Origin of the sequence: Fulvivirga marina (assembly GCF_016775155.1) — a bacterium.
Classification (GTDB): Bacteria; Bacteroidota; Bacteroidia; order Cytophagales; family Cyclobacteriaceae; genus Fulvivirga; species Fulvivirga marina.
Window position 1 is genome coordinate 57,672 of the sequence record NZ_JAEUGD010000053.1, and the last position, 115,343, is coordinate 173,014.

The window sequence follows — 115,343 nt, forward strand, 5'->3', positions numbered from 1 at the left end:
AATGATGCTTCCTGCATCATTCTTTGCAAATCGTTTGATGGCTACTTTTCCTCATCTGGAAGAAGCACCTGTAATTCGACATATGCTTTGCTTTTTAATGATATGACAGGGCATATCTTTCCACTCCGGATGGATGAATACATTTTTCGGATTATAGGGTAATGGACACAAATCACTACCTGATCCTGCTTGAAAACAAACAGCATTCAGATTGATCATATTGCACCCCCTGCTTAATTCAATATCGGTTTATGATAACAATCCAAGTGGCTGACGATGGACATCATTGACTGCAATAGTGAAAAATCAAGTACTTGCACATAGCCAGTAATAAAGGCGATTAATTCAACTAAATTTTCTTTATTATGAAAAACCAACATAACCTAAGTTGTTTTACTCTAGATCAGAGGAGAAAAACACGTCCGTACATGAATGGCCATGGCAAGATAAAGCCCTATAGCGGTTTTATCATTGCCAGGTTTTCAGATCAGTTCGCATATATGGAGGGCGAGGACATCAAGGACTTCGCCAAAAAGAATAAAATAGATAGAATCTCAGCTTTACTGGAGAAACACCCACCAAGATCTGTGAGAAGAAGTATTAAGAGTGTGCCAGTATCACGGCTGAAGGAACTCGAAACTAAAGCCCAAAACTCAGACCTACCGCCTCTTAATAGCCTTTCTAATTACTGGAGACTAGACTACCGTAACTATGAAGGTGACCTTGATGAACTGGTGCAGGCATATCAGGATACATTTGAGATAGAGGTGGCGTACAAGGAATACTCTGTAACTGACCCGGTGATCAATGCAGCGGATGATACACTGGCAGCGCAACAAGGGTATTTGGAAGCAGCTCCGGATGGTATTGATGCAAGGTGGGCATGGACTCAGCCCAACAGCGAAGGTGTCGGGGTAGGACTCGTCGACCTGGAGCAAGGCTGGATACCCGGGCATGAAGATTTGACTGCTGCTGGTCCTGCTCTGGTATTCAATGATAATCGGCACGGTGTAGGAACCTATCTCGGTGACCACGGTACGGCTGTGCTGGGAGAAATCATAGGAGTTGATAATACCAGAGGGGTTGTAGGTATTGCTCCCTCTGTCAACTTTGTGAAAATGGTTTCTCACTACGAAGCCGCTACGGGCACGGCGCTGCATGTAGCTGATGCCATTGTAGCAGCCATTACCAATATGAATGCCGGAGACGTGCTGTTGCTTGAAGTGCAAAGAAATTATTTTCCTACAGAAACAGATAGCGCTGATTTTGATGCCATTCGTTTGGCCGTAGCTAACGGTATCGTTGTGGTTGAAGCTGCAGGTAACGGCAACAATGACCTGGATCTGTGGGTGAATGGTGCCGGTTTAAGCATTTTAAATAGGAGTAGTATGGATTTCCGTGACTCAGGAGCCATTATGGTAGGAGCTTCTACAGCAGCATTGCCGCATAACAGGGCATGGTTCTCCAATTACGGTACACGCATCGATTGTTACGCATGGGGAGAAGAAATTGTGACCTCCGGCTATAGCAACCGTCAGGGAAATACATCATTGGGAGGCGAAACTACCGGAACCTATAATGATGACTACACCAGCACCTTTGGAGGTACCAGCGGAGCTTCACCAATTATTGTTGGAGCAGCCCTAACCTTGCAGGGCATGTATAAGGCCACAGCACTCACTCTTCTGTCGCCCCTGCAAATGCGGTCTCTGCTGGCAGATCCGGTTACGGGTACCCCGCAAGGAGTAGCAGTAGCAGGTAATATAGGCGTGATGCCCGATTTAAGAGCTATTATCGAGAATACACTGGAACTTACGGCTGACGTTTATATGAGAGATTATGTAGGTGATATCGGAGTGGTACCTAGTACCGGAGCAATAAGTGCAAGCCCTGACATTATCGTTGCGTCAGCCCTCGTAGCTGACCCTACAGTAGCTTTTGGAGAAGGTAGTGGTACCGAAAACTCAAATACGCTTGGCTATACGGTTGAGTTTGGCCAGGACAACTACATCTATGTGCGGGTGAAAAACAGGGGAGGCAGCGATGCCAATGGTGTTACTTCTACCGTGTACTGGAGTGAAGTATCCACATTGGTCACTCCCAACATGTGGAACCTCATAGGTACATCAAGTCCGGTTAACGTTCCGGTAGGGGATACACTTGTGGTTACTGACCCGATAACCTGGGCAAGTGCCGATATTCCTGCCACCGGGCACTATTGTTTTGTGGGTATTTTGAACCATTCGCAGGATAGCGCTCCTCCGATTCCGGGTCCTGCCAACTTCGACTGGGATGATTTTACCAATTTCATTCGTAATTACAACAATGTGACCTGGAGAAACTTCAATGTAGTAGATGTTGACCCCAGCGAACCAAATGTTGCCATGGAGTTCAATATTACCGGTGCACCTGACAAGAGAAGGTACTTTGATCTGGAGTTGCAAAGAGCACTGCCTCGGGGAGCAAACCTTTGGCTGGAACTTCCATATAACTTGTATGCCGCAATGAACATCAAAGGCATAGAGGCTAAAATTGATAGAAGGAAGTTGTTGGCTAAAGTACTATTGCCTAACCTTAAAAGGATCAGGCTGTGCAATTTACTACTTCCTAAAGGAGCCAAGTATAAGTGCAGATTCATTGTATCTGGTGGTAGAGGATTCGAGAATGGAGTACACCAGGTTGCCATCAGGCAAATTTCTAAAAAGCTGGAGGTGGGCCGCATTAGCTGGGCCATCAGACCTGAACAGCGTAAACGAAGTAAAAAAGGAAAGTAAGCCCTGATTAATTGACTTTAGCCGCTCGCCCCCTTGTAGCGTAAGTACTTTGCTACAAGGGGTAGCGGCTTTTTATTTATTCAAACAATTGACCAACATGGTGTTAATAAAAAACATATTCTTAAATACTAACCGAATCAATATTCACCTGTTGTATGTAATATGGACGATCGCAGTGCACCTATACTGAATAATGATTGGAAGCCTGTGCGTGCTTTTGGGCTAGTTTTCTTTATCAGGTGGCGTGGTCGTTTTTAAGAGTAAGCAAATTATTATGAAGAAGAAAATTGACAGTTTGCTATGTGACCTTGATGGAGTACTGACCAAAACAGCCGATCTCCATGCCAGAGCGTGGAAGCTATTGTTTGATGATTTATTAGAGCAGGCATCAGAAGGAACCCTGGGAGTAGGGCAGAAGTTTGTTATTGCTACGGATTATCCAAAATTTATAGATGGGAAACCCCGCCTTGAAGGCATTAGAAGTTACCTGAAGGCTCGGAAACTGGATATTCCCGAAGGAGATAAGGATGACCCCGCGGAAATGAAAACGGTCCATGGCCTGGGCAAAAAAAAGAACCAGCTTTTCCATAAATTGCTGAATGCAGAAGGAGTGAAAATATATGCGGCCTCAATCAAGGCAATTACAGCATGGAAAAACAAAGGTTTAAAAATAGCTGTGGTTTCTTCCAGTAAAAATTGCCTGTCTATACTGCAATCTGCTGGCATTGAACAGTTGTTTGATGCCATTGTGGATGGCAATGTTGCACAGGAAAAAGGTCTGGCCGGCAAACCCGAACCAGATGTCTTTTTATACGCAGCCTTCTTGCTTCAAACCAACCCGAAAAATGCTGCAGTGGCGGAAGATGCAGCAGTAGGTATTGAAGCTGCAAAGCGTGGAAAGTTTGCATTGTCCATCGGTATTTTGAAGGAAAATAACGCCCGCATTCTCTTGAAATCCGAAGCAGATGTGACAGTCAGAGACCTTAGCGAGATTACCTATACAGGAGAAAGCATGAGATATCCGCTATCCCTTGAAAAACTTGATCATGCCTGTTTAAGTGAGTACCACATAAGCAGATCATTACAACTCTATGAACCGGTTTTCTTCTTTGATTATGATGGTACACTAACCCCTATTGTAGCTCACCCGGAAGATGCTCTACTCTCACAAGCCACCAGGGAGAGACTCAAGACACTTTCAGAACGGGCCTCCGTAGCTGTAATCAGCGGCCGGGATAAGGATGATGTGAAGAAACTGGTAGGGCTGGAGAATATCTTCTATGCGGGGAGCCATGGTTTTGACATAGAAGGCCCCGGCAGTGTCACTCATCATGTTCCTCATGCCCAGGATATCATGCGGTCAGTGATAAAAGCAACCGCACTTTTACAGGAAAAATTACAAGCCACTGATGGCGTACAAATAGAACCGAAGAAATTTGCAGTGGCTGTACATTACCGTAATACACCAAAGGATCTTTGGCAGGAGGTCAGGGAGGTATGCCAGCAGGTCGCTGACCAATTTTCAAACCTTAAAAACAGTGAAGGTAAAATGGTTATGGAGTTACGCCCTGATGTAGACTGGGATAAGGGCAAAGCCATGGAATGGGTGGCCGGTAAACTGGGCGTTCAATCACCTCAATTTCATTATTTTTATATGGGCGATGACTTCACAGATGAAGATGCCTTTAGAGCCTTGCCAGAAAATGGGACCGGTATTTTGGTGGGGAGCCATGAAGGCTATACCTATGCAGACTACCATGTCAAAGGCCCTGAAGAAATAGACCAGCTACTTACGAGTTTCATCAATATTATTCAAAAACACCGAATGGATGTCTGACTGGAAACTAATATATACCGATTTGAAAAAGGAGCAGGAAGGGCTCAGGGAGTCTCTTTGCGCCCTTGGTAACGGCTATTTTGCCACCAGAGGTGCGGCAGAGGAGTCAGAAGCAGACGGAGTACATTACCCGGGGACCTACCTGGCAGGGGGTTATAACCGGCTCAAATCAGAATTGGCAGGTAAAACAATTGAAAATGAGGACCTGGTCAATTGGCCCAACTGGCTACCCCTGAGCTTCAGGCTGGAAAATGACAAAAACTGGTTCCGTTTGGAAACCAAACAAGTGCTGAGCTACCGGCAAGAACTCGATCTTTCAGAGGGCCTTTTCAGGCGTGAGATGCATGTTAGGGACGAAAAAAACAGAGAAACAAGGATACTAAGTACCAGGATGGTAAGTATGGATAATCCTCATCTGGCTGCTATCCGGTGGGAATTTGAGCCTGTAAATTGGTCGGGAACGGTTATGATACGCTCTGCAATTGATGGCTCCGTAAAAAATGAAGGAGTGAAGCGGTATCAGGCATTGAATAGCCAACACCTGAAAATTATTGAGCAAGGAGAAACGGACGATGTTATTTACCTTTTGGTTCAAAGTAACCAATCCCGAATTTATATGGCTCAGGCGGCCAGGTGTCAGGTATTTTTTAAGAACAAAAGTGTAGCAACAAAGCGGGAATCGTTGCAGGAGGAAGGGAAAATCTCCGAACGGCTTTCCTTTCATGTTTCGCAAGGAAAAACAGTTAAAATTGAAAAGATAGTGGTACTCTCAACCTCCAAAGACCGGGCTACAAGTGACCCGCTAGACAATGCCCTGGAGGTGCTTTGTGACGAACCCGACTTTTCAACGTTGCAGGCAAGGCATTCAAGGGCATGGAAAAGGTTATGGAAGCAGTTTGGGATATCTCTAAAATCCCGGGGGAATTCTCAGTTTCTTTTACGGCTTCATATCTTTCATATTCTACAAACCAGCTCCGTACATACCATTGGCCGGGATGTGGGCATACCTGCACGGGGCTGGCACGGTGAAGCCTACCGTGGCCATATCTTTTGGGATGAGCTTTTTATATTTCCGTTATTGAATTACCGTTTGCCAGACCTCACACGCTCTTTATTGCTCTATCGTTACTACCGGCTGCGGGCAGCAAAAAAACTGGCCGCAAAGGAAGGTTTTGCAGGGGTAATGTTTCCCTGGCAGAGTGGTAGCAGTGGGCGTGAAGAAAGCCAGGTGATGCATTTGAACCCCAGATCGGGTAAATGGGTCCCGGATAATACTTACTTGCAACGTCATGTGAACCTTGCCATAGCGTATAACATCTGGCAATACTATGAGGTGACGGGCGACATGAACTTTATGAAATACTATGGGGTTGAAATGCTCCTCGAGATAGCCCGTTTCTTTGCCGGAATTACTACCTGGAGTGAATCCAAACAGCGCTATGAGATCAGAAAAGTAGTTGGGCCTGATGAATTCCACACGGCTTACCCCGAAAGTAACGAGCCTGGGATCGATAACAATGCTTATACCAATGTGGTAACTTCCTGGCTCTTCTCTCATGCTTTGAAGGCATTTGACATTATTGACACTTCCCGTCAGGAAACATTGAAACAAAAGCTACAGGTAGATGACCGGGAATTTCGAAAATGGGAAGAAATAAGTAAGAAGCTTTTCGTACCATTTATGGAAGAAGGGATTATTGCCCAGTTTGAGGGCTATGAACAATTGCGGGAATTCGATTGGGAAGGCTACCGGAAGCGGTACCCGGACATTAAGCGACTCGACAGGATATTGGATGCGGAGGGAGATTCTGTTAATGATTACAAAGCCGCCAAGCAGGCGGATGTGCTCATGCTTTTCTACCTGTTTTCTTCGGAGGAATTAGTGGATTTATTCCAAAATATGGAATACGAGTTTAACCCTGAATGGATTCCTGAGAACATCAAATATTATGTGTCCAGAACATCCGATGGTTCGACGCTTAGTCGCGTTGTTCGCTCATGGGTAGAAGCCAGGTCAGACCGTGAATGTGCCTGGAGCTGCTTCAGAGAGGCTGTTGTAAGTGATTTTGAAGATATTCAAGGAGGCACCACGCCAGAAGGCATCCATCTTGGCTCCATGGCCGGAACAGTAGATATCATCCAAAGGTGCTTCACTGGGCTGGAGGTGAGAGACAACATCCTTTGGATCAACCCATGCTTCCCTAATGAGATCAGTTCATTTAGCATGCAAATTAATTATCGGGGAACCTGGCTATTCCTGGATTTTTCGGGAACCCAATGCCGGATTGAACTCAAAGATGAGACCGACTCGCCGATAAAAATCAAGTTCCGGGATCAGTTTTTTGAGATATCAGGAAAAACAACAAAGGTTGTGTCGTAAAGCTTAAACAGGGCTGATCCCACCTGAATTTCCGGGAAGAGATACCTGCACCTTTAACCTCCGGTTCGAAGCACATGTGTACCCTTCTAAAAAAGTGAAACTACAGGCTTTTCTCTAACCTCACCCTAAACCCCATCCTAAAAGGAGAAGGACTTATACAAATGGCCTTAGCTGAATAACGCAGGTGCTATTTTAGCTTTGATCAACCTTTCTATTAAAAGCAGGAGCTTCAACACTATTGCCGATGAGCGAACCTCAAATGAAATTGCAGAATCAACTAATTGCCGACATCCTAAAATTCTCCCTTGAGGGAGATGTCCGCAGGACAGAGGGGAGGGGATCTGCCCACCACCAGGAGACCCCTGAACTTTCAAGCACTTACTACCTGCTGTTTATCTTACCTCCTTCCCCGCGGAGACTCTCCCTTCCCGTCCCAGCAGAGTCTCTCGCAGACCTCGCAGGGGACTCTGCGCCATCTGTATACCTAAAAAAAACTTGAATTTCCCTGAAAAATACCCAAGGTTGGGTATTGACATCAATACCAGGCTCAACTACTTTTAGATTTGGTATGTATGCGAATTACTGATGTTGGGAAAGTTCAGGTTATTGGTGTTGGTGGATCATATATATATGTTCAGGGTATGCTAGACCTGATGGTAGTTGTTTATAAGTAATACAAATATCTTATTAATTATCAGTGTTTTTAACGTTTTTGGATGTATTGCAAGTAATGTGCTCTGCACTTTACACATATGTTAGTATGAATTATCTCAGCACATGGACAGAATAATTGAAAGCTTTGTTGAAGACTTTGAAAGTGACTTCAATTACAAAGAAAAAGACAGGAATAAACTTTTCGAGCATTTTTCTAATTACCTGATAGTCTCTAAACTGTATCCTGATAAATCCTCGATTGACAAGATTAATGTTGGAGGAGCAAAAAACCCAGGAATTGACGGATTAGCAGTAATGACCAATAATCATTTAATTACTTCAATTGAAGAAGTGGATTACTTCATTCAGGAGAACGATTTATTAGAGGTAGATTTCAATTTCGTCCAGTCAAAGACAACTTCAAGTTTTGAACTATCGGGTATATCGAATTTTATCACATCTGTTCGTGAGTTTTTTAAAGATGGAAATTTATGTTTTGAAGATGAGTTATTGAACCTTAGAGATTTAAAAAACTATATCTACAAAAACAGCATCAAAATGGAAAAAAGTCCTACCATAAAACTGTATTACATAACCACAGGAAAATGGATAGGAGATCAGAACCTATTAACAACAGTCAAAACTGGGATTAATGATTTGATGAGTACTGACCTTTTCTGTGATGTCAAGTTTATTCCTATAGATGCAGATAAAATAAAGTCACTTTACAGAGAGATAAAGAATAAAATCACCCGAGAAATTTCTTTTGAAAAACATACTATTCTTCCAATGATTGACAAAGTGTCGGAATCATATTTGGGTATTCTTCCTGCAGGTGAGTTAATAAAAATCACGACAGATGAAGATGGTGAGATCATAAAAACAATCTTTTACGATAACGTTAGAGACTTTCAAGGATTTAATAAAGTCAATAGTGGCATTAGAGAAACAATCAACAATACTCAGTCGAAGGATAAGTTTGTCTTATTGAACAATGGGATTACAATTGTTGCCAAATCTTTGAATAAAGTAGGGAGTTCATTTAAAATTTCAGACTTCCAAATTGTAAATGGCTGTCAAACCTCTCATGTATTACATCACCTGAAAGATTTAGTAGACTCTAATGTAAAACTTCCCTTGAAACTGATAGTTACAGATGATGACGATACAATTAATGATATAATAAAAGCTACTAACAGTCAAACAGAAGTTAAAAATGAAGCATTCGAGATTTTAAAACCCTTTCATAAACGTTTAGAGGAATTTTATGATTCATTTTCAAAAGATGAAGCCAAAAGATTGTTTTATGAAAGGAGATCAAAACAATATTCAGGTGCAAAGGCCAGGCAAGAAAAGGTGATAAGTCTTTCTACGCAAATTTCTTCCTACGTTGCAATGTTTTTAAATGAACCCCAAAGTACTCATAGGTATTTTGGAGAGTTATTGAAGGCCTACAACAATAGACTATTTCTAGAGAATCATTCACTTTATCCCTATTATACAAGTGGTCTTGCTTTAAGTGTTATTGAAGAGTTTTACAGGGATGGAAATCTTAGTTCAAGCACTAAAAAGTTTAAATTTCATTTATTATTAATGCTACGGATTCATGTAGCTGGGGAAAAAACCCCTATCAATGTAGCCTCAAATAGTAAACTCGAAAATTATTGTTTAAAAATTTGTGATATTTTATGGAACAGGGAAACTGCGTTAAAAAATTTTAAATTGCTTGAATCCAAGCTTAAATCCACGCTGGATAACACTGACTTATTGAAAAGACAAGCGCATTCAATGAGAGCCTTCACCGAAGAGCTGATACCAACCGTAACAGAAAACAGAAAATTCGGAAAAGTTACATATTATAACAGCACAAGAGGTTTTGGGTTTATAAGGATTGATGGTACAGATGATGATGTCTTCATTCATTATACTGAAGTTATGAAAGCTTTTGATGGACTGACCCCATATGCAAAAAGTTTCTCATTTGACGTGTATGAATCTGATAGAGGGCCTCAAGCAAAAAACATGGAATTAATATGATAATCATGTTAACATAACATATGAGCCATAGCAGTAAATATTAACTATATTTTAGACAACTTAATTCAATCGTAATGTCACTGCTTTCATCATATGCTCAAGCGTATAGTCCACTTGCGGATTTCTTTTCAAAATCCGTGTCGCGCAGGCACACCCCTAGCTCCAGTCTGTTTTAGACTTGTGTTAGAACAATGAAAAAGAGAGTCTGAGACATGGCAATTTGAGATTGAAACTTGGCAAGTAAGTACTTCAATACCAAAATAACATAACAAGAGCTGCCTCCCCGGCAGCTCCATAAAATTCAACACTTCACTAATTTCTCAAGACTTTCCCACAAAATCTTAAGATTAAAAAGAGCCATCTTTTCGGTGGTATCAAGAGATAAGTCTGTATGATACAGCGCAAAGTCATGAACCATTTTTAAAGAATCAATTAACTCATCAATTCCCTGAAACTTGATTTTGTGCATAAATTCAACCTCTGAAGAATTTAAGGGCTTAAAATCCATTGAAGGATTAGGGTGATTTTCGCCTTTAAGACAGGCAACTTGACCATTTGGGTTTCGCATAGTGTAAATGGATTAAATTGAAAATAAAATAGGAGAAGTCACTGCGAAACCCATCAAAGCGACGCCTTGAACGGTCTTCGGGACTTGCACCCGTATGCTTCTCCAAAATCTTCTGTCTGATCCGTAAATTGGGGATTGACGTCATAATCGTTAAAAATCTTAAATGGGTTTCGCACTTCAAATATACAACTAAAAGTAAACTGAGGGAAGAAAATGTTAATCGTAGTACGTGCCTAGCACAAGTCTGTTTTAGACTTGTGTTTAAAGAATGGGTTGGTACAGGGATTTAAGGATTATTTTCTGTTTTTATAATAAATTAAGTCTCCAGTGATAAACGTATGGTCAGTCAATACAGTCTATATATACTCACTTTCTGGGCAAGGTCCACTTACTGTCACCTACCATAGAGTTTAAATCTGCACTAAAAATATTGCAGATATGAGAGCTTTTTACTGAATCTGATTTACCTATTTGCCAAAAAGGATCTCTTGAAGTAAAATAGCTGATATTGAAGTAGTATCTATCATTTAGAAGTGCTATATGGTGTACGTGTCCTTCTATATCTATATTTTTTTGCTCTTCATTATCGAAAATAAATAGTTTGGTGATCATTTGCTCATGTTGGTACCACAATACAGACTGTGTTCCATTGCTGAAGAATGACCACTCATCAATGTTGTTGTCCATTTTAACAGAATGCAGTTTGCGTTTTTGTAAATCATTTCTTCGAAGGCTATAAATATTTAGGTTTTTACCATCAAATGAGCAAAGGAAGAAAACCCCACCTACAACGGTGGCTCCTTTGATTTCCTCTCCCAGAGTTAAGCTTTCTACCTTATCATCTGAATACCAGTACAATGTTTCATTGAGATACCCAAAAATTATATCTTTCCCTTTATAATTTGAATAGCTCAGGGTATTGAAAACACCATAGTCAAGGATTTGTTGTTCTAAGGGTAATTTACCAACCCCCTCATTGTATAGATAGAACTGATTATTATAATCCTTGAACAACAAACCCATGGAATTTGTCTCATTATTATATCCCATATCCCTCACAAGCATAGAATCTATACTCATTATGCAAGTGTTAGGGAGTTTTTTAATATTAATCTTATCAGAAAACTGGTAGTTAATTTCAGCAAAATATAAGTTATCACCCCCAACTTGAAAATCTGTAATGACAGAGGACTCAAAAAAAGTTTCTTGTGATAAGGTTTGAGCATGAATACTTGCGCCCATGCCCGCGTATAAAGTAGCAAAAAGGAAGTTGATAATGAGTTTGCTCATTCTTTCTTTGATATATTTTGATAATCTATAAATTGGTCATTTTGATTGGGAATTAATCTTTCTGCTACTTCAATATCAGCTTGTAAGTCATAGGTGTCAAAAGTTCCAGACCCGTCATCCTTAAAATTGGTGGTCTCTTTGTTCTTAAAAGTTATGTTTTCTGGCGTCACTCCTAATGTATTAAACAATTTTAATACCACCCCTTTAAATTTAATAGAACCAGCTATGTCAGTCACTTTATCCTTGTTTTTTCTATCTTTCAAAATTTTTGTCCCAGATTTTAATTCAGAAAAATCAATCTGAGCATTATTTTGAAGTTTTACTCCATGTTTCCCCAAATCCAATCGTATCTTATCTTCCTTTAAACTGACAGTAAGTTTTGAATCAATTATCTCAATTTGATCTATTTTCTCAAACTCTGTTTTTTGATTTGCAAACTTATTTTTAAGATCTGAATCACTCTCAATTAAGGCAACAACATCACTCCCGTTAAGTACAATGTGTTGTTTTCCTAGTGCTATTAAAAGCTTTATTTTTTTAATTGGCCTATCCTTTGAGAGAAGCGTTTTAAGTTCCGAAGATGTTAATTTTCTAGGTTCCTGCTCACTTTTAATATCTTCTTTGTCTGGATTTTTTTCCGAGGCTTTTAGCTCTAAACTTCCATCAGTCATATGATCCGTTGCGTTAGAATAATCTATCCGCATCATCTGGATTATATCATTTAAAGAAGCCCTTCCTACGGAATTGGAAGAAGTATTTGATGAAGCCCTAGGAACAAAATCTGCTGTACCTACTATGCTAGTGGACCGCGAATCTCGAAACAAGTTATTCTTCTGTAAATTATCAGATTTATGACCAGGCGCTGATAATGAAGACTGTTGCTGTTGATGATGCTCACTCATAACTATTCAGTTGCATAACCATTCAGTTGCTTTTTAATCAATATTAAATATGGGGAGACTGCGTTAAATTTAGGGGCGGGTAAATATAGTTTTTTTTTCTATTAAACGAATATTTATGCTCTTGGTAAATAGGAATCACACTGAGAAAAACAAACTCAAAATAGATAAAAGCTCACAATACAATCAAAACACAAGTCTGTATGATACAGCGCAAAGTCATGAACCATTTTTAAGGAATCAGTTAGCTCATCAATTCCCTAAAACTTGATGTTGTGCATGAATTCAACTTCTGAAGAATTTAAGGGCTTAAAAATCCATTGAAGGATTAGGATGATTTTCGCCTTTAAGACAGGCAACTTGACCATTTGGGTTTCGCACTTCAAGTATACAACTAAAAATAAACTGACAGAAAAAATATCTGTTGTAACACACTATCAATTGGTATATCGCTTTCGTCAATTGAAATGGCACTTACATACAATTGCTCTCACTTAAATTTCAAAGTCGTCTTATACTTGACCTAACAAATTTTTAAAACCAGTATCAAACAGTTATAAGATGAAAAATGTAAGAAACCTATTTAGAATTTGTGCCATAGTGGCTGCTTTCTTTCTCACAAGTTGTGAAGATCAATTTGTAGAAGAGCCTAAAACAACCTTAGTTGATCTACCCGCTCCTAATGGTGAAATTAGAGGATCGAAGGATGCCCGTGAGATAACAGATCAATTATATTTAGAATTTTTTGAATGCACTTATTTTAACGGATCCTTTTTGGCGCCAAAGCCCTGGGTTATGGGAGATGTATTATGGCTTGATGACGATAAAACCCCTTTCCCTCAAAAAGACGTTGTGCCTTGGTATCTGGACAATGCCACCATATATGCTTATAGAAAATTACAAAGTGACCCATATCCCACCCAAAAATCGCTACGCGTTGGCACCGGTGGATATGCTTACATGAATTTTCTAAGACCAGGAAACAGTTTAGGTCTTTATGTCAATTTAGCAAAAGACGTAGTCAACGATGGCAAAATGCAACAATTTAGCATCTATGCCTTTTATAACGATGCCTGGCATTTGGCAAAATCAGGGATTATGATTGACTCGCATAACCCTACAAACATTACAGTAGATAATATCGATGCTGGCACTGGCCAACCGATATCGGTCGCGCTTGTACTTGATCCGGATAATACGATGCCATTGGACTTTTCGTCATTTTATTTGGAAGTATTGTAACGTTAATCCACCTCGGCTAAAGCAGCCCTCTCTCAGTATACTGTAAAAACACTGGAATTGAGGAACGCTATAAGTTACAAAAAGCAGTCTGAGAAACTGAGCGATGGCGAAGTGGACAGGCTGCTTTTTTGTTTGAGTGGCTAATTCGGTTCGACTAGTGCCACCCATTTCGGTGTGTTAGTGCCAGTGATTTCGGTTCAAACTGTGCCAGTCACAAGAAGCTAAAACGGTTCGATTTGTGCCAGTGATAACGGTTCAATTAGTGCCACTTTGAAAGATCCATGTGTCATCACTTCCCAGAAGAGTCTCTCGCAGACTTGCAGAGGCGCTGCGTCACCAGGAAAAGCCAGTTACTGAAGGAGATTAGCTTTTTTAAGAGCATTAAAAACTGATTCTAACGAAGACATTTGGGGTAATCCCCAGCGACTTTTGATCTACCTCCCTTATGGATCCACTGTCTCCAACCTGAAAGTATGTGTTTACAATATTTTTTCTATCCAGGATGTTCCAAACGCCACCACCTGCCTGGGCTTCGATTTCCTTACCAACCTTAAAATTATACCGTGCTGAACAGTCTATACGAACATAATCATCAAGTCGGTAGCTATTAGGTGAGTCGTAAATCACCTGGTTATCTTTAATTTGTTCGGGTACCTGAGGCTTTGTGAATGGTTTACCTGTGTGAGCATTGGCCCCTACAGAAAATTGAAAGCGCCTGGTCTGGTAAGTGGAACCCAATGTGGTGGAATGCCTGATATCCAAATTATTGGGGAATTCAGGCGGGCTAAAGTTTTTAAAACTAAAAGTGTTTCGCGCGTATGAATAACTTAGCCACATACTTAGCCTCTTAAATTTCTTATTCATAATAAAGTCAAAACCTATGGCATCATACGTTCCAATTGACCTGACAAACTGGTATTGGTTCTGAAAACCCTGGCTGGAAGATATAATGCCATCAACCTTTTTATAGTAGCCGTCAACACTTACCAAAAACCTCGGCCGGTTATACTGCAAGCCGAGGGATATCTGCTTACTTCTGATCAAAGGGACGTCATTGTCATTGACCAGTATCCACCTTCTCTTTTCAACACCTAAAAAATCAGTCTGCAAATCAATGATCTGTGTGGTAACCTGGCTTTTTAGCTCCCCCAGTACCTCCACAGAAAGGTAAGGTAAAATTTTCTGACTAAAGGCTAAGCGAGGCTCCAGCCTTACTTTATCAAACTTCTTAAAATAGTTGGTACGCAGCCCGCTTCTCAGGTTGGTATTTCCTGAGTTGGAACTAAAAGTAGCTTCCGCAAAAAGGGAATGGGTTTGCACTACTTCTTTTATATACCTTCGGAATATTGGCTTATTAATGTCTTCCAGGTTTCCCACCCCAATCTCCGAAAGCTGATAACCGGTAAGAATATCCATGTTTTTGGAGAGAGATACCCTTGAGTCCAGCTTAAAACCGATGTCCAATATCTCATTTTCCTGGATCAGGCGCTGGGCGTTTAACACATCAAAATTTATAGCTTTCAGGCCATAAGACGAGAGATATGCCTGAGCTGAGGTTTTTACTTTTTTGCTCCATAAACGTTCGTACACCACATTTGAAGCCATGCTTCTTTGCCTGAGACTACTGGTCTTAAACTCCGTCTGACCATCCATGATGGCACTTTCCTCATAGGTTATTTTATTGTTGATGCCCAGGAAATTAAAACGGAGCTTATCTTTTTTCGTGATCTCTGAAGTAACCTTCAGACTGGCATCATAAAAATAGAAGGCTTCATTGGACCCAAAAACCTTATCGTTTGATGCATTAATAACTTCCGTATTACTAAAAGTACGCTCGAAATATTGCCGGTAAGTAGATGTTTTTACCACATCAGCGATGGATCTTCGGCCCCCTACTTCAATGGAAGTTTTATCAGATAAAGGCACTTTTACAAAGGCATCTGCATTGATCAGGTTAACGCCCACACCTCCTGTAAACTCTTCCGCTACGTCATTGTCCGTATGAATATCTATGGTGCTGGAGACACTTTCTCCCAAAGCGGCACTGGTTCCATTTTTAATCAGGTTAGCTTCTTTGACCAGGTAAGGGTTAAATACGGATATCAAACCAAAAAAATGTCCGGGTTGATATATTCTGATACCATTCCAGAGCACCAGGTTCTGGTCATTAGTACCGCCTCTTACGTTGATATCGGAAACTGTCTCATTGATACTATGAATACCGGGCAGCGCCTGTAGTGTCTGTAGCACATCGGGTTCTGTAAGGCCGGGCAATATTCCCAGGTTTTCGGTATGGATAGTGAAGGAGCCATCTACTTGCTTGGTTATTCCCTCGGTAATGTAATTACTTACCACTATTTCATTCAGTGTAGTTACTTCCTGTTTTAAATACAGTTTGGTACAAGGGGTGGCTGATAAGATACGGACAGGAACATTAACAGGAACATAACCCAGGTGCCTTATTAAGGCAGTATCTTGTGAGGATAGATTTTGAAAAGTAAACTTACCGGCTTCATCACTTACTGCGAAGCTGTTTCCGGCTTGTATAGTAGCACCGGCTACTACCTCTCCGGTCGCTACATCGACTAATATGGCACAGATATTATTTTCTTCTGCTTTTGCCCGGCTTATTGTAATAAAACGGTTATTGAGTTGCCGAAATATCAGACCGGTTTGTTGTTCTAAAAACTGAAGAGCCGATTCAAGTGATGAATCTTTTGGGGGATGGACAACAAAAACACCTTCAATGTTTTTGTCTACATAGGTGAAGGTGACCTGATACTGTTGTTCCAGCTTGTCTAGTATGCTATGGAGTGGTACTTTTTGCTCCTGGGCGTAACTGCTCAGCGAAAACACCAGCAACAAAACAAGGGTAAAGCCTTTATTCACCGTTACTTTTCAAAATTATTTTTTGATTGTCTAGTATTTCGTACTCCAGATTTAAGGGGTAGGCGATAGATTTCAGGGCCAACGTAAGGTCACCATGAGTAAACTTGCCCGTAAAAGTCTGCCCCAAGGCTATGCCTTCAGTAACTACTGTTACACCATATTGTCTTTCAAATTCGTCAACCACTTGAATGAAAGGTACACTTTCAAAAGCACTTTCATTTCCAATCCAGGCTGGTGAAGCAGCAAGGATATTAGCTTCCTGAAAAAGCTGACCGTCTACTAATCTGAACATATGCTTTTGCGACAGTTTCGCCTCATGGTCACTGGCAGATACCTGCACCAAACCTTCAAAGCACACCACTTCAAAAAAGTTTTCACGATCTTTTACATTAAACTGGGTACCCAGAACGGTAACCGTACCAGATGATGTTTCCACACTAAATCTGGAACCTTTTTTTACTTTAAAAAAGCCTTCACCATGGAGTTCAACTTCACGATCCTGCTCCCAATTTCCCTGGCTATAAGAAATGCTTGAAAGTGCATTGAGTATCACAATGGATGAATCAGGAAGTACCACCTCTTTTCTATCTGCGAATGAAGTTTCGATAGTGACTTCTGCTGAATAAAAGAAATAGAAATACACGCCTGCCATGACCACAAGTGTCGCGGCAATTTTCATCAGAGAATTAAACCAGTTAACGTGGACTGTTTTACCTTGCGCACGCTTTTTATTTGCATGGAGTTTTTCCAGCTCCTGTTGAGGATTATATTCAGGGGCCTTAAATGCTTGTAATGCATTGGAGAGCTTTTCCAGAGCATGGTAGTCCTCTGTTTTTTCAAAAGCCACTTTTTCCTCTTGCGTCAGTGTGCCCTCTATCCACTTTTTTATGTATTCTTCTTTTTCCATTATTTATGCTCAACATTATTGTAACAGATAGAAGGTCAAATCTCCTACTTGCTATTCAAAAAAAAATTCAAATACCCTCAACTTTCTCTCTGAGGATAGCCAGTGCCGTATATATTCTCTTCTCTACGGCCTTTCGCGAGATCCCCAGCATATCCGCGATTTCCTGGTGCTTCTTACCTTCCACTCTGTTCAGTAAGAACGCGACACGCTGCGCTTCTGTTAAACTTTCCAGTGCCTGCTGAAGCTTATCCATATATTCATTTCCTTCCATGATATACTCAGGCGACTCGGGTGTATAGCTTTTTAGCTCATTTTCCTGTCGATACTTCAATACAGTCTTTTTCTTAGAAAGCTCATTCAGCACCTGATTACTGGCAACCGTATAAAGAAATGATTTCGCCTTTTCCGGCGATACCTTTTTACAGTTATTCCAAAGCTTGATAAAGGCATCCTGTACCATATCATGCGGATTGTTATCAGCACCATATTTATAATATAAAAACTGATACAATTCCCTGGACAGCTTATTAAAAAGCTTATTAAATACACCTTCTTCACAAACATTTTCTCCCATTAGTAGCAGTGGTTTGGAATAAAAGTAAAAATAAAATTTAAAAAGTAGGTAGGAATTTTTGAGGGCAATCGGTTCTAGGTATGAATGGCTTGGAAAAGCATTCAAAAAAGTAAGGAGCTGTTTAATAAAAATATCAGACCAATGAAATTAAGATTCCTTTCAATGTCGCTTTATTTACTTCTACTATTAATATTACTTGTTGCCAATGGCTGCCAGGAAGAAGTAGAAGAAATTACACCTCCCCCAACTAAGGAGGCCTTTAATGGTAGCTCAGCGGTGTCAGACCTAATCCGTAGGGTAGCACTCAGAGATGGGTCTTATGATAATATCGTTGATGAAGCAAGCTGTATTTCCATTGTTTTACCGGTAACAGTAGTTGCAAATGGCGTTGAAATCGTAATTGAATCTGAGCAGGACTACTACCAAATAGAGAAAATATTTGATGAAAGTGAGAGTGATGAAGATGATGTTGATATTATTTTCCCTGTTACGGTCACATTAGCAGACCATACCCAGGTTACTATTACCAATGAAGATGATTTTGAAGCCCTTGTAGACCAATGCGAAGAAGGGCTGGAAGATGACGATATAGAATGCATAGACTTTAAATACCCTCTGGAACTGGCACTGTACGACTCCGATAATCAAAAATCGGATGTTATAACCATCAATGATGACGAAGAATTCGAAGTGTTTGTTGAGCAGTTGGAAGACAGTGACTACGTCGGTTTCAACTTTCCCGTCACGCTTATTCTGTCAACTGGTGAAGAAGTCCAGGCTTTTGACAACGAAACGCTGGAAAGTATCATTGAGAGTTCCATTGACGACTGTGATGAAGACGATGACAACGACTATAATGATGACGATGTAGATGATTCAGGTCTATTAGCCGTACTATCCGGCTCTACATGGGAAGTCACCTATTTTTTCACTACCACAGATCAAACGTCTGCATTTGAAGGCTTTCAGTTTATACTTCAGGCAGACGGATCGGCTACATTAACTGATGGTTCCACCACCTATGAAGGAAGCTGGGAAGCCAGTGGAGATTCTGGCATGTTGCAAATCGAACTCGACTTTGATGGACTGCCCCTGTTAGATGAGGTTGGTAACAGCTGGAAAGTAGTTCAGTATTCTGACACGCAAATCGAGCTGGAAAGTGTAGAACCAAATGATGGTGTAACCGCAAAAATGACCCTGCAGAGGGTGTAGATATTTTTTAATTAAATAATACAATTATGAGAACTATTACAAAATTGATTTATCCGCTGTTCATTTTTTTAGGATCCTTGACGATGCTGGCAGCATGTTCTGATGATGATGGAGACAACCTGGCACTGGCGGGCACATATACCCTTACAGAAGAGAGTGTAACTGGTTGTATTGATGTGGCAAACAATGGCACAGAGGCCAAAGGTTGCACAGCTACAGATTGTGAAACACTAACGATAAGTGGAGATGGTACTTTTAGTGTTATCGAGATTGATAACGGTGTTACAACAACTGAAAGTGGTACATATTCAACGAATGGAAATCAAATCACATTTACCAAGCTGTCAGGAACTACGCCGGATAGTGACGTAGCTACTTTTGCCCTCTCAGGTTCTAGCCTTATTCTGACATTTGCGGAAGACTCAGATTCATGCGTCAAAGTGGAAACCTATATGCGGGCTAACTAAACATTAAAATAAAAACTAAAAATTAAATTAAAACTTAAATAAACTGTACAAATGAAACAATCAAAAAAGATTACAATTTCTATGCTCTTGATGGCCTTTGTAGCATTTTTATCGAGCTGTAATAATGATAATGACGAACCATCTCTATCACGCGTGCAATTGGAGATGAAAGCTGCCACCAGCCTGTCTACAATATCTACCTCTGGTAGAATGATGGGTACCGGACTCATATTCGATGAGGTACTGATAGGGGTTACCGAACTTGAATTTGAGACTTTGGAAGAAAATGAAGCAGAGCAGGAAGCTGATGACCTGGATGGTGAAGAAGGTGATGGAGAAGATGAAAATGATGAAGTTGAGTATGAGGGCAATTTTACAGTTGATCTTCTTTCAGGAACGGTCACTCCTGATTTCGGAATTGCAGATGTAGCCCCAGGTCTTTACGAAGAAATTGAGGTAGAAATGGGACCTGTTTTGGAAGGTGGTAACAGTATCTTCATTGCTTTCCGATACCCTACTGGAAATGGAGACACCTTGAATGTTGAATTCTCAAGTACTGAGGAGTTCGAACTGGAAATTGAAAACGAAAACGGTTTCTTACTTGATGGTGGTTCTGTTCACCAAATGATTGTGCAGTTTGATCTTGATGCATTCTTCAATAGCATGGACCTTAGCCAGGCGGTTGCTGATGGTGATGGAGTTATCAGATTAAACGGCAGCTCGAATTCAGGAATTGCAGATTTGATCGAGTCCAGCATAGACAATGCTTTTGATGCTGGTGAAGATAAAGATGGTGATGATGAAATTGACAACGACTAAGTCTTAAGATAAGGGTAGTGTAAGTGAGGGGCCTGAGCAATTATTTGCAAGGGCCTCTACTTTTTTAAGAGGTTATTATAATACTCTCCCTTTTTTTGCCCAGTAATCAGGACTTGAATTCTAGTCATCGTCCTCATCAACATGCCTATAGTCAATATTTCCGCTGCGAATTTCCGTATGACGGATCTCCCCGCCACTAGTGCCCACTTGTTTTGCAAGTATGCAGGTTCCGACAGACAGAATTAGAACCATAATGTAAAGAAGCGATACCATTTTTGCTTTGAACAAAGCAGATAGCAGGGTTGCTAAAGATAAAGCACCTAATATCAGGACTATAAGTAGAAATATTTTGCCAAAGCCCTCGTGTACCTCAATTATACCTTCTGTTACGCCAGGTATTTCTTCTACGATTTCTTCTGCCCCCTCTCCGGTAAAATATGTCGGTATGACCGTAAGAGAAGAAAAAAACAAAACCCCCAAGGCCGTTTGCTTGATTGTATCATTGTTTTTAATCAAATACCCAGAAATGAGTATGAGCGTTCCAATGACAGTCCCAACAATTGGTAGGTGATTCAACAACAAATGCCAGTGTGCTGCATTCATATTTACCCATTAATTTTTGTTTATTAAAATTAATTAGGGGTTGATAAAATAATTATGATGCAAGTGTACATTGATGATGATTGTTGTTTTGAACTGTATGGGAATTAACAGTTTTCCGATGCATCACATCTTCTCATTGAATTAATAAGTGTTTGGCTTTCCGCAACGAGGTATCAAACTTCTGCGCGCCAGGTATCGGTTTATGAGAACAATTCTTTATGGCTGTTTAAAACTTCAACCCGGAGGTTATTAGGGTTGAAACTGTTCCAGATAAGCACTTTGAAAAATAAATTTTCAAGTCATTAGAACAGTTTAAAAGACCTGTGGGGTGAAGAACTTAGGGGTTATCCTGAAAAGGATCAATGAACCTGAATGGTACCCCACAATGTCTTTTTTTGATCAATCCTGTTATTTACGCATGTATTCAAACCAATCGTAATATGCTGCTGCTTTTGCTGCGGAGCCATTTCCTGTAGCATACAGCCCTACATACACACCGGTAAACCAACCAACGGTCTCTGTGCTTAAAAAACGCGCGTCTGCTCTTTCTATGATTTTGAAACCTTCACCGTTTTGCGCGTACGAAAATATGAATTCAGGGCCTGTTCCTTCTATTCTCAAGTCTACAGGGCCGGGTTTCAGGTTAACCTCCGACCGGTAGATGGTCTGGCCAAATTGCAGCTTTACTACCAGGTATTTTTGCCCCTTTTGGGTTGCTACCATGAGATCAAAGTGCGAACCATTATTTACTAAGGTCATCCCTGCTTCCTCATTATCATTTTTTGGATCAAACTGAAGCCTTGTAGTAGCAGAGAACTTTATATCAGTCAGTCGCCTCCCCACAAATGTCGGGTTGCCTTTATCTCCTATTCTTAATTTCGATCCTTTCAGCGAGAGTTTCCCCTTATCAGCATCAAGGTCAAAGTTTTTTTCATGAGGAGGCTGGATGTAGTTCCATTCCAGTCCCAATTTGTCTTGATTGAACAGGTCACGTGCAGGTTTAGGTGCAAATGCTTGCTGAGGAAGTGTAGGTTGCGTCATATCAACGGAGACTGATCCGTTTTTGTTAACTACTGGCCAACTGCCCTCGGGCCAGCTTACCGGTACGAGGCAGGTTTCCCTACCCAGAGTATGGTGGGGAGGATAGTCCGCCACACTGCGATAGCCATGCAGAACCATCCACCAGCTGTCGTCGTGAGCTTGTACAAGGTCACCGTGCCCTACGCCCTGTATGGGTTTGCCCATACCGGCTACCGTAGTGTGAGTTACAATAGGATTAGCCGGGTTGTTGATATAAGGTCCCCAGATCGTGTTGCTTCTGGCTATAGTTACGGAGTGAGCCTCTTCAGTTCCACCTTCAGCAGCCATGAGGTAATAGAAGCCGTCTTTCTTATAAATGTGGGGAGCTTCGGGATATCTGCCGCCGTTGCCATTCCAAACCTTGCGTTTTTCACCTTTTAAACTACCCGTTTCCAGGTCGATCTCCGTCAGCTCAAAGGTGGAGGAGATCACGTAGGCACGGCCGTCATCATCAAAAAAGAGGTCTGGGTCAATCCCGCCTACATCAATCCATTTCGGGTTTGACCAGGGGCCTGCAGGGTCAGTAGCGGTCACAAAAAAATTACCCTTGCTGGCCACATTAGTGGTGATCATGTAAAACGTGCCCTCATGATACCTCAGCGTGGCAGCGAATATGTTCAGGTCTTTAGGAATTTGTTCTTTTCTGTGTATGCAATGGCCTATCTGCTCCCAGTTGACCAGGTCTTTGCTATGAAAAACCGGTACTCCCGGAAAAAATTCAAAAGTACTTGTGATCAGGTAGTAATCGTCCCCAACCCTGCAAACACTCGGGTCAGAATAGAACCCTGGAATAATGGGGTTTCGGTAGGTCACCCGGGCTGTTGTATCCTGGCTCATCACCCAGGGGTTAGGGTTTACCTCTTGTGAAAACAGGTTGGTTGCCCCCATTAGAAAAAAGCATGCTAAAAAGTGCCTCATGATATTGAATTAAAGTATATGTAAAGTTCGACTACTGTACATTCCATTTGATCCATTATAGGGGCGAATAGAAAGATAATAGAAATGTACATTTTCTGACGGAAAACTAAGATAATGAAACTGAACCAGTGAGGCAAAATAGGTAAGGCTTCAAGAGGTCAATTTAGGACAAGTAAGGATGTGCTATTTTGGGGTAAATGTTACCTATTTTGGTTAGCTTGTATCAATAGGCCATTATTTAGAGTGCAAATAAAGTGCATTTTAAAGAGATGTATTGACATGTGTGATTACTCTTGCCGTATAGCAGTATTAACATTACTAACAAAACTGTTATAATTATGAAAACCCTCAAAACCATTTTATTTGCTGCTACACTATTTTTAGCCCTGATTTTAACTGCATGCAATGACCCTTACTATGAAATTATTGATAAAAATGAGAAGTTAGAAACTGATCCCAGAGGAGAAGAAGGCCAAGTCATTAGGCGCGATTAAAGGGTAGTTGAACAATAAACACCTCATTCATTTTTAATTTACAGCTTGCGTATGTATGTTATCGATTTAATTTAAGCGATAAAAAAATGATTAATCCTGTATCTTGATTCTACTCAAAATTAGACTGTGCTATGATTTCCCTAGACCTATGCCTGCGAAGATATTCATTATTTTTTTTATTCTTGTTCTTTTTTGGTTCATGCTCTAATACGGAAGAAATAACCCCTGAGCCTTTACCTGAAGGTGCCGTTTCCCTTGAGGCCATGCTAACTGATGACTTGGGCAATGAAAAACGCGTGGAAGTTTACTACCAACTCTATAAAGAGTACCGTTCCAAAAATGTAAGCCAAGCGGAAGAGTATGCCAGCAAAGCCCTTTCACTAGCCAGTCAAATACAAAATCTGAAATATGAAGCCAGAAGCAGGCATGCCTTAGGCTTGCTTCAGCAGCAAAAAGGAGAGTACAAAAAAGCAATTAATTCTTATTTACGTGCCGCAGATCTTTTCGAAAGCTCTGGTGATATAGCCCGAATGGCAGATGCTACAAACAATATTGGAATGCTCTTTCTCAATGTGGAAGGTTATACGTACGCGCTACAATACTTTAAGAAAGCCGCTAACATTTATGCGCAAAATAAGGATTTTAAATATTTATCCGTCGCCTATTCAAATGTAGCTACCTGCTATTCAAAAGAAAATGACTATGTCACTTCTTCAGAATATTTGAACAGGGCAATTGATGCGACAAATAAAACAACCCCTACTGATGTGGGAATGTTAGCCTATCTATTCAACAAAAAAGGTAATATTCATTATTTTGAAAAAGATTATGAATTAGCCATAAGTAATTATGAAAAAGCCTTGGCCTATACGGGTATCTCAAATCATCTAAAATCTACACTTTTTGATAATTTGGCTAATGCCTACATGTATTTAGCTCGTTATGGCGAAGCTGAATACTGGATAAAGAAAGGTAATGAAATCGAAAATATAATTACATTAGACATATCATCTAAAATTCAAAGCTATAATATTGAGGGTGAATTATATCAGCTACAAGGCCATCATGAAAAGGCCGTAAAGATGTTTGAAAAGGCTATAAATGAGGCCGATGAAACGGCTTTTAATGAGTACCTTGATAATACCCTGGATCTCCTTTCTAAATCTCAACGTGCACTGGCTGCTAATAATGTACGTTTAAATATTCAGGATGTGTTTAGGATAAATGATATACGTCAGCGACAACAAACATTAAAGGAGAGTTTTATTAAAGATCTCCACTATAATCAGTTGCAAATTTTACTTGATAAAGAAGTAGAATCCTATCACAGTGAGGTGAAGCAGGCAAAACTAGATAGTGAACGCATAACCATTTTTAAGTCGGTTGGTATAGCTATAGCATGTCTGCTTATTGCCCTTATAGGTACTGTTATTGAGAGCAGTCGCAAAATCAAGAAACACGAAGGTGACCATTACAGAATGAGCAAAATCAGGAAATTATTTCAAAGCCCATTAGGTAAAGAATACTTGGAGGACAAATAAGGGCTCAACTTAGGGCAAGCATGCTTGGTTTCTAATTTTAACCTTCGTTGACTTAGAAAAATTTTTTGAGTAGTCCCAGCACTTTTACTCCATTCTCTTCTTGCCCATTGAGAATTTTATTGAAGACCTCTTGATCTGATTTTGATATTTCGGTTTTAAAATCCACCAGGCTACCTACAATTTTTCGTGACCCCATATGCCAGCTAGGAAAGGACTTTTCCTTAATGGGACCATAGGAAATCATCCTAACATTACTGTGACGAACATCCAATTTTATTTTATCATATAATTGGGTAATGACCTTAGATTCCCCTTCTACCATTTGAATAAATTTAGTATCAGAGTAAAGAAGGACACCTGTTATTTGAAGAGGAGGATTATTTCTTTTACATGAAGTCAATATTTTTGTAATCTCCTCCTCGGTACAATTACGATTACGGTTACTTACATAGACAAGTTGTGATAACATTACATTAAGGTTTTAAATGATTCAAATAATTATCAAGACTATACTTATAGCAAATCACTGAAATACATTATCTTTTTTTGCTAAACAATTTTACCCAAACACCTTTGCATTTAAAATAATCAAAAGAAAACGCTTCTCATTTCTAAAAAGTCAGTAAGACTTAAATGCAGAATGGTGTTGTTGTTAGAATTAAGTGTAAGAATAATAGCAGCTTAATTCATTAAACCTTTTAGCCATCCTATAAAAGTAAAATGTAAGCAATTAAAAGTAAACAGCTTACATTTTAATAGTTTAAAAATGTCCTTTTCTGATAGTAAATGTCCGGTTTAGGCATGTAATCTCCCCAGAGTGGGCTTATGCAGGTTTCTTCTTTTCTATGTCAGGGGCTGCGTATTCATATATAGCCATGGATACAATTAGTGACATATCCCCTTCGTTGCTGTTGTTGACCCTAACCATTATATCGTGGTACTTCAGGCCGGCCGACAGGAAGTTTGTGGTAATTAGGTAATAAAAACAGACGTGTAATAGTCGTTAAATTAAAAAACACATTGGCAATTGAAAGCAAAAAGTACATACTCTTGAAATGAGTGCAAACTTTAGTCATCTTAAGGCAGGTTTAGTGAATGACGGTATATAAGGAAGTTCACTGACCCTTTCCTTATCAATCATTACTAATCTCTAAACACTAAATTACATGAATTCTAAAGTGGACTGGTTCTTTAATAAAGATACTGATTGGCAAAAAGAGTATAAGAAGTTGAGGAGGATTGTTCTGGATTGCGGACTTACCGAGGAATTAAAGTGGGGGGTGCCATGCTATACGCATAAAATGAGCAATGTAGTTTTAATTCACGGCTTTAAAGAGTACTGCGCCCTGCTGTTTCACAAAGGGGTATTGCTGAATGATTCGGAAAATATATTGATCCGGCAAACCGAAAATGTACAATCAGCACGTCAAATCAGGTTTACAAGTGTAGAGCAGATCATTGAGATGGAGCCCATATTGAAAGCCTATATCTATGAGGCTATAGAAGTGGAAAAGGCTGGTTTGAAAGTGGAAATGAAAAAGACTTCAGAGTTCAATATGCCAGAAGAATTTCAAAAGGCTTTGGATGAAAAAACAGGCCTGAAGGATGCTTTTGAGGCACTTACACCCGGAAGACAAAGAGGCTATTTGCTTCATTTTTCGCAACCGAAACAATCCAAGACCAGGGTTTCAAGAATAGAAAAATGCCTGCCTCATATTTTTGAAGGAAAAGGGCTAAACGATCTTTAAGTCCGTTTAATATTAAGATCAATGCATGAAAGGAACTCTAAGATGGATGATGCCTCATGGATGGATGCTGGAGCCGTCCATTGAGAGGTGAGCCAGATTGCAAAGCCAAATAGTCATGGGTTATTGGTCAAACCCGGAGAGTATACACTGTCAGACCAATTGATCAGGCCATAGAAGTGGAAAAGACTAGTTAAAAATTGAATCTCAAAAAGACCATGGTTCAGTACCCGAGGAGGAGCAAAGGAAATTTAAAGAAAATCCAGCCTTGAAAATTGTCTTGAGACTTTGACTATGGGGCTACAGAGGGGCTATATCCTTTATTTTTCCGAAGCAGCGAAATCAAGGGATAGAATAAATAAAAGAGAGGTTGTCTAAAGCCCTGTTAGACAACCTCTTTCATAGTTGAAGGAAATTCTTACCTATTCTATAATCAGCCTTTTACGTAATGTGCCTTGGGCAGACTCCAAAACATAAATATAGATTCCTGATTTAAGCACGCCTCTTTTAAAGGCCACTTGATGGAAGCCAGCTTCAAAAGTATCATTGACCACTTCGGCAATATGAGTTCCGGAAGTACTATAGATATCAATGGAGACCTTTCCTTTTTGTACCACCTTGAACCTGAAAGTTGTAACCAGCTCAAAAGGGTTTGGGAAAACCTCTGGTACATTGACACCTTCGTCGGTGGAGTTACTTTTGGCAACAGAAGAAGTGGTATTTACCGTAAACGTTGCACTCTTAGAAGCATTAGGTGAACCACCTACTGTGGTTATGGTATACTTAAATGTACCTGTTTGTGTAGGTGCTCCGCTAAATGAAACTATTTGATCAGTGTTATTAATGGCCACATTAATGCCTTGAGGGACACCGGTAACCTGAACGGTAGTAGCATAATACCAGTTGTAATAAAAGCCGTTGATACTTTGCCCTAAACTTACTGTTTGTGATGATGAGCCGGAGCCATGTTTCACGAGAGAGGCCGGGTTAGCAGCGTTGACGGTTACAGAGAAGGTTTGAGAGCTTTTACAACCACTGCTATTGGTGAATGTGGCTATATAATTTCCGGCAGCACTGGTCTGAATATTACCAAGGGTTACTTCACGAGTCGATGCCGAGAAGCCGTTGGGACCACTCCAAGACCATCCACTGCTGATGGGCTGCGGTCCGAATTTAATGCTGCCACCTACATCAACGGTTGCTGAGGTTGATTGACTCCAGCTTCCACCGTTGATCTGTACATAAGGAGTGATGGCGGTTGATGAACAGTTGATAGTTACTTTAAAAGTCTGAGTGCTTTGGCAGCCACCGCTATTGGTGTAGGTGGCCACATAGTTTCCGGCACCACTTGACTGGGTGTTACTAAGAGTCACTTCACGAGTGGTTGCTGAGAAACCATTAGGGCCGCTCCAGTTCCATGATCCACCGCTGGTAGGCTGAGGACCAAATTTTACTGTGCTTCCTGCATCAACTGTAGCTGTGGTCGTTTTGCTCCAGCTTCCTCCGTTGATCTGCACATAGGGTGTAATGGCCGTAGGTGTACAATTAGTTTCACCGCACGATGAGCATCCTCCAGGCCCGGACAGAGTAGCTCCTGCACATGAGGTAATGGGGGTAACAATGTTATTGGGGTTGGCTACATTATATTGATAAGGAGGTGTAAATGCCGAGCCACTTCCCGATTTACTCCCTGATGTGGAGCCTGTAAATCGATTATTTCTCTCGGTAACAGCGGTGAAAGTATTGTTCATCAGGTCAATTGGATTTTTTACATTTTCAAAGACATTGCCTTCGATCAGCAGATTGGACTCAAAGCCAGCTTGTATACAATAAGTTGAGGCGGTGCTGTTGAAATAATTATTCACAATATGCACCTTTCCGAACCGTACCCTGGGCATTCGTGCTTTACAGCCGGGAGCCCACCAGCAGTTTTTAAAAGTTACACGGAGTTTACCTCTGTCCCCGGTTACACCATCACCCGAGCCGATAAGATTAGTAAACCGGTGGTCATTGGAGCCCCCTGACCCGCCACCTTGTGGTGCTTTCTTATAACCAAATTTGCACCAGGTAACAGAAATTAGGTCTGCTCCATTGTTAATGTCGAAGTTTCCGTCCAGTCCATCATAAAATTCACAATGATCTACCCATACATTGGCGCAATCGGAAATCAGTAAATTATCATATCCATCTACATCATAAGCCCCCGGGCCTTCGAAGGTCATGTTTCTGATGATTATGTTTTTACATCTTTTAACAATCAGGGTTCCGGATCCGCTCGATGTTTTATCTGATGAAACTAACTTGGAGCCGGGTAACCCGAAAATTGTTTTGTCAGACTGATCTTGAAAATATATTCGGCCACCTGATGGGATATTTATGATGCCTGATACATGGACTACTTTTACTGAAGATGATTTGAGGGCATTTTTTAATTCATCATAGGTATCTACAACTACAGGTGAGGCATTTCCTCCTCCGGTTAATGTAATACCTTGTGTTGCCCACCCTATTGGTGCGCATAGGTCCTGACTAAATACATTTCTGGACGTAATAAGAACGACTAGAAAGAACAAATAATAAATGGTTTTCATAATAGGATTAGGTTAAGGTTTAAAATGGTAGGGGGTAAGGGTTCAGATTAAAATAAAATATGTGTGCTACATGATATAAGTTAGTTTGTGATGCTGCTTAGCATCATTGTTGATAATTGATTTTTATTGTAGTATGCCTATCAATTATGAAAAAATAAAGATCTTTCAGTTTGCTTTTTCCTAAAAAAGCTTTGCAAAAAGCAGTTGCCCTTATGATTAAATGAGCTTATGGAGGCAGTTTATATTACCTGAAACGGGTTCAGGTCTTTGGTTTTGAGCTGCTATAGGCCAATTTTAGAGGGGAAGAGTTTGCCCTCAGGAGTTTGTTTTTTTACTAAAACAAAACAACCTTCGCTCGAGAACGAAGGTTGTTTAATTCAAAAATTAAGAACGAGGGTTAGTTACGCTTAATTATTCTTATTACTTTCTCCTCTACTTTCAGGATATATATACCCTGTTTCATCCCTTCCATTTGTACTGAACTTTGATTACCTTCCATAACTTTCCTGTTTTGCATATCAAATAACATCCAGTTTCCGTTGAATTCGCCCTCAATGGTCAGCGTTTCTTTCACTGGGTTAGGGAAAACTTTCACAGATAGGTTTTCTAATTCAGGCATGGTGGATGCTTTCAATACTTCGTTAGAGTTATTTACAGCTTGCTCTTCAGAAGAATTTCCTTCAACTCCGACCAACAAAGTCTGGTCAACATCAGGGTTAATACTTGTATTGGCTGCGTTTACAGTAAAGGTAGCAACCTTAACAGCTTCCGGATTTCCTCCTACGGTTGTGACTGTGTAGTCAAAAGATCCTGATTCAGTAGGTGCACCGCTAAAAGAAACGGTTTGAGCACTGTTATCAATAGCTACTTTAATGCCTGCAGGTAAACCAGTCACATTTACTGTGTTGGCATCAAGCCAGTTATAGTAAAAACCAACGATGCTTTCTCCCAGATTAATGGTTTGAGAAGATGAGCCGCTTCCATGTTTTGCCAAAGAGGCGGGAACGCCACTATTTCCGCCATTAGGTGTTGCGCTTGCACTTCCGGATTCTGTCAGGTTACCCGAAGTGTCGGTGACTTTGATCCAATAATAATAGGTGGTTCCATTGCTTACATTCTCATCTCTATAGGTTGAGCCGGAAGTTACAAATGCAATGCGTACTCTTCCTGAACGATTAGGGTCTGTATCTCTCATTACCTGGATCACATCAGGTGTTATACCATTTAATGTCCATGAAAGGTTAATGGCACCATCATCGCCTGATGCTTGCAGGCTAATAGGAGACTGGTTAGTTTCAACAGGTTTATTTACGGTAATGTTGGCACTCTTAACAGCATCAGGCTTTCCCCCTACGGTTGTAATAGTATAGTCAAAAGATCCAGATGCAGAAGGTGTACCACTAAAAGAAACGGTTTGATTGGCGTTATCAACATCCACATTAATACCTGCTGGCATACCTGCCACTTCTACGGTACTGGCATTGGCCCATTCAAAGTTGAAATCAACAATGCTTTCTCCCAGATTAATACTTTGTGAGGGAGAACCTGTTCCATGTTTTACTAACGAAGCAGCCAATCCTGTACTACTGCTGCTGCCTTCCGTAGTACTACATGAAGAACATTCTCCGGGACCAGGTAAAGTTGCACCTGCACATGAGGTAATAGGATCAACGATAGTAGCAGGGTCTTTTACGTCAAGGTCATATGGAGGTCTAAATGCTGAGCCGTTTCCTGATTTGCTTCCAGAGGTAGAACCAGTGAACAGATTGTCCCGCACTGTAACGGCAGTATAATCTTTCATCAGGTCAATAGGGTTTGTTACGTTTTCAAAAACGTTACCCTCAACCAGTAAATTAGCTTCATATGCTGCCCTAATACAGTATGTTGATGATGTACTATTAAAATAGTTATTCACTAAATGTACTTTTCCGAACCGTACTCGTGGCATACGAGCTTTACAGCCCGGAGCCCACCAGCAGTTTTGGAAAGTAATGCGGAGCTTACCTCTGTTTCCTGTAGCGCTATTACTGGAACCGATAAGGTTGGAGAACCTGTGGTCATCAGTATCACCACCAGGTCCACCGCTTTTTGGGGCTTTGTTGTAACCAAACTTACACCAGGTGATGGATATCAGGTCAGCTTCTTTGTTAATATCAAAGTTTCCGTCCAGTCCGTCGTAAAATTCACAATGATCTACCCAAACATTAGTACAGGTGGAGATCATTAAATTGTCATACCCATTTATATCATAAGCTCCAGGGCCTTCGAAAGTAATATTTCTGAGGATGATATTTTTACACCTTTTTACGATCAGTATACCCGAGTTACTTTTCGTCATGTCATTTGAAACCAGCTTGGATCCAGGTAGTCCGAATAAGGTTTTATCCGACTGATCCTGGAAATATATCAGTCCACCTGACGGAATCTCTATAGTACCCGATATATGTACCACTTTTACTGAAGATGATCTGATTGCGCTTTTCAAGTCGTTGTAGTTGTCTACCACTACAGGAGTGGCATTTCCACCACCAGTTACTGAACCGTTCTGGGTTGCCCACCCTACAGGTTTACAGAGATCCTGGCTAAATACATTTTGGCTTATGATAAAGAAGGCCAAAAAGGATAAGTAAAGAATTCTTTTCATAATTGGATTTAGATTGTTTTTAAGATTTAAAAAAAAACAGCCCTCTTAGACACTTTAAAGGTTAAGGATGTACTACATTTTAAGCTGGGTTATAGTTGGTAAATAACATTTTCATATAATTTTTCTTGCTGCGATATATGGCCGCAAGAACATGAAAATGAGGGCTTTAAAATTTGCTTTTTCCGAAAAAAACTTTGCAAAAAAACAATGCCCTACCTCATAAGGGAGTATTGAGTTTGATAGGAAACTTTTATTAGTTAGGTGTGAAGAAGATTGCTTGATGCAGTCTTCTTCACTTTCTTCCTGTACTCATTAGGAGGGCAGCCTTCAGATGTTTTGAATACCTTATTGAAATGGGAAACATTACCATAACCGACATCATAAGCTATTTCCATAATTTGCATGTCGGTTTGTTTGAGTAGACGTTTTGCTTCCTTCAACCTGACCTGGTTCAGGTACTTTTTAAAGGTGGTTCCACAAGACTTTTTGAAAATGGATGAGATCTTTGTTTCAGTGAGGGCAAATTCTTTTTGCAGTACTGTCAGGCTAAGGTTTGTATTATTATAATTTTCGGAAATATAACTGATGATATTTCTTGCCTCTTCGTCTTCAATGTTGCAGACATCCAGGTTCTTGTGAGGGAAAATAACTGGTTGTTTTTTTCTTAATTTGATGGTTAAGAAAAATAGCAAATAAAAAATAGAGAGTATTGATATAACAGCTGCTACTTCTCTGGAGTAACTTTTTCCAAACCGGATGCTGTTAATAATCATGCTTTCTTTTTGGTTAAGAGGTAGTAGCTGACAGTTTTGAATGGCCAGGCCTATGGCATGTTTATAATTAGGAGGAGCTATATCTTTTTTTGTGTTTCTGGTATGTATATACCACCAATTAGGAGTTCTGAAATCAGACAGTGGGAGTCTGTAGGTGCTTTGATCTTTCTCATAGCTTAGCTCATACCACATAGGCCGATAACGCACGGTATCATAATCAGTAAAGTAATCAGGAGATTTCAGGTTGATGATAATAGGTATGCTTTTAGAGTTCTCTGCTTGCAGGTCTACCTCCACGTAGTCATACTGAGACAAATCAAAATTTGGTTTTGAAGGATGATTGAATTGAATGCCTATGTGTGGGTGTTGAAAACCATCTCTAAGTGTATAACTAAAGATAAGCTTACTAGTATCCAGTAGCTTTATATTGTTTAATTGAGAAGTGCCATTATAAACATGGTCATTATAAGTGGTAATTGTATGGTTTGGGAAAATGACAAGATCGTTTTTGTAGTTTCCAAGGATGATAAATATGCCAATAATGGCAGGAACAATAAGGAAGACTTTGTTTAAGTTTTTTTTTAAAAGAGTTTTTATATGAATAAATAATGACAATGTATCTACTGTTTAATAGTGCAAGAATTACGAATGAGTTGAGAAGAAGGATGCCAAAGCATCCTTCTTCCTGTTTAATCCTTTAAAACTTCAGCCACTATAGAGCAATCAGGGCTACTCTTTATATTTTAATTAATTTATGATATCCCTCTTCGGTCTTTATAAAGTAAGTACCCGGAAGGTAATGTGTCAGTTCCAGTGCATCGCCTTTGCCCTCTGCTATTTTATTTCCCAAATGATTGAAAAGTTGCCAATGAGTGGATTTATTTAAATAAATCAGGCCCTTTGTAGGGTTGGGGTGGATAAGGAGAGGTGTTACATCAGTTTCAGGTATAGAGGTGGTAAGGCATTCATCCGGGCTGGTAGCAGGGGTGATACCTGTATTTCCTCCTGCACATTTTCCGCAAACATCCACATAAGCACTTCCTCCTATATCTCCATTACAATCGACCACTCCCGGATTGTTTGCCGAGCAGGAAGAGCAATCTGTAGGATCAGACAATGTAGCTCCGGCACACGACTTGATCGGTGTAATGATGTTGTCAGGTGTGGCTATGGTAAGGGTATAGGGTGGTACGAAAACAGTTCCATTCTCAATATTTGAAGCTCCTGAGTTGTTGCTGGCATATACTGCCGTATAATCTCCATCAAACAGATCTATGGGTTTTTGCTGATTGTCAAAGTAATTGCCTTCGGCCAGGATATCAGCCTTATACCCTGCCCGGATACAGTGATTGGATACACTACTTGAAAACAGGTTGTTTGCCATATGCACTTTGCCATACCTTATTCTCGGCATCCTTTCTTTGCAACCCTCTCCCCACCAGCAGTATTGAAATGTGATCCTGAGTTTTCCTTCATCGCCGGTGGCACTGTCAGAAGAGCCTATCAGGTTGGAGAATCGATGATCGTCCGTTCCTCCAGGGCCATCAGGGATAGGGTCTTTATCATAACTAAATGTACACCAGGTGACTGATATGAAATCTGCCTGGTTTTTAATATCAAAATTTCCATCCATGCCATCGTGAAACTCACAATGGTCCACCCAGATATTTCTGCTATTATCTATAGTGAGGTTGTCATTGCCATCATTATCATATGCTCCCGGCCCTTCAAAATGTATATTCCTCATTATAAGATTGTCGACCCTTTTAATATAAAAAATGCCGGAACCGGAAGAAGTGAGGTCTGTTGAGATGAGCTTTGACCCAGGCAGGCCTAGTATTGTTTTGTTTGAAATGTCCTGGATGGTGATTTTGCCATTAGCCGGAAAAGTAATGCTTCCCTGAATATGAACCACAGCTATGGAGCCTGACGTAACAGCACTTTTTAGATCGGAATAATTATCAACTACAACTGGCGAAGCATCCCCTCCTCCGGTTGTGCCTCCATTTTCAGTGGCCCAGCCCTTGGGGGTACACTGACCCTGACCGTTGACATTTAAACTAGTTAAAAAAAAGATCCCTAGAAGCAGGTGTAAAATTTTTTTCATAAACATTGATTTTTACTGATATGGTACTAAAAAAATACAGCCAGCCAGACAAGAAAATAAAATGACGTTCAGTGGTCGTCTACTAAATAACCTTATACATACCATAGCTTCTAAATCTATAGTTCCAGCAAACCTGACTCATTGTGTTTTCAACACAAGAACCTGGTATTATATGATTTTTAGGGGATTACAACTGCCCGATATTTTTGATGATATCAGGTACCGGAAATTTTAATCCATATGGGGTAGGGATGTAATTCCGGTATATTTTCTCTTTAGCTAGTGGGTTAGATAATTATAGCCCTTCAGCTAAACTTTGGGTTTTGAGAAAATTTCTTAAAAGTACATTAGATTATATTGACTTTCAATTTTTCAAGTTCATTTTTTGGTTTAATAAGCATCCGTGAATTGATAAAATGCGCCAGGTCTATAGCAAGCTAAGCGTACTTGAATTACCGGTTTGTTGGACGACCAGTTAAAATAGTAACCTAAATTAAAAAGTTACCTTGCCCTCTAGAGGCAATGGAGGGCGTTTTTGTGAATAGTCCACCTTATTGTCTACCCGTCTTTTTATTAATCCATGAAAAATCGACTTAACATAGCCGCATAGTTTTAGGTTGTAGAACTTGCCTTCTTCAGGCAAGCGTTTTGTTTAGGTAGCAGGCACCTTTGGAACACAAATCCAAAGGTGCCAATTGTTCTGAAAAGGAATGCTGATGGCGTTTGATTTAGAATAGCTGCCCTCTTTTAAAGGGAATACCCATGAAACCCAATGGACATGTAACAACAATATCGGACAGCAAGGAATTTTAAATTAACGAGTAAAAAAATCAGCAATCAGAAATGAAAGACAATGTAGTTACCAGGCTTTATGCCACTAACAAAGCATATTTTGATTTCGATCCTTCAGTACCATGTATTATTGCGGGAAAATTGGGGTTTGTTTCTTCAGAAGAGTTCATATACAATATGCAATACGGCTTAAAACTTTTCAAGGAAAGAATAAAAGAACATTCGAAGTTGGGGTGGGTTGCCAATTTAAATCAGGCAAACGTTTATGATGCGGAGAATGTCAGATGGGTGATAGAACATTGGAATCCTGCTGCTATTGAAGCAGGTTTGAAGTATATCGCTTTCATAGAGCCTGAAAGCGATTTTGTTAAGGAAAGTATTGAAAAATATACCAAACAGTCCGTATTGAACGGGGGCTTGGTAATTAATAGTTTTAGCGATGTTGGAATGGCTAAAACCTGGCTTAGGTCACAGCTATTTGATGATCATTGATTAGATACTCAAAGCTAAATATCAATAAACCAAAATGAATGCAGAAATAGAAACACCTATTACAAGATTATACGCTATTAGTAATGGTACATCACTAAACTTTGATCCATCCGGACCATACCTGATAGCTTCATGGCTTGGGTTTGCTATGTCTGAAGAGTTTAGATCATTTTTGGATAAGAGCATTGGCTTGATCGAAGAAAAGGTAAAAGAGCATGGTAAACTGGGATGGATCTCAGATTTCAGGGAAGGCAAAGCGGTTTTGGATGAAGATGTACAATGGGCTACTGAAAACTGGAATTCCAGGGCAAGTGAAGCCGGCTTACAATATAATGCTCTTATAATTCCCGAAAACCTCTTTTTAGGCCTGGCGGCTAATGATTATAAGGAAACTACTGAACAGGTGGAGGGAATAGTTGTAAAGCGATTTAAAGACATAGAGTCTGCCAGAGTCTGGCTTAGTGAGGTTCTCAATAACTAGTTGAGAGTTCTCTAATTGATTTAATGGAATATAAATGGAACAGTTACACACTTTGTTTGATCGAGAAATAAACTCTGTAAAAAATAATACTTAACAAGTTTAATCATGGAAGTAACAACTTTATTTAAAATGGGAACATCAACAATCGATTTCGATCCTTCAGTTCCCTGTCTTGTTCATACCAGTTCAGGGTTTCTGATGAGTGATGAATTGAGGCAACAAATGAATGCTGGCTTAGAATTACTGATAAAAAAGAAACATGAATTGGGCAAAATAGCCTGGTTGGCTAATACAAAAGGCATGGAGCCTCTATTAGAAGAAGATACAATGTGGATAGCCAGGGAATGGAATGCCAGGGTATGTGAGGCGGGAGTCAGGCATATTGCATTGATTACACCGGAAAGCGAACTGGCTGAGATGAGTCATGAAGTTTATGAAGAAAATTTAGAAATAACGGATGACGGGTTGGTGGTCCGGACATTTGCAGATCTAGCGTCAGCCAAGGCATGGCTTAAGGAAGTCTTGAAGTAAAGTAATAAAAGAAACCTTGTTTGAAATAAATATTAATAACGATTGAGAAAAAATAAAATGCAAACAGAAATACTTTATCAACTTGAGGAATCAATCATTGAATATGACCCATCGGTACCATGTATCATAGGTAGGCATATTGGCTTTCATATGAGCAATGAGTTCAGACAATTTTTGGATAAGGGACTGGAATTAATGGTTGAAAAAATGAAAGAGCATGGAAAGGTGGCGTGGGTGGCAAACCTGCATCAATCAGACGTTATTATAGAAGAGGACAATATATGGGCGGCTGAAGACTGGACCCCCAGGGCTTTGAAGGCGGGTATCTGCCACACGGCATTTGTGCTGCATGAAGATGAATACGCTTTGGCGAACATGAATCAGGAGGTTTATCAAGACCAGATCGCCAAAAACCAAAATGAAATGATTATTGGGCGCTTTAAAGATGAGGAATCTGCTAAAGCGTGGCTCAGGGAGATGCTTAAATAGTTGGACTTAAACCCCTATTCAAATTAATAACATTTAAATTACGAAACGAGGAAAACTAAGGCTATCTAGCATGGTTAAGGGGTGAATAGTCAATTGAAATTTTGAATAATTAATTGTTGTTGAGGCCGTTTTTATAAACGGCCTCAAATTTTTTCACTCAGAATTACTTCAGGAGCCTCAGTTTTTCATTTTGATCTTATCTTTTCATAGTCCATTTAACAGTTACTCTATAAGCTGACAAAAGTCATTGGTCATGCTGAGAGTGATCATTCACCAGCCCTGAAGATATAAGCATCTTTAAGTCATGGCCTTTAGAGTTTGTGCCAGTATTAAGTGAAAAATAGTGAGTCCGGTCTCAATACTAAAAGATGGTTAATGTAATCAAAGCCTCTGGGGAGAAAGCTCCTTTTGTATCTTCTAAGTTACTGGCGTCATTAAAGCGCGCTGGAGCGAGTGAAAGTCTTGCACAAAATATTTTAAGAGAGATGGAGGCACTTTTGTATGAAGGGATCACTACTAAAAAAATTTATAAAGAGGCCTTTGCCAGATTACGCAAAAGCTCAAAACCGATGGCAGCCAAATACAAGCTGAAAGCAGCTATTATGGAACTGGGGCCGACGGGTTATCCTTTTGAAAAATTTGTAGGTGAAATACTCCATTATCAGGGGTTTGATGTTAAAGTAGGAGTAATAGTGCAGGGGCATTGCGTACAGCATGAGATAGATGTAGTCGCTGAAAAAGCCTCAGATCACTATATGGTGGAGTGCAAATTTCATAGTGATCAGGCCAGGCACTGTGATGTAAAGGTGCCATTGTACATTCATTCTCGTTTTAGGGACGTGGAAAAGCAATGGAAAAAACATGAAGCCCATAGTACCAAATTTCATCAGGGTTGGATTTTTACCAATACCAGGTTTACAGATGATGCCATTAAATATGGTAGTTGTGCAGGCTTAATGTTAGTAGGGTGGAATTATCCCAGGAAAGGTGGTTTGAAAGACTTTATTGATAAGTTAGGCCTGCACCCCGTCACCTCATTGACCACACTGACCAAATATGAAAAACAAACCCTTTTATCAGGAAATCATGTTTTGTGCCGGGATATATGCGATAACCCTAAACTACTGAGCAAGATAGGGGTAAAGACAGGTAGGCAAAAAGGAGTATTGGAAGAAGCGAGGGCATTATGTGACCAATAAGAGAAAGCGGCAATAGTAGGCAGGTATTTAATGAAAGCATTATGAAACACCAGGTAAACAAACTTGTGTTTAAACGATTGGGCATTGATACCCAACACGAGCACTTTGCCTACATGCGCGAAGATTGTCAGGTCTGTATTTCAGAGGGATTCGAGGCATTGACACGAATTAGGGTCACCAATGGTAAGAAGTCGATAGTTGCGAGTTTGAATGTAGTTCGTTCGCAAATACTCAAGACAGGAGAAATCAGCTTATCGGAAAGTGCAATACAGGCGTTAGGTATTGAGGAAGGGGCAAGTGTGACGGTATCCCACCTGCATCCTATTGATTCGCTTGGCTATGTCAGGTCAAAGATCTTTGGGAATGAACTTACTTCAGGGCAGTTTCAGATGATCATAAAGGATATAGTTGATGGTAACTACTCTAATATACACCTGTCCGCCTTTATTACCGCCTGTGCTGGAAGCCGGATGCAGATAGATGAGATCATTTCACTTACGGAAGCAATGATCGATACTGGTCATAAAATGCATTGGCCAGGGCAGTGTATTGTTGATAAGCATTGTATAGGTGGATTGCCCGGGAACAGGACCACTCCCATCATAGTGTCTATAGTAAGTGCCTTCGGGCTTACGATGCCTAAGACTTCTTCAAGAGCGATCACATCTCCTGCCGGAACAGCCGATACCATGGAAGTAATAACACCAGTAACCCTGACCATGGAGCAAATTAAAAGAGTGGTGGAAAAGGAAGGTGGATGTATTGCCTGGGGAGGTACTGCTATGCTTAGTCCGGCTGATGATATTTTGATCAAGGTGGAAAAAGCTTTGGATATTGATAGTGAGGGGCAGCTAATTGCCTCAGTGTTATCTAAAAAGGTATCCGCCGGATCGGGGCATGTTATCATTGATATGCCAGTGGGTGAGACTGCTAAGCTTCGAAGTATAGAAGCTGCCAACCTGCTGAAAGTTCAGATGGAAAAAGTTGCTCATGCCATAGGCTTAAAGCTTAAGGTAGTAATTACTGATGGAGCACAACCGGTTGGAAGAGGCATCGGGCCAGCTCTGGAGGCCAGAGATGTTCTTGCTGTGCTAAGAAACGCCCCGGATGCACCAGTTGATCTCAGGGAAAGGGCATTATTACTGGCGGGAGAGTTGCTGGAATTGTCGGGAAAGGTAGACGCCGGCGAAGGGAATGACCTTGCCCGGAAGATACTCGATTCAGGTAAGGCTTATGATAAATTTCTGGCTATTTGTCAGGCACAGGGAGGGTTTTCAGAGCCAAAGGTGGCTAAATACCGACATCAAATTAAGGCAGAAAGTGATGGTGTTGTGGTGAAAGTGGACAACCGCCGGCTTTCCAAGGTGGCCAAGCTGGCTGGAGCCCCTGATGATAAAGCATCTGGCGTTGACTTCCTTACACCTATAGGAACCAAGGTGGAGCAAGGGCAAATACTTTATGTTGTCTATGCCGAATCAAAAGGTGAATTGGAATATGCACTTGAATACTTGTCTTCACAAAAAGGGATCATTGAAATAGCCTGATATATGGATACAATAATATTTGCACTTCCCGGAAATGAGGAGCTGACAACAAAACTGATATATAAGCTTGATGCTGAAAAGGGAGAAGCGGTCATTCGGCATTTTCCCGACGGGGAAACGTATGTCAGGGTAAGTTCAGATGTAAAAGATAAACGGGTAGTTTTGGTATGCACACTGAATTCTCCTGATGATAAAATATTACCACTGTATTTCCTTTCTAAAACGGTTAAAGATCTTGGGGCTGGTTCGGTTTGCCTGATAGCACCTTATTTGTCATATATGAGACAGGATAAGCGGTTTAATACCGGTGAAGGGATTACTTCAGCATATTTTGGACGCCTGGTGTCTGGCTTTGCAGATACGCTGATAACCATCGACCCTCATTTGCATCGAATAGCTTCCTTGTCTGAAATATACTATATCCCTACGCAGATTATGCATGCTGCTCAAAGCATTTCTGACTGGATCAGAAAAAATATCACAAAACCGGTGCTGGTGGGGCCTGATAGTGAGAGTGAACAATGGGTTGCTCAGGTTGCTCGGGATGCAGGTGCGCCATTTGTAGTTCTTGAAAAAACCAGACATGGAGATAGAGATGTAAAGGTATCAATACCTCATGTTGAGGCATATACTGACTATACGCCTGTATTGGTTGATGATATTATATCAACTGCTACAACCATGGTCAGGACCGTAGCCCAATTGCGGGGGGTAGGAATGAAGGCTCCGATATGCATTGGCATACATGGCATATTCGCCGATAATGCATACGAAGAATTGCTAGAGGCAGGAGCCAAAGAAGTGGTTACAACGAATGCCATTACCCATAAAAGTAACCGGATTGATATCAGTGACTTGCTCGCTCAAGGTTACCAGCATCTTCTAAGAGACCAACCTATAATGTGATTAAAATACAAGGGTGCCCTTAGCAGGCACCTCTTGGTTTTATTCGCAAACTGTTCCAGTTGCAGGCTGGATTCCACATGTAGAATCACAACCGGTACAAATGTTTGCTCCACCTCTGATTTTATCAAGAGTAATAAAACTCTTTACCCTTAAATCTTTAAGTTTTAGTTTCTTTTTCATAATGCTAGAATTTATTGATTTTACAATAGCATTAAAATACATAAGTAGAGTATTGAAAGCAATTTATATAACTCATCATGTGCTTTTTGTTTTGATTTTGAATTAATTTCATTTTTGATTGAATTTGTAAATTATTGATTAAGTTGTTGTTAAATAACTTTATGTCTTTTGAATCCATGGTATGTGGGAGTAAATTACATGGGTGGTATGTAAGTTTTTGTTTGTTGAGGGAGTATCAATAAGACTTGGTTAGAAATAGAGGTATTTACTAGTTATGGTAGAAGTCAATTTGAGAACCGCAAACCTTCAGGCAGGTATCTGCTGGGCAAAGAGTGTCCATACATGCAAATGGAAATACTGCGGGACTCGGAGTAGGTTTCGGTTTCTCTCCATTATCTTTAATCTTAGAAGGGAGACTCATGATCAAATATGACTACCGGCAAACTCAATTTATAGTATGGCAAAAAGACTAATCATCCTTTCCGATCTATGGGGCAAAGAGCGGTCTGGCTGGGTGAATAACTATATCCGTTATTTGAAAGAAGGGTTTGAAGTCCAGTATTATGACTGTTGTGAGTTGGGCGGAGTTGATAAATCTATTTATGCTGAGGAGGTGCTACACCGGCAGTTTGTAAATGGGGGAGTTGGCAGGGCTGTTGAACAGTTACTTACCTTAGAAAAGGGCAAAGTGTCTATTCTGGCATTTAGTGTGGGAGGTACTATAGCTTGGAAATTTGCACTTGAAAGTGACAGGGTTGAATCGCTCTACTGTGTATCGTCTACAAGGTTAAGATATGAAACGATAAGGCCGGAAGGAAAAATAGAGCTTTATTTTGGGCAGAATGATCCTTTCATTCCTCAAAAACGGTGGCTTGATAAAATAAATGTTGTTTATAGCATTTTGCCTGATAAGGACCATCAATTCTATGCAGAAGCAGAGTTTTCAGAACATTTGAGTAGACATATTTTAAATAAAGACAATCATTAACCCGCGAACAGACTAAATACCACGTCATTCAAAAAAATCGGAGTATAGCGAGGATAATATTTGAAATACCCTGTTTACAACCTTTGGGTTAGGTACTTCTTATGGCTTATTTTAGTTCAGCCGTACTTAACTAAATACCTTATCTTCTTGTACGCACATACAGAAATAATTAGCTTGTAGTGTTTTAAGTTAATGGATAAAATAGAATGACAAGGATATTCATAGCTGTATTTGTTTTACTCTCAACTACATTGTTTGCTCAACAAATAACCCCTGAACAGTGGGAGGAGTTGGTAAAAACAAATAACAGGCTCCTTCCTAAATATGGCCTGAAGCCAAGAACAGCACCGCAGAAAGAGTCAGATGAAACATTCATTAATCAGGTTATGAAGCAAGAGCAGTTTAGCGGGGACAGGACCGCTGCTTCAAATCATATGATAGGTCTTGGGTTTGATTATTTGTACCGTGGCGATGTGAAGACAGCGATGTACCGTTTCAATCAGGCCTATCTACTGGATAGCCTTAATACAAATATTTATTGGGGATATGGGGCTGTTTATATGACAATTAGGGACTACGACAAGGCAAGAAAGCAGTATGAGATGGGCCTTACGGAAAAGCCTGAAAACACACATTTGCTAACAGGTTATGGGACATATCACATGACTCAATACTATGTACTTCAACCTCATGATGAAGAGAAAGCTTTATCATACCTTGATTCTGCAGTCACTTATATGAGAAAGTCATACAATCTGGATCCGAAAGATCAGAATACGTTGTTCAAACTTTCAATTAGCTACTGGTTAAAAGGAGATTGCGATAATGCCTGGAATTACTATGATAAATGTGCTACTCTGGGAGGCCGGCCCATTACAGAAGCATATACAAAAGATTTAAATAAAAAATGTAAAAGAAAGAAATAGGGAACCTTCAGGAACTATATCCACCATCCTACAGTATGAAGAAAAAAGCCCGCTTCGACATTTGCCAAAGCGGGCTTTTTCTGCACGATGCTACCTAATTTATTTATCCTTGTAAAAAACTGTAACGGTTATTCCGCACTAGTCACAGTTTTGGTAATTACTCAACCGGAAGGTTGGCGTAATTCTCTGAGTAGTATAACATCTGCTCTGTAAAGTCTTTAGGGTACTCTACTTTAACATCAGTAATATTTCCAGAGTCGTCAGTTACCGGTACAAGTACAGGGTTAATGAAACCACCGTAAGGAGCAGTTTTTAATTTTTCCACTCTTTGAAGCACTTCTTTATGAAGCTCCTGATCCACCTGAACGCCATAGTTTTCAATCAGGTTTTTACCAGCCTCATAGTCACCCTCTGATTTAATGCGTTGAATTTCTTTGAGCAACTCACCAAAGAGGGTTCTTAGTTTTTCATAATTGTTAACTACAAAATAAGTCTTTCCATCCTTCGTCTTTCTTTCTATCACATTATCCTCTTTGCCTTTTTCGTAAACCCATTTGGCAATCATTTGACGGTTTCTCATGTGAGCTTCTTCTATTACCTCACCCTCTTCAAGTCTTCTGAGTTGGAGTAATAGTCCGTTTCTGATGTAGCTATCATACTCCTCTTTTCCTACTTCCAGGCTAGGGATCAGACCTAGTTCTACCATTTTAGGGTCCATCAGGTAGTATAGAGCTACCAAGTCAGCACGTCCTTCTTCTAATGCTGAGGCATAGTTCTTCAAGGTTTCCTTAGGCGTGCCTACACCTTCATTAAGTTTACCGGAGGCGTGACCAATAACTTCATGAAGGGCTGTGTGGAGCTTATCTCCCAACTCAGCATGTTCCTTAGCACGCTGCATTTCCTCTTCAGTAAAAGAAAACTCTTCAAGCATACCAGAACCCGAAGCGCCATCATATGCTGAAACGATGTTACCGAGACTCACAGATTTGGAGCCGTGTTGTGCTCTGATCCAGTCAGAGTTAGGCAGGTTAACACCAATGGGGGTAGAAGGGGAAGCATCACCAGACTCACCGGCTACATTAACTACTTTATAGGTAATACCTACAACGTTTTTCTTTTTGTTTTCCTCCAAAATAGGAGCATTGTCTTCAAACCACTGGGCATTGGCTGAGAGTTTAGCCATTCTTTCAGATGCTTCAAAGTCTTTGATCTCAATGATTGACTCATAAGAGCCTCTGTAACCTTTGGGGTCGTTGTATACTTCTATGAAACCATTGATGTAGTCGATATCACCTTCAGTAGCATTTACCCAGGCGATGTTATATTCATCCCATACTTCCAGGTCACCAGTTTGATAATATTTGATTAGCAACTCAAGCGCTTTCTTCTGTTGCTCATTTTCAGCCACGGTAGTAGCTTTTTCAAGCCAGTAAACTATTTTTTCTATAGCGGGACCATATAGACCGCCTACTTTGTACACCTGCTCCTTAAGCTCACCATTCTCTTTCACCATTCTCGAGTTAAGGCCATACCATACAGGAGTTTTGTCTTCTTTATCCACTTTAGAAGCATAATATGCATCTACCTCCGCTGCTGTAATGTCAGGAGCATAGAAGTTAACGGCTGAACCTGTTAATAGACCTTTTTCAGGATCAAGGTTCACTTTCTTGTTATCGATCTCAGCATTGAAAAGGACTTCAACAATAGTATTGTCAAGGCTGGTAGAGGTGGCACTTAACAGTGAATCGAAGTACTCTCTGGAGAACTCAGGCATGATCTTGTTATTAGAATAATGGTGGTGAATACCATTTGAAAACCATATTCTTTTTACATAGACCATGAAGTTTTTCCAATCCTCACTTTCCTTATCGCCCGAATAGTTTTTTACAATGTTTTCGAGAGCATGTCTGATCTCAAGATTGTGTCTGTAATTTTGGTCATACATGATGTCACGTCCTTCCAGGCCAGCTTGAGTGAGGTAATAGACTAGTGTTTTCTGCTGGGCTGTCAATTTATCAAATCCGGGGATCTGATATCTAATGATCTTGAGGTCAGCAAATTGCTCTGCCAAGTGCTCAAACGATTCTTTCTCAGGGGTCACTTCTGCCTGTTGCTCCTGTTGTTTAGGCTTGTTGCAGCTGATCAGTGCCACCGTAATGAGGAGTAGCCAGGCGGTTGGTTTAAAAAGTTTCATATTAATTTTAGGTTTGTTTTAATGCTTTGCAAATATAGTGATTCAGATTTTAGCACCACAGCTGCGCACAAAAGCACTCTAAAGGTGTGTTTTGCAGTATAGATGTGCCTGAAATTCAGATAAATGCTAGTTGAGAGATAGGTATTTTTAATGCATGTCTTAGGGGTGTAAGCAGTTGATAGTGCTATTTATATCCATAATTATTAAATTACTAAACAACCCGACTCTAAAACGATAACATGATGATCAGATTAAAACCATTGCTTTTACTTTTTGTACTTTTCATTCTGTTGGAGGCTTGTAGTAGTAATACCGTGGAGACAGGTGATAATTTTGAAATGGTAGAGTTGCCAGACGGATCGGTAGTGTTCTTAAATCACCATAGTGAAGTTAGTTATGATAAGGATTTTGAAACCAGAACCCTGGAGGTTGCCGGGGAGGTTTTTTTGGATGTAGTCAAAGCTGAAGGTTCATTTGTTGTGAAGACCGCTCATGGAGATGTGACAGTGCTGGGTACAGAGTTCAACGTGAAAACCAGTGCAGAGGAACTGGAAGTAGAAGTAGAGGAAGGTGTGGTAGAAGTTAAAAACTCGAAAGGATATCAGAAGGTTAAGAAAGGGCAGCGGGCTACCTGGAAAAAGGGTGAACAGACCATCAAAAAAGGGAAAGCCGAAATGAAATTTAAAGTCTGGCTTAGTGCGCTGGAAAGGGAGTTTAAGAAACTTGGTAAAGAGATAAAACGAGGGAGCAAGCACGTGCAGAAGGAATCAAAAGAGGTCGGTAAGGAGTTTCATAAAGGTGCAAAAAAGCTTAAAAAAGAGCTTAAAAGCTTATAAAAGCCGATGTGCTACATTCATGGAAATGGCTGTATTTTCAGGTGAGATCATATAAGCCCATAGATCAGAGGAATGCAAATGGTTGATAGAATCCAGAAGAGGATGTTTAGTAGGGTGCCCACTCTGAGAAAATCCAGAAACCGATACTGACCTGCGCTATAGACCATAGTGTTAGTCTGGTAACCCACAGGTGTCATAAAGCTTGCCGATGCTGCAAAAGTTATAGCCATAAGAAAAGGCGTAGGTTCTAAACCAAGGTTTTGTGCTGTGGCAATAGCAATAGGAGCCAAAAGTGCAGCGGCTGCGTTGTTTGACATAATCTCCGTAATCAGAGATGTAGTAAGGTATAGACCGGAAATAATAGCAACGGGACCCCAATGCCCCAGGTTCCCTACCAATGTTTGGGCTATCACCTGGTCAAGACCGGTATTGGTCATGGCAGTGCCCAGGCTTAATGCTCCCGCTAGCAAAAACACTATTTTCCAACTAATGGCCTCATAGGCCTCGCGCATGGAGAGGCACCCCAAAAGTACCAGTACACATACTGCAGTGATGGCACCTACCATGATATCCATAACACCAAGGGTGGCAAGTATAATAATGCTTAGGATGGAGGCCATTACTATTGTAAACTTCTTTTTGTCGAAATCAGTGATAGAATCTTCTGATAGCAGCACAAATGGGGCATCCTGCTCATTTTCCATTTGTTTCAACTCTTTAACAAAGTGTGTTTTTACCTCAGCAAGGATAACGTCACCTGCTTTCAGAGGTACATCATACAGATGGTCTCTAACCACTTCCTGTCTATGCTTGATGGCTAGTGGGATTGCCCGAAAGCGTCTTCTGAAATCTACCTCTTTCAGTGTCTTGCCATCAACCTCCGAGTTAGAAGTGATCACCATTTCTATGAGGGTGGAGTTCGTAGCTTTCAGATCGTCATCGCCAATTTTTACTGGTGAGTTAACGAGTACCTTTGCCCGGCCTTTTAATGACTTGATATTATCTACATTGCACTTTACTTTCAAAATGTCATGGGCTTGGAGCACAAAGTCACCAGGAGGCAGCGTGAAGCGACCGTGCCTGTTTCTTCTGACCTCAATAATATCCATCTCCAACTCTTTTACCAGCTCAGAATCCATGATTTTTTTGCCCACAGAGTCCCCTTTGCCCAGAATCTCGATTTCCGTGAGATAATCGCGTAGCCCAAATTTTGCGGCAAGGTCTTTTTCCTCCTTACGGGATGGTAGCAGTCTGATGCCAATAAATACCATATACAGAATACCACCCGTTAGAAGAACCAACCCCATAGGAGAGAGCTGGAACATGGAGATGGGGTCAAGTCCTGCTTTTTCCGCTATACCACTGACCAGAATATTGGTGGAGGTGCCTATCAAAGTGCATGAGCCTCCAAAGATAGAGGCAAACGAAAGAGGGATCAGCATTTTGGAGGGGCTTTGTCCGGAGGCATTACCAATTTGAATGATTACTGGTATAAATACAGCTACTACCGGAGTATTGTTAACAAAAGCTGAAATAATGGCAATAAGTATCATCATGAGTATGATACCCGAATTGAAGTTGTATCTAAACACTTTGGAAAGCCGGTAGGCCAACAGTTGTAATGCCCCTGTTTTTAGCAGTGCAGCGCTCAGAATAAACATAAAAGCCACCGTTATAGTAGCCTTATTGCTAAACCCTTCCACACCTTCTTCCGCAGTTATGACCCCTGTCAGAATGAGTGATACCATAATCAGTAGTGCTACAAGATCGATAGAAAGTATCTCCGTAGCGAAGAGTATAACCGCACCTAAAATTACACAAAGAGTAATAATAGCATCTGTGGACATTTTAGCTTTTAAGTTAAATTGTTAGTAGTCAGCGATAAAAGTCTGAACTCATTATCGCCAAAATGCCCACATAATTTTTGGGGCCATCAAAGGTAGTAAAATATTAAGTCTATCTATTTAGTAGGGTAAAGAATTAAATTTTTTTTTAATCTTCATTTATTTCGTTTTTCTGTTGGCCTTCCCGCCTAATGATCTCCAGTAGCGTTGATTTTTTTAACATGGAAACGGTTTTATTCCTTACCTCGAGGAATACCTCCCTGATGCCGCAGGTTTCTTCATCTTTACACTCCTCGCAGCGTTCGTAGTACATATAGGTGACACAAGGTAGCAGGGCAATAGGCCCGTCAAAAAGTCGCATGACATCAGCCATGTTTACATCTTCAGGAGCTTTGAGTAGATAGTAGCCCCCAGCTTTACCTTTTCTGCTGGCGAGAATGCCAGCCTTTTTCAAATCAAGTAGTATAGCCTCCAGAAATTTTTGAGGAATACTTTCCGCTTTGGCAATCTCCGCAATAATGATGGGTCCTTCATCTTTTCTTTTGGCAAGGTGAACCAATGCATTTATGGCGTATTTAGTCTTTTTTGAGATCATGAGTGTAAATTTAACACTCTCAGAGTTAAATTAACTACTTCATTTTAAGGATTTAAGGAGCGGTGAGACTTTTAGAGGACTTAGGGGCACACCCATTTCCAGAAAGGTCAACCTGACCTGCACCTCTAAAGGATAAGTCTTTAACTAAAAATGCATTAGTGACCAAAAAATCACTAGTACTAGTGATGTAATTTGACTACGGATAGCTATTGATAAACAATTTCTGCACCTATAGCTTTGTCTTAATTTTTAATTAGTCTAAATAAGAATGACTGTTACCCAAAAAATGTATCGTTATAGCTTATTAATATTTCTGCTTTCTTTCATTTTCTCACTGAGTTATGGACAGGCTACTCTGTTGGGTAAAATAACTGACAAAAGTGGAGAACCTCTAATAGGTGCTGCTATAGTTTTTGAAGAACTAAATAAAGGTGTGGTAACGGATGTTTCAGGTACTTATAACATCAATGTTGAACCAGGCAGTTACACGGTTAAAATAAGCTTTGTCGGTTACAAGTCACATGTTGAAATGATCAGACTGTCAGAGAAATCGCAGACCCTTAATCTGAGCCTGGAGGAGGATGCCAATATTTTGAGTGATGTGGTGGTTATGGGCAAATCGGAAACTACCGAGACCATGGAAAGGCCTTTTACAGTTTCTGCGATTGATGTAAAGCCATTAAAAATTCAAAACCTCGACATCAATCAGATTCTGAATACAACCACGGGTGTGCGTATCCGAGAGGAAGGGGGACTTGGCTCAAATTTCAATTTTTCATTGAATGGATTTAATGGAAGTCAGGTCAAATTTTTTATTGATGGTATACCTATGGATTATTTTGGGTCATCCCTTTCATTGAATAACATTCCTTCCAACCTCATTTCAAAAATCGAAGTATATAAGGGCGTAGTACCAGTGCATTTAGGGTCTGATGCTTTGGGTGGAGCCATAAATATTACCACCAATAGAGCTATAAAAAACTACCTGAATGTATCCTACGCTTTTGGTTCTTTTAATACGCACCGAGCATCCTTGATTGGCAGATTTACCGATAAATCCGGGTTTGTAGTTAATGCCAATGCCTTTTTTAATTACTCCGATAATAATTATACAGTTGATGCGGAGGTGGTAAATATCCAAACCGGGAAAGTGACTGAAGAAGAAGTGGAGCGTTTTCATGATGCCTATCAGTCACAAACCGTGCAGTTAGAGGGAGGTGTTGAAAACAAAAGCTATGCAGACGACCTTTTTCTGGGGCTGATCTTATCTAGTAATGAAAAGGAGATACAGTCTGGCTATAACCTGACCAAGGTGGTGGGGGAGGCATTTACCACTGATAAGGCCCTAATCTCCACCTTGAAATACCAAAAGAAAGACTTGTTGGTCAATGGGTTATCACTAACTGTTAATTCCACCTATAAATATGGTGAAAGTATGCGTGTTGATACCAGCAGCAGGCAGTATAATTGGCGAGGTGAATATGCTGTTAAAGATCTGGACGTACGCTCGGGGGAGATAAGTTGGGATAAGACGGAATTTCGTTTTAACGATAACGCACTCATGGCTTCTGCCAATATTAGCTACACCATAGATGAAAGGCAGTCTATAGCACTTAACAATACTTACTCACGATATAGAAGAGTAGGTGAAGATCCTATTAGTTATAATGCGGTGCCGTTTAGCGAGCCCAATATTCTGACCAAAAATATTACGGGCCTTTCCTATAGCCTTGATTTGGTGGAGGGCAAGCTTCGTTCTGTGCTTTTTGGCAAGCTACTTTATATGGATGCTTTGACCAGAGATGGAGAGGGGACGGCAGATGATGATGTTCTGGTGGCCATAAACAATAAACAAACGCAATATGGTTTTGGCGCAGCTACAACTTACTTTTTAAGTGATAATCTGCAAGTCAAAGCTTCTTACGAACATACCTACAGGCTACCGGAAGTATTGGAAATGTTTGGAAACGGACTTCAAATATTGAGCAACCCAAACCTTGAGGCAGAAAAGAGTCAAAACTTTAATATAGGTTTGTTAGGCAAGAAGAGGTTTAATAGAAACTATATCCTTATAGAAGCAGGCTACCTGTATAGGTTGCCAGAAAACCTGATCCGAAACGCAGCTCTTGGACAAACGAGTACTTATGAAAACCTTCAATCAGCCAGAGCTCATATTTTTGAAGGGGTTATTAAATACACCTACAACGATTGGTTAAACCTGGAGGTAAATGGTACTTACCAGAATATTGTAAATAATCAGAAATACACTTCGGCAGGAGGTGAAAATTATTTGTACGAAGACCGTCTGCCCAATATGCCATTTCTGTTCGGGAACGCAAAAGCAGGCGTGATATTTAATAATGTAGGTAGTGAGACCGGAAAATTAAGCGTTAACTGGTCTACACTTTTTGTGGAAGCTTTCTATCTCAAATGGCCTAGTCAGGGTAGCCAGGAAAGTAAGTATGATATTCCAAGACAAATTTCGCACGACCTTTCGGCTTCTTATGCTATGCAAGATGGAAAATATAACCTGTCCTTGTCATGTACCAATATTATGGACAGCAAACTCTTTGACAATTTCATGCTTCAAAAACCAGGTAGAGCTTTCAATGTGAAGCTCAGTTACTTCATACAATAAAATTACTAATACTTATAAATAAAACTTAAATGGAAAGATTGCTTAAAAATACACCGATACTTTTAGCCTTTGTGTTGATACTATCTCTTGCCTCGTGCTCAGATGATGACACGGTAGTCAAATCAGTTGAAAGTGGCTATGTGATGTCACTCAGAACGCAGGATGCAGATGAAGAGAGTGCTGATTATTATATAACAGTTAACGACCTTATGACAGGTGAGATCAGCGCAGAGGGACAGGGAGTAGAGTTGGCTGGCTGGAACTATAACGGGCATTTTGCTGATACCTATTTTGCATTTGGTTATGACTTAAATGAGTGTATCGGATACAAAATAGTAAACAACCAACTTGTGGAGCAAGGTAAATTTGTCTATGAAAGATTTGATGTTATGGGTGCTATAGACGATCAAAGCTTTTTGGCTATTGGAGCTCCATGGGGAGGAGGATCATATGATTGTCAGATTCAGGTGGTAGATATTAACGAAATAGCTATAACTAAAAATGTTAAACACCCTATATACGAATCGTATGATGCAGAAGGAACGCAGCTTAATGCGTGGCCTACCGGAGCTTATGTAGATGGGGAGAAGCTTTTTGTAGCCTTTTATCCACTAAACGGAAGCTCTTGGAAAACACCTAACACTGATACAGCATACATCAGTGTATACTCCTATCCTGAAATTGAATACATCAAAACCATTAAAGATGCTCGAACAGCACCCATTGGATACTATGGAGGTTCTCCAAGTATTTTGGAGGATGAAAGCGGCAATCATTACACACTGTCTGTTAGCTCTAAAGCTGCAGGTTATACCCAGACAACCAAGCCTTCAGGTATCCTGAAGATTAATGCTGGTGAGGATGAATTTGATGCTGACTATTTCTTTAATGTGGAAGAAGTAGGTTATAAGGTGCTTTCAGCTACCTATATGGGTAATGGACTTGCTGTTGCCAGAGTGATCTCTTTGCAAATGGATGAGGCTGCAGGGGCGCAATCTCAATGGGCTGCTTTCAGCGAGGTTACTCCCCTTTTGAATGTAGCCGTTCTTGACCTTAATAAGAAGACCGTAACTATCGTAGATGATGTGCCATTGCATGGTGGGCAGTACCAAACCCCTTATTTAATTGAAGGTGGTAAAGTATATGTTTCTGTTAATAATGGAACTGAGGCTCATGTATACCAGGTAGACCCTGTTACTGCCTCAGCAACCCAAGGGGCTAAGTTGATAGGAAACCAATTCCAGGCTCTTTTCACTGCTAAATAACAGCTATTGTAAGCCTTATTCCCCACTTATGGAGGAGTAAGGCTTTTGAGAACCACTTGTAAGATGAAAAAATCACTATTTATATTTACCTGTCTTTTGGCAGTGGCATTTCAATCCTCTGCGCACTACTTGTGGTTGGAGACAGCCGAATCGGGTGAGAAAAACAAAGAACATGTAGTTGAGGTATATTTTGGAGAGTACACATACGGGGTTATTGAAAATCCCAATGGTGAAAACTTTGCCAAGGTTAAAAATTTCAGTTTGTGGGTGATATCACCTTCCGGAAAGAAAACGACCATTACTACCTCTGTTAAGGGCAATGCATTTCAGGGGATCTTTACTCCTAAAGAAAACGGAACTTATACCGTTGTGCTTAATAATAACGAAATTGATGTTATCGACTATACGAAGTATGATTTTGGGATATTCAAAACGCATTATCATTCCACAGCCAAAGTGGTAGTAGGAGACAAAGTTGATCTTACCACAGCAGATAATAATGCAGGCTTGGTAGTGGTAAATGCTTCGAGCGATCTGGCTGTTCAAAATTCTTCGGTGGAACTTCAGGTTCTTTACAAAGGCAAGCCCCTGGCCGGACAGGAAGTAGATGTTTATGTAGCTGATCTTTGGACTAAAAAGTTAAAAACCGATGAGCATGGAAAAGTGAGCTTCTCCTTACCATGGAAAACTAAATATACTGTAGAAACTACTAAAAAAGAAGACTTCCCCGGCACCTATAAAGGAGAGGGCTACCAATTTATATGGCATTGCACCACATACTGTATTGCCCTTTAGCTATGATGATCACACTGAGTAGTTTAGTTACTTTCTTTGGGTTTTGGTGTTGTTACCAAACATCTCAACGAGTAGAGCTTAAAGCCACTACCCGTTTGGAGCAATGGCTGGGGAAAGATCTGCCCAAAGCACGACTGATCGGCGTTGGAGGCATGGTAGCCGGATGGGTATTAAGCATGTTAACCTTTGGGATTGGGGCAGGTATTTTTGCCTTTTTGCTCATGCTTATAGTTATATCCAGCCTGGTGATAATGCTAACGCCACTTGGTTTAATGACTCGGAAGAATATTGCTATAGCGGTTCTTATTTGCATCTTTTTAGAATTAGCTTTATAAATATGCCAGCCAACAAAAAGCATCTGACGCCTTCCTTCCACCAGCGTTTTGCCAAGATTACGGCTGGGTTTCTTGGGGGATATTTTATAACCAGTACTTTATTTATGGTATTGGCACTTTATACCGACCGTGCAGTTATGCTGGTCACACTGAGATTTGGAGGATTTATATTATGGTGTGTACTCATGATTATTCCATTTCTTTTCAGAAATGGCTGGAAAGCATGGGGGATCTACCTTGTCACTACCTTGCTGTTTTCTTCTATACTCTATTTTACAAAAACCGAATCACCTGAATTATTTCCCGTATAATGAGCAATCGTATCTATAACACCCTTTTTCACATCCATACCGTCAGTGGTTTAGTGATTAGTGTTGCGCTATTTGTGATTTTTTTCGCCGGCTCTATAAGCTTCTTTCGCGATGATATTATCAACTGGGAGCGTCAACAGCCCATTGTGAAAGGCTCCCAAATGGATGTGGACTTCGATACAGTTATGGACACGTTGGCAGCACGTCATTCTCTTTATGGTAGGGCACTTACCATCCGGCAAATGCATCAGGAGCGAAGGGTCATGGTGTCGGCTACTCCATCGCTGGATACCGCGGCAATAGATGAGGCTAAAAGCAGATTTTTCCTTTACCAGGATCCAGATTCGCAAAAAAGCTATAGCTATTTTGAAGATTTTACCCTTGGAGAGTTTATATACAGACTGCATTTTTTCGCTCAGATACCATACCCCTACGGATACCTGCTTTCTGGTTTTGTGGCATTTTTCTTTCTGTTTGCTATTGTTACGGGTATCATCGTCCATTGGAAGAAGATCATCAGTAACTTCTATTTATTCCGTCCTTGGGCAAAACTTAAAACAGTATGGACAGATGCACATACAGCATTGGGAGTGATTGGACTGCCCTTTCAGTTTATGTTTGCTGTTACCGGAGCGGTGTTGATCATTGGTAGCACGGTTATGCTTGGAGCTACCACCTTATTCTTTTATAATGGCGATACAGAAAAATTGCGTAAGGAAATTTTTGCTGAAGAAGATGCATATCCATTTGCCAATGACCCACAGGAGCACAACTTCAGTATCAATGAACTGGTGTCGAAGACTTTGCAAAAGTGGCAGAACGTAAGCGTAACCAGGGTCGTACTGCAAAACTATGGTGATGCCAGTATGCATGTTGTTGTAAAGGTGAAGCCCAATGATAGTCAGCGTTTTACCGGTATAGGGCAGGTAGCTTATAATGCTTCTACAGGAGAAGAAGTAGCAGCGAAAGATCCATTTGGAAGTACTGACTACGCGGTGGCTGTTCAGGATATTATCCTAAAACTACACTTTGGTAACTATGGAGGGTATGGACTTAAGATCATATATTTTATTTTTGGTATGATCACATGTTTTGTGATACTCTCAGGTGTATTGCTTTGGGTGGAGGCAAGAGACAAGAAAAGTACAGTCCGGTGGAAAAGAAAATCAAACCAATGGGTAGCCGCTATAGTTTTGGCAGTCTCACTAAGCATGTATCCTGTAACAGCACTAAGCTTTACGGTGGTTAAGCTCTTTAAAGATGTGAATGATCCAGCACCCCACCTACTCATTTTTAAGACTTTTTTCATTTCATGGCTGGTATTTTCTATATTTTTTTCAATTAAAAAGGACAGTTATTTCACTAACAAGTACTGCTTGTTATCGGGTAGCGTATTGGGTTTTCTGGTGCCCATTGCCAATGGAGTGGTTTCAGAAACCTGGTTGTGGAAAACATTTAATCAACAACAGGTGCAGATTTTTGTAGTAGATGCTTTTTGGCTGGTAACATCTGTGATAACCTTCCTGATTGTACTTAACTTGAAGCCAAAGATCAAGGGAGAGCATATAGAGATACCCGCACCAATAAAAGATAAAACTGCTGCTAAAAAGGTAATAAAAACCCGTAAGCTACAGCCCGTATAGAGGTACTTTATCATGCAAATGGCGCTTGCAATGTTATTGCATACATTTTTCCGTAATGCTGCCGCAGATGAAGACTTTGATGTCCATATCGATGATCACACTTTTTCTGATAAGAGGGTTGGTGTCGAGTATGTATATCTGCTGTGGATTACAAAAGCTTCCCAATCTGCTTGACCATTATCAGGAGCATAAAGATTGTAACGGAGGAGTCCCCTTCTTTCCATTTTTGGTAGAGGACTATTTCCGTGATCACCATTGTGTTTGAAAAAAAGTTCATCTCTACCTTGCAAGGCAGCTCGTTAATGAGCAGATCATGGTAGCGGAATTGTAACGACCGGAGCTTATTACCTCTTATCCGAAATGAAAAAAGGAGAGGGTGGGCATCATCACTGATGTCAATGTTATAATACCAGTTGGTTTATTATGGAGGTATAGCAATACCTTCGGTTCTTTAAAATATAGAGTGTGAGATTGACTAACTGGTAGCTATATCGATACAAAGGGTTGTATCTTTCTCTTTTTCAGTTGTTTGAAATCTCTGGGAATCGGTATAATTTTAAAATTATCTTCGGTGGACTCGTTTTTTTTATACATTTGTAGATTGAATTTTGATTAAAATCAAAATTTACTTCAACCTAAACCAATTAATAATGAAAAACCGCCCCACTCGCAGAGCTCTGCGCGGAAGAGTTCTGTCTGTATCAATGTGTCTCCTGGTGATTGCTTTGATAAGTGTCTACTATTCAGGAGGTCAGAAAAATGATCAAGTTTCGTATTATGAAAAAATTGCCGGGCTCTCTCCGGAAGAATTGAAAAATACGCCTAAGTATGACAGGCCTGATCTGGCGCTTTTGCATGAGTTCGAGATGACAAAAGACCCTTCATTAGGTTTTGTGCCTTCCGAAAGGAAAGTAGCGGCTTTTAAGGAAGTTAAAAGTTTGATTAGAAAAAGAGCTACTCAAAAAGCTATTGACAATGTGAACTGGACTGAACGTGGACCAAATAATGTTGGTGGACGTACCAGAGCACTTATGTTTGACCCTAATGACACCAATGCGCAAAAAGTATGGGCAGGAGGTGTAGCCGGAGGCCTTTGGTATAATAATAATATTACCAGCAGTAGCTCACAGTGGGTTGCTGTAGATAACTTCTGGGCCAACCTGGCAATCAGTACCATCGCTTATGATCCTTCCAACACCCAAAATTTCTATGTGGGTACAGGTGAGGGTTTTTATAATGCTGATGCAGTAAGAGGAGCCGGCATCTGGAAGACTGCCGATGGTGGTTCTACCTGGAGTCAGCTTTCAAGCACCAACAACAGTAACTTTTATTATGTTCAAAAGGTGGCTGTTACAAGCTCAGGTACTGTACTAGCAGCTACACGTGCCGGACTTTATCGCTCAACTGACGGTGGAGCATCCTGGAGTCAGGTCATTGCAGGGAAGATGGCTGACATCGAAGTTACCAGCAACGGAAATATTTTTGTAAGCAAAGGTATTTTTGACACAGGAGTTGTTTACAAGTCTACCAATGATGGTGTAAGCTTCAGCACAGTAACTCCTGCAAGCGGTGGGGAGCGAATAGAGCTGGCTTCAGCGCCTTCTAATGGAAATGTGATCTATGCAGTAGCATCATCAGGTTCTGATATTGCCTGGTTCAGAAAATCTACCGATGGTGGTAGTACCTGGACTAGCGTTACTACTCCGAATTATCTTTCTCAGAGTTGCACAAACAGTGGTCAGGATTTTACGCGTGGTCAGGCATGGTATGACCTGATACTTGCCGTACACCCTACCAATTCTAATATAGTGCTTGTAGGAGGGGTTGACATCCACAAGTCTACAAACGGAGGTAATTCCTGGAGCTCGGTCTCTTACTGGACAGGAGCTTGCGCTTCATACTTACATGCAGATCAGCATGCCATTGCATTCAGACCCGGATTTGTTGATCAGGCTATATTTGGTAATGATGGAGGAGTATCCTATTCATCTAACGTTGGTAGTTCATCCAGCCCTTCATTTTCTGCCAGAAATAATGGCTACAATGTTACCCAGTTTTATGCTGTTGCTGCTTCTAATACTGCTAACTCAAATTATTTTCTGGCAGGTGCTCAGGATAATGGTTCGCATAAATTTACCTCAGCAGGTATTAACTCTACTACGGAGGTTTCAGGAGGCGACGGTGCTTTCTGTCATATAGATCAGGATAACTCTAATTACCAGATCACTTCTTATGTTTACAACGTTTATTACAGGTCTACCAACGGAGGGTCAAGCTTTTCTAACTTCATTAGTGATCAGGGGCGAGGTCGTTTCATTAACCCAACTGATTACGATGACAGTGCAAATAAGTTATACGCTGCCGGTAACGCCAATGAGTTAGTTAGAATTGACAATATCACCGGTTCTGCAAGTAAAGCAGTGGTTAATGTAAGCATCAATTCAGGAAAAATTTCGGCTGTGAAAGTATCTCCATTTACAGCGAATAGAATATTTGTTGCCACTGAAAACGGTGATGTTTATCGCATTGATAATGCACATACTAGTTCCCCGACCGTTACAAGCATACGCGGAGCGTCATTCCCTAATGGTTATGTGTCATGTATAGAAATTGGTAGCAGCGATAGCCAATTGCTGGTAACCTTCTCAAGTTACGGTGTTGCATCTGTTTGGGAAAGTAGAAATGGGGGATCTTCATGGGCCAACAAAGAAGGAAACCTCCCTGATATGCCTGTAAGATGGGTACTTTATAACCCGTCTAATACCAACCAGGTACTTTTGGCTACTGAGCTGGGTGTATGGTCAGTAGATGATATTAATGTAACTTCTCCGGTTTGGGATGTTTCAAATGCAGGACTTGCTAATGTGAGATGTGATATGTTGCAGTACAGGGCTGCGGATAAACTTGTAGTATTGGCAACCCATGGTAGAGGTGTTTTTACAACGGATGTATTTAGCTCTACAATACCACCTCCGACATGTACCACTACTATTAGCTCATTTCCATATGCAGAGAGTTTTGAAAGTGGCTTGGGCAGCTGGACTCAGGATACCGGTGATGATATCGACTGGACGCGTCAGTCAGGAAGCACCCCTTCATCCAGCACCGGACCGACGGCGGCAACGGATGATTCTTACTATATGTTTGTAGAGTCATCGTCACCAAACTACCCTGGCAAAGTTTCAAATTTGGTAAGCCCATGTTTCAACCTGGCTTCATTGAGCAACCCTGAGCTTAAGTTCGCATACCACATGTATGGAGCAGCTATGGGTACATTAAATGTACAGGCAAGTACTGATAATGGCGCTACCTGGACTACAGTATGGACAAAATCAGGGGATCAGGGCAATGCATGGGCCGATGCTACTGTTGATCTTTCTGCTTACAGTGGAACTATTAAGTTGAGATTCAGCGGAACTACGGGATCAAACTACACAGGTGATATGTCAGTGGATAAGATAAGTGTTGCCTCAGGCGGAACGTCTTCATGTGCGGCAGTTTCTTCATTCCCTTATAACGAAAGCTTTGAGATTGGCTTAGGAAGCTGGACCCAGGATAGTAGCGATGATATTGACTGGACGCGTCAGTCAGGAAGTACTCCTTCATCAAGCACCGGACCTACAGCAGCAACCGATGGCTCTTACTACATGTTTGTAGAGTCTTCATCTCCAAACTATCCAAGTAAAGTAGCCAATCTGATCAGTCCATGCTTTGATATTACTGTATTAAGTAATCCAACCTTAGAGTTTAGCTACCATATGTACGGTGCAGCTATGGGTGTATTAAATGTTCAGGTAAGTACCAACAACGGCTCGTCATGGAGCACTGCATGGACAAGGTCGGGAGATCAGGGCAATAGCTGGTCTACAGCTTCTGTAGATCTGTCTGCATACAGTGGTACAATCAAAGTAAGATTCAATGGAACGACTGGTTCTAATTACACAGGCGATATGTCTGTTGATAAAATAAGTCTTAAAGAGGGAGTTACCAGTGTTACATATTGCGCAGCTCAGGGTAACTCAGTGACTGATGAGTGGATACAGAGAGTAAGATTAGGTTCTATTGATAACAACTCAGGAAGTAACTCTGGTTATGCTGACTTTACTTCTATTTCAACAGACCTGGCAAAAGGCTCTTCATATACCATCACAATCAATCCTGCTTGGTCTGGTACAGTTTATTCAGAGGCGTATGCAGTGTGGATAGATTATAATAAAGATGGAGACTTTACTGATTCGGGTGAGCAGGTTTATTCAGCAGCTGCATCAACTAACACTTTAGTAAGTGGGAATTTTACAGTTTCTTCATCGGCACTTTCAGGTTCTACACGTATGAGAGTGATTATGAGATATAATACAGCACCTTCTTCATGCGAATCATTCGATTATGGTGAGGTAGAGGATTATGCAGTAAACATTACTAGTAGTGGAGCTATGATGGAGGCTGCAAATACCCCTGAAATGTCTTCTGTTGGTGAGCATCAGATCAAAGCATACCCTAACCCTTTGAAAGAAAGGTTGAATGTTGATTTACATGGATTTGAAGGCGCGGTGAATGTGAGACTTCTTAACTCTGCGGGTAAAGAAGTAATGGTAACTCAAACTACATCAGGTACAACGGTTTTTATGGATGTAAGTCAACTAAAAGCCGGTATCTATGTTCTGGTGGCAGAAGATAATGATAAAGTGCTTAAGCAGCTGGTGTTTAAAGACTAAGATTGATTTAAAAGTTACGATTTAAGCGAAAAAGAGAAGGTTTAGGCCTTCTCTTTTTGTATATTGTATTATGCACCTATGTTGCTGAATTATATTCAGGAACATTCATTTATGTAAGGTTGTTTACTTTTTATAGGCTATTTGCACTTTAAAATAGGGAATTATGAAAAACCAGTTAAGTAAATTGTCCGAAGAAGACAGAGCGCTTTTGTTGAGAGCACCTGCATTATTTTCACTATTGGCCGCAAGCACTGATGGGCCAATTACTCATTCAGAAAAGGCTGAAGCCATTGAACTTTCACATTTAAGGACTTTTACAGCACCACCAACCTTACAACCCTACTACAGAGAAGTGGAGAAAATATTTCAACCCGAATTGGAAAAGTTAATAGAAAAGTACTCACCCATCACGGACGAACAGCAAGAAGCCTTGCAGCGGGAGGCTGAAAGTGTTTATGCTGTTTTAGATAAACTTGATGAAAATTTCAAGTTTGACATGGTGGTAAGTTTAAAAAGTTATGCGAGGCACGTGGGCCGGGTTCACACCAACTTTCTCGAGTATTTTGTGTTCCCCCTTTCTATTTGGGGTATTACGGAGTAATTGATATTCCTATTATCTCTAAATGATGCTAGATATAATCCTTGATTCTTCTCCATATTGTATGAAATAAGTGGATAGTAATTTTGGCTGGATTCAATATCTGATAAAAATAACCTTAATCGGTTATCAGTCAGGTGTTGTGAGAATTCCCAGGAAAGTAGCTTGTAAGTTTTGCTGAGCATTCAAGAGAAGATTGCCCCGAAAGTGTGTGTCCTTTTGTTATTGGTGTTAATGGCTTTGTGAGTATCCCTTTTACATGTTTTCTGACTATGTCTACATTGCATAACTAATTAAATGCTTTATGATTAGAGTCATAAGAAAATGGTTATGCTCTCCAGAACTTTGGGTATGAGTTTTTTAACATACATCTAAGTAAATGGAAGACATAAAAAGTAAAAAAGTCGGCAGTCTTGTAGCAGAAGACTATAAGTATGCTGACATTTTTAAAAAGCATGGCATAGATTTTTGTTGTGGAGGAGGAAAAAGCATAGAGGAGGCCTGCAAAAATAGAGGAGTGAATTATGGGCAATTGGTTAAGGATCTCTTATCAGTTAATGAGAATAGCCACGAAATAAACGGAGCAAATGAATGGCCACTTGATCAGCTGATTAACCACATTGAAAATGTTCACCATACTTATGTGATGGAGAATGTTCCGTTGCTTCTGGAATATTCCAATAAAGTGGCCAAAGTTCATGGAGACAGGCATCCTGAGACCATAGAAATTAACAGACAACTTTACGCTCTTGTAGATGAGCTATTACCCCATCTGAATAAGGAGGAAACTATCCTTTTTCCCTACATTCTTAAGCTGATCAAAACGAATGTGAAGGCAGGTTTGTCTGCCGTACAATATCCAATTGAGGAGATGATGGATGAACATGATACTGCAGGTGAGATTATGAAGACGATATCAGAACTGAGTATGGGCTATACACCCCCGGCCAGTGCCTGTGCTACTTATAGGGTGCTTTATCAAAAGCTTAGGGAGTTTGAAAATGACCTGCATAGGCATATTCATCTTGAAAACAATATTTTGTTTCCAAAAGCACTATCTGTGGAGCAGTCGCTTTGAAGAAACCGGACCAAAATTTCATGACTAAAATCATATAAGTCCTTGACCCAGATCACTGACTAAGGATATGGATAATATAAAATTTACACATGTACCAAAAAAATTAAACAATTATGTATGCGCGCTTAAAGTATCTGATTGGTTTTATGCTTTTACCGCTATTAATAGTGGCTTGCGGTGGTGGCGGAGAGAAAAAAGCACTACCACCTGCAAAACATCCTTCTGAATCGGCCAATGTCACACCTGAAGACCCCATGAAGAACTGGGAGGATAACAAAGGGATCGGACCGGTAAAATCAGTAACCCTGGGAGAGATTGACCCCGCAATGGCTGAAGAAGGTAAAGCAATTTATGAAGAACTATGCACGGCATGTCACAAGCCGGATAAAAAATTCATAGGTCCGGCACCTAAGGGACTTTTGGATAGAAGAACACCGGAATGGGCGATGAATATGATTCTCAACCCAGAGGAAATGATCGAGAAAGATCCTATAGCCAAGCAATTATTAGTAGAAGCTAATGGAGCTCCAATGGCCAATCAAAATCTTACTGAGGATCAGGCCAGAAAGGTGCTTGAGTATATCAGAACCCTCTAACCTTAACGTAAATTGATATGAAGCTAATAAACTTATCCACCCGGTAAATTTTCCTTGGTAATGACGGTATTGAATCCGGTAGATCTTGCACGAATAGCTACAGCCTGTTTGGGTATACCTTCCAGGGATTACGCAGCGTAGGCTCTGAAAACTTTTCTTTTAATTATTTGAAGCTCCTTTTTAGCAACCAGGGCCTTGATCGCCCTGATTACAGTTTCAACCCTGAGGCCAGTCATATCGGCTATTTGCTGTCTGGTGAATGGAACTTCATAATCATTGTTAGCACTCTCCGTGTCTTCTTTCTTTTTGAAATAGTCAATTAAAGTAAGTACACGGTGTTCGGGAGTGTAACTGGATATTTCTTTGGCCATCATGGCCTTAAATTGGAGTCGCTTACTTAATATGGCGCAGAATTTTAAGTGAAGTTCAAAGTTCTCCTTTAACAGTTTGATGAAATTTTCCTTGGGCAGTTTCCAGATCAAGGAGTCGATCACAGCATCAGCATTGGCGGGATAGGGGAATCCGCCGAAAAGAGGCGGTTCACCAAAGCTTTCACCATCCTTAAACATGCCTTGAATAAACTCCTGCCCATCTGCACTGAAATTATTCATCTTCACTATACCCTCAGCTACCTGGTAATAATTGAGAGCAGAACTACCTTCAAGAAAAAGCACCTCATTTTTCTTTAATGAAATGGCTTTTGCTCCATAGCTTTCTAAAATACCTTCGTCTATTACCATACCGCAAAAATACTCACTTTATCAGCGAGTCCTATGTAATTAGAACGGACTTTGCTTACCAGGGCATAGGTTTTTTGGTATATGTGCTGATTCTCAGTTTTTAGTTTGAAATAGCTAAAATGTCTTCCAGAATGTGAGTCAATCTGTTTTCTTCCAGATTAAGAGATTTCTCAAATGCATCTCGAGATTTTCCAGGGTTAGTCGGAGCAGTGAGATCCCTGTAATAACCAATACCAGTAATTAAATTCTTGCAAAAATTGGTTAAGTGCCGGACTGTTTTGGGAGCAGGAGCAAAACATTCATTTACCTGCTCCTGAATATGGTCAACGTAAAGCCTGAGTTCCCGGATAAACATGTGGGGTCTGTTTTCGTCGATCAGGGAATTTGACCTGCCGTAGATGTGATCTACCATCTCCCTGAGCGTAACTACCTTTTTGAAATTCACAATATTTGGTCCCGGACATACAGTAACAGAGTGGAGTCTCTTAACCAATGGCACATCATACTCTAGAGAAGCAGCGTTACTCAGGCCTATGCAGAGACACTCCTTGTTCAATACTTCATCAATTTGCTTCTGGCGTTCTTTTTCAGGTAAATCACTTGTTTCCAGCTCTTTGATCTTAAATTTCTGATATTGGCGTGATGCTGTGCATATAGGCTCCTTAGTAAACTCGGTATTGGACACCAGATACTTTTCAGTACATGGGCTACCTGGCAACCCTTTTTTTATACGTTCAAGTTTTTCTTCCTCGCTACTGGTTCCTTTAAGGTAGTTAAAACGAACCCCTAATGGAGAATTTTTACTTAATACGACATCCTTCTCCCCGGCATCGCATAACAATTGAAGGGTTTTCTTATCAACTGTGGTAGCCTCAGTGCAAAGCAAAAAAGGACTGCCCCAGCCGGTGCTGTCCATGTCATAGTGCTGATGCAAAAAATCATCTTCTTCATGCGTGCCAATTCCTCCCTGAACGGTTAGTTTTATAGGGTGAGGCATTTGATAGGTTTTTTTACCTTGAGCCTCGACAGCAGGCTTGTAAACTTCAAAAAGGCTATTTATCAATTCATACTTCTTGCGTTTAAACTCCTCAAGTATCGGACCTAATAATAGTCCTTCAGTAGCAAAAGCATGCCCGCCACAGTTCAAACCGGACTCAATTCTGAATTCGCTTACCCAAACGCCCTTTTTAGCTAAAAACTTGCCCTGGATAAGTGCTGATCGATAGTCACTTACCTTGATAACGACCTTTTTATCAAATTTACCCCAGCCCTTGGCATCAAACCCGCTGAACTTTTCAAGATAACTATACAACCGAGGGTTTAAACCGGCCGAAAAGATAACCGAAGAGTTGGTAAGGTTGCTTTTTGCATACCCTTTCAGGGCTGAAAGTGCATCAGAACTATCTTTCATTAGCGTACCATCTTTGGCATAATTGTTTTTATCAACTTTAGTCATAATGTTGACCTCAATGGAACCAGGACTCATTTGGCTGCGAAGAAACTGAGAAATGGTTTCGCGGGTAACTTTATTAGTAGCCTTAAGCATGGAATGATATGCATTCTTTAGCTCATGGTTTTCAGGCAGCATCTCGAAGTATTTTACAAGGTCACTACCTGGTTCGAAAAGAGATAGCTTGAGCTTGGTAAACTTCTCATTCACCATCCTATTGACCAGATTAAGGTAGTCAGTTATGCGTCGGGCGCGATAGTCCTCTTCCTTATCGCTTATGGCAATATATGGCTCATTCTTTTGTTCGTAGTAATATTTCCGCATCATTTCAACCAGATTATCCTCAATGATGGAAATGGCAGATGTGATGCCGAAATGGGCTACTTTAACCGGAGAGTCTATGGTGTACGCAAGTCCCATAACGGGGATGTGGAATTGATGAGGAGGTAGTTGCATGCTTTTTGGTTTTGTTCGCCGTAAAGGTTGGTATTAATCAGCGTGATAAATATGACTAAAGTCATAAGCATGAGGTATTAAGTTCATTGTAAATCAGTTGCTTAAATGGAGTTTTGTTTTCCGGATGATGCCTAAGTTTTTACCGATATCCAAACTTAAAGCGCCGTCATGCCGAGCCATTGGCACCGGCATCTCCATCTCCATCATCGGTTGGGAGACTCTCGGAGATTTCAGACCATTTTTGACTGTTCCAACTCAAAAACGGAAAAAATACTGAAATGACGCGCTTCAGCAGTCCATTATAAAGTCATGAGGAGACCTGTTTTTACAACAGTGTCCCGCCTGTATTCAGCTAACCGTTCAAGTTAGCAGTATATACCATCAATACTGATTACCGAATACTGCCTACTCTTTGCCAACTGCTCATCAAGTCTCAATCATGACTTAATACTCTATTTATTACCCACACTTACTATACCCACACTGGCTACATTGCAGACACGACTCCTGGTAGATCATCGCCGGCTCTTTGCAATGAGGACAGGTCTGGTCCGTAGGAACAGTGCCATTGGGAATAAATTGTAACAGAGCACGTTTTACACCATTTCTCCAGGTGTTCAATGTTTGTCCGTCAAGGCATAGGTCGTCAACCATTTCTATCACATACTTGAGAGGCATACCATGTCGTAGCACACCACTGATAAGCTTAGCATAGTTCCAGTATTCCTTGTCGAATGTTCTGGAAAGTCCCTCGATAGTAATTCTGTAGCCATCACCATCCACATATTGGAAATCATACCTGTTTTTCCCATTTTTGCCCTTGCCTTTGATCACTTTGCCCTTTTTTACCTTAGACAGGATAGAAAATGAATTATCAGCACGGCCCGTGAATATCTCATAGGGCTTGTTATTATACAAACCAACTACCGCTACCCACTTTTCATGATTGTTTTTAAACTGTAGTACTGCGGCTTCCAATTCTTTTGGTCTTTTGGGTGGATTAGTTTCCACAAAATCCTGTTTGTCTTTGGAGGTATCACTGACCAGAATGCCTGACCGGCTACCCTCGCGGTAAACCGTGATACCTTTGCAGCCTTGTTTCCAGGCTTCAAGGTAAATCTCAGAGATCATAGATTGTGGAGTGCTTTCCGGCAGGTTGACGGTTACGCTGATAGAGTGATCAACCCACTTTTGTAGTACACTCTGTAGTTTTACTTTTGAAGTCCATGATATCTGATCACTACTGGCACCTGCGTATGGAGATTTGTTAATGAGTTTGTCAAGATCTTTAGGCTTAAGTTCGCTGATCTCTTCAGCATTAAATCCCTGAGTTTTCAGCCATTTTTTAAAACCATGATGGAATACGGCATACTCTTCGTAGTAATCACCATTATCATCTACAAAATATGGGTGATCATCACTGGCTTTGGCTGCGTTAATTTTCTTTCTTCTTGAATAATATAGCCTGAAAGCAGGCTCTACACCCGAGGTAGTTTGAGTCAACAAGCTTGTGGAACCTGTTGGAGCAATGGTAAGCATAGCAATGTTCCTTCTGCCATGTTCTGTCATTTCCTTGATCAATTCCGGGTCTATCTGTTTTATTCGATTGATAAAGGGATGGTCGAGCTCTTTTTTAGCATTGTAAACAGGAAATGCTCCTCTTTCTTTAGCCAGTTTTACTGAGCTTCGGTAGGCTTCCTGCACCAAGGTGCTTTGTATTTTTTCAGCCATTACAATAGAGGCATTAGAACCGTATTGTATGCCTAGTGAAGCCAACATGTCACCAAGACCGGTTATGCCCAGTCCGGTACGGCGGCCGTTTTTACATTTCTCTCTGATTTTCAGCCATAAATTTTTCTCTGTTAGCTTATACTGTTCTGGTTCGGGGTCATTGTCAATTTTAGCTATAACTCTGTCAATTTTTTCCAGTTCAAGATCTACCAGGTCATCCATCAGGCGTAAGGCAGCCTGCACATGTTGCCGGAATAATTCAAAATCAAAGTGGGCTTCTTTGTAAAAAGGTTTGTTTACATAGCCAGCCAGGTTAATCGCCATCAGTCGGCAGCTATCATACGGGCAAAGAGGAATCTCACCGCAAGGGTTTGTGGAAACGGTTTCAAAGCCTTCGCCAGCGTAACGGTCAGGCAGAGACTCCCGGGTTACTGTATCCCAAAAGATTACCCCTGGTTCAGCAGACTGCCAGGCACCTTCTGTTATTTCTTTCCATATGTCCTGAGCCCGGCTTTTATGGGTAACCTGTGGAGATTTGCTATGGATAGGGAATTGCTGTTTGAAGGAGCCGTCGTGCTCCACAGCCTGCATAAAAGCGTCGTCAAGCTTTAATGATATATTGGCACCTGTAACAGCGGTGGTCTCTCTTTTCGCTCTGGCAAAAGCTATGGCCTCCGGGTGTTTTACGGAAAGTGTCAGCATCAGTGCCCCTCTTCTGCCCCCTTGAGCTACTTCACGAGTGGAGTTAGAAAACCTGTGCATGAAAGCCACAATGCCGGTTGCGGTAAGAGCAGAATTATTTACAGAACTGCCCTCCGGCCGAATGTGTGACAGATCCAGGCCAACACCTCCGCGTCTTTTCATAAGCTGTACCAGTTCTTCATCCATCGTCATTACCGATCCATATGAGTCGGCATCTTGTTCGACTCCTATTACAAAACAGTTGGATAATGAAGCATGCTGAAACTCATTGCCAATGCCTGCCATAGGGCCACCTTGTGGTACAATATATTTGAAACCCTTGAGGAGTTCATAGATTTCTTCTTCCGACAGAGGCTTAGCGTATTTCTCTTCAACTCTGGCAAACTCGCGGGCAAGTCTGCGATGCATGTCATCAGGAGATTTTTCGTAGTAATTCCCCTGACCGTCCTTCAGAGCATATTTACTTGCCCATACTTCTGCGGCTAGCACATCGCCATCAAAGTACTTAATACTGGCCTCTTTTACTTCTTCCTCGGTAAGTGCTTCTAGCGTTTCTGGTGGTTCGGGTGCTATCATGGTGTTATTTGTTTTAAGAATTACATGGGGTCTAAAGTGGCTTCCATCTCTATGATCTTGGGGAATAGAATATTATTTTCCAGCAATACCTGCTCGTGCCAATATTTTCTGAATTTCAGTAATTCGATATAAATCTTTTTGAATTGAGCTTCAGCCAGTTTATCGTTGAAATGCACATGGCTCATGAGTTCGAGTAGCAGGTCGAGCCGTTGTTTTTCAATTTTATGCTCTTTATACATTTCATGTATAGGGTGACAGGCAGAGTGCAGGCCGGACATTCTAACCCCGCTGCCCTTTTTAAGCTCCAGGCTGTAGCGTGTGACAAAAGGTATAATGACAATAGACTCTTTATGGATATGAGCTTCCTGTTTCCAGGCCAAAAACTTAAAGGCTTCATACAGCTCCTGAAGATTGTGCTGGCCTTTATATCTGAACATGAATTGATCAAAGCTGATTTTGACTTCAGTCAGAATAGCCAATATGGTACAGTAATGTGATTTGATAACAGTTTTGACCAAGAGTTCAGCCGGCCAATCGTAATACTCATCCTTCATAATTATATTGACGCGTGATAGTTATCGCGTAAGTTGTTGTTAGACCTTTTCCTGTTTTACTTTTGCTACATGTACCTTCTGGGTTTCTGATTCCTTCATACAGTAATTCCACTCAAACTGTCTGCGGTGCTCTGTCTGAAATTGATAATAAAGAGGGGTGTGGGCATGATCATTCACCCGCTTGAAAATTTCGTCAGGTTTAATTTCATCAAAGTGATTGAATATAGCTGGGGACCTTTGTTTGGAGGGGAAAAACAAAAATCAAAAGTATGTTGAGTTTCCATATCTGTCAGAGATTTGAGGTAAATATAGATGCAGACTATGACCAATTTTATGACTATGATCATGTTTGAAAAGGTTATTTATTTGGTTTTTTTAGTTGCGTATTTCGCTGATTAACAGTATGGAAATCCCAGCCCTTTTTTACGGAGCGGAAATTGTTTCTCAGCTTGTTGCTGTCATTAAGAGAGGGAGTGATTAATTGATTTCGTCTTTGAGAGGAGGTAGGACAAAGCAATTATCCTGTCACTTCTGACTGCTGACCCATGACCATCAAACACCCAACCGGCATCAACAACGATACCCCAAAAAGCCCTTCAAAGTAAAATGGCAGCATACCAAAACCAGTCATGAACAGGGTGGGTTGAAGGAAGACTATAGTTTCACTTAAAATAAAACCAGTCAGGAATAGTGCAATACCTGTTTTAGGTATTCGTGCGTTTATATTTATCAGTTCGGTATGATTAAACCAACCCATGAGAAAGGTGGAGACAAAGCCCAGAAAAACGATGTGTAAATAGCCTATGGTAAAATTGCGCACCGAATAGGCCAGATCAGCAACGGCAGGAAAGGCTGATACAAACTGTAAGAAAAGCTTAATAAGTAGAGCTATAAAAGCAAACCAGAGCAAATACCTTGTCCATGGCTTTAATGAAGTCAATAAATTGTTTTTAGTACCCCTTAGGAGTAATACAAGATAGATTAAAGCTACAACCTGAAGAAAAGCAGATAAAAAACCGATAATATATACCCATACGCCCGGCTGAGTCCATAGGGTAGAAAGGCTGTACGCAGGTATGCAGGCCATTGCCATAAGCCATAAGAAACAGCGGGCATGATGCCGGTTGAAAGCAATGTTGTTCACTTCGAGAATTCTGAAAAATAGCCCAAATACTGCGAAACTAAACCATCCATCGTATTGAAAGTGAAGGTAAAAGTATATGGCTAACTGGTAGAGGTTTGAGCCGCCAAGCCCTTTAGCCATTATGGCACCAAGCGCAAATGGCCCGATGGATGATAGTACCATAAACAACAGACCCCATCGAACGAAAAGGAGCGAAAATGGAATACTGGTAAGTGTTTTTGTGTCTCTGAAAAATTTACCGGCAAACCAGTAAGACAGAAGAATATGAAGCGTGGAGAATGTGATAGAGGCTGCTGCATATCCCTGAAGAGGAAATGTGATCAGCATGCCAATAACAGCAATCTGAAGGAGCCAGAATAAAACTTTGTACGATTTGGTCTTTTTAGGAATATAGGTAAATATCAAGGCTGCAAAAAGAGCATTGAATATCCACCCGAGAAAGGCCAGATGAGAGTGACCATGCAGAAAATACTTAAAATTGATGCCTGTTATTGGAAAGAAGAAAATAAGGCGGAGAAGACACCCAAGAAACCCGACCAGAATAAGGTAAATAAAAGATAAGCGAGCCCAGTATTTAATCGTTCGGATGTTGTTCATATAGCCAGTTTGCCCTTTCTTTTCCCTAAATAAATCAAAACGGCCATAGAAATGAAAAATGTTAGCATGGATAGGAAGGCCCACCCTAAGCGTATCCATCCTGCGCATATACCTAAAAGAATGCTCAACAGGATCAGGGGCATGATGACGGGAAGAATTTTTCGGTTTTGCATATCTGGTACCTCTTAAATGTTAGTCTGGCTGTACTATGCAAAAGTAGGTCAGGCGTGCTAAGACTTTTATGACCTCAGTCATAGCTGGCGTTGATTATAGTGAGGTAAGTTCAATTCTAAGAACTAATATTCTTTTAATATTCAATTGGTTTTGAAACATACTACACCACAACTTTTAAATTAAAATGACCTATCTTACCAAGCGCTGACCTCAATTTGGATATCGGTGTTTAAAGACATAGCCAATGATTGATCTGGATAAAATATCGACACTTCCGCCCGAAGGTGCGGTTAAGAAAGAGTACAAACAGCACCTATCCGACCTGCGCAATGAATTGTTTCAATTACAAAATAAGCTTTATGCAGATGGACGCTACAGTGTGCTTATTGTCTTGCAAGGCCTGGATACTTCCGGTAAGGACGGGACCATCCGCCATGCATTTAGTGGTATGAATCCTCAAGGGGTGCAGGTGACTTCATTTAAAAAGCCTACTGAAGACGAAATGAAGCATGACTTCCTATGGCGTGTTTATCCCCATTTCCCGGCCAAGGGTATGATACGGGTCTTTAACCGATCATATTATGAAGATATATTGGTACCTACCGTGCATGAGAGTTTGGGAAAGGAGATTTTACAGCATCGTGCTAACCTGATCAATGAGCTGGAGCAACATCTGACGGCCAGCCATACTTTGATCCTGAAGTATTATCTGCATATATCCGTAGAAGAGCAAAAAGATCGCTTAGAAGACCGAAAGACTAAGCCCCATAAACGATGGAAATATGCTGAAGAAGATGAGAAAATACCGCTACAATGGGATGACTATAAGAGTGCCTACCATACTGTACTAAACAAATGCAATGTGATCCCCTGGCATATTATTCCCTCTGATAAGCGCTGGTTCCGCAACTACACCGCTGCCCAAATTTTGTTGGAAGAACTTCAAAAGCTGGACTTGCGGTATCCCGATATGGAGAAGTGATGTGTGCTATTGTCATTTAGAGGGACGAATTATATGAAGGGTTGAATGCTACAACCCTGATTACTCTTTCACTTTCCATCTTCAATCATTAGCTCTTCTTTTAGTGAATTACTGCATTCATTTACTGGAATTTCTTTTAAGATACCAAGAAGTCCGTTTTGATAATTATAGAGTTCAGCGATTCCTTTGACAGGTATCTTAATTTCTAATTCGTTTTTATGATGATTACAGCAATGTTACCGGAAGAGATATTTCAGTAATATGATCATTGTTGAATGAGCAGGTGACCTTGATCATGAGAGTCACCTGCTCAGATAATTAATCCTGTAGCACAGGCTCACTTTCTTCAACTTTCGGTTGATCTTCCCGGGGAGAGATTTATTACTCCTTTTACAGACCAGCCCATTTTTAGGCCTATTACAAACCATCCTAGGGCAATAACACCAACTGCGAAAACCGTATCTCCAATTACCCTCAGCCATCTCAGTGTATCCATGCCTGGCTCCTGCATAAATTCTGCCGAGCGGGCATACCAGAACCCATATTTTACACTAGCCCATGTTTGAGCCAGACCGATAGGTAGCACACTTATCAGTACCATTAGTGCCAGACCAATATTGATAGACCAAAATGCTAATTTAATGGTGCTGTCTTTCCATATATTTCTGGATGACAGTCCCTTCAGGGCGAAGAGCATCAGCCCTATACCGAGCATACCATACACCCCAAACAGCGCGGTATGTCCGTGGACGGGAGTGGTGTTGAGGCCTTGCATGTAATATAAAGCTATAGGTGGGTTGATCACAAAACCGAAGATGCCTGCGCCTACCAGATTCCAGAAAGCAACGGCTATAAAACAGTAGATCGGCCATTTGTACGCTTTAATCCATTTCGTAGCCCGACTAATGGTGAGGTTATGATAAGCTTCAAAACCTATGAGTACCAACGGTACCACTTCCAGAGCACTAAATGTAGCTCCTAAAGCCAACACTGCTGTAGGTGTACCACTGAAGTACAAGTGGTGAAAAGTTCCTATGATACCTCCGAAAAGAAAGATGATGGTGGAGAATAAGACGGTGGCAGTGGCTATACCTACCCTCAAGAGTCCCATACGTACAAACAGGAATGCAATCACTACAGTAGCAAATACTTCAAAGAAACCTTCCACCCAAAGGTGAACCACCCACCAGCGCCAGTATTCCGCAATCGCCAGGTTAGTTTGTCTGCCCCACATCAAACCAGCACCATAAAAGAGCGCAATCGCCGCAGAGGAGATCAGGAACATACCCAGTAAATGCCTGCTTTCTTTCTGTGTTTTGAATGCAGGCCAAATACCTCTCACCATCAGGAATAACCAAATGAAAAGGCCCGCAAATAAGAATATCTGCCAGAACCTTCCTAGATCGACATATTCGTAACCCTGATGGCCAAACCAGAAATTGGTTTCGAAACCAAGCTTTTGCATTACACCATACCATTGCCCGATCATGGAACCTGCAACGATGATCAGCAGGCAAATAAACAAGATGTTTACACCCAGCTTCTGATACTTAGGCTCTCTTCCTGATACAGCTGGTGCTATGAACAGACCCGTGGCCAGCCATGAAGTGGCAATCCAGAAGATCCCCATTTGAACGTGGTAGGTTCTGGTCAGGGAGTAAGGCAGAAAGTCCGCCAGTGGGAAGCCATACATAGCCGTCCCTTCTACGCCATAATGTGCCGTTGTAGCACCCAGTATTACTTGGATGATAATCAGGAAAGTCACCACCCAAAAGTACTTGAGAGTGGCTTTCATAGAAGGAGTAGGCCGAAGCCCCAGCAGTGGATCGTTTTTAGGCAGATTGGCCTTATCAATCTCGTCTTCTTTATTGGCTGCATAATACCACGCCAGCAAACTAATGCCTGCAAGTAAAACAATTATACTGAACCCTGTCCACAAAATAAGAGAGCTTGTTGGTTTGTTGCCTACAAGGTCTTCTGCAGGCCAGTTGTTGGTGTAAGTAATGTCTGATCCTGGTCTATTGGTAGTACAGGCCCATGAAGTCCAGAAAAAGAATGTGTTTAACTTTCTCATTCTTTCATGGTCTTTGATGGTATTGGCCGGAATAGCATAGTTATCTCTCAACACTTCGTATGTTGGATCATCAGTGAAAAGAGAGGTGTAGTGTTTACTGATTTCAGCAAAAGCCTCAGCCCGCACCGAGGAAATGACAAGTTCTCCTGTTGCTTTGTTGTAATTATTAGCTCTGATCTGCTTTTGTAGTCTCGTAGTTAACATGGCCTGATGCTCTTCATCAAGCTGGTCAAATGGTTTGCTAAAACCCTTCCGAGACCATGCATTTAATATAAAAACAGCCTCACGGTGAAGCCAGTCAGCAGACCAGTCGGGTGCAACATAAGCGCCATGTCCCCAGATGGAACCAATCTCCTGCCCACCCATAGATTGCCATACGTTTTGACCATCCCTAATGTCGTTCCCTGTAAACAAGAGAGCACCTGAGCTACTTGTTACCTTTTCAGGAATGGGGGGAGCTTCACGGTATATCTCTATGCCGTAATATCCCAGAACAGCAAATGAGATTACCATTACCAATATAAATCCTATCCATAATTTTCCGTATTTCATAGTTAGTTTGATTAAGTCTAGCTCAAAATTAGATTATGGGTAGTGCGAGCTTTATGATTCTGATCATAATGCGTGAGCTTTCAATAGGTTTATTGAGGTAGAAGGGAATGAACGATCTGAATATGTCTTTTAGCGAAGTGATTGAAGTTGTGTGAATTACTCTTTTACAGCGAGCAGTTAAACTTTGCTTCTTAAATAATTTATTGATGAATTAATTCTTTATATATTCATTATATGAAAGATAACTTGTCAGGACAGTCAAATGTCGATGGAAACAGACTCATTCAGAATAAAAACAGCCTTGATAGAGGCGCTCTTAATAAGAATTTTGATAATAGTCTGATTCAGAAGAAGGAGCAATCAGGTAATAGAGGGGGTGGTATTCAAAAAACACAAAATAATACCGGTTTGCCAGATACCCTAAAGCAGGGAGTGGAGAGCCTTTCAGGGCTTTCTATGGATGATGTGAAGGTTCATTACAATTCCTCCAAACCTGCTGGCCTTGGAGCATTAGCATATGCTCAGGGCACTGATATTCATATCAGTCCTGGACAGGAAAAACACCTGCCTCATGAAGCCTGGCATGTTGTACAGCAAAAGCAAGGAGAGGTGAAGCCAACCGTGCAGATGAAGGGCGGGGTTGCTGTAAATGATGCCGCTGATCTTGAAAACGAAGCCGATATCATGGGAAGTAAGGCGAATGGTCTGGTGACGCCAACTTCTGTTGGGGTACAGGCTCCTGGTACTCATGGATCCATTGTTGCTAACGATGTGGTTCAGTTGAACAGGGATGAAAATAAGGAACACTATAGTAAACTTCTATTAAAGTTTGGAGCAATAAAATCGGCCTATGCAGAGAAGCGGGCCGAGGCCGGGTGGCTACTAAATAATGAAAGAGTAAAGGAAGGGATTGAGGAAAAGCAAAGGTGGTATTTGCGTAATAGACTGGAGCACCTCTTACCAGAATTAGATAAGGTGCAAGATCTTACGTTTGATGAAAATTTTAGTAATGGAAAATATAAAAAACTTAAGTATGCCTGTAATAGGTTGGGTGGTGATGATTTGAAACTCCTGACTCAGACTATTACAGAGCTGAAAAAGTTACACTATGAATTTTCAGGGAAACATGGGGAAAGAAAAATTATTAATCAGCCAGGATATGCTACCGGTGATGTGTTTGGTATAGCTGCATCACTCATTGACGATCCTAACCTTGATATTGTAATTAGCAGAGGTGCGGAAAAAGGAACAGCTGGCTATGACCCTACAGACAAGGCCGATGCGCTGGTTAAATTTTATACTGATTCAGGTATAGAACCATGGCGTATACATATGGCACAAGTTTCTGACTTGAGAGATGAAGGAGCCAAGGCTATGAAAGGCAAGACCCGGAGTATCCAAAAAGGGTTTGATCCGAAATTGTCAAATAGGGCAATAGATAATAATATGACTTTTACGGTGAGTGGAGGTACGGATTATGTAGCAACTCATTGGAGTGATGAAATGCGGAGCAAAGTTAGAAATGCCTGGGATGTTAACGATTCAAAAGACAAAGAGATTCAAGATTGGCTTCGATATAAAAACGTACCGGTCAGTGGCAAAAACGTAGCAATATTATGGTCACGTTTTAGCGGAAAGAAAGGAGACATCCACCTGGAGCATGATACTAGCTACAAGGGTATGGAGCAAATAGTGATAATGGCCAAGGAAAAATATGCAGCTGTTATAATTGCCGGAGACCCTTATGCAACTCCTGATAAGGTAGGTAAGTTTACGCAAATTGCCCGCAAAGCGGGGCTTAATGTCTTTGACCTGACGGGTTTTTGGGAGCATAAAAATGATTTACTGAAAGCTTGGGGAGGTGACACGCGCTTTGGGCAATTCAAATTATATGATTATCTCGACAGGCACTTCGAAGAATTAAAACATTTGGGATTTAGAAGTGGAAACCTGGAGGCAATGGCGATGCTTGGTCATCAGGTAAGGTATATGGAAGAACCTGATAGTAAAGGAGGGGAGAGAATGGAAAAGTGGCACGAAAAAGAAGGAGGAAAAACAGCCATGGGAGGGGTGGCAACAGGTTATGAACGTCTCATGGTCGATAAACCACCAACAAGGTCAGGCCAGTTTTTGAGGGCATTTCAAGGTGAGTTTGGGGATAGACCGGCATGGGCACCCGGTAGAGATCCGCAAAGAGTAAAGCCAGATCAAATTTATTCATACGAAAGTGGCTTTAACGAAAGAGATCTTACTAAAATAGGAAGCTATCTGGGTGTTGAAAGGCCTGGCCAAATAATGCGCGAACCAGCGTCCTTTTCACCGTTTGTCAACTTAACCACTTTGGATTTGACAGGAATGGAAATATCTTCTGATTTAGTCCGTAAACTCATTAGTTATATTGTAGCGGACTTGTTGCCGAGCCTTACCCGTTTGGACATCAGTGAGAGCCATAGCGAAACTGTGGAGGCATTTGGGGATTTGAAAAAAGTACAGGTTAATTATAGATAAATGATAAGTATTATGCTGGTCAACCTATTGTGAGCCATAAATGCATGCTGATCAATAATATCAAAATTTAAGATTAGGTCTCTTAATGTGCTGGACACAAGAAAGCTGATATAATTCTACTTTTTGCAAATCTCTTCTGACTGTTTTATGCCAAACAGTGGTTACATTTTTTTTAACTTTGGAATTTATTTGTACAAATCATCTGTTAGCCACTTTGAAAGCATTTTGTAGGGATGATGATTAATTAATACTAAGATAATAGGAGAGGCTTTTTAAAAAATTATATTTGTGATCTGATCTGAAAAAGATGACGAGAAAAAAAATATATTCCATGTTGGGTGTAGTGCAGGTATCCTTAGCACTATTGCTTGCCACTTGTGGGTATAGTCCATCTTTTGTACATGCTCATGATATTGTTAGTGTATCTGGCGATAGTGACACTTCTCAGGAGCTTTGGATCAATCATCCATATTATGGTAAAAGTGAGCACAGATCAGGCTTACCTCAATACCCTCCTGCGGAGGAAGACGGTGACGATGATAAAACGGAGGAAGATACCGTTGAGAGTGATGCATGTGAGCATTCGTCATTTGAGATACATGTTTTACACATCCGGCTATCCTTAAGGCTTAGTACATTCAGGCTGATATTCATGGAATATCAGGCCTCAGTGCCACTCTATGTACTCTTCCATTCCTGGAAGAACTTCCTTATCTGATATCTCCCAACTGACTTTTTAAGCATTTAAAGAGTCTTCATATCTACGCCCAAAATCGGGCATATACTATTTTTTCATATTAGATGTCAGATCAAATGGAATCTATTAAGGATTTATTTGATGAACATGATGTCCTTCATAAACTTAAGCATTACCTGCCGGCGCAGGCATCGCTGAAGGATTTCGTTCATCATAATACATTACATGCTTTTCAGCATTTGAAATTTCATGAAGCCCTGCACCAGGCTTCTCAAATATTTGGGTATAAAACTTATTTATCTCTGGCTGAATTCAGAGCACTTTTTCAGGAAGGAAAAATCCGGGAGGATGTTCTTGATAACGTGATTCAGGAGAAAAAGGGAGAAAGCGAACTCTCCGTCTGGAAGGAGAGACTTCTTCAACACAACTACAGCGCAACAGCTACATCAAGAGTAGGTCGGCTGAGAGTTTTTTGGAAAGAAAAATATAAGATCAATCTTGATAAGATTGTACATCCATTTCTATTCAAATTGCTTTCGGCATACCTTGATCAGGGTATTTCCATATGGGCATTTCCGGTTGATAACAAGGATTTCCTGAACTCTATCAGAGAAATGGAGCAAAATGAACTGATCAGTATTTTTAAAACCTCCAGGCCAAGAAAACTCCTTATGGAGGGGCAATGCTCTCTTAAAAGTCTGTTGAAAATACTGGTGGGTGATGAGGAATTGTTTGAGCAATACCTTTTTGACCAACAGTTCTCTCATCCTGGCTGGGCAGGTATGGTTTCGGTTATAGAGCATCAGCCGGAGACATTGCTAGACCGCAGGACGATAACTTTACATGATCTCATATACCTGGAACTACTGCTTGAAATAGATGCTCTGGATCATAAATTTGGTCAGGAGTGGGAACCAATAGGTTCCAAAGTTGCAGCTTTCCCTGATCCATTGTTTCAGGTAGGGGCTATAAATGAGCTGGAAGAGGTACTGATCCTTTGGCAAGAAGCGTTTGAGTGGAGCTACTACGACGATGTGCTTAAAGGAGTGTCGCCATCTCCTGCCAGCGAGAATGACCAAAAGAAAAGTTTTCAGGCTCTTTTTTGCATCGATGACAGAGAGTACTCTCTGAGGAGATATATAGAGAGTGTTGATAATCAGTCCGATACTTTTGGTACACCGGGCTTTTTTGGGGTGGAGTTCTTTTTTCAGCCAGAGCATAGTAAATTCTATACTAAGGCATGCCCTGCGCCCGTTACGCCCAAGTATTTGATCAGGGAAGAGGCCAGGCGAAATAGCAGACAAAAAGATCCTCATTATACGAAGCGATCTCACCTGCCTTTCCAAGGGTGGTTAATTACACAGACGCTTGGTTTTTGGTCTGCATTAAAGTTGTTTTTGAACATCTTCAAACCGTCTATAAGTCCGGCTACATCTTATTCGTTTCAACATATGGATAAGCACTCTCGCCTTTCTATCGAGAATGAAGGGGAGCAGGTGGATGGTATGCAGGTAGGCTTTACGGTAGAGGAGATGGCAGAGCGTGTAGGCAACACTTTGCGTAGCATCGGACTCGTTAAGGATTTTGCACCACTTATCTATGTAGTAGGTCATGGAGCAAGCTCTGTTAATAACACTCATTATGCGGGATACGACTGTGGTGCGTGCTGTGGCAGGCCGGGAGCTGTTAATGCCAGGGTGTTCTCCTATATGGCTAATCTAACAGCTGTGAGGGAGCAGCTGAGAAAAGATGGGCTGGATATTCCGGAAGACGTGGTTTTTGTTGGAGCAATGCATGATACCACCCGAGATGAGATTGAGTTTTATGACGAAGAAGTACTCACTTCCTCTCAGGAGGTCAGCCACCAGCATAACCAGGTGGTTTTTGAGAAAGCCCTGGCCCTGAATGCCAAAGAGCGTTCTCGAAGATTTGATACGGTCAATACTCAAAAGCAGTTGGCCAAACTACACAAAGATGTAAAAAGGAGGTCAGTCTCCTTATTTGAGCCCAGACCTGAGCTTAATCATGCAACAAATTCATTATGCATTGTGGGCAGAGGATCACTGACTAAAAACGTGTTCCTGGACAGAAGGCCTTTTATGAATTCGTATGACTACCGCATCGACCCTGAAGGTAAATACCTGCTCACAATACTCAACGCAGCAGCGCCTGTATGTGGGGGTATTAATCTTGAATATTACTTCTCAAGAGTAGATAATGAAAAACTGGGAGCGGGTACCAAGTTACCTCATAATGTTATAGGCTTGTTTGCCGTAGCCAATGGGGTAGATGGAGACCTTCGGCCCGGTTTGCCCAGCCAAATGATAGAAGTTCATGATCCCATAAGACTGATGTTCGTAGTGGAACATTACCCCGATGTAGTATTGAAAACAATACAGGCTAATCCTGCTACTTACGAATGGTTTATCAATGAATGGGTGTATTTGGTCGTGAAAGATCCTGAAACAGGGCAGATATACAAGTTTTTCAATGGTGAATTTAAAGTATATCAGACTCTGAGATCTACTTTACAGAAGGTAAGCGATGTGAATACCTATATCGAAAATTACCTGGATAATATACCTGTTTTAATTACCGATTGATTACCACTATGGAGAGTTTTGTTCATTTATTCTTGATGATTCCCCTGGTAGGTTTCATCATCAGTTTGTTTATTCCCGGAAAAAGGGAGAGTGTGATATCTAATGTTGCTTTTACTACCGTAGGAGCTACTTTACTGGGGGGGATGATATTTATTTCCATCTGGGTTTTGAGATTGATGCCAATGTTGAATGTTCGTGATATTTCCTTGTACACAGCACCTGGCTACGATTTTTTTCTGGATTTTTATTTTGACAAAGTTTCTGCAGTTTACCTGATGGTTGGTGCTGTCTTAACCTTTTTGGTCACTATTTATAGTCGTTACTATCTGCACCGAGAATCTGGTTACAAGCGCTTTTTTAATACTGTATTGTTTTTCTATCTCGGCTTCAATGTAACAGTACTGGCTGGCAATTTCGAAACACTTTTTATTGGGTGGGAAATACTCGGCTTATCGTCATTTCTGTTGATTGCCTTTTATAGAAAACGGTACCTTCCTGTGAAGAATGCACTCAAAGTGTTTGCTATTTACAGAATTGGTGATGTAGGAATCCTACTGGCCATGTGGATGAGCCATCACTTGTGGCATGAGAATGTTACCTTCATGAAACTCAATAATTACGAACTGGTGCATGAGGTGCTTCAGTCTCATAGTGCCATTGGGATATTCATTTCCGTAATGATCGTGATCGCAGCTGCTGCCAAGTCGGCACAGTTTCCATTTTCAGCATGGTTACCGAGGGCCATGGAAGGTCCAACGCCATCGAGTGCTATTTTCTATGGGTCATTATCGGTCCATATTGGAGCATTTTTATTGCTACGTACTTTCCCTTTTTGGGAGCACCAGCCCGTGGTACACTGGTTTATAGTAGCTATCGGAGTAATTACTGCTGTGCTGGGTTCTATTATAGCCAGAGTACAGCCAACAGTGAAGAGTCAGATAGCTTATGCCTCCATGGCTCAGATCGGTATTATATTTATTGAAATTGCTGCAGGGTGGCATACACTGGCACTTATACATTTTGCCGGTAATTCATTTCTTCGCACTTATCAGTTGTTGACTTCCCCATCAGTAGTTACATACCTGATCAGGGAGCAGTTTTACGACTTTACGCCAAGAAGGAAGTATCATGAAAATGCTTTTATGAAAAGGCTAAAGTATGCTGTTTACCTACTCTCCATTAAAGAGTGGCATCTGGATTCAGTGGTTTTTACATTCTTTTTTAAGCCATTGAAGAAAATGCGTACCGCACTGAGTTTTCTGACCGTTAAAAATGTCCTTTACTTCTTCGTTCCCATCTGCCTGATCGGTTTTGATCTTGCTTACCTCAATGAGGTTGGTGGGGTATTGAAGCAGTACCTGCCGGTTATACTGGCAGCTACGGCATTAATTATGGTGATTAAAGCCTATAATGAAAGAAGCAGCTCGCGACTAGCCTGGTTATGTATAGTTACCGCTCATTTCTTTATTGATCTGGGTATAGCTTTTAACCATCACTTTGATGGACGGGAAACCTTTGTGTATTTGAGCGGGGTGGTAATGTCTGGTATTATTGGGTATATCAGCCTGTATCGTGTTAAGGCTATGGAACACCATGGTATCGGTCTCAATGAATTTCATGGGTTGGTAAGCCAGTACCCTAGAACAGCTTTTATCTTTTTAATGTCGTGCCTGGGATTGGCAGGATTCCCTATAACCACAACATTTTTTGGGGAAGATGTGATCCTTACCCATGTGCATGAAGACCAGTTTGCCCTGGCGGTACTGGTGGCACTTACTTTTATCATTAACGGCATTGCTTTAATCAGGATTTACGCCCGGGTATTTCTCGGTGCCAATTCCAGAACATACCATGAGCAGGCCGATCTGACATCTTAAATAAAATTTCATCTGAGTTTTAAAAATATTAATAATGAAAAATAATCAATTAAAAATAGAAGTTCCGAAAAGCGGATTTACGGGATTAAAAGAGAATTGGGGTAGTGATATCCTGGCAGGTTTTCTAGTGTTTTTACTTGCTCTGCCGCTCAGTCTTGGTATAGCCAAAGCTAGCGGTTTCCCTGCAGCCATGGGTGTACTTACTGCCATGGTTGGGGGTATATTTTCCAGCTTTTTTAAAGTTTCTGAGCTAACTATCAAAGGGCCTGCTGCCGGTTTGATCACCGTTTGCTCGGGAGCTATTTTGGAGTTTGGTGGAGGAGAAACAGGCTGGAAAATGGCCACGGCAGTCATTGTGGTGATGGCTCTGATTCAGGTTGTATTCGGGTTTTTGAAGTTTGGTTCTTTGAGCGACTTTTTTCCTCACTCTGCCATACATGGTATGCTTGCAGCTATAGGTATCATTATTATTGCCAAACAAATACCTGTGCTATTAGGTGATGAACCTTCGCTTTACAAAGGTGAAGGGCCAATTGAACTCTTGCTGGATATACCCAAATTTGTTACTCATGCACATTTCAATATTGCTATTGTTGGGCTGATAGCGTTGGTGATACTATTTACACTTCCTAAGCTGAAAGTTAATTTTTTGAAAAAAGTGCCAGGGCCAATGGTAGTATTACTCATTGCTGTTCCGCTTTCACTTTACTGGAGCTTTAAAAGCACTGAGCCAGCCTACTCATTAGTTCAAATCGGTGATTTTTGGGGCAGCTTGAGTATTAGTCCTGATTTTTCAGGGATCGGTACTTTTACTTTTTGGAAGTATGTATTTATGTTCCTGTTTGTAAACAGTTTGGAATCTTTGCTTACTGTTAAAGCGGTAGACAATCTTGACCCTTATAAGAGAGCATCAGATTATGATGGAGATTTGAAAGCCCTTGGCGCAAGTAATGTGGTTTCAGGTTTGTTGGGTGGATTACCCATGATTTCAGAAGTAGTAAGGAGCTCTGCTAATATTGGTTTTGGAGCAAAGACCAAATGGTCAAATTTTTTCCATGGTACATTTTTGTTGCTTTCCATGATATTACTCATACCTGTTATTGAAATGATACCTAATGCGGCTCTAGCTGCTATGCTTATTTTTGCAGGTTACAGATTGGCTTCACCTAAAGAGTTTGTACACACTTATAAAGTAGGCCGAGAGCAACTCGTAATATTCCTGACTACCATTGTGGTTACCCTCGCTGAAGACCTTTTATTAGGTATAGCAGCCGGTATTTTGGTTAAGTTTGTGTTCCACATGATAAATGGAGCCTCATTTAAAAGTTTATTTAAGGCGCACTATGAAGTAATTAAGACAAACCAAGGTACTTTAATTAAGGTTACAGAGTCTGCTGTTTTCTCCAATTTACTTGGATTCAAAAAAATGCTCACCAGCCTTCCTGAAAAGGAAGAAGTGAAGTTTGATGTAAGTGAAGCCAGACTGATAGACCATTCATTTATGTCTTTTATTGACCATTTTGGAAGAGAGTATAACTTCACTGGTGGGAATTTTCAGGTCGTAGGCCTCGGAAATCACATTTCTCTTTCAGAGCATCCTCTATCAACCAAAAAGTTAGCAAGAGCATGAGCAGCTTAACATCCTACTGTGACAAGATAGAAGAAAAAACCGTCATGATTTTTTGCAATGACTGTCATAGCATAGCTGAAGTTATGGGCAATGAAAACTTGATCATTCATAACCTGTTGGGAGGGTTAGTGTTGGAGAGTAATGCTCATGACATCAATTACCTCAGGCACTGCATTGACGAAGAAGGAGCAAGTCAGATAGTTATTGTAGGGCACCTGAATTGTCAGGTGCTCAAACATTTGCTAGATGATGTTTCCGGTATAACATTATGGGAAGAGGCTCGTAGCTATGTGGAGGCTCTTTCGCAAGAGATGGTTAGCTTAAATTTAGGGTTATATGACAGAGGGTGGCACCTAATGCATCGTCATGTAGCTTTACAGGTCAAAAAACTTTCAGGGATACCTTATATCAGCGAAAAGGTAGAAGCTGATAAGCTAATAGTGACCGGAATAGTTATCGATGACAGGGAACCCAATCTTCTGGAAGAGACCAACCTTGAAATATTTGAAACTTTAAATTTTAAACTGAATTAAAGAGATCCAATAAAATGGAGAAAAGACTTTTTATAGCAAGTATATGCTTGTTGCTTCTTTCTGTGTATTCAAATGCACAGGATACTTCTCAAAAAGGAAAGCCCAAAAATAGTGGAGTAGTGTTTAACCTTAATGAGGATGGTAGCCATTATGTAAAGCTTTCAGGGCTTGGACAAATATGGTTAAGAAATACTCAAATGAATCCTGGAACTACAATCAATGGCTATGAAACAGATAGCTATAGCGATATCAGTATCCGACGACTCAGGTTCCAGATATTTGGACAGATCACAGATAAGGTGTTTTTCTATTCTCAGTTCGGACAGAATAACTTCAATTTCCACTCACCTAAATATGACGGAGCTTTCTTTCATGATGCTTTGATTGAATATGCGGTTGATAAGGAAAAACTCTCCTTTGGAGCAGGGCTTACAGGCTGGAATGGTCTAACCAGGTATGCTTCACCTAGTACGGGAAGCATTATGTCGCTTGATGCACCCCTTTATCAACAGGCTACAAATGGTGTAAATGATCAGTTTTTGAGGAAATTAAGCGTTTATGCTAAGGGACAGTTGGGTAAGCTCGATTATCGTATAGCACTGACTCAGCCCATGACGGTTTCCGGCGCTCCTGAAGCTCCGACCGGAACTGATTTTTCATTTAGTAATGAGCCCCCTAAAAAACAGGTTCAGGGATATTTTAAGTACATGCTTATGGGTAAAGAATCAAACCTGACACCCTATGAGGCAGGATCTTACCTGGGAAAAAAGAGTGTGTTCAATATTGGTGGTGGGTTTATCTACCAGCAGGATGCCATGTGGGCACTCGATAATAATGCAGAGATAGTGAATAAAGACATGGTGTTATTTGGACTGGATATATTTTACGACAAACCTCTTACTGATGAAACAGCGTTGACAGCATATGCAGCCTATACCAACTATGATTTTGGTAATGGTTATGTCAGGAATGTTGGAGTGAATAATGCTGCTACCGGATCAGGCGGAGCTACGGTAGGTGGCTACGGTGGAGCTTTTCCTATGGTAGGTACTGGTAATACTATGTACGCACAGGCCGGTTATCTTTTTGGTGAAAACATAATCTCAGAAGGAGGGAAGTTACAGCCTTTCGCTGCATTGCAGTATTCTGATTATGACTACCTTGATGATAGTATGGTCATGTATGAGCTGGGAGCTAATTATCTGATTCAAGGAGGGCATAATAGCAAGTTGAGTTTTGTATACCAAAGTAGACCAACTTATAAAAATGAGGCTGGTGAAAATGTATTAGATACCCGAAAAGGGATGGCAGTTTTACAATATCAGGTAAGTTTTTAAAAAGTTAAAACTTGCGTTAACAAATCATTGATTTGTGGGTTAATACAGCATAACACGCGTTATAACTATAGAGAGGTTGTTTGTAGGTTCTTTTGGTTTTTTCCTATTCACCTATCAGGGATAATAACCAAGCTTATAGGCAACCTCTTTTATTGTAATAATTGTCCCGCCTGAAATAGCGTTACACAAAAGTGACCTTATGAAAAAGAAGAAAGGCCTGCATGGTTTACCAGGTATGATTCTTTTATTGAATTAAATTAAAATAGAGCACTTCCTGTTCGTTACCCGGATTTGGATAGAATTCAAATACTTCTTTTGCATCATTTAGAGGTTTGCCAGTAACTATTACCGTGTTATTCCTAAAGTTTTGTCCATAGGGAGCTACATTTACTTTTCTGCCGATCTCCCAAATCCGTACAGGGTTAAGCTTTACGGTACTGTAGATTGGTTTTGAACGGATAGCCTGTATATGCCTTACTTCTCTGAGATCACTATACTTCGGGTTATCCTGTTTGATTGTAGGAATTAAAGGCCATATCGCTACATCAAAAAATAATACAGCAGCAATAGATGCGGAATAGACCAACTCTTTTTTTCTCCATAAACTCATCCCGGCTGCAATAACTAAACCAAAGCCAGATACAGTAATGAGTAGGAAAGAAGTCGCATCCATTCTTTCTGTTTTGACGCCAAATTGCCAAGCGACTATGGTAGTAGCCGCTATAACCAGTATAGTTAATATCCCTTGAACAAGCATAAATAATCGTGTTGCTTTGTCAGAGCTACCTTTTTGATAATTTTCTATGTGATGCGAAACCATTGCCCCAATGAGTACAGCCAGTGGAGGCAGAGCTGGCAAAAAGTACCTTTCCTTTTTTTCGGGAATCACGGAAAGTAAAAATAAAGTCATTAAAAACCAGAAGAGGACAAGCTTCATGCTTTTGGCGGGAAATTTCAATTGTAATTTTTTGAAGCTATAGAAGGCAAATACGGTAGTTAGAGCCCAAATACCGGTAAATAATGGAAAATGCAGATAAAACCAGAATGGTCTGTTATGTCGGTTGATCCAGGCACTGCTTTCCTCATGGGCAATCTGAGTAGCAATATCAGGAATCTTGATATATAAGTAAAGGGGCCATGCTGCGCTAACCAGCAGCATGATCAGGATAGAAAGACCTGCACCTGTTAGAGTGGGTTGGCTAAATTTATTTTTACTTACAAAAAAGGCAATAAGAAAGGGTAGTAAAAGCGCATAAAATGAAACAGGGCCTTTGCTCAAAAATGAGAACCCCATGAGTACACCAGATAAAATCCAGTATTTTAAAAGGTTGTGTTTTGATGCACGATAAAGCATCCATATGGCACCAAGCATAAAGGCATTGCAATAAATATCCCAGGCACCGGTTTTGGCTTCTTCTATAAGCATATAGCATGAAGCTAATATCGCAGCCGAGTAAAAGGCGGCATTACTGTTTAAGAAAAGATCTTTCACTAGTCCGTAGAGAAAGAAGATCATAATGGTGGCGATCATTGCTGAGGGGAAGCGTAGCGCCATCAGGCTATTGGGGTCGCCGTTAAGGGCTATCGATGCCGCTGTGATCCATGTGGGAAGGGGAGGCTTCCTTATTCGGGTATTTCCATTGAGGGTAGGAATTGCCCAATTACCGCTCTCCAGCATTTCCCGTGCTGAGATGAAATTACGGGCCTCCATAATAGTGGGAGGTGAAACATCAGCCAGATGAGTAAAAAATAAGATGATACAGATTCCTAACAACAAAGGTTTTTGATAAGGTATACTGGGAATCATGAATAAGCCTGCTTTTTTTGTGGTGCTGTTTTATAATGAATAAAAAGGTTTCTGGAATATATGATCACGCCAAAAAACTGCCCGACAATGAGTACCGGATCGAGCCGGAATATAGCGTAAGAAATGATCATCAGGGAACCAACGAGGCTGATTATCCAGAAACCAGGTGGAAGTACTGATTTCTTTAATTTTTCTGAGTGTAACCACTGATAGACAAACCGGAAGGTAAATATGATCTGTCCGGCAGACCCCCAAACCATTAATGGAAAAGAAATTTCCGGATTATGGAGCAGCGAATGGAAGTGAAACTGCTTGTTGAGTAGCAGGTAGCATAAGGCAATAACAGGGCTGGCCAGCGTACTTACTCTGAACCAAACGGGCAAGTATCTCCATGCCTTTTTAAAGCGCAGGTTTCGAATATAAATGAAATAGGAGATAAGTTGCCCACCGATAATGACAATGTCATTTCTTAGTACTCCATACACTATTAATAAAAAAGAGGCAAACAGGCTTAATTGCCAGAATATAGTGGGGGAAAGTACTTTGCCTGCTTTTTCGGATTTAACCCATTGTACAATCAGGCGTGCTGAAAACAAGCCCTGAGCTATAAAACCAATGGTGTAAATCCAGATATCACTTATGTGCCAACTCAAGTTCAGATATTTTGTATTTAATACTCTTTTTCCTCATCCATACAAATACCAAGGTATCTATGAATGGTCCGGCAAGCCTGTTGAATAAATGATACTTGGCTGTGCCTGCATATCGCTCAAAGTGTTGTACTTCAAGCTGTTTAACGGCTCCTCCCTGAAGCTGTATAAGTGCTGGTATGAAACGGTGCATGCCTTTAAAAAAGGGAAGCTTTTTGGCTGCGTCAGTTTGCATCAGTTTTAACGGACAGCAGGTGTCGGCAATGCCATCATTGATCACCATACGTCTGAACCCGTTAGCTATTTTGGAAGAGATTTTTTTTATAATAGTGTCTTTTCTTTGGGCACGAATGCCGTTGACCAGTGTAAAATTATTAAGATGTTCAAAATATTTGAGGAAATCGCTGGGAGATGTTTGCAAGTCCGCATCAATATACCCCATGTACTGAGTATCACAAAGGTCAATTCCTGCCTTGATGGCTGCGCTTAACCCACAATTGCTCTCTAAGGAAGCGTAGTAATAATGGTTAGCGCCTTTGCCGCGACATATATCCTTGATTAATTCCAAACTACCGTCATTAGAGCCGTCGTTAACAAAAAGTACCTTGGAAGACAATGGAGTTTGTGCCATGTACTTATCCATTTCTTCTTTAAACCTAGGCAGGCTTTCTACTTCATTATATACCGGAACTACAATGGTGAGCAGGTATTCAGACTCCATGTCGCAGGTCCTCCAAAGTTTTGATGTTTTTCTTGATGTTCATTTGTTTGCCCTTTTCAAGGTTATTTTTTGCATAGGCAGTACAATAGTTATGCTGATGCAGAAAGTCCAGGTTTTGTCGGTGCCATTGGTCATCACTTACCTTCGTTTCGAAGATGAGCTCCCATTCTTTCCTGAGTTGTTTCGACAACTGAAAGTAATTTCTACAGGAGAGATGGTACAGGTCTGCATCACAGATAACTTTTTCAATTATATCATGAGGCTCAATGTCTAATTGCGTTACGCTAATGCAATTCATTACTTTATGAATCTTTGATGTTGGGTAGCCATTATTTAACAAAAAATCCCGGGCAATGTTCTTGCCCTCTTCTTCATGGCTATTATAAGTGTAAAGGTAACCAGTATCGTGAAACCAGGCAGCAACCAGCAATATCTCTCTGTCATTTTTGTTGAGTTGCATGCCGCGGCTTATTTCATCACAAGCATTTACCACCATTTCTGTATGATCCAGGTTGTGGAAAATCAACTTACTGGTTCTCAGCTCTTTAAAGAGTGAACGGACATGAGCTTCTACTTTTGTTAGTATCTCAGACTTTAGCACTTTTTCAACCTTTACAGACACCACGTATAATATTTGAAAGTGGTTGGTACTAAGGTGTTAAAAAAAAATCAATGTGACAACAATCATAAATTTTAGGTGATGTACGTTCTATTTCAACCAACCTTTATTCCATACCTTACGTGTTGACCTTATCGAATAAATAGTGGAAGAGAATAAGAGCTTTTATGAGTTGATAAAACAGTGCAGTAGAGGGATCCAATCTGCACAGGATAAACTCTATATGGAGTTTTACAGCTATGCTATGAGTATAGGTTTGAGGTATTCCAGAGATAGAGAAGAGGCAATAGAAATAGTCAATGATGCTTTTTTTAAAGTCTTTACCAATCTCGACAAATATACACCCGGGTTATCCTTCAAAGGGTGGCTCAGACGGATTGTTATAAATGCCTCTATAGATTACTATAGAAGAAATGAAAAACATTACCATGGTGTGGATATCTCTTATGCAAACCTTGAGCATACAAGCGAAGATGTATTGGACGATATTTCAGAAAGGGAGATTATTGAGCTTATTCAAGAACTGCCACCTTCTTACCGAATGGTTTTTAACCTTCATGTAATCGAAGGTTATAAGCACGAAGAGATAGCGAAAAAACTCAATATCAGTGTGGGAACTTCTAAATCTAACTTATCGGTAGCACGTACAAAACTACAGTTGGCGATCAGCAAAATGAGAGGGATTAAAGGTCAGAAACATGGATGACAATAAATTTGACAAAAAATTAAAGGAGAAGGTTGAGAACTTCCGCGATGAGCAATTTGATGAACATGCTTTGACAGGTTTACGTGAGCGAATGGCGGGAATATCTTATCAACCTTGGTACGCTCCCTACAAAAAAGCTGCGGGCTATGCTGCTGCGGTAATATTGATCAGCCTGCTCAACTTCGGGTTGTTTGCTTATTTTAATGGTAATCGCGACCGAGAACTTCTTGCAAGTATAGAGGAATTGAAGCAGGACATGAGTAATTATGAAAAGCTGAAAAGAGATTACGAAACACTTCAGCTGACCAAGACCAAAGCTGAAATTGATACTGATACCATATATATATATAAAGGGTTAGTTAGCAATAATGGCTATGGTCATACTTCATACAGTGGACGGCAGGCCATGAAGACAACATACCATGAACCCAGACAGGGGAAGCAAGGACGGGCCAATGCTCAAGCAGAAGACATACCTTTAGGAAGGGTAGACGAGCTTTCAGAGGAAGTTAAAGACTTTTTGGCTCAATATCAATTGGCTTATATTGGTGAAAATGAGCAGGTTTATCTGCAATATCACAATCGGGACGATGCCCGGTTTGTTAATAGAAAAGGTTATGACAGTCCCTGGTCTCCGAACTTTTCGGATATAGCTCTGGCTTCGGTAGATGTCTCTGAGCCGGAAGGAAAAGCTCTGGATAAGCATAGAAAACAGGCTCTTCCTGCTAAAGTGCTTCGGGATATTGAAAAACAGCGAATGAAGGGTATAGGCTTTCAGTATGGCCCTGAAGTAGATATAATGAAACTTGCCTCAGATCGTGGTTCGGGCCATCCCGGGATAGCTGCCGGTATCAAAGCCGAATTTATTCTGTCGCCTTCCTTCAGGGTTGAGACCGGGGCGAAATATTCCTACACAAGCTATAGAGTAAACGATCCGGCGAAGCTGGGGGATAAACTTGCAACTTACCCAGGCTTGAACGAGGATATTGGTAAACTCCAGCAAATTGAGCAGCGGACATATGCAGTAACTGTACCGGTGCAATTGAAATACTATCACCCTGTAGCCCGAGACCGTTATATTTTTGCCTCGGTAGGACTTTCTCCGCAGATGCAGGTGCTTCAGCGGTTTGAGTACGAGTATGAGTATAAGTATACTTCCGATGAAAATGATTTTTCTGTAGATATTGAGGCGTCCAAGCATTTTGATGATGGTAAAATATATACCGGAATGTTGGATGCAAGCCTGGGTATTGAGAAGAAACTTAAGAACCACTCCATATTACAACTCTCAGCTTTTTATGGCAGAGGCATAGGAAAGTTGGGCATGGAGGAGAGTGAACTTGCTATGATAGGATTGAGGTCTGCACTTAAATTTAGGGTCAACTAGTCTTTCTTTCATGTAGATGAAGCCAATATATAAGCTGTCGGGTGTTAGAGTCTCTGATCTTGCGTTGAGTATTTTAATGATCTTTGCAGCTATAATATTGTTCTCAAATCTGGCTACATGGGGAGTCACCGAGACTAGTGAGGCTCGTTATGCTGAGATTAGCAGGGAAATGTACTTGTCAGGGGACTACATGCACCCCAGGCTATTAAAAATCGGGCATTATCACAAGCCGCCGTTAACTTATTGGATAACGGCTTTTGCCTATAGCATATTTGGAGTAACAGCTTTCGCTGCACGCTTTTTCTTGCAGGTTGCTTTGCTCATTCAAATTTACTTGGTCTATCGGCTGGGGCAGTTATTGTTTAAAAATTCTGAAGCGGCTTTTCATTCGGCATGTATTTACTTTGCGTTTCCTCTGGTAATTATAAGCTCCAGGGCATTAACTACTGATGCTTACCTGACTACAACGGTACTGGCATCTATTTTTGCGTGGATAAAATATAAAAAGGGAAGGGGTATCATAAACCTTTACTTCTTTTATACCTGTATGGGCTTGGGCATGCTAATCAAAGGTCCTGTTGCTTTCATAGCCCCGGTTACTGTAGCTGTAGCCTCCCATTGGCTGATTAAAAAGGACGGGCGCAATATGATCAAACACCATTTGGCCGGAGTCTTGATTTTGTTGACTGTTGGCTCTTCATGGTACATTATGCTATGGAAAGAGAATCATGACTTCTTTAACTATTTTGTTGTTGACCACATATTTAACAGGTTTATGACAAATAACTTTGGTAGAAGACAGCCCTTTTGGTTTTTTATTGTAGTGGCAATCATCACAACCTTTCCATGGTTTGTGATGATTGTAAATGTCCTTTTTGCGAAAAAAAAAACGGCTATACTCAAGCTGTTGCTGATTTGGGTTTTTGTCCCCCTTTGTTTTTTTTCCCTTTCCTCTTCAAAGCTCATACTTTATATTTTGCCTATATATGCGGGAATGGCTCTTGCCGCAGCTTATATGTGGCATAATATGATATTGATGCACAAACAATGGTTAACCGCCTACAGTGTTTTTACCGTTTTAATATTATTAGGACTGATGCTGGCGCCCCTGCTTGATAAATCTCTATTGTTCAATACCGAAGTATATTTTTTAGTTTGTGGGGTAGGATTGGTTATTTTGATTGCGGTGCTCCTGAAATGGCACAGGCATAAACTTTCACTTATTTACTATCAGGTGCTTGTCACATCTACCCTTACCTTATTTTCTTCCCTCCTCTTCTCTTCTAATCCTGAAAAACTGCATGATCAGAAAAATCTTGCTGCATTTATTAGTTCCATACCTGGAGTAGATCAGGTTTATGTATATAATGAATTACTACCTTCACTGGCCTTTGAACTAAATAAAGATATTATTTCTGTTAATGCAGGTAGTAGTCACCTATTCAGAGAGACACGTTTTGAAGAAGAATGTTCTTGGGAAGATTATTTTATTGGAGAAGAAAAACTAAATAAGGTAAACACAAAAGAATCAGCATTTGTAATGGACGAGAAAGATGGCATATCTGAAGAAGTGCAGGGGTTACTATGCAAATATTCAAAGAAACGACATATTGAGGGGTGGGTGGTTTTTTATAATGGCCGATCCATTTATTTATGAACGGAGGTTTTGAGACTCACTTTAAATTAAAAAGATCATAATAATGTCATTTTCCAACCAACTAAACCCAGGGGATTTGCGTTATGGCTGAAAACTTTAAAAATGAGAAAAATACTAATCGTAACCACTATTATTTTGTTTGCAGTGATTTCTGCTAACGCTCAGGAATGGCAAACAGACTTTGAAGGAGCAAAAGCTGCTGCCGAGAAAGAAGATCGTAATATCGTTCTGGTTTTTCAAGGGTCTGATTGGTGTGCGCCATGCATAAAACTCGATAAGGAAGTATGGAGCACCGAAGAGTTTCAGGCTTATGCAAAAGATCATTATGTGATGTTGCAAGCAGATTTTCCTAGGAAAAAGCAAAATGCACTGCCTGAGGAGCAGCAGCAGCATAACAGGAAACTTGCTGAAAAATATAACAAAAACGGCTATTTCCCTTTTGTTGTGGTGTTGGATGAGAACGGTGCAGTCCTTGGAGAAACCGGATACAAAAAAATGACTCCTAAAGAATACATCAGTTTATTGGACTCTTTTGCAAAGTAGATTTTGAAAACCTCCCTGTTTTTAGGCTTTTTACTTCTTACATCAATTACTGCCCACTCACAGCAGGCTTGGCAGCGTACCCTCAAACTTATGGGGAGTCGCTTTGATATTACTGTTGTAGCGGAAGACTCCATTGAGGGGAATGCCTATATCGATATGGCGGTAAATGAGATCGAGAGGATTGAAAAACTGATCTCCTCCTGGGATCCGACCAGCCAGACTTCCGAGGTGAACAGGAATGCAGGTATTAAGCCTGTTAAAGTGGGTCGTGAACTTTTTAATCTTATCGAACGAGCACAAGGGCTGTCCCGGCTAACTGATGGGGCATTCGATATCAGTTACGCATCCATGGATAAAATTTGGAAGTTTGACGGTAGCATGACGTCCATGCCAGATGAAAAGGCCATTGAATCTTCAGTGGATAAGGTAGGGTATGGTAACATTGTGTTGGATAAGGAGAATAGTTCGGTTTTTCTAAAACTGAGCGGTATGAAGATAGGGTTTGGAGCAATAGGCAAAGGCTATGCGGCAGATAAAGCTAAGGAACTGCTAATTGCAAAAGGAGTTGAAGCAGGCATAATTAATGCCTCAGGCGATATGTCTGTATGGGGAAGCCAGCCTGGTGGTATGGACTGGAAAGTGGCTTTGGTTAACCCACTGAATAAAAATAAGGTATTTGCTCTGCTGCCAGTCAAAAATGGGGCAGTGGTTACCTCAGGAGATTATGAAAAATATGTGACTTTTAATGGTGTGCGCTACGCCCATATTATTGACCCACGTACCGGCTATCCGGCAACCGGCATTATCAGTGCTACGGTGTTTGCTCCGAAAGCAGAGCTTGCCGACGCACTGGCTACCTCAATATTTGTTATGGGAATTAAAACAGGGGTAGATCGGGTAAATCAGTTACCTGGTGTGGAATGCATACTGATTGACGATAAAGGAAGTATACATACATCTGAAAATGTTGAATTAGAAAAATGAACGCAAAAAAAATAATAATAGCAGCGGTGATAGGAGCATTCTCAATGAGTTCCTGCGTAGCCGTAAAAGAATATGATAAGATCAATATTAATGATCCGGATATGGCCTTGTCTACCAAAAAAGTAGATCGGTTTGAAACTAACTTTCAGTCCTACCGTGAGGCTGCAGCTGGTGCCAATGGAGGAAAGACAGGTGGAGGATGTGGATGTAATTAAAAAATGACTATGAAGAGCTTTTTAATATTACCCCTTTTGTTTATTGCTGTTGCAACACTAGCCCAGGAGCAGGATTCTACAACAGTTTATAAAAAACGTGTTCTTGAAAGCACGGAAGTCGATTTTTTAACAAGCTATTATGCTCAGGACGGAGATAATGCTGCTGTGAGTGGTGGTAGAGGTACAGAGAAACTGACTGATTTTACGCCAACCATAGTCGTGTCATTACCTTTAAATGATGATGATGTATTGACTGTTGATGCCGGTATTTCTGCATATACTTCAGCTTCTTCCAGTAACATCAACCCTTTTGACGATTCAAGCGATGCAGATGAATTTCAGGCTTCCTCGGGAGCATCATCAGGAGATACCTGGGTGAACCTTAATGTCAGCTATAGCCATAGCTCCGATGACAGAAACAAAATATGGACGGCCAAAACTTCTGTAGCTTCAGAATTTGACTACCTCTCTTTTGGAGTTGGTGGTAGCTATGCCATGTTGTTTAATGAGAAAAATACCGAAGTGAGTGTTACTGCTAATATTTATCTGGATACTTGGAATGCACTCTACCCAATCGAACTCAGGTCTTTTGAAGATGGCCGGGCAGGTTTGAATGATGGCCTTTTTAAACAATATACCATAACAGGTAACCCTGATTATGCCCCATCATTTACCAAACATGACAGTGAAACAAGGAATTCATATGCCATTGGTTTTGGTTTCTCTCAGATACTAAGTAGAAACCTTCAGGGATCACTTGCACTTGATCTGGTAAGACAGCAGGGACTGTTATCTACGCCGTTTCAGCGCGTTTACTTCAGTGATGTAGAGGATTCTTTTATACAAGATTTTCAACTGGCTGATGATGTGGAGCGTCTGCCCGATAACCGATTTAAAGTGGCGGTAGGAGGACGGTTGAACTACTATATCAATCAGATGTTTGTTCTGCGAACTTACTACCGCTACTATACTGACGATTGGGGTATAACGTCTAATACCATGAGTGTTGAGCTGCCAGTAAAGATTACAGATAAGTTTACGCTTTATCCATCATATCGCTATTATAACCAGACGGCGGCAGACTACTTTGCAGGTTATGAACAGCACTTGTCCACTGAGGAGTTTTATACTTCAGATTACGACCTTTCTAAGTTCAATGCCAACGCCTATGGTTTTGGTATAAGCTATACAGATATTTTTACTTCATTCCATCTAGGTAAGTTCGGCCTGAAGAGTATTGACCTGAAATACCTCTATTATGAAAGAAACACAGGCCTGACCTCAGGTATGATCAGTGGAGGTTTCAAGTTTGTAGTGGATTGAAAATAAAACCAAAGGTTGTGTAAAAGTCGACCTGGTATAAGAAAGTCAGGAGTCCTTTGTTTGGTGTTTTACCAAGTGAAGGGCTTTTTATTTTGGAAAGTTTTTGTTTTCAGTATGACGGGTGGGTATTTAATTGTGATCATGTCCATTGGAGGAATTACCAACCCATTAAGCATTATTAAAAGGCTAATCAATAGTAGACTTTTTATCTTAAAGGGAGTAAGCATAATAAAAATAAAAGTATGATGAAAAGAAGAACCCTGACCTTACTAGTTGTTGGACTTTTTGTTTTTGCTATGGCCCAGGTGATTGGTCACTATGCAGGTCTAGCTGATTTTGAGTATGGAATCTTGATGGGGGTAGGAATTGGTTTAATGACCTTATCTCTAATTAAAGGGAGGCTGATGACCAACAGGTAAACCTGATATACTTAAAAGTAGTTGGTAAAAGCTTCACGCTAATAATATATTATGTAGGGTTTTATGACACTGTCACGATCTGGATGGTGGTTTTAATAATTTTTATTGGATTCATTCCCAATAAAAAGATTGCTTTATTTCTGTTCAATCGTAACTATGCAACTCCTAAATATCTTGCACTTCTCATAAACAATCGGATATTTGCTATGTAAAAATGAACTAAAAACTCAGCAAGCAGTTTAACATAACTATGGCAGAAACATCTTACTGGACAGGATCAGACAAATATTTATGCGACTCGGCACTGGCACAGGCCTTCCATATGGCGCGGGTACTGGGTATGCCACTATTGATAGAAGGGGAACCTGGTACAGGTAAAACGGACCTTCCGATTCACTATGCAAAAGACCGCGGACTGGATCTGGAGGTATATCCCGTAGGGTCAAAAAGTAACATAGAGCAATTTGTGGCTCGCTTTGATCATGTGAAGTATCTGCGAGATTCGCAAATAGAAATTCTTAATGCTCAACGGGAAGAAAAGGGGTTAGCCAGTAAACTGACCACTGGTGACCGGAACCCTGAGTCTCTTGGTGACTATGTGGCAAAAGGGCCGGCTGCGATTGCTTATAGTAAGCCTAATTCCGTATTGCTAATTGACGAGATAGACAAGGCGCCTAGAGAATTTCCTAATGACTTGCTTTATGCGCTGAGTCACCGTAAGTTTATTATGCCTGAGTCGGGTGAAGTGATTGAGATTTCTGAAAAAGAAATGCCAGCTATTATAATCACTTCCAATAGGGAACAAGAGTTACCCACTGCATTTAAAGGAAGATGTATTTACCATTACATCGACTTTCCTGATAAGGATGTGATGGCTAAAATTATAGAGAAGCACCATCCCACCATTGATGAAAAAGTGGTGAGCGTAGCACTAGATGTGTTTTATCATCTTAGAAGGCTAGGTTTGGAGCGAGCCCCTACCACGCGTGAAATACTCAACTGGCTGAAATATATGGGTGACATTGCTCCTAAGGAAGCTGTAAAGAAAATAGAAGGACTTGAGGGAATAGGAGCCTTGATCAAGACGCAAACCGATATGGAGAGGGTCAGCCGCATGCTAGGAGCTGATAATGCTACTTTTGGAGGATTAAACTAAAGAAGATATGCTAAGTTCCCTACCTGAAAAATTCCGATCCCATGGCCTGAAAGCTGATGTGCGAACATTGCTTTTGCTTCGCAAAGCCATGCAGAAAGGGTTGATCAAGACTTTGGGTGACATTTACAATGTCTTAAAGGGAATTGTAGTTAAAGAACCGGCAGATATTGGTCCATTTACCAAAGCCTACTACGAGTATTTTCTTTATATACCCATTAAACCGGGGCAAACACTGGAAGACGCCATTCTAAGGTCAGAAACTTTTGCTAAGTGGAGGACGCAGTTTCTGGATGAGGCTGACCGTGACCTGACTGATCAGGAACTGGTCAATACATTTTTGGATCAGGTACACCTTACAAGCTACGATATCAAAGAAGTAATATCCGGTAAGGAGATTTGGGATAAGGACAACCCTGATCAGGCGGATAGTGATCCTCTGGATGATGATACTGAACCAGCAGAACGTGTATTGGATAAAATGGCTGATTATTCTGATCTATCGCTGGAGGAATTACTGGAAAGGATGGAAAAAGTAAGGGAACAACAAAGGACCCGCCATCAGGGAGGTAGCCATTGGATCGGCACAGGTGGTATTTCGCCTTATGGTCACGGTGGAGCAGCTAAAAATGGAATACGAGTTGGCGGGCAAGGTGGAGGCAGAATGGCTAGAAAGGTAATGGGTGATAAAAACTATTTCCCGATCGACCGAGATACTCTACTCAATGATGACAACGTGGATGCTGCACTAGCTTCTATCAAAGGAGTGATCGAAGAAAGTGCCATTGAAAAGCTTGATATTCCTCAAACCATTAAGTCAGGGTTAAAGCGGGGGGGCTTATTTATTCCGGAGCTATCCAGTGAGAAAAATGAAGAACTGAAAGTCATTGTACTTATAGATAATGGAGGCTACTCCATGGCACCCTATGTCAGAAGTGTACAAAACCTTTTCAGGAAGATGAAAACTCGTTTTGCCCATGATCTGGAGGTTTACTATTTCCATAACACCATTTACGATCGGGTGTACACCGATGAGCGAAGGTCCAAATCCATAACCGTTGATAGGCTTTTGATGCACGATAAATCATACAGAGTCTTTTTTATTGGTGATGCCGCCATGGCACCTTACGAGTTGAACTCCGTTAGCATACACAGTTTAAAGGCTATCGCTCATAAATTTAAGAAAAGTGTTTGGCTCAACCCCGAACCCCTGAAATACTGGCCACACACCTATACCATTCAGGTGATGAAGCAGTTAGTGCCGATGTTTCCGTTGACACCCGCAGGAATAGAGCGTGCGGTAAGAGCTATGAACTCTAAAAGTGTTGAGGGGTGATATTATAACTAATTACAATAATTCAAGTGTCGTAAAGCGCTACAACACTTGAAATGTTATCAATGCCATTCATAATAGGTTATTTCTCCTCCGCTTGAGGAAGTTGTTGTCCTTTCCGTTACATACCCATCAGGGTGAAATTTATAACTCATAGAATATGAAATGTCCACTCCACCTTCTTCGATCCTGTAAATGGTTGGTAAGTTAGGCTGCATTTTCACACCAGGGATAACCTCTGTCATAGGGAAAGGGTTGTCATGGGTCATGATGTAGCTGTCGTAAGTCTTGGTGGAAAGCAGTATGTAATCCTCGGAATGAGCATCTTTAGTGTATACCTGATGTTTATAGAGGTTTTTGTTATCATAAAAAAGGTAGATATGAGTTAGCCCTTCAGAATACTTGCCGTTTTCCTGTAGGTGGTAGGTCACCATACCTCCTAAATGACCGGCAGGGTCATAATCGTATAAGCTATATGCTTCTATCATCTGATTTTCCACTTTCTCAGACCGCGTAACCCTATCGTTTTCGTAGTAGAAATAAGTGTCAAAACCCAGGGTGCTGCTTACCCTTACAATTTGATTATTGGTATTGTAATAGTAGGTTTCAGTTCCTGAGCGCAAAGCCGGAGTTTCTGTCTCCCAATACACCTTACTAACCTGGCCTGCGGAGCTATATTCGTAAGTTTTCTTCGACCGCCAACTCCCTGCAAAGGTCTCATAAGATTTTGGTAACCCCACTAACTCAGCAGGATCGGAAGGCTCGGAATCATTATCATTGATACTAATTGTGATTTGATTTTTATCACCAATTACAAACCCTTCCGTAGCTTCTACAATTTGAAAAGTATGTGATAAGTTGCCGGAGTGAACATTGTCATCAACTATTGTCATGCTGAACTGAGAAACCAGCTGACCTTTCGTCAGAAGGAGCAATATCTTACCATCTACTGTTTTGGTTTGCAAATATTTTTCTATTCCAGCAGGAACTGATAGGTAGATAGTACCTGATCTTGTGGCTTCCTTATCCAGCAATACTTTAATATCAACAGTGCCAGATCCTTCATCAGCGGTTATATCTTTCGAAAATTTTACTGTTACGGCAGTCTCAGGACTACCCTGAGGCGTATCCACCAATGAGTCATCTTCATTGCATGCGAACATACCAGCCAAAACTAACAGGCCGGTATGAATTTTAAATATGGTCTTCATAGGATTTATTTCTGCCGACTTGGGTTTTATTATGTTTTGCTGTCGGTGGACAGAGCAAATGAACGCTAACGGTAGAGAGAAGTTTCCTGTACTTCTCACAATTTATTTGAGTGGCAATTTTTTAGGACATATTTGGCGAAATTTTAATTTGAAAGACAAAAAAGATTAAGAAGTTATAGGGACTTTTATTATTGAAAGTGTTGAGATTGATACACTGAAATAGCCGGATAAATTAGATCGTGAGTTTTATGAATTTCTAACGGCTGTTTCGAGCATTTGCCCTTGTTTCTTGTATGTCGCAATGTCCCCTGCTTATTGTCGCTATTGCACCGCGCCTTTTTAGCATATCGGTGGTAATGTTGTAAACGTATTCAAAAAGGTAAATAATAATGGTAGTGGAACACTACCCAAAAGTTTATTTATATTGGAATGTGTGTTTTCGAGATGGGTTTGACTGCCTGACTTCTTAAGTGGACTCTGGGGAAGAAAACTTGATATTTTGAATGAAGAAGCCCTTCAGAGAAAATTGTAACAAAAAATAATACCCATGAGTGATATTCAATTATATAACAATTCACAATCAGAAGAGGACATTGAGGTCTGTCAGGTTTTATTTGAAGAGATCAACCGAAGTTTGCCAGAGGCAGAAAGTAAGATATGGCACGCCCATCCTGTTTGGTTTTTAGAGGGAAATCCAATTGTTGGATACAGCAAATTGAAAGGCTGCATTCGGCTATTATTCTGGAGCGGACAATCCTTTGGAGAAGATGATTTGCAAAACGAGGGCAAATTCAAAGCGGCTGCGGTCCGTTATACTTCGGTATCAGAAATTAACAAAGAAGACCTGAGCCGATGGATTGGCAAGGCAAGGGACGTTCAGTGGGACTACAAAAATATTGTTAATAGAAAAGGTGTTTTGGAAAGGTTGAAGTGAACGATTGTTTAACAACTTGAGGGATAAACATATTAAGTTCCTTCTTCAGATAGTGCAGAGAGCCCTCTTCGAATGGCATAGACAATTGACTATATTAAAAAAACAATGAGCCTCTGACACTGAAGCTTAAGGTAAAATTTCAACCAGCATCAGGGACCATTGTTACATCAAAAAAAGCGGATCATATTAAAGTTCTACAACCACCTCTTCCAGTGCTAACCTTGATTTAGGCTTTTTAGAAGGCTGGTTGGCATCTTCAGTATCTCTATAACCAATGGAGACGGAGAAGAGGGGTTTGTAATTTTCAAGTCCTAAAATCGAAGCATACCCTTCACTCTTTATACCTTCCATAGGTGTTGAGTCAATGCCCATAGAAGCACAAGCGCTCAAAAAGAACCCTAGTGCCAGATATACCTGGTGAGACATCCATGCTTTTATTTCATCATCGGATTTTGGTTTGAGGAACTGATTGTAATAGCTTATTGGCCCCTCAGGTAAGTTTTTGTGAATTTGCTCTTCAAATAGCTTAACACTGTCGAGCACACTAAAAACAACCACATGACTGGCCTCTTTTACCTTTGCGTCATTAAAGTAGGAAACATCAGCAAGTTGGTTTTTTACCTCCTGGCTGGATACAAAGGTAAATTTCCAGGGCTGGCTGTTTATTGAAGAAGGACTAAGATTCAGAATTTCCTTTAGTTGGTTTACTTCAGCTTCAGGAATCTTTTTTGTAGCATCATATTTCTTAGTTGTGTAGCGGTTTTTTGCTAAATCTTTGAAGTTCATTTGTATTTTGATTTAAACTATACTTTTTATAGTAGCAAAACTAAATATAGCATTGTATATTTGCAATAACGGTCAAAATGGATAGTAACTGACATGTTAGTTCAAATAACTGATTATCAATGTATAAGATTGAAGATAAAATTTACCCTTGTAGTACAAGTCTTACAATGAAGTTTATCGGAGGCAAATGGAAATCCGTAATTCTTATTCACCTAAAATGTCGTTCCAAAAGGTATAATGAACTGAGGAAAGACATTCCAACCATAACAGAAAGAACCCTGAGTCTACAGCTTAAGCAGCTTGAAGATGATGGACTGATCTCCAGGAGAGTGTACACTAAGAAACCTCCGTTAAAGGTTGAATATGAACTTACCGATTTTGGTAAAACATTGATTCCGGTTCTTGATGCTATATCAGCATGGGGTCACCAGGTTGCTGGTGAAAGCAAAGATGTGGAGCGTGTGGCTAGTTGTTAATTCACTAGGTCAACTGTTGATCCATTTTCAATCCCGCTGAGTTACTGCACTGTACCGTCTTTGCGAGGAGGTACGATACAGTAACATCCTTATGGCGAAGAGGAGGAGGGTAATGTGATTTGCCTCTTAAGTAGGGCATTTCAAGAGGGTGGGCATAAACAGGCACATCCCAGTAACTGAGCAGTTTAGGTAAAGCGCCTACATGATCAAAATGTCCATGCGTGCGTACAATAGCTCGGGGTTTGTTATTGGACCCAAATACCTTTTCTGCTTCTTTTCTGATACGGTCGGCCGATCCCGGTAGTCCGGCATCAATTAGTATCCAGTCACCCCCATTTATTGGCTCGCCAATCATATAAACATTGACAAAAAATATTTTGAAGCCTATTACATCAAAAGCCACTGAGTAGGGAGAATTATGCTTTGATATGCATTGCTCTGCTGACATTGATTTTAGTTGTTTTATTTGATAGTAAAACAGCAGATCAAATGGGTTGTTTGCTTTGAATTCTGAACCTGTTTGGCCATTTTGATCAGCAAAATATCAAATTGCAACAATAGTCTAACTTAATTGCCGAGGAGCCGTTAATTTAATTTTTAAGCCCAATTTTATGAGAAAACTGACCCTCTATATAGCCACCAGCTTAAATGGTAAAATAGCAAAAAACGATGGTGCCGTTGACTGGCTGGATGCTGTTCCAAACCCTGAAAAGAGCGATTACGGATACTATGATTTTTATAAGGGCATAGATACTACGATCATGGGATATAAAACTTATGATCAGATTATCAACTGGGGTATTGACTTTCCTTATGCTGGTAAGAAAAATTATGTATTCACTAGAAAAAAAGAGCTTTCTAATACAGAACATGTAGAGTTCGTGTCAGAAGACCATACGGAGTTTGTTAAAAATCTAAAGCAGCAAAATGGAAGTGATATTTGGCTGATAGGAGGAGGGCAGATCAATACGCTGCTTTTTGATGCTGATCTTATTGATGAAATTCGATTATTTGTTATGCCCATTGTTATTTCTGGTGGTATAGAACTTTTTGAAGGGAAGCCTGCGGAGCGACACCTTCTTCTTAAAGAGCACAAAGCATACTCCTCAGGGGTCACAGAACTTATTTATGAGGTGAATAAAAATACTGACAAATGATACTTAGAAGAACAGACTCTGATAATGTCGATTTTGTAACTCTGGTCAAATTGCTGGATGCCGATCTTAAAGTAAGAGACGGGGAGGATCATGCCTTCTACGACCAATTCAATAAGATTGATAATATAAAAAACGTAGTGGTGGCTTATGAAAATGATGTTCCGGTAGGCTGCGGAGCCATCAAACCCTATGGGGATGATGGCGTGGAGGTAAAAAGAATGTTTGTGGCACCTAAAATGCGGGGTAGGGGTATAGCAGTACAAGTATTGGCTGAACTCGAACAGTGGGCAAAGGAGCTTGGGTGCATGCGTTGTGTTTTGGAAACGGGCAAGAAGCAGCCCGAGGCAATCGGTCTGTATAAAAAGAACGGATACCAGGTTACTCCTAACTACGGGCAATATGCAGGTGTAGAGAACAGCATTTGCTTTGAGAAAAAGATCGTCTAGCAGGAAGATTGAAGGAACTGATGGATTCCTAACTTTAAGGTAGTCTTGTCACTTAAATGGAGTCCGGTTATATGTACGATCCGTTGATCCATAGTTTTTTAATTACTGGCCTTTACAAGAGACAGCAGCCGAGGCACTTAATATACAGGCCATGAAATCTTTGAAAATTTTTACAGGTAGGGAAAACTGACCTGTTTGAGCTTTATGACAGTTTCCCTGTTTTTGACAGAAATTTCAGGATTATTATGGAAGACGCCTTTGTAGAACAGCAAAAATGCCTTTTTACACGCCATAAGCTCTACGGTCGAGGATCGCTATCTGTACTTTCTTCAAAAATATTCCTACTTATATCAACGCATCTCTAATGTACAGATTGCCTCATATATTGGTGTTACCCCCGAATTTTTGAGTGTCATCAGAAAGAAAATAGCACAAGGTTGATCATCGCGATCATTTTCTTAAACTATCTTATAGGTAGAAGAGCTTATATTGTGACATTTTTGTGTCAGAGCTTATTTATTCACCATAAAAACAAGAAGATATGTTACACCCATTTTTAGGTCTGCGGACCTGTTTTATCGTGTAAGTGATTTGAAAGCAGCTACAGCATGGTATACCAAAGCTTTTCAGGTTACTCCTTACTTCAATGAGTCTTTTTATGTGGGGTTCAATATTGCCGGTTATGAACTGGGACTGATCCCGGAGGAAAAAGCGCCGGAGACCAAAGCGGAAAGTGTAATGACCTATTGGGGAGTAAGCGATGTAGAGAAGGAATATCAGCGGTTTATTGACCTTGGCGCTAAGCATTGTGAAAAACCGCACAATGTTGGAGGTGAGATCGTTGTGGGAGCTGTAAAGGATCCCTGGGATAACGTTGTAGGGATTATTTATAACCCTGAATTTAAGCTGCCCTGACATTAATATTATTGGCTTTCCCCTAAATTTAATGTCCAATTCAGGCATAAATGAATAGACTGGACAGAATAACAGCCAACTTGATTCACTTACAGTCCAAGCGGCTGGTAATTGCCAAAGAGATGGCTGAGCGGAACTTGGTTTTAGCTATTCTAAAGCTGTTGCCAGTCTTTAATGGTTACAATCAAAGCGACCGATTGATGTAAAGAATAATTATTTTTTATTTCATTTATGCGGCTAATAGCAGTAAGTATTTTGCACAAAGAAATTTTAATGTTAAATTTATCGTGTGCGATATAATCTTAAGAGACTAAAATAAGTGCTTATGAAATTTTATGATTTGAGTGTAAAGACTCCACAAGGGAAAAACATTGAAATGGGTGATTTGAAAGGTAAAGCCGTACTGGTCGTCAATACTGCCACTAAATGTGGTCTGGCCCCTCAGTTTGATGGTCTGGAAGCCTTGCATCAGAAATATAAAGATCAGGGGCTGGTGGTATTGGGCTTTCCTTGTAACCAGTTCATGGATCAGGAGCCCGAAACCAATGATACAATAGAAGAGAGTTGCAGGATCAATTTTGGTGTTACTTTTCAGCTCACTGAAAAGGTGGATGTTAATGGCAATAATACCCATCCGGTTTTTTCGTACCTTAAAGATGAGCTTGGAGGATTGTTAGGAAGCAGGATCAAGTGGAATTTCACCAAATTTTTGGTAACCCCCGAGGGTAAACCTTTTAAAAGATATGCTCCAACCACTAAACCAGAAAAAATCGAAAAGGATATCAAAAAACTATTGAAGGTTTAATGAAAGAAAAAAGTCATTTGCTTTTAAAAGAGCAATTGTGTTTCCCTATATATGCAACATCACGGATGGTGACACGTCTGTATCAACCTTGGTTAGATAAACTGGGGCTGACCTACCCACAGTATCTTGTAATGCTGGTGCTGTGGGAGGAGCAAAGGCTCACGGTTAGTCAATTAGGGAAACGGCTCTACCTTAACACTAACACCCTTACACCGTTACTGAAAAAACTAAGAGATAAGGGTATGGTGGCTAAGGAGCGCTCGAAGGACGATGAAAGAACCGTTCACATCGAACTTACAGAAAAAGGTCAGGAGCTAAAGGCTCAGGCTGAAGATATTCCTGCCAATTTGCTTGAAGCTATTGATATGCCGGTAGAGGAACTAAGACAGATGCGTGAGTGGATGTGGAAGCTTTTAGGGAAGTTTGATGACTGACCTACGTTAAATATTATTCGCCTGGTGGTTGGATCAGGCGAATCAGCGAACCGGCTGATAGATAATAATTTTGCCTCTCTAAGGCAGATGGTTGGTGTTTTTCTAAACTTCGGCCATCTCCTGACGTTTAACACTGTCATGACAATTCATGAAAGCAAAAAAGGTGAATTCACCATCTCCACTGATAAAGATAGGTTAGATATAGACGTTATTCACAATTTCCTTTCCCGCGAGTCGGGTTGGTGTCTGGGTATCTCCATGGAAAGAGTAAAACTTTCCATAGAAAACTCCCTTGCGATTGGTATCTACGAACACCATAAGCTGATAGGTTTTGCACGTGTCATTTCTGATTTTTCAACAATCGCATATCTGGGTGATGTATTTGTGCTGAAGGAATATCGTGGGCTGGGACTCAGTAAATGGCTAATGCAATTCATAATGGAATGCCCTGATCTACAAGGATTAAGACGTTGGATACTGCTTACAGATACAGCACCCTGGCTTTATAAAAAATATGGATTCGAACCATTGAACCGGCCAGAAGTGTACATGGAAAAATTTAATCCCAATGTCTACAAGGATGGTGTGGTGTGATAAATAAACAGAAGTGAACTAATTGCAGGTACTCTCGTAAACTTGAGTAATTGTTTACCTTCTTATTGCAATGATGAATAAAGACTTATACCTGAGCAGAATCGGCTACAAAGCAGAGTTAATACTCACCTTTGAAGTGCTGAAAGACTTGCAAAAAGCTCACCTGTTAAACATACCCTTCGAAAATCTTGATATACACTTTGGTAATTATATCCGGTTGGATATTGAGCGGATTTACCAAAAGGTGGTAGTCAATAAACGCGGAGGTTTTTGCTATGAGCTTAACGGGCTTTTTTATGAACTACTAGAGGCATTGGGGTATCAGACCAAACGTATTTCAGCTCGAGTGTTTGACAGCAAAAAGGGCTACTCTAAAGAATATGATCATTTGGTCATCATTGTTGAAATTGATGCGCAGGAATATTTGGTAGACGTTGGTTTTGGAGAGTTTACTTTTGGGCCACTAAAGGTTGAGCTTGATACGATCCAGCAGGATGAAAGAGGTGATTTCGTGATCGATATGCTGGATGAGAATTGGTTCCGTGTCGGTAAGGTCATTGATAAGGCAGTTACTCCGCAGTATATTTTCAAAAACCAGCAAAGAGAGTTTGACGAGTTTGCAGAAATGTGCCAATATCATCAAACCAGCCCGGAGTCACATTTTACACAAAAGAGATTGATTTCCAAGCCTACAGAAAATGGAAGAATAACCTTAACGGGAGACCTGTTGAAAATCAAAGAGGGAGAGGAAGTGACTGAGGCTGTGCTGAAGGGGGAGGAGGCGTTTCATCGTGAATTGTGGAACCATTTCAATATCAGAATTGAAAGAGGAACCGCTAAAGATGGCTGATAGCGGGTAGCTATGCGATGAAACGTTCGAATATGTGTTATTTTAGGTATATTGTATTTAAATCAAACCTCCAATACCATGGCATACAATGAGCATTTAGCTGAGCGCATTCAGCGCGTATTCCGTGAAAAACATATTGTTGTTGAAGAAAAGAAGATGATGGGAGGGTGTTGTTTTCTCATGAATGACAAGATGTGTTTAGGGCTGGATACCGATAAGCAGTCGGGCAAGGATCGATTGATGGCACGTATAGGGCCGGCAGCTGAAGCAGAAGCTCTTAAAAGGAATGGGTGCAGACCCATGGATTTTACCGGGCGTCCTATGAAAGGATATGTGTTTGTAGATCAGGAAGGCTTTGACATGGAAGAGGATTTGGAATATTGGGTCCAAAAGTCTATTGACTTTAATCCATTTGCCAAGAGCAGCAAAAAGAAATGACTTAAGCATGTCGCCCGCAAGTATTTTAAATGTACATCAAAAGTTTTGATCGCATCATCTTTCTTGAATTAAGTTAAGAAGTAGCCATTTATTTGTATACTATATTTACCCTCATGTTTAAGACATGTGTGACTTACACAATACTGAAAAGCTAATATGAAGAAATACATGGTGGTTGAAAGGTTCAAGCCCGGATGCTTCGATAAAGTTTATGAAAGGTTTAATAGAAAGGGAAGAATGCTTCCTGAAGGTTTGCACTACCTCAACTCGTGGGTAAATGAAAAAGAAAGCATATGCTTTCAGTTGATGGAAACCAATGATGAGTCGCTTTTTAAATTATGGATTGATCAATGGACTGATTATACCGAGTTTGAAGTATTTCCTATTGATTAGCTCGTAACAACCAAGTTCATGCGGTGAGATTTGATAATTGCAAAAGAGCCACTGATAAACAGCTATTAGGGTGACTTATCTCGGGCTATTCATACATTTTTGTAGTCCACGGTATTCAATTCTTCCATCTAAATCAAGGTTTGTGAGAGTTTATCTCACCTTTTCTGGCCAATAAAAAGGATAGTGTAGTACCTGAGATATTTTACACCTCTTATCTGCAATTTGCTCCCCAGAATATTGTTAAACTGATCAGTAGTTTAAAAAAATCAAATGAAAAAAACATTAATCTTATTTATTACTAATGACAAATTACGGTTTTACCCAAACCCCTGCCAAATCAGAGGCAGTTAGGGTTAATGGAAAGAATATCTATTATGAGGTTTATGGAGAGGGAGAACCCCTGATTTTACTTCATGGCTATACATCGTCTTCCAAGGCATGGAAATCGTATATTTCCGACTTTGAAAGCAATTTTAAGGTCTATTTGGTAGATCTTACCGGTCATGGAAAGTCAGATGCTTTTAAAAGTGAGCTGTCCATCCCCTCAGTGGGAGAAGACCTTAATGCCTTGTTTGCCCATTTAGAGTTGGAGCGGGTTAAAGCTATAGGTTTTAGCTATGGAGGTGATGTACTCTACCAATTGGCGTTGATCAATCCCCAGGCTATTGAGTCTATGATTGTTATAGGTTCTTTAGGTTCATGGGATGTTAATAACCACCCTGAATGGCAGGAATACTTTGCTTATGAAAATATAGCCCAATTTGAATGGATAAGGTTTCATCATAATAGTGAAGAGCAGATTCGTGCTATATTGGAGCAGTTTAATAACTACACAGTGAGGTTGAGTGATGAGCAATTACAAAATATATCTATCAGAACTTTGATCATGCTGGGTGATGATGATGCAGGGATGCCACTGGAGGAAGTTTTAAGAGTGAGGAAGCATCTTCCGGAGTCAGACCTTTGGATATTACCTAATGTTTCTCATGGGGTGCATGAGGGAGAATATAAAGAAGAGTTTGTGAAAAGAGCTAAGAAATTTTTCGCTGAGAAAACATCAACTGAAGAGCATTAGTGGATTAAATTCCCTGCCGGTATTCCTACCGATTTTTGCCCTTTTCGGATCATTTCTAGCGGTTTTGTTAAAAAGATAAGCCTTGTGGTCTTTCTTTATATCCGGATGTTTGCAGTCACGCCAGAGTATAAAAAAAATGTCTGCAACGAGTTCTTCGACGAGATCTGTATTTTTTACAATGGGATGGGAAAAGTTGCAGAGGGAGGAATAATAGCTTCTAAAGAGCATGTCAAGTGCTCTTTTGACACCAATAAGAATCCTTTTAAAAAGTATTAGTTCGTCTTCTCTGGTCATGACCTTGTACTTCGAAGCAAAATTTGCAGTTAGTCTTAACTTTTTCAAAGGATGATGATTATGAAATTTTTAAGTTTAGATAAAGTTGGTGATAAAGTGGTTTTGCTTAAAAAGTGCTAAACTTATAGCTCAGGTTTTTAGTTGTAACGGAAGAGATGAAAAACCGTTTTAGAATTTATATTCTGAGGAGTTAATGGCTAACGCTGGAGGAGCCGGATAAATTTAAATGAAGAAAATACTTAAAATGACATTGCTGATTATTGTATCTATTATTGGTGTTATACTGATTGTAGGTGTGTTGTTCATAAACTTATCTCCGCAATTCGGAGCTAAAAGTACAGGTACTAATGCGGGGAGGCTTAAAAGTTCACCTAACTATAAAGATGGGAGGTTTCATAATGTTGAAGAAACGGTGGTGATGAAGAGCATGAGCTATAGCACCATACCTTCCTATTTTACCAATGAAGGTAAGTCGCCCGATTGGTCCATACCGGTAGTAAAGATAACTTCACAATATTTTGATGATCACTCTGACTCTCTGACCAGGTTGACCTGGTTTGGACATTCTGCAGTGCTTCTGGAGATGGACGGGAAAAAGATATTTCTTGACCCTATGCTTGGAAGCGTGCCTTCACCGCACCCCTGGTTGGGTGCCAGCAGGTTTAACGATACGCTACCGATGCCTATAGAGCAGTTGCCACACCTTGATGCGGTTTTGATCTCTCATGACCATTATGACCACCTTGACTATGGGTCTATCGTAGCGCTAAAAGACAAGGTGGACAAGTTTTACGTTCCCCTGGGTATAGCCGCTCATTTGAAGCTTTGGGGAGTTGATGAAGAAAAAATAACAGAGTTCGATTGGTGGCAGGAGGCTGATCTTGACGGTATTAAGTTGGTGTCTACGCCGGCACGTCACTTTTCGGGAAGAGGCCTTTTTGATCGTTTCAGTACGTTGTGGTGCTCATGGGTAGTACAAGGGAAACAGAACAGTATATTCTTTGGGGGTGACTCCGGATATGATGACAGCTTTAAGCTCATTGGTGAAAAATACGGGCCATTTGATTTTACCATGTTGGAATGTGGGCAATACAATGAACAATGGCCAGAAATACACATGATGCCTGAAGAAACTGTGCAGGCCAATATCGATTTAGGGGGTAAAGTGATGATGCCGATTCACTGGGGAGCTTTTAAATTATCGCTGCACCCCTGGGATGAACCGGTTGAAAGGGCATTGAAGAAAGCCGTGGAACTAAAGGTAAAAGTGGCAACACCTAAAATAGGGCAGGCTATTGTGCTGGATTCGGAAATTCCGGCTCCTGTATGGTGGAAAAGATAGGGGCCCTTTTTCTAAGACTAACGTATATTCAACTATAGTCATCAGACTAAATCGTCCATGAAAAGGTATGTGCTTATAGGAGTATCTCTGTTTATAGCCTGGTATCTTTTTAATACTTTCCGTATTCATCAATACTCAAAAAAATATTTTGAGGAAGCATCTGATGTCGCGATAGTGTTGGGTGCCGGTACCCATGAAGGTACATTATCTCCGGTTTTTAGAGAACGGGCCAATCATGCAATCCGTCTGTACGAAGCTGGCAAAGTGCAATGTATAATTTTTACAGGTGGTTATGGAAGGGGACAGAGCATGTCGGATAGCAAAGCAGCAAAGCTATATGCTATAGAGCACGGTGTGCCCTCTTCGCGTGTATATATCGAAGAGAAATCAGAGATTACATTTGAGAACCTGAAAAATGCAAAGGAATTAATGGATAGCCATCACTTAGAGACTGCCCTGATCGTGTCTGACCCCTTGCATATGAAAAGAGCCATGAGGATATGTGAAGGTCACGGGATCAATGGCAAGCCTTCTCCAACACTGACCTCTATGTATCGCTCTTGGGATTCCAAGTTTGAAGCTCTGGCGTACGAGTCTTTTTATTACAACCTGAATCTTATCTTTAGGCATTGATTCATCATTGTTAAAGGAGATTGCCTTATGAACCTGATCAGCCATTTGCATGACAAGATTGACACCGCAGGCCTTTGGGAAGACTACCCTGAACTTAGCCGTAATGAACACCTGAAAGTTCGCGGAAGCACAGATACCAGACTGTATTATGTAGTATCCGGTACATTAAGGGTTTATGTAATAGATGAGTTTGAAGAGCACACCATACGCTTTGGCTACCAGGGATCGATCATTGCTGCATTAGATTCTTTTATTACCGGAAAACCTTCCGACTTTTATATTCAGGCCCTCAAGAAGACTGAGCTTAAAATGATCCCCAAAACTACGTATATGGAGTTTGTGCAAAGCAACGCAGAAAATCTTCAGTTGTGGCATGACATACTTGAACAAATGGTATATCAGCAGATGGAAAGAGAACGGGACCTGCTTACCTCTTCGCCGCTGGAGCGGTATGAAAGAGTTTTAAAGCGTAGCCCGCAGTTATTTCAGGAAGTTCCTCACAAGTACATCGCATCTTATTTGAGAATGACACCCGAGACACTCTCAAGAATTAAAAAGTCTTGATTTCAATCAATGTTTTTCAATCGGCAGATTTAGAACTTTATCAAAAAAAACACCATGAAGATAGCATCAGAGGAATTGATAGCCGATTTGATTGAAAGAACAAGGCATAACCTTAATGAAGCAGAAAGGTTTAAAGGGCTTACTTTAAGGGAACTGAACTGGCGAAGTTGGGCTGACAGTTGGAGTGTACTGGAGTGCATAGAGCACCTGAACTTATATGGAGACTTTTATCTGCCTGAAATTGCACAGCGGATGTCTGCAAGTAATTATGGGCCTTCCGGGACTTTTAAAAGCGGAATGATAGGCAACTACTTTGCAGAAGGAATGCTTCCGAAGGAGAAGTTAAACAAAATGAAAACCTTTAAAGATAAAAATCCGATAGGTAGCAAGCTGGATATCACCACGCTTGATCGGTTTATTGGCCAGCAAAAGAAAACACTTGAGCTTCTCGATAAAGCAAGGCAAAAGGACCTGACCAAAACAAAGACAGCGATAAGTATTACTAAACTGCTGAAACTGAGGCTTGGAGATACATTTCGTGTAGTGATATATCATAACCAGCGGCATATAGTGCAGGCAGGCAAGGTGCTTGCGGAGCAAAAGAAAACCAATTTGGTCATGGTATGACTTTCCTCCACCTAAAACTTTATGACCTTCTACAAACAAACCAAGAGCTTTTCTAGAAGCTCTTGGCCTCAACCTTGAGTTTCCCTTTGAGTTCCTGATCCGTTTGATTTCGTCTTGTTTGTATCTAACCTTCTTTTTTAGGTCTTCAACAGGGAAAACATTCCTTTTATCGTGAAAATCAGCGTTGCAAGGACTTAGAAAGTGATTCTATCTGGAAATCAGTGTAAAAACAGGTTTTATTTCTTAAATTACATAATGGGCATGGAATGTGTTTTTGCAATAATTTGTCCGAAATGCTGCTTTTACATTCTCTCACCCTGAAATAATTTTTCATACTCTGTTTTCTGATTTTTATGCTATCAACTATCAAAAAGGAGCAGCTTTTTTTTATTCTGCTTCTCATCTCATCTGCCGTCTACGGGCAAAAAGACACTTTGAAAACCACGCTTAAATGGCATCAACGAAAATCCTTTAAAGTCGCTGCTGTTCCCATGTTTCTCACAGCTGCGGCAATTACCACCATGTCTGTAGACCAACATACTGATATTAGTAAATACAGTATTCAAAGTGAGTTTCTTGAACAGCCACAAATGATCCGTACCAACATAGAAGATAAATTCCGGTATGCCCCAGTGGCTATGGTCTATGGGCTTAACCTTGTAGGGATAAAGGGGGAAAATAATTTTGGAGAGCGTACGATCATACTCTCCAAAGCTATATTACTACAGCATGCCATTACTACTGTCATGAAGAGAGGGTTTCATATGGCGCGACCGGGAGGGGGAGGCTATTCTTTTCCATCGGCTCATACTGCCAGAGCCTTTGCAACCGCCACTTTCATGCACTACGAATACAAAGAGGTAAGTCCCTGGTATAGTGTGGCAGGCTATTCTTTTGCCGTGGCTACAGGTGCGCTCAGGGTTGTGAACAATCATCATTGGCTTCCTGATGTGCTGGTAGGAGCAGGGATAGGTATTTTAAGCACTAAGCTGGTTTACCTTACTCATAAACATAAGCTGACCAAATGGCTCGACAGATGGGGAGAAAAAAAGGAAAAAGAAAGCAAGTTGACCTTGTTGCCCTCCTACACAGGTGAAGGCCCGGGAGTTTACTTGAACTTGCAGTTGTAGTAAATACATGCACGCGTTTGGTTCGTTCTGTCTCTTAGTTTTTTGATTTTCAGTATGATACAGAGTCCTTTTCAAGACTCGAAGAGCACTCTGCGTCTGCTAATCGACACCTGTCACTCCCACATATAATAAATTATAGCAATCAATATAATTAATAGAACTGCCCAAAGCGTAATAGCTGTACGCGTGGCTCTGTTGGCTCTCTCAGCTTCCCAATAAGTTCTCGGCCTGATCCCCTGGGCCAGAAAAGTAATAATCCCGGCGAGGTTGAGGCATATGACGTTCGTTAACAAGAGCAACCAGGCGCCAAGCGCCAGGGAGTAGTTCCCCGAGCCAAGGAATAATCCCATGGTTACCAGTGGAGGCATGAGTGCCACAGCTACCATTACGCCGATCAGGGCACTGGAAGCTCCACTTGTAAAAGCCAGAACACCGGCAACTCCGGAAGCTAACGCCAAGGCCACATCAGAGATTGATATCTCGGTTCTGGCCACTAACTCAGCGCTGTTTTGATTGAAATTGATAAAATAGCCAAAGACAATAGATAATGCCAGGGCAATGAGCAAACCACTGATATTGGTTTTTAGTGCATCCCGTGCCATTTGTAGGTCCCCGAGGGTAGTTGCAAAGGCAAAGGCTACATTAGGTCCCAGCAAGGGAGCGATAACCATGGCACCTATTACTATAGTAACATTATCCCGCATCAAACCATTAGCGGCCACGATAGTAGATAAAATGACCATAGCTATGTAAACCCAGCTAAACTTCATGCTGTCTTTAATGTCTGAA

Annotated in this window: 100 protein-coding genes (1 of these 100 only partly in view); 67 read left to right on the forward strand and 33 right to left on the reverse strand. The window is 40.7% G+C overall.

The features are described from left to right. The first annotated feature begins 365 nt into the window (after positions 1-365). The 4 genes from JMN32_RS15275 (at position 366) to JMN32_RS15290 (ending at position 9,682) form a co-directional block, all read left to right on the forward strand. Positions 366-2,774 (forward strand): S8 family peptidase, encoded by a 2,409-nt coding sequence (locus tag JMN32_RS15275; RefSeq protein WP_202857219.1) that lies wholly within the window; start codon positions 366-368, stop codon positions 2,772-2,774. A gap of 274 nt (positions 2,775-3,048) precedes the next feature. Then, positions 3,049-4,611 (forward strand): trehalose-phosphatase, encoded by a 1,563-nt coding sequence (gene otsB, locus JMN32_RS15280; protein ID WP_202857220.1) that lies wholly within the window; start codon positions 3,049-3,051, stop codon positions 4,609-4,611. Next, positions 4,604-6,991, forward strand: a complete 2,388-nt coding sequence (locus JMN32_RS15285; protein ID WP_202857221.1) for a glycoside hydrolase family 65 protein — start codon at positions 4,604-4,606, stop codon at positions 6,989-6,991. The genes otsB and JMN32_RS15285 overlap by 8 nt, the downstream gene beginning before the upstream one ends. A gap of 777 nt (positions 6,992-7,768) precedes the next feature. Next, positions 7,769-9,682 (forward strand): AIPR family protein, encoded by a 1,914-nt coding sequence (locus JMN32_RS15290; RefSeq protein WP_202857222.1) that lies wholly within the window; start codon positions 7,769-7,771, stop codon positions 9,680-9,682. Between the two features lie 301 nt (positions 9,683-9,983). On the opposite strand, the gene JMN32_RS15295 is transcribed toward JMN32_RS15290, so the two are convergent. The 3 genes from JMN32_RS15295 to JMN32_RS15305 form a co-directional block, all read right to left on the reverse strand. Continuing rightward, a complete protein-coding gene (locus JMN32_RS15295; protein WP_202857223.1) occupies positions 9,984-10,250 on the reverse strand; it encodes a hypothetical protein in 267 nt (88 codons plus the stop codon). Positions 10,251-10,616: 366 nt separating this feature from the next. After that, positions 10,617-11,540 carry a hypothetical protein gene (locus JMN32_RS15300; protein WP_202857224.1) on the reverse strand — a complete coding sequence of 308 codons (924 nt, stop codon included), beginning with the start codon at positions 11,538-11,540 and terminating at the stop codon, positions 10,617-10,619. Next, positions 11,537-12,442 carry a hypothetical protein gene (locus JMN32_RS15305; protein ID WP_202857225.1) on the reverse strand — a complete coding sequence of 302 codons (906 nt, stop codon included), beginning with the start codon at positions 12,440-12,442 and terminating at the stop codon, positions 11,537-11,539. Before JMN32_RS15305 ends, JMN32_RS15300 begins: the two co-directional genes overlap by 4 nt. A gap of 558 nt (positions 12,443-13,000) precedes the next feature. On the opposite strand from JMN32_RS15305, the gene JMN32_RS15310 reads away from it, so the two are divergent. Continuing rightward, the gene (locus JMN32_RS15310; RefSeq protein WP_202857226.1) at positions 13,001-13,681 is read left to right on the forward strand and encodes a hypothetical protein; all 681 of its coding nucleotides are present in this window, start codon (positions 13,001-13,003) and stop codon (positions 13,679-13,681) included. Positions 13,682-14,062: 381 nt separating this feature from the next. On the opposite strand, the gene JMN32_RS15315 is transcribed toward JMN32_RS15310, so the two are convergent. From JMN32_RS15315 to JMN32_RS15325, 3 genes are all read right to left on the reverse strand, one after another. Then, positions 14,063-16,570, reverse strand: a complete 2,508-nt coding sequence (locus JMN32_RS15315) for a TonB-dependent receptor (RefSeq protein ID WP_202857227.1) — start codon at positions 16,568-16,570, stop codon at positions 14,063-14,065. Further along, complete coding sequence (locus JMN32_RS15320; RefSeq protein ID WP_202857228.1) at positions 16,563-17,477, reverse strand: FecR family protein; 915 nt, start codon at positions 17,475-17,477, stop codon at positions 16,563-16,565. The genes JMN32_RS15315 and JMN32_RS15320 overlap by 8 nt, the downstream gene beginning before the upstream one ends. A 67-nt stretch (positions 17,478-17,544) precedes the next feature. Then, positions 17,545-18,051: an RNA polymerase sigma factor gene (locus JMN32_RS15325; RefSeq protein WP_202857229.1), complete on the reverse strand. Its 507-nt coding sequence runs from the start codon at positions 18,049-18,051 to the stop codon at positions 17,545-17,547. Between the two features lie 141 nt (positions 18,052-18,192). Between JMN32_RS15325 and JMN32_RS15330 the strand changes: the two genes are divergently transcribed. From JMN32_RS15330 to JMN32_RS15340, 3 genes are read left to right on the forward strand one after another with little or no spacing between them, the layout of a single operon-like run. Beyond that, a complete protein-coding gene (locus JMN32_RS15330; protein WP_202857230.1) occupies positions 18,193-19,263 on the forward strand; it encodes a hypothetical protein in 1,071 nt (356 codons plus the stop codon). Positions 19,264-19,289: 26 nt separating this feature from the next. Further along, a complete protein-coding gene (locus tag JMN32_RS15335) occupies positions 19,290-19,730 on the forward strand; it encodes a lipocalin family protein (RefSeq protein WP_202857231.1) in 441 nt (146 codons plus the stop codon). Between the two features lie 51 nt (positions 19,731-19,781). Continuing rightward, positions 19,782-20,549: a DUF4382 domain-containing protein gene (locus JMN32_RS15340; protein ID WP_202857232.1), complete on the forward strand. Its 768-nt coding sequence runs from the start codon at positions 19,782-19,784 to the stop codon at positions 20,547-20,549. Between the two features lie 120 nt (positions 20,550-20,669). On the opposite strand, the gene JMN32_RS15345 is transcribed toward JMN32_RS15340, so the two are convergent. Continuing rightward, positions 20,670-21,152, reverse strand: a complete 483-nt coding sequence (locus JMN32_RS15345; protein ID WP_202857233.1) for a hypothetical protein — start codon at positions 21,150-21,152, stop codon at positions 20,670-20,672. 408 nt (positions 21,153-21,560) lie between these two features. Further along, complete coding sequence (locus JMN32_RS15350) at positions 21,561-23,150, reverse strand: glycoside hydrolase family 43 protein (RefSeq protein ID WP_202857234.1); 1,590 nt, start codon at positions 23,148-23,150, stop codon at positions 21,561-21,563. Positions 23,151-23,488: 338 nt separating this feature from the next. Here JMN32_RS15350 and JMN32_RS15355 point away from each other — a divergent pair, with 338 nt between their 5' ends. Both JMN32_RS15355 and JMN32_RS15360 read left to right on the forward strand, forming a co-directional pair. Next, positions 23,489-23,644 carry a hypothetical protein gene (locus JMN32_RS15355; protein WP_202857235.1) on the forward strand — a complete coding sequence of 52 codons (156 nt, stop codon included), beginning with the start codon at positions 23,489-23,491 and terminating at the stop codon, positions 23,642-23,644. A 131-nt stretch (positions 23,645-23,775) separates the two neighbouring features. Further along, on the forward strand, positions 23,776-25,185 hold the full coding sequence (locus tag JMN32_RS15360) for a tetratricopeptide repeat protein (RefSeq protein WP_202857236.1): 1,410 nt from the start codon (positions 23,776-23,778) through the stop codon (positions 25,183-25,185). A gap of 52 nt (positions 25,186-25,237) precedes the next feature. Here the strand turns inward: JMN32_RS15360 and JMN32_RS15365 are convergent, their stop codons facing one another. Continuing rightward, positions 25,238-25,654 (reverse strand): BLUF domain-containing protein, encoded by a 417-nt coding sequence (locus JMN32_RS15365; protein WP_202857237.1) that lies wholly within the window; start codon positions 25,652-25,654, stop codon positions 25,238-25,240. Between the two features lie 697 nt (positions 25,655-26,351). On the opposite strand from JMN32_RS15365, the gene JMN32_RS15370 reads away from it, so the two are divergent. Beyond that, on the forward strand, positions 26,352-26,933 hold the full coding sequence (locus JMN32_RS15370; RefSeq protein WP_202857238.1) for a YdeI/OmpD-associated family protein: 582 nt from the start codon (positions 26,352-26,354) through the stop codon (positions 26,931-26,933). Between the two features lie 419 nt (positions 26,934-27,352). Here JMN32_RS15370 and JMN32_RS15375 read toward each other — a convergent pair whose 3' ends face one another. From JMN32_RS15375 to JMN32_RS15390, 4 genes are all read right to left on the reverse strand, one after another. Beyond that, the gene (locus JMN32_RS15375; protein WP_202857239.1) at positions 27,353-29,521 is read right to left on the reverse strand and encodes a pectate lyase family protein; all 2,169 of its coding nucleotides are present in this window, start codon (positions 29,519-29,521) and stop codon (positions 27,353-27,355) included. A 397-nt stretch (positions 29,522-29,918) separates the two neighbouring features. Beyond that, complete coding sequence (locus JMN32_RS15380; RefSeq protein ID WP_202857240.1) at positions 29,919-32,165, reverse strand: pectate lyase family protein; 2,247 nt, start codon at positions 32,163-32,165, stop codon at positions 29,919-29,921. Between the two features lie 257 nt (positions 32,166-32,422). Beyond that, positions 32,423-33,553, reverse strand: coding sequence for a helix-turn-helix domain-containing protein (locus tag JMN32_RS15385; protein WP_202857241.1), 1,131 nt, complete (start codon positions 33,551-33,553; stop codon positions 32,423-32,425). 121 nt (positions 33,554-33,674) lie between these two features. Beyond that, positions 33,675-35,045 (reverse strand): pectate lyase family protein, encoded by a 1,371-nt coding sequence (locus tag JMN32_RS15390; protein WP_202857242.1) that lies wholly within the window; start codon positions 35,043-35,045, stop codon positions 33,675-33,677. A gap of 843 nt (positions 35,046-35,888) precedes the next feature. Between JMN32_RS15390 and JMN32_RS15395 the strand changes: the two genes are divergently transcribed. The 7 genes from JMN32_RS15395 (at position 35,889) to JMN32_RS15425 (ending at position 41,479) form a co-directional block, all read left to right on the forward strand. After that, entirely contained in the window at positions 35,889-36,329 is a 441-nt protein-coding gene (locus JMN32_RS15395) for a hypothetical protein (RefSeq protein ID WP_202857243.1), read from the forward strand. Positions 36,330-36,363: 34 nt separating this feature from the next. After that, positions 36,364-36,810: a hypothetical protein gene (locus tag JMN32_RS15400; protein ID WP_202857244.1), complete on the forward strand. Its 447-nt coding sequence runs from the start codon at positions 36,364-36,366 to the stop codon at positions 36,808-36,810. Positions 36,811-36,915: 105 nt separating this feature from the next. Then, positions 36,916-37,341 carry a hypothetical protein gene (locus tag JMN32_RS15405; protein WP_202857245.1) on the forward strand — a complete coding sequence of 142 codons (426 nt, stop codon included), beginning with the start codon at positions 36,916-36,918 and terminating at the stop codon, positions 37,339-37,341. A 42-nt stretch (positions 37,342-37,383) separates the two neighbouring features. Further along, the gene (locus JMN32_RS15410; protein WP_202857246.1) at positions 37,384-37,830 is read left to right on the forward strand and encodes a hypothetical protein; all 447 of its coding nucleotides are present in this window, start codon (positions 37,384-37,386) and stop codon (positions 37,828-37,830) included. A gap of 368 nt (positions 37,831-38,198) precedes the next feature. After that, on the forward strand, positions 38,199-39,029 hold the full coding sequence (locus JMN32_RS15415; RefSeq protein WP_202857247.1) for an ATP cone domain-containing protein: 831 nt from the start codon (positions 38,199-38,201) through the stop codon (positions 39,027-39,029). 41 nt (positions 39,030-39,070) lie between these two features. Beyond that, positions 39,071-40,573, forward strand: a complete 1,503-nt coding sequence (locus JMN32_RS15420; RefSeq protein ID WP_202857248.1) for a thymidine phosphorylase family protein — start codon at positions 39,071-39,073, stop codon at positions 40,571-40,573. A 3-nt stretch (positions 40,574-40,576) separates the two neighbouring features. Then, positions 40,577-41,479, forward strand: a complete 903-nt coding sequence (locus tag JMN32_RS15425) for a ribose-phosphate pyrophosphokinase (protein ID WP_202857249.1) — start codon at positions 40,577-40,579, stop codon at positions 41,477-41,479. Positions 41,480-41,518: 39 nt separating this feature from the next. Here the strand turns inward: JMN32_RS15425 and JMN32_RS15430 are convergent, their stop codons facing one another. Beyond that, entirely contained in the window at positions 41,519-41,659 is a 141-nt protein-coding gene (locus JMN32_RS15430) for a pinensin family lanthipeptide (protein ID WP_202857250.1), read from the reverse strand. A 457-nt stretch (positions 41,660-42,116) separates the two neighbouring features. On the opposite strand from JMN32_RS15430, the gene JMN32_RS15435 reads away from it, so the two are divergent. Together JMN32_RS15435 and JMN32_RS15440 are read left to right on the forward strand one after the other, a co-directional pair. Continuing rightward, positions 42,117-42,647 carry a hypothetical protein gene (locus JMN32_RS15435; protein ID WP_202857251.1) on the forward strand — a complete coding sequence of 177 codons (531 nt, stop codon included), beginning with the start codon at positions 42,117-42,119 and terminating at the stop codon, positions 42,645-42,647. A gap of 206 nt (positions 42,648-42,853) precedes the next feature. Continuing rightward, positions 42,854-43,573, forward strand: a complete 720-nt coding sequence (locus JMN32_RS15440) for a tetratricopeptide repeat protein (RefSeq protein WP_202857252.1) — start codon at positions 42,854-42,856, stop codon at positions 43,571-43,573. A gap of 157 nt (positions 43,574-43,730) precedes the next feature. Here the strand turns inward: JMN32_RS15440 and JMN32_RS15445 are convergent, their stop codons facing one another. Next, positions 43,731-45,767 carry a dipeptidyl peptidase 3 gene (locus JMN32_RS15445; RefSeq protein WP_238354496.1) on the reverse strand — a complete coding sequence of 679 codons (2,037 nt, stop codon included), beginning with the start codon at positions 45,765-45,767 and terminating at the stop codon, positions 43,731-43,733. Positions 45,768-46,006: 239 nt separating this feature from the next. Here JMN32_RS15445 and JMN32_RS15450 point away from each other — a divergent pair, with 239 nt between their 5' ends. Beyond that, positions 46,007-46,603 carry a FecR domain-containing protein gene (locus JMN32_RS15450; RefSeq protein WP_202857253.1) on the forward strand — a complete coding sequence of 199 codons (597 nt, stop codon included), beginning with the start codon at positions 46,007-46,009 and terminating at the stop codon, positions 46,601-46,603. Between the two features lie 47 nt (positions 46,604-46,650). Here the strand turns inward: JMN32_RS15450 and JMN32_RS15455 are convergent, their stop codons facing one another. Together JMN32_RS15455 and JMN32_RS15460 are read right to left on the reverse strand one after the other, a co-directional pair. Further along, positions 46,651-48,450, reverse strand: coding sequence for an SLC13 family permease (locus JMN32_RS15455; protein WP_202857254.1), 1,800 nt, complete (start codon positions 48,448-48,450; stop codon positions 46,651-46,653). 145 nt (positions 48,451-48,595) lie between these two features. After that, on the reverse strand, positions 48,596-49,042 hold the full coding sequence (locus tag JMN32_RS15460) for an RrF2 family transcriptional regulator (protein ID WP_202857255.1): 447 nt from the start codon (positions 49,040-49,042) through the stop codon (positions 48,596-48,598). A 268-nt stretch (positions 49,043-49,310) separates the two neighbouring features. Here JMN32_RS15460 and JMN32_RS15465 point away from each other — a divergent pair, with 268 nt between their 5' ends. From JMN32_RS15465 to JMN32_RS15505, 9 genes are all read left to right on the forward strand, one after another. Continuing rightward, positions 49,311-51,680: a TonB-dependent receptor gene (locus JMN32_RS15465; RefSeq protein ID WP_202857256.1), complete on the forward strand. Its 2,370-nt coding sequence runs from the start codon at positions 49,311-49,313 to the stop codon at positions 51,678-51,680. 29 nt (positions 51,681-51,709) lie between these two features. Further along, positions 51,710-52,945, forward strand: coding sequence for a DUF4374 domain-containing protein (locus tag JMN32_RS15470; RefSeq protein ID WP_202857257.1), 1,236 nt, complete (start codon positions 51,710-51,712; stop codon positions 52,943-52,945). Positions 52,946-53,008: 63 nt separating this feature from the next. Then, entirely contained in the window at positions 53,009-53,740 is a 732-nt protein-coding gene (locus JMN32_RS15475; RefSeq protein WP_202857258.1) for a DUF4198 domain-containing protein, read from the forward strand. Positions 53,741-53,843: 103 nt separating this feature from the next. Then, positions 53,844-54,386 carry a hypothetical protein gene (locus tag JMN32_RS27375; protein WP_238354497.1) on the forward strand — a complete coding sequence of 181 codons (543 nt, stop codon included), beginning with the start codon at positions 53,844-53,846 and terminating at the stop codon, positions 54,384-54,386. Continuing rightward, entirely contained in the window at positions 54,386-56,029 is a 1,644-nt protein-coding gene (locus JMN32_RS15485) for a PepSY-associated TM helix domain-containing protein (RefSeq protein ID WP_202857259.1), read from the forward strand. The genes JMN32_RS27375 and JMN32_RS15485 overlap by 1 nt, the downstream gene beginning before the upstream one ends. Positions 56,030-56,679: 650 nt before the next feature. Continuing rightward, positions 56,680-60,744: a GEVED domain-containing protein gene (locus tag JMN32_RS15490; RefSeq protein ID WP_202857260.1), complete on the forward strand. Its 4,065-nt coding sequence runs from the start codon at positions 56,680-56,682 to the stop codon at positions 60,742-60,744. A 163-nt stretch (positions 60,745-60,907) separates the two neighbouring features. Continuing rightward, positions 60,908-61,345 carry a hypothetical protein gene (locus JMN32_RS15495; protein ID WP_202857261.1) on the forward strand — a complete coding sequence of 146 codons (438 nt, stop codon included), beginning with the start codon at positions 60,908-60,910 and terminating at the stop codon, positions 61,343-61,345. Between the two features lie 376 nt (positions 61,346-61,721). Further along, positions 61,722-62,420 (forward strand): iron-sulfur cluster repair di-iron protein, encoded by a 699-nt coding sequence (gene ric, locus JMN32_RS15500; RefSeq protein ID WP_202857262.1) that lies wholly within the window; start codon positions 61,722-61,724, stop codon positions 62,418-62,420. Positions 62,421-62,533: 113 nt separating this feature from the next. After that, the gene (locus JMN32_RS15505; RefSeq protein WP_202857264.1) at positions 62,534-63,016 is read left to right on the forward strand and encodes a c-type cytochrome; all 483 of its coding nucleotides are present in this window, start codon (positions 62,534-62,536) and stop codon (positions 63,014-63,016) included. Positions 63,017-63,144: 128 nt separating this feature from the next. Here the strand turns inward: JMN32_RS15505 and JMN32_RS15510 are convergent, their stop codons facing one another. The 6 genes from JMN32_RS15510 to JMN32_RS15535 form a co-directional block, all read right to left on the reverse strand. After that, positions 63,145-63,756, reverse strand: a complete 612-nt coding sequence (locus JMN32_RS15510; RefSeq protein WP_202857266.1) for a Crp/Fnr family transcriptional regulator — start codon at positions 63,754-63,756, stop codon at positions 63,145-63,147. A 100-nt stretch (positions 63,757-63,856) separates the two neighbouring features. Next, positions 63,857-65,662, reverse strand: a complete 1,806-nt coding sequence (locus JMN32_RS15515) for a hypothetical protein (RefSeq protein ID WP_202857267.1) — start codon at positions 65,660-65,662, stop codon at positions 63,857-63,859. A 459-nt stretch (positions 65,663-66,121) separates the two neighbouring features. Then, positions 66,122-68,671, reverse strand: coding sequence for an adenosylcobalamin-dependent ribonucleoside-diphosphate reductase (locus JMN32_RS15520; RefSeq protein WP_202857268.1), 2,550 nt, complete (start codon positions 68,669-68,671; stop codon positions 66,122-66,124). A 20-nt stretch (positions 68,672-68,691) separates the two neighbouring features. Continuing rightward, the gene (locus JMN32_RS15525) at positions 68,692-69,225 is read right to left on the reverse strand and encodes a hypothetical protein (protein WP_202857269.1); all 534 of its coding nucleotides are present in this window, start codon (positions 69,223-69,225) and stop codon (positions 68,692-68,694) included. Positions 69,226-69,264: 39 nt separating this feature from the next. Continuing rightward, the gene (locus JMN32_RS27765) at positions 69,265-69,483 is read right to left on the reverse strand and encodes a DUF2249 domain-containing protein (protein ID WP_202857270.1); all 219 of its coding nucleotides are present in this window, start codon (positions 69,481-69,483) and stop codon (positions 69,265-69,267) included. 259 nt (positions 69,484-69,742) lie between these two features. After that, positions 69,743-70,966 (reverse strand): hypothetical protein, encoded by a 1,224-nt coding sequence (locus JMN32_RS15535; protein WP_202857271.1) that lies wholly within the window; start codon positions 70,964-70,966, stop codon positions 69,743-69,745. A 51-nt stretch (positions 70,967-71,017) separates the two neighbouring features. Between JMN32_RS15535 and JMN32_RS15540 the strand changes: the two genes are divergently transcribed. Together JMN32_RS15540 and JMN32_RS15545 are read left to right on the forward strand one after the other, a co-directional pair. Next, positions 71,018-71,155: a hypothetical protein gene (locus JMN32_RS15540; RefSeq protein ID WP_202857272.1), complete on the forward strand. Its 138-nt coding sequence runs from the start codon at positions 71,018-71,020 to the stop codon at positions 71,153-71,155. A gap of 229 nt (positions 71,156-71,384) precedes the next feature. After that, entirely contained in the window at positions 71,385-72,122 is a 738-nt protein-coding gene (locus tag JMN32_RS15545) for a PPK2 family polyphosphate kinase (RefSeq protein WP_202857273.1), read from the forward strand. A gap of 346 nt (positions 72,123-72,468) precedes the next feature. Here the strand turns inward: JMN32_RS15545 and JMN32_RS15550 are convergent, their stop codons facing one another. Continuing rightward, entirely contained in the window at positions 72,469-74,748 is a 2,280-nt protein-coding gene (locus JMN32_RS15550) for a nitric-oxide reductase large subunit (protein WP_202857275.1), read from the reverse strand. A gap of 234 nt (positions 74,749-74,982) precedes the next feature. Here JMN32_RS15550 and JMN32_RS15555 point away from each other — a divergent pair, with 234 nt between their 5' ends. The 7 genes from JMN32_RS15555 (at position 74,983) to JMN32_RS15585 (ending at position 85,933) form a co-directional block, all read left to right on the forward strand. After that, positions 74,983-77,256 (forward strand): eCIS core domain-containing protein, encoded by a 2,274-nt coding sequence (locus tag JMN32_RS15555; RefSeq protein WP_202857276.1) that lies wholly within the window; start codon positions 74,983-74,985, stop codon positions 77,254-77,256. Between the two features lie 307 nt (positions 77,257-77,563). Further along, positions 77,564-77,974, forward strand: a complete 411-nt coding sequence (locus JMN32_RS15560) for a hypothetical protein (RefSeq protein ID WP_202857277.1) — start codon at positions 77,564-77,566, stop codon at positions 77,972-77,974. A gap of 95 nt (positions 77,975-78,069) precedes the next feature. Then, the gene (locus tag JMN32_RS15565; RefSeq protein ID WP_202857279.1) at positions 78,070-80,556 is read left to right on the forward strand and encodes a YbcC family protein; all 2,487 of its coding nucleotides are present in this window, start codon (positions 78,070-78,072) and stop codon (positions 80,554-80,556) included. 8 nt (positions 80,557-80,564) lie between these two features. Continuing rightward, positions 80,565-82,433: a proton-conducting transporter transmembrane domain-containing protein gene (locus JMN32_RS15570; RefSeq protein ID WP_202857280.1), complete on the forward strand. Its 1,869-nt coding sequence runs from the start codon at positions 80,565-80,567 to the stop codon at positions 82,431-82,433. Between the two features lie 34 nt (positions 82,434-82,467). Next, positions 82,468-84,063, forward strand: coding sequence for a SulP family inorganic anion transporter (locus tag JMN32_RS15575; protein WP_202857281.1), 1,596 nt, complete (start codon positions 82,468-82,470; stop codon positions 84,061-84,063). Next, the gene (locus JMN32_RS15580; RefSeq protein WP_202857282.1) at positions 84,060-84,596 is read left to right on the forward strand and encodes a carbonic anhydrase; all 537 of its coding nucleotides are present in this window, start codon (positions 84,060-84,062) and stop codon (positions 84,594-84,596) included. The genes JMN32_RS15575 and JMN32_RS15580 overlap by 4 nt, the downstream gene beginning before the upstream one ends. A gap of 14 nt (positions 84,597-84,610) precedes the next feature. Beyond that, positions 84,611-85,933 (forward strand): hypothetical protein, encoded by a 1,323-nt coding sequence (locus JMN32_RS15585; protein WP_202857283.1) that lies wholly within the window; start codon positions 84,611-84,613, stop codon positions 85,931-85,933. 244 nt (positions 85,934-86,177) lie between these two features. On the opposite strand, the gene JMN32_RS15590 is transcribed toward JMN32_RS15585, so the two are convergent. The 4 genes from JMN32_RS15590 to JMN32_RS15605 are packed head-to-tail and all read right to left on the reverse strand — an operon-like array spanning position 86,178 to position 89,733. Beyond that, positions 86,178-87,740, reverse strand: a complete 1,563-nt coding sequence (locus JMN32_RS15590; RefSeq protein WP_202857284.1) for an ArnT family glycosyltransferase — start codon at positions 87,738-87,740, stop codon at positions 86,178-86,180. After that, positions 87,737-88,393, reverse strand: a complete 657-nt coding sequence (locus tag JMN32_RS15595) for a lipid-A-disaccharide synthase N-terminal domain-containing protein (protein WP_238354498.1) — start codon at positions 88,391-88,393, stop codon at positions 87,737-87,739. The genes JMN32_RS15590 and JMN32_RS15595 overlap by 4 nt, the downstream gene beginning before the upstream one ends. Then, positions 88,374-89,111 carry a glycosyltransferase gene (locus JMN32_RS15600; protein WP_202857285.1) on the reverse strand — a complete coding sequence of 246 codons (738 nt, stop codon included), beginning with the start codon at positions 89,109-89,111 and terminating at the stop codon, positions 88,374-88,376. The genes JMN32_RS15595 and JMN32_RS15600 overlap by 20 nt, the downstream gene beginning before the upstream one ends. Beyond that, entirely contained in the window at positions 89,101-89,733 is a 633-nt protein-coding gene (locus tag JMN32_RS15605; RefSeq protein ID WP_202857286.1) for an HD domain-containing protein, read from the reverse strand. The genes JMN32_RS15600 and JMN32_RS15605 overlap by 11 nt, the downstream gene beginning before the upstream one ends. 142 nt (positions 89,734-89,875) lie before the next feature. On the opposite strand from JMN32_RS15605, the gene JMN32_RS15610 reads away from it, so the two are divergent. The 10 genes from JMN32_RS15610 to JMN32_RS15655 all read left to right on the forward strand — a co-directional run bounded on the left by JMN32_RS15610 (position 89,876) and on the right by JMN32_RS15655 (position 99,453). After that, entirely contained in the window at positions 89,876-90,436 is a 561-nt protein-coding gene (locus tag JMN32_RS15610) for an RNA polymerase sigma factor (RefSeq protein ID WP_202857287.1), read from the forward strand. Further along, positions 90,429-91,823, forward strand: coding sequence for a hypothetical protein (locus tag JMN32_RS15615; RefSeq protein ID WP_202857288.1), 1,395 nt, complete (start codon positions 90,429-90,431; stop codon positions 91,821-91,823). The genes JMN32_RS15610 and JMN32_RS15615 overlap by 8 nt, the downstream gene beginning before the upstream one ends. A 16-nt stretch (positions 91,824-91,839) precedes the next feature. Then, positions 91,840-93,480 (forward strand): ArnT family glycosyltransferase, encoded by a 1,641-nt coding sequence (locus tag JMN32_RS15620; protein WP_202857289.1) that lies wholly within the window; start codon positions 91,840-91,842, stop codon positions 93,478-93,480. Between the two features lie 102 nt (positions 93,481-93,582). After that, positions 93,583-94,023 (forward strand): thioredoxin family protein, encoded by a 441-nt coding sequence (locus JMN32_RS15625; RefSeq protein ID WP_202857290.1) that lies wholly within the window; start codon positions 93,583-93,585, stop codon positions 94,021-94,023. Positions 94,024-94,026: 3 nt separating this feature from the next. Continuing rightward, the gene (locus JMN32_RS15630; RefSeq protein ID WP_238354499.1) at positions 94,027-95,007 is read left to right on the forward strand and encodes an FAD:protein FMN transferase; all 981 of its coding nucleotides are present in this window, start codon (positions 94,027-94,029) and stop codon (positions 95,005-95,007) included. After that, positions 95,004-95,222: a DUF4266 domain-containing protein gene (locus JMN32_RS15635; RefSeq protein ID WP_202857291.1), complete on the forward strand. Its 219-nt coding sequence runs from the start codon at positions 95,004-95,006 to the stop codon at positions 95,220-95,222. Before JMN32_RS15630 ends, JMN32_RS15635 begins: the two co-directional genes overlap by 4 nt. A 9-nt stretch (positions 95,223-95,231) precedes the next feature. Then, positions 95,232-96,545, forward strand: coding sequence for a DUF3570 domain-containing protein (locus JMN32_RS15640; RefSeq protein ID WP_238354500.1), 1,314 nt, complete (start codon positions 95,232-95,234; stop codon positions 96,543-96,545). Between the two features lie 242 nt (positions 96,546-96,787). Beyond that, entirely contained in the window at positions 96,788-96,964 is a 177-nt protein-coding gene (locus JMN32_RS15645; protein ID WP_202857293.1) for a hypothetical protein, read from the forward strand. A 250-nt stretch (positions 96,965-97,214) separates the two neighbouring features. Then, the gene (locus JMN32_RS15650; RefSeq protein WP_238354501.1) at positions 97,215-98,120 is read left to right on the forward strand and encodes an AAA family ATPase; all 906 of its coding nucleotides are present in this window, start codon (positions 97,215-97,217) and stop codon (positions 98,118-98,120) included. A gap of 7 nt (positions 98,121-98,127) precedes the next feature. Beyond that, positions 98,128-99,453: a hypothetical protein gene (locus JMN32_RS15655; protein WP_202857294.1), complete on the forward strand. Its 1,326-nt coding sequence runs from the start codon at positions 98,128-98,130 to the stop codon at positions 99,451-99,453. A 59-nt stretch (positions 99,454-99,512) separates the two neighbouring features. Here the strand turns inward: JMN32_RS15655 and JMN32_RS15660 are convergent, their stop codons facing one another. Then, positions 99,513-100,661, reverse strand: a complete 1,149-nt coding sequence (locus JMN32_RS15660) for a hypothetical protein (RefSeq protein ID WP_202857295.1) — start codon at positions 100,659-100,661, stop codon at positions 99,513-99,515. A gap of 547 nt (positions 100,662-101,208) precedes the next feature. Between JMN32_RS15660 and JMN32_RS15665 the strand changes: the two genes are divergently transcribed. Next, the gene (locus tag JMN32_RS15665; RefSeq protein ID WP_202857296.1) at positions 101,209-101,595 is read left to right on the forward strand and encodes a DUF1801 domain-containing protein; all 387 of its coding nucleotides are present in this window, start codon (positions 101,209-101,211) and stop codon (positions 101,593-101,595) included. Between the two features lie 186 nt (positions 101,596-101,781). Here the strand turns inward: JMN32_RS15665 and JMN32_RS15670 are convergent, their stop codons facing one another. Continuing rightward, a complete protein-coding gene (locus tag JMN32_RS15670; RefSeq protein WP_202857297.1) occupies positions 101,782-102,381 on the reverse strand; it encodes a nitroreductase family protein in 600 nt (199 codons plus the stop codon). A 119-nt stretch (positions 102,382-102,500) separates the two neighbouring features. Between JMN32_RS15670 and JMN32_RS15675 the strand changes: the two genes are divergently transcribed. Then, positions 102,501-102,857 (forward strand): winged helix-turn-helix transcriptional regulator, encoded by a 357-nt coding sequence (locus JMN32_RS15675; RefSeq protein ID WP_202857298.1) that lies wholly within the window; start codon positions 102,501-102,503, stop codon positions 102,855-102,857. Positions 102,858-102,861: 4 nt separating this feature from the next. Here JMN32_RS15675 and JMN32_RS27540 read toward each other — a convergent pair whose 3' ends face one another. Further along, positions 102,862-103,305, reverse strand: a complete 444-nt coding sequence (locus JMN32_RS27540) for an MBL fold metallo-hydrolase (RefSeq protein WP_202857299.1) — start codon at positions 103,303-103,305, stop codon at positions 102,862-102,864. A 163-nt stretch (positions 103,306-103,468) separates the two neighbouring features. On the opposite strand from JMN32_RS27540, the gene JMN32_RS15685 reads away from it, so the two are divergent. The 11 genes from JMN32_RS15685 (at position 103,469) to JMN32_RS15735 (ending at position 109,964) form a co-directional block, all read left to right on the forward strand. Next, positions 103,469-104,014, forward strand: a complete 546-nt coding sequence (locus JMN32_RS15685; RefSeq protein WP_202857300.1) for a dihydrofolate reductase family protein — start codon at positions 103,469-103,471, stop codon at positions 104,012-104,014. After that, on the forward strand, positions 104,011-104,460 hold the full coding sequence (locus JMN32_RS15690) for a GNAT family N-acetyltransferase (protein WP_202857301.1): 450 nt from the start codon (positions 104,011-104,013) through the stop codon (positions 104,458-104,460). Before JMN32_RS15685 ends, JMN32_RS15690 begins: the two co-directional genes overlap by 4 nt. A gap of 591 nt (positions 104,461-105,051) precedes the next feature. Next, on the forward strand, positions 105,052-105,375 hold the full coding sequence (locus JMN32_RS15695; RefSeq protein ID WP_238354502.1) for a VOC family protein: 324 nt from the start codon (positions 105,052-105,054) through the stop codon (positions 105,373-105,375). Between the two features lie 50 nt (positions 105,376-105,425). Further along, positions 105,426-105,581 carry a hypothetical protein gene (locus JMN32_RS15700; protein ID WP_202857302.1) on the forward strand — a complete coding sequence of 52 codons (156 nt, stop codon included), beginning with the start codon at positions 105,426-105,428 and terminating at the stop codon, positions 105,579-105,581. 119 nt (positions 105,582-105,700) lie between these two features. Continuing rightward, entirely contained in the window at positions 105,701-106,180 is a 480-nt protein-coding gene (locus JMN32_RS15705; RefSeq protein ID WP_202857303.1) for a glutathione peroxidase, read from the forward strand. Then, complete coding sequence (locus JMN32_RS15710) at positions 106,180-106,614, forward strand: MarR family winged helix-turn-helix transcriptional regulator (RefSeq protein WP_202857304.1); 435 nt, start codon at positions 106,180-106,182, stop codon at positions 106,612-106,614. The genes JMN32_RS15705 and JMN32_RS15710 overlap by 1 nt, the downstream gene beginning before the upstream one ends. A 24-nt stretch (positions 106,615-106,638) precedes the next feature. Further along, a complete protein-coding gene (locus tag JMN32_RS15715) occupies positions 106,639-107,208 on the forward strand; it encodes a GNAT family N-acetyltransferase (RefSeq protein WP_317191786.1) in 570 nt (189 codons plus the stop codon). A 70-nt stretch (positions 107,209-107,278) separates the two neighbouring features. Further along, positions 107,279-108,058, forward strand: coding sequence for an arylamine N-acetyltransferase family protein (locus JMN32_RS15720; RefSeq protein ID WP_238354503.1), 780 nt, complete (start codon positions 107,279-107,281; stop codon positions 108,056-108,058). Between the two features lie 78 nt (positions 108,059-108,136). Continuing rightward, the gene (locus tag JMN32_RS15725) at positions 108,137-108,496 is read left to right on the forward strand and encodes a TfoX/Sxy family protein (RefSeq protein WP_202857306.1); all 360 of its coding nucleotides are present in this window, start codon (positions 108,137-108,139) and stop codon (positions 108,494-108,496) included. 156 nt (positions 108,497-108,652) lie between these two features. Then, positions 108,653-108,889, forward strand: a complete 237-nt coding sequence (locus tag JMN32_RS15730; RefSeq protein WP_202857307.1) for a DUF3303 domain-containing protein — start codon at positions 108,653-108,655, stop codon at positions 108,887-108,889. 301 nt (positions 108,890-109,190) lie between these two features. Then, positions 109,191-109,964: an alpha/beta fold hydrolase gene (locus tag JMN32_RS15735; protein ID WP_202857308.1), complete on the forward strand. Its 774-nt coding sequence runs from the start codon at positions 109,191-109,193 to the stop codon at positions 109,962-109,964. Here JMN32_RS15735 and JMN32_RS15740 read toward each other — a convergent pair. Further along, positions 109,947-110,306 (reverse strand): RNA polymerase sigma factor, encoded by a 360-nt coding sequence (locus JMN32_RS15740; RefSeq protein ID WP_202857309.1) that lies wholly within the window; start codon positions 110,304-110,306, stop codon positions 109,947-109,949. The genes JMN32_RS15735 and JMN32_RS15740 overlap by 18 nt on opposite strands. A 178-nt stretch (positions 110,307-110,484) precedes the next feature. On the opposite strand from JMN32_RS15740, the gene JMN32_RS15745 reads away from it, so the two are divergent. From JMN32_RS15745 to JMN32_RS15765, 5 genes are all read left to right on the forward strand, one after another. Then, complete coding sequence (locus JMN32_RS15745) at positions 110,485-111,600, forward strand: MBL fold metallo-hydrolase (RefSeq protein ID WP_202857310.1); 1,116 nt, start codon at positions 110,485-110,487, stop codon at positions 111,598-111,600. A 57-nt stretch (positions 111,601-111,657) separates the two neighbouring features. Further along, positions 111,658-112,233 (forward strand): YdcF family protein, encoded by a 576-nt coding sequence (locus JMN32_RS15750; RefSeq protein ID WP_202857311.1) that lies wholly within the window; start codon positions 111,658-111,660, stop codon positions 112,231-112,233. A gap of 27 nt (positions 112,234-112,260) precedes the next feature. Next, on the forward strand, positions 112,261-112,797 hold the full coding sequence (locus JMN32_RS15755) for a Crp/Fnr family transcriptional regulator (RefSeq protein WP_202857312.1): 537 nt from the start codon (positions 112,261-112,263) through the stop codon (positions 112,795-112,797). 54 nt (positions 112,798-112,851) lie between these two features. Beyond that, the gene (locus JMN32_RS15760) at positions 112,852-113,424 is read left to right on the forward strand and encodes a DinB family protein (RefSeq protein WP_202857313.1); all 573 of its coding nucleotides are present in this window, start codon (positions 112,852-112,854) and stop codon (positions 113,422-113,424) included. Between the two features lie 353 nt (positions 113,425-113,777). Beyond that, entirely contained in the window at positions 113,778-114,554 is a 777-nt protein-coding gene (locus JMN32_RS15765) for a phosphatase PAP2 family protein (RefSeq protein ID WP_202857314.1), read from the forward strand. Positions 114,555-114,667: 113 nt separating this feature from the next. Here the strand turns inward: JMN32_RS15765 and JMN32_RS15770 are convergent, their stop codons facing one another. Beyond that, positions 114,668-115,343, reverse strand: partial view of a TIGR00341 family protein gene (locus JMN32_RS15770; protein ID WP_202857315.1) — the 3' portion only. Its footprint extends 326 nt past the window's final position; the window shows 676 of its 1,002 coding nt (coding positions 327-1,002); the start codon falls outside the window, past its right edge; its stop codon occupies positions 114,668-114,670.

Bases quoted from the DNA above. Each gene is read 5' to 3' on its own strand.
- JMN32_RS15575 (WP_202857281.1), top strand. From the start codon at position 82,468: ATGAAAAATAATCAATTAAAAATAGAAGTTCCGAAAAGCGGATTTACG.
- JMN32_RS15340 (WP_202857232.1), top strand. From the start codon at position 19,782: ATGAAACAATCAAAAAAGATTACAATTTCTATGCTCTTGATGGCCTTT.
- JMN32_RS15535 (WP_202857271.1), bottom strand. From the start codon at position 70,966: ATGAACAACATCCGAACGATTAAATACTGGGCTCGCTTATCTTTTATT.
- JMN32_RS15445 (WP_238354496.1), bottom strand. From the start codon at position 45,767: ATGAAACTTTTTAAACCAACCGCCTGGCTACTCCTCATTACGGTGGCA.
- JMN32_RS15745 (WP_202857310.1), top strand. From the start codon at position 110,485: ATGAAGAAAATACTTAAAATGACATTGCTGATTATTGTATCTATTATT.
- JMN32_RS15425 (WP_202857249.1), top strand. From the start codon at position 40,577: ATGGATACAATAATATTTGCACTTCCCGGAAATGAGGAGCTGACAACA.
- JMN32_RS15380 (WP_202857240.1), bottom strand. From the start codon at position 32,165: ATGAAAAGAATTCTTTACTTATCCTTTTTGGCCTTCTTTATCATAAGC.
- JMN32_RS15405 (WP_202857245.1), top strand. From the start codon at position 36,916: ATGGAAGTAACAACTTTATTTAAAATGGGAACATCAACAATCGATTTC.
- JMN32_RS15690 (WP_202857301.1), top strand. From the start codon at position 104,011: ATGATACTTAGAAGAACAGACTCTGATAATGTCGATTTTGTAACTCTG.
- JMN32_RS15750 (WP_202857311.1), top strand. From the start codon at position 111,658: ATGAAAAGGTATGTGCTTATAGGAGTATCTCTGTTTATAGCCTGGTAT.
- JMN32_RS15585 (WP_202857283.1), top strand. From the start codon at position 84,611: ATGGAGAAAAGACTTTTTATAGCAAGTATATGCTTGTTGCTTCTTTCT.
- JMN32_RS15765 (WP_202857314.1), top strand. From the start codon at position 113,778: ATGCTATCAACTATCAAAAAGGAGCAGCTTTTTTTTATTCTGCTTCTC.
- JMN32_RS15705 (WP_202857303.1), top strand. From the start codon at position 105,701: ATGAAATTTTATGATTTGAGTGTAAAGACTCCACAAGGGAAAAACATT.
- otsB (WP_202857220.1), top strand. From the start codon at position 3,049: ATGAAGAAGAAAATTGACAGTTTGCTATGTGACCTTGATGGAGTACTG.
- JMN32_RS15565 (WP_202857279.1), top strand. From the start codon at position 78,070: ATGGAATCTATTAAGGATTTATTTGATGAACATGATGTCCTTCATAAA.
- JMN32_RS15375 (WP_202857239.1), bottom strand. From the start codon at position 29,521: ATGAAAACCATTTATTATTTGTTCTTTCTAGTCGTTCTTATTACGTCC.
- JMN32_RS15550 (WP_202857275.1), bottom strand. From the start codon at position 74,748: ATGAAATACGGAAAATTATGGATAGGATTTATATTGGTAATGGTAATC.
- JMN32_RS15350 (WP_202857234.1), bottom strand. From the start codon at position 23,150: ATGAGGCACTTTTTAGCATGCTTTTTTCTAATGGGGGCAACCAACCTG.
- JMN32_RS15470 (WP_202857257.1), top strand. From the start codon at position 51,710: ATGGAAAGATTGCTTAAAAATACACCGATACTTTTAGCCTTTGTGTTG.
- JMN32_RS15625 (WP_202857290.1), top strand. From the start codon at position 93,583: ATGAGAAAAATACTAATCGTAACCACTATTATTTTGTTTGCAGTGATT.
- JMN32_RS15670 (WP_202857297.1), bottom strand. From the start codon at position 102,381: ATGAACTTCAAAGATTTAGCAAAAAACCGCTACACAACTAAGAAATAT.
- JMN32_RS15600 (WP_202857285.1), bottom strand. From the start codon at position 89,111: ATGGAGTCTGAATACCTGCTCACCATTGTAGTTCCGGTATATAATGAA.
- JMN32_RS15390 (WP_202857242.1), bottom strand. From the start codon at position 35,045: ATGAAAAAAATTTTACACCTGCTTCTAGGGATCTTTTTTTTAACTAGT.
- JMN32_RS15505 (WP_202857264.1), top strand. From the start codon at position 62,534: ATGTATGCGCGCTTAAAGTATCTGATTGGTTTTATGCTTTTACCGCTA.
- JMN32_RS15460 (WP_202857255.1), bottom strand. From the start codon at position 49,042: ATGATCTCAAAAAAGACTAAATACGCCATAAATGCATTGGTTCACCTT.
- JMN32_RS15660 (WP_202857295.1), bottom strand. From the start codon at position 100,661: ATGAAGACCATATTTAAAATTCATACCGGCCTGTTAGTTTTGGCTGGT.
- JMN32_RS15640 (WP_238354500.1), top strand. From the start codon at position 95,232: ATGAAGAGCTTTTTAATATTACCCCTTTTGTTTATTGCTGTTGCAACA.
- JMN32_RS15655 (WP_202857294.1), top strand. From the start codon at position 98,128: ATGCTAAGTTCCCTACCTGAAAAATTCCGATCCCATGGCCTGAAAGCT.
- JMN32_RS15560 (WP_202857277.1), top strand. From the start codon at position 77,564: ATGACGAGAAAAAAAATATATTCCATGTTGGGTGTAGTGCAGGTATCC.
- JMN32_RS15620 (WP_202857289.1), top strand. From the start codon at position 91,840: ATGAAGCCAATATATAAGCTGTCGGGTGTTAGAGTCTCTGATCTTGCG.
- JMN32_RS15710 (WP_202857304.1), top strand. From the start codon at position 106,180: ATGAAAGAAAAAAGTCATTTGCTTTTAAAAGAGCAATTGTGTTTCCCT.
- JMN32_RS15290 (WP_202857222.1), top strand. From the start codon at position 7,769: ATGGACAGAATAATTGAAAGCTTTGTTGAAGACTTTGAAAGTGACTTC.
- JMN32_RS15510 (WP_202857266.1), bottom strand. From the start codon at position 63,756: ATGGTAATAGACGAAGGTATTTTAGAAAGCTATGGAGCAAAAGCCATT.
- JMN32_RS15430 (WP_202857250.1), bottom strand. From the start codon at position 41,659: ATGAAAAAGAAACTAAAACTTAAAGATTTAAGGGTAAAGAGTTTTATT.
- JMN32_RS15320 (WP_202857228.1), bottom strand. From the start codon at position 17,477: ATGGAAAAAGAAGAATACATAAAAAAGTGGATAGAGGGCACACTGACG.
- JMN32_RS15450 (WP_202857253.1), top strand. From the start codon at position 46,007: ATGATGATCAGATTAAAACCATTGCTTTTACTTTTTGTACTTTTCATT.
- JMN32_RS15730 (WP_202857307.1), top strand. From the start codon at position 108,653: ATGAAGAAATACATGGTGGTTGAAAGGTTCAAGCCCGGATGCTTCGAT.
- JMN32_RS15540 (WP_202857272.1), top strand. From the start codon at position 71,018: ATGAAAAATGTTAGCATGGATAGGAAGGCCCACCCTAAGCGTATCCAT.
- JMN32_RS15495 (WP_202857261.1), top strand. From the start codon at position 60,908: ATGAAAAACCAGTTAAGTAAATTGTCCGAAGAAGACAGAGCGCTTTTG.
- JMN32_RS15650 (WP_238354501.1), top strand. From the start codon at position 97,215: ATGGCAGAAACATCTTACTGGACAGGATCAGACAAATATTTATGCGAC.
- JMN32_RS15400 (WP_202857244.1), top strand. From the start codon at position 36,364: ATGAATGCAGAAATAGAAACACCTATTACAAGATTATACGCTATTAGT.
- ric (WP_202857262.1), top strand. From the start codon at position 61,722: ATGGAAGACATAAAAAGTAAAAAAGTCGGCAGTCTTGTAGCAGAAGAC.
- JMN32_RS15305 (WP_202857225.1), bottom strand. From the start codon at position 12,442: ATGAGTGAGCATCATCAACAGCAACAGTCTTCATTATCAGCGCCTGGT.
- JMN32_RS15590 (WP_202857284.1), bottom strand. From the start codon at position 87,740: ATGATTCCCAGTATACCTTATCAAAAACCTTTGTTGTTAGGAATCTGT.
- JMN32_RS15275 (WP_202857219.1), top strand. From the start codon at position 366: ATGAAAAACCAACATAACCTAAGTTGTTTTACTCTAGATCAGAGGAGA.
- JMN32_RS15700 (WP_202857302.1), top strand. From the start codon at position 105,426: ATGAATAGACTGGACAGAATAACAGCCAACTTGATTCACTTACAGTCC.
- JMN32_RS15485 (WP_202857259.1), top strand. From the start codon at position 54,386: ATGAGCAATCGTATCTATAACACCCTTTTTCACATCCATACCGTCAGT.
- JMN32_RS15615 (WP_202857288.1), top strand. From the start codon at position 90,429: ATGGATGACAATAAATTTGACAAAAAATTAAAGGAGAAGGTTGAGAAC.
- JMN32_RS15295 (WP_202857223.1), bottom strand. From the start codon at position 10,250: ATGCGAAACCCAAATGGTCAAGTTGCCTGTCTTAAAGGCGAAAATCAC.
- JMN32_RS15755 (WP_202857312.1), top strand. From the start codon at position 112,261: ATGAACCTGATCAGCCATTTGCATGACAAGATTGACACCGCAGGCCTT.
- JMN32_RS15395 (WP_202857243.1), top strand. From the start codon at position 35,889: ATGAAAGACAATGTAGTTACCAGGCTTTATGCCACTAACAAAGCATAT.
- JMN32_RS15735 (WP_202857308.1), top strand. From the start codon at position 109,191: ATGACAAATTACGGTTTTACCCAAACCCCTGCCAAATCAGAGGCAGTT.
- JMN32_RS15440 (WP_202857252.1), top strand. From the start codon at position 42,854: ATGACAAGGATATTCATAGCTGTATTTGTTTTACTCTCAACTACATTG.
- JMN32_RS15465 (WP_202857256.1), top strand. From the start codon at position 49,311: ATGACTGTTACCCAAAAAATGTATCGTTATAGCTTATTAATATTTCTG.
- JMN32_RS15720 (WP_238354503.1), top strand. From the start codon at position 107,279: ATGATGAATAAAGACTTATACCTGAGCAGAATCGGCTACAAAGCAGAG.
- JMN32_RS15545 (WP_202857273.1), top strand. From the start codon at position 71,385: ATGATTGATCTGGATAAAATATCGACACTTCCGCCCGAAGGTGCGGTT.
- JMN32_RS15570 (WP_202857280.1), top strand. From the start codon at position 80,565: ATGGAGAGTTTTGTTCATTTATTCTTGATGATTCCCCTGGTAGGTTTC.
- JMN32_RS15520 (WP_202857268.1), bottom strand. From the start codon at position 68,671: ATGATAGCACCCGAACCACCAGAAACGCTAGAAGCACTTACCGAGGAA.
- JMN32_RS15435 (WP_202857251.1), top strand. From the start codon at position 42,117: ATGGCAAAAAGACTAATCATCCTTTCCGATCTATGGGGCAAAGAGCGG.
- JMN32_RS15415 (WP_202857247.1), top strand. From the start codon at position 38,199: ATGGTTAATGTAATCAAAGCCTCTGGGGAGAAAGCTCCTTTTGTATCT.
- JMN32_RS15355 (WP_202857235.1), top strand. From the start codon at position 23,489: ATGAAAACCCTCAAAACCATTTTATTTGCTGCTACACTATTTTTAGCC.
- JMN32_RS15335 (WP_202857231.1), top strand. From the start codon at position 19,290: ATGAGAACTATTACAAAATTGATTTATCCGCTGTTCATTTTTTTAGGA.
- JMN32_RS15645 (WP_202857293.1), top strand. From the start codon at position 96,788: ATGATGAAAAGAAGAACCCTGACCTTACTAGTTGTTGGACTTTTTGTT.
- JMN32_RS27540 (WP_202857299.1), bottom strand. From the start codon at position 103,305: ATGTCAGCAGAGCAATGCATATCAAAGCATAATTCTCCCTACTCAGTG.
- JMN32_RS15370 (WP_202857238.1), top strand. From the start codon at position 26,352: ATGAATTCTAAAGTGGACTGGTTCTTTAATAAAGATACTGATTGGCAA.
- JMN32_RS15555 (WP_202857276.1), top strand. From the start codon at position 74,983: ATGAAAGATAACTTGTCAGGACAGTCAAATGTCGATGGAAACAGACTC.
- JMN32_RS15725 (WP_202857306.1), top strand. From the start codon at position 108,137: ATGGCATACAATGAGCATTTAGCTGAGCGCATTCAGCGCGTATTCCGT.
- JMN32_RS15345 (WP_202857233.1), bottom strand. From the start codon at position 21,152: ATGAATGCAGCACACTGGCATTTGTTGTTGAATCACCTACCAATTGTT.
- JMN32_RS27375 (WP_238354497.1), top strand. From the start codon at position 53,844: ATGGCTGGGGAAAGATCTGCCCAAAGCACGACTGATCGGCGTTGGAGG.
- JMN32_RS15360 (WP_202857236.1), top strand. From the start codon at position 23,776: ATGATTTCCCTAGACCTATGCCTGCGAAGATATTCATTATTTTTTTTA.
- JMN32_RS15475 (WP_202857258.1), top strand. From the start codon at position 53,009: ATGAAAAAATCACTATTTATATTTACCTGTCTTTTGGCAGTGGCATTT.
- JMN32_RS15490 (WP_202857260.1), top strand. From the start codon at position 56,680: ATGAAAAACCGCCCCACTCGCAGAGCTCTGCGCGGAAGAGTTCTGTCT.
- JMN32_RS15515 (WP_202857267.1), bottom strand. From the start codon at position 65,662: ATGCAACTACCTCCTCATCAATTCCACATCCCCGTTATGGGACTTGCG.
- JMN32_RS15760 (WP_202857313.1), top strand. From the start codon at position 112,852: ATGAAGATAGCATCAGAGGAATTGATAGCCGATTTGATTGAAAGAACA.
- JMN32_RS15525 (WP_202857269.1), bottom strand. From the start codon at position 69,225: ATGAAGGATGAGTATTACGATTGGCCGGCTGAACTCTTGGTCAAAACT.
- JMN32_RS15455 (WP_202857254.1), bottom strand. From the start codon at position 48,450: ATGTCCACAGATGCTATTATTACTCTTTGTGTAATTTTAGGTGCGGTT.
- JMN32_RS15685 (WP_202857300.1), top strand. From the start codon at position 103,469: ATGAGAAAACTGACCCTCTATATAGCCACCAGCTTAAATGGTAAAATA.
- JMN32_RS15310 (WP_202857226.1), top strand. From the start codon at position 13,001: ATGAAAAATGTAAGAAACCTATTTAGAATTTGTGCCATAGTGGCTGCT.
- JMN32_RS15330 (WP_202857230.1), top strand. From the start codon at position 18,193: ATGAAATTAAGATTCCTTTCAATGTCGCTTTATTTACTTCTACTATTA.
- JMN32_RS15675 (WP_202857298.1), top strand. From the start codon at position 102,501: ATGTATAAGATTGAAGATAAAATTTACCCTTGTAGTACAAGTCTTACA.
- JMN32_RS15285 (WP_202857221.1), top strand. From the start codon at position 4,604: ATGTCTGACTGGAAACTAATATATACCGATTTGAAAAAGGAGCAGGAA.
- JMN32_RS15365 (WP_202857237.1), bottom strand. From the start codon at position 25,654: ATGTTATCACAACTTGTCTATGTAAGTAACCGTAATCGTAATTGTACC.
- JMN32_RS15580 (WP_202857282.1), top strand. From the start codon at position 84,060: ATGAGCAGCTTAACATCCTACTGTGACAAGATAGAAGAAAAAACCGTC.
- JMN32_RS15325 (WP_202857229.1), bottom strand. From the start codon at position 18,051: ATGGGAGAAAATGTTTGTGAAGAAGGTGTATTTAATAAGCTTTTTAAT.
- JMN32_RS15635 (WP_202857291.1), top strand. From the start codon at position 95,004: ATGAACGCAAAAAAAATAATAATAGCAGCGGTGATAGGAGCATTCTCA.
- JMN32_RS15665 (WP_202857296.1), top strand. From the start codon at position 101,209: ATGAGTGATATTCAATTATATAACAATTCACAATCAGAAGAGGACATT.
- JMN32_RS15420 (WP_202857248.1), top strand. From the start codon at position 39,071: ATGAAACACCAGGTAAACAAACTTGTGTTTAAACGATTGGGCATTGAT.
- JMN32_RS15300 (WP_202857224.1), bottom strand. From the start codon at position 11,540: ATGAGCAAACTCATTATCAACTTCCTTTTTGCTACTTTATACGCGGGC.